The 112,648-nt window shown below is 58.8% G+C and carries 110 protein-coding genes and 2 tRNA genes (1 of these 112 cut by a window edge); 57 read left to right on the top strand and 55 right to left on the bottom strand.

Going from position 1 to position 112,648, the window contains the following annotated elements; all coding sequences use genetic code 11:
• The 5 genes from ACR0M3_RS07655 to ACR0M3_RS07675 all read left to right on the top strand — a co-directional run.
• The coding region (locus ACR0M3_RS07655; protein WP_480547268.1) for a hypothetical protein at window positions 1-187 on the top strand (187 nt) is incomplete at its 5' end.
• Window positions 188-631: 444 nt separating this feature from the next.
• On the top strand, window positions 632-1,381 hold the full coding sequence (locus ACR0M3_RS07660; RefSeq protein ID WP_480538879.1) for a 5-oxoprolinase subunit B family protein: 750 nt from the start codon (window positions 632-634) through the stop codon (window positions 1,379-1,381).
• Window positions 1,378-2,376, top strand: a complete 999-nt coding sequence (locus ACR0M3_RS07665) for a 5-oxoprolinase subunit C family protein (RefSeq protein WP_480773259.1) — start codon at window positions 1,378-1,380, stop codon at window positions 2,374-2,376. Before ACR0M3_RS07660 ends, ACR0M3_RS07665 begins: the two co-directional genes overlap by 4 nt.
• A gap of 12 nt (window positions 2,377-2,388) precedes the next feature.
• The gene (locus ACR0M3_RS07670; RefSeq protein ID WP_480558938.1) at window positions 2,389-3,150 is read left to right on the top strand and encodes a LamB/YcsF family protein; all 762 of its coding nucleotides are present in this window, start codon (window positions 2,389-2,391) and stop codon (window positions 3,148-3,150) included.
• Between the two features lie 150 nt (window positions 3,151-3,300).
• Window positions 3,301-4,548, top strand: coding sequence for a hypothetical protein (locus tag ACR0M3_RS07675; RefSeq protein WP_480910115.1), 1,248 nt, complete (start codon window positions 3,301-3,303; stop codon window positions 4,546-4,548).
• A 55-nt stretch (window positions 4,549-4,603) separates the two neighbouring features.
• Here the strand turns inward: ACR0M3_RS07675 and ACR0M3_RS07680 are convergent, their stop codons facing one another.
• Both ACR0M3_RS07680 and ACR0M3_RS07685 read right to left on the bottom strand, forming a co-directional pair.
• Window positions 4,604-5,998 (bottom strand): D-alanyl-D-alanine carboxypeptidase family protein, encoded by a 1,395-nt coding sequence (locus ACR0M3_RS07680; RefSeq protein WP_480910117.1) that lies wholly within the window; start codon window positions 5,996-5,998, stop codon window positions 4,604-4,606.
• A 279-nt stretch (window positions 5,999-6,277) separates the two neighbouring features.
• Window positions 6,278-6,979 (bottom strand): HAD family hydrolase, encoded by a 702-nt coding sequence (locus ACR0M3_RS07685; RefSeq protein ID WP_480910119.1) that lies wholly within the window; start codon window positions 6,977-6,979, stop codon window positions 6,278-6,280.
• 93 nt (window positions 6,980-7,072) lie between these two features.
• On the opposite strand from ACR0M3_RS07685, the gene clpS reads away from it, so the two are divergent.
• The 4 genes from clpS to hemF are packed head-to-tail and all read left to right on the top strand — an operon-like array spanning window position 7,073 to window position 10,152.
• Window positions 7,073-7,414 carry an ATP-dependent Clp protease adapter ClpS gene (clpS, locus tag ACR0M3_RS07690; protein WP_480910120.1) on the top strand — a complete coding sequence of 114 codons (342 nt, stop codon included), beginning with the start codon at window positions 7,073-7,075 and terminating at the stop codon, window positions 7,412-7,414.
• Window positions 7,415-7,458: 44 nt separating this feature from the next.
• On the top strand, window positions 7,459-8,424 hold the full coding sequence (locus tag ACR0M3_RS07695) for a class I SAM-dependent methyltransferase (protein WP_480910122.1): 966 nt from the start codon (window positions 7,459-7,461) through the stop codon (window positions 8,422-8,424).
• A 37-nt stretch (window positions 8,425-8,461) separates the two neighbouring features.
• Window positions 8,462-9,262, top strand: a complete 801-nt coding sequence (locus tag ACR0M3_RS07700) for an SDR family NAD(P)-dependent oxidoreductase (RefSeq protein ID WP_480910124.1) — start codon at window positions 8,462-8,464, stop codon at window positions 9,260-9,262.
• Between the two features lie 5 nt (window positions 9,263-9,267).
• The gene (hemF, locus tag ACR0M3_RS07705; protein WP_480910125.1) at window positions 9,268-10,152 is read left to right on the top strand and encodes an oxygen-dependent coproporphyrinogen oxidase; all 885 of its coding nucleotides are present in this window, start codon (window positions 9,268-9,270) and stop codon (window positions 10,150-10,152) included.
• A 3-nt stretch (window positions 10,153-10,155) separates the two neighbouring features.
• Here the strand turns inward: hemF and ACR0M3_RS07710 are convergent, their stop codons facing one another.
• A complete protein-coding gene (locus ACR0M3_RS07710; RefSeq protein ID WP_480483337.1) occupies window positions 10,156-10,605 on the bottom strand; it encodes a hypothetical protein in 450 nt (149 codons plus the stop codon).
• A 140-nt stretch (window positions 10,606-10,745) separates the two neighbouring features.
• Here ACR0M3_RS07710 and ACR0M3_RS07715 point away from each other — a divergent pair, with 140 nt between their 5' ends.
• A complete protein-coding gene (locus ACR0M3_RS07715) occupies window positions 10,746-11,258 on the top strand; it encodes a toxin-activating lysine-acyltransferase (protein WP_480506807.1) in 513 nt (170 codons plus the stop codon).
• Window positions 11,259-12,185, top strand: coding sequence for a Hint domain-containing protein (locus tag ACR0M3_RS07720; RefSeq protein ID WP_480910128.1), 927 nt, complete (start codon window positions 11,259-11,261; stop codon window positions 12,183-12,185).
• A 2-nt stretch (window positions 12,186-12,187) separates the two neighbouring features.
• Here the strand turns inward: ACR0M3_RS07720 and modC are convergent, their stop codons facing one another.
• The 3 genes from modC to modA are packed head-to-tail and all read right to left on the bottom strand — an operon-like array spanning window position 12,188 to window position 14,762.
• Window positions 12,188-13,288 (bottom strand): molybdenum ABC transporter ATP-binding protein, encoded by a 1,101-nt coding sequence (gene modC, locus ACR0M3_RS07725; RefSeq protein WP_480910130.1) that lies wholly within the window; start codon window positions 13,286-13,288, stop codon window positions 12,188-12,190.
• On the bottom strand, window positions 13,285-13,977 hold the full coding sequence (modB, locus tag ACR0M3_RS07730) for a molybdate ABC transporter permease subunit (RefSeq protein ID WP_209507842.1): 693 nt from the start codon (window positions 13,975-13,977) through the stop codon (window positions 13,285-13,287). Before modB ends, modC begins: the two co-directional genes overlap by 4 nt.
• A gap of 5 nt (window positions 13,978-13,982) precedes the next feature.
• On the bottom strand, window positions 13,983-14,762 hold the full coding sequence (gene modA / locus ACR0M3_RS07735; protein WP_480910132.1) for a molybdate ABC transporter substrate-binding protein: 780 nt from the start codon (window positions 14,760-14,762) through the stop codon (window positions 13,983-13,985).
• A gap of 243 nt (window positions 14,763-15,005) precedes the next feature.
• Here modA and ACR0M3_RS07740 point away from each other — a divergent pair.
• From ACR0M3_RS07740 to ACR0M3_RS07755, 4 genes are all read left to right on the top strand, one after another.
• A tRNA-Val gene (locus ACR0M3_RS07740) sits at window positions 15,006-15,081 on the top strand.
• A gap of 146 nt (window positions 15,082-15,227) precedes the next feature.
• A complete protein-coding gene (locus ACR0M3_RS07745) occupies window positions 15,228-18,824 on the top strand; it encodes an adenylate/guanylate cyclase domain-containing protein (protein ID WP_480910134.1) in 3,597 nt (1,198 codons plus the stop codon).
• A gap of 26 nt (window positions 18,825-18,850) precedes the next feature.
• A complete protein-coding gene (locus tag ACR0M3_RS07750) occupies window positions 18,851-19,108 on the top strand; it encodes a DUF4242 domain-containing protein (protein WP_209504668.1) in 258 nt (85 codons plus the stop codon).
• Window positions 19,109-19,211: 103 nt separating this feature from the next.
• Window positions 19,212-20,627 carry an FAD-binding oxidoreductase gene (locus ACR0M3_RS07755; RefSeq protein ID WP_480910136.1) on the top strand — a complete coding sequence of 472 codons (1,416 nt, stop codon included), beginning with the start codon at window positions 19,212-19,214 and terminating at the stop codon, window positions 20,625-20,627.
• Between the two features lie 327 nt (window positions 20,628-20,954).
• On the opposite strand, the gene ACR0M3_RS07760 is transcribed toward ACR0M3_RS07755, so the two are convergent.
• The 4 genes from ACR0M3_RS07760 to ACR0M3_RS07775 are packed head-to-tail and all read right to left on the bottom strand — an operon-like array spanning window position 20,955 to window position 24,117.
• Window positions 20,955-21,752: an ABC transporter permease gene (locus ACR0M3_RS07760; RefSeq protein ID WP_480538898.1), complete on the bottom strand. Its 798-nt coding sequence runs from the start codon at window positions 21,750-21,752 to the stop codon at window positions 20,955-20,957.
• Window positions 21,749-22,501, bottom strand: a complete 753-nt coding sequence (locus ACR0M3_RS07765) for an ABC transporter permease (protein ID WP_480475310.1) — start codon at window positions 22,499-22,501, stop codon at window positions 21,749-21,751. Before ACR0M3_RS07765 ends, ACR0M3_RS07760 begins: the two co-directional genes overlap by 4 nt.
• Before the next feature lie 9 nt (window positions 22,502-22,510).
• Window positions 22,511-23,275, bottom strand: a complete 765-nt coding sequence (locus ACR0M3_RS07770; protein WP_480475308.1) for a transporter substrate-binding domain-containing protein — start codon at window positions 23,273-23,275, stop codon at window positions 22,511-22,513.
• A 44-nt stretch (window positions 23,276-23,319) separates the two neighbouring features.
• Window positions 23,320-24,117, bottom strand: a complete 798-nt coding sequence (locus ACR0M3_RS07775) for an ABC transporter ATP-binding protein (RefSeq protein ID WP_480483321.1) — start codon at window positions 24,115-24,117, stop codon at window positions 23,320-23,322.
• Between the two features lie 77 nt (window positions 24,118-24,194).
• Between ACR0M3_RS07775 and ACR0M3_RS07780 the strand changes: the two genes are divergently transcribed.
• The 5 genes from ACR0M3_RS07780 (at window position 24,195) to ACR0M3_RS07800 (ending at window position 29,643) form a co-directional block, all read left to right on the top strand.
• A complete protein-coding gene (locus tag ACR0M3_RS07780) occupies window positions 24,195-24,851 on the top strand; it encodes a TetR/AcrR family transcriptional regulator (RefSeq protein ID WP_480910138.1) in 657 nt (218 codons plus the stop codon).
• On the top strand, window positions 24,848-26,032 hold the full coding sequence (locus ACR0M3_RS07785; protein WP_480910140.1) for a pyridoxal phosphate-dependent aminotransferase: 1,185 nt from the start codon (window positions 24,848-24,850) through the stop codon (window positions 26,030-26,032). Before ACR0M3_RS07780 ends, ACR0M3_RS07785 begins: the two co-directional genes overlap by 4 nt.
• Window positions 26,029-27,633 (top strand): 5-guanidino-2-oxopentanoate decarboxylase, encoded by a 1,605-nt coding sequence (locus ACR0M3_RS07790; protein ID WP_480910142.1) that lies wholly within the window; start codon window positions 26,029-26,031, stop codon window positions 27,631-27,633. The genes ACR0M3_RS07785 and ACR0M3_RS07790 overlap by 4 nt, the downstream gene beginning before the upstream one ends.
• A gap of 3 nt (window positions 27,634-27,636) precedes the next feature.
• Window positions 27,637-28,419, top strand: a complete 783-nt coding sequence (locus ACR0M3_RS07795; protein ID WP_480773273.1) for a dimethylarginine dimethylaminohydrolase family protein — start codon at window positions 27,637-27,639, stop codon at window positions 28,417-28,419.
• Between the two features lie 225 nt (window positions 28,420-28,644).
• Complete coding sequence (locus tag ACR0M3_RS07800) at window positions 28,645-29,643, top strand: LacI family DNA-binding transcriptional regulator (protein ID WP_480506802.1); 999 nt, start codon at window positions 28,645-28,647, stop codon at window positions 29,641-29,643.
• Here ACR0M3_RS07800 and ACR0M3_RS07805 read toward each other — a convergent pair whose 3' ends face one another.
• Window positions 29,644-30,777: a Gfo/Idh/MocA family protein gene (locus ACR0M3_RS07805; RefSeq protein ID WP_480910144.1), complete on the bottom strand. Its 1,134-nt coding sequence runs from the start codon at window positions 30,775-30,777 to the stop codon at window positions 29,644-29,646. It abuts the gene before it with no gap.
• 37 nt (window positions 30,778-30,814) lie between these two features.
• Entirely contained in the window at window positions 30,815-31,918 is a 1,104-nt protein-coding gene (locus ACR0M3_RS07810) for a Gfo/Idh/MocA family protein (RefSeq protein ID WP_209507848.1), read from the bottom strand.
• Window positions 31,919-32,042: 124 nt separating this feature from the next.
• On the opposite strand from ACR0M3_RS07810, the gene iolC reads away from it, so the two are divergent.
• The 3 genes from iolC to ACR0M3_RS07825 are packed head-to-tail and all read left to right on the top strand — an operon-like array spanning window position 32,043 to window position 34,693.
• Complete coding sequence (iolC, locus tag ACR0M3_RS07815) at window positions 32,043-33,011, top strand: 5-dehydro-2-deoxygluconokinase (protein ID WP_480910336.1); 969 nt, start codon at window positions 32,043-32,045, stop codon at window positions 33,009-33,011.
• Between the two features lie 9 nt (window positions 33,012-33,020).
• Entirely contained in the window at window positions 33,021-33,857 is an 837-nt protein-coding gene (locus ACR0M3_RS07820; protein WP_480870006.1) for a 5-deoxy-glucuronate isomerase, read from the top strand.
• A complete protein-coding gene (locus ACR0M3_RS07825) occupies window positions 33,854-34,693 on the top strand; it encodes a class II fructose-bisphosphate aldolase (RefSeq protein ID WP_480910146.1) in 840 nt (279 codons plus the stop codon). Before ACR0M3_RS07820 ends, ACR0M3_RS07825 begins: the two co-directional genes overlap by 4 nt.
• 15 nt (window positions 34,694-34,708) lie before the next feature.
• On the opposite strand, the gene ACR0M3_RS07830 is transcribed toward ACR0M3_RS07825, so the two are convergent.
• The 12 genes from ACR0M3_RS07830 to ACR0M3_RS07885 all read right to left on the bottom strand — a co-directional run bounded on the left by ACR0M3_RS07830 (window position 34,709) and on the right by ACR0M3_RS07885 (window position 45,759).
• The gene (locus tag ACR0M3_RS07830) at window positions 34,709-35,467 is read right to left on the bottom strand and encodes an SDR family NAD(P)-dependent oxidoreductase (RefSeq protein WP_480910148.1); all 759 of its coding nucleotides are present in this window, start codon (window positions 35,465-35,467) and stop codon (window positions 34,709-34,711) included.
• A complete protein-coding gene (gene iolB / locus ACR0M3_RS07835; RefSeq protein WP_480910150.1) occupies window positions 35,464-36,270 on the bottom strand; it encodes a 5-deoxy-glucuronate isomerase in 807 nt (268 codons plus the stop codon). The genes ACR0M3_RS07830 and iolB overlap by 4 nt, the downstream gene beginning before the upstream one ends.
• Window positions 36,271-36,318: 48 nt before the next feature.
• Window positions 36,319-37,500 carry a phytanoyl-CoA dioxygenase family protein gene (locus tag ACR0M3_RS07840; protein WP_480910152.1) on the bottom strand — a complete coding sequence of 394 codons (1,182 nt, stop codon included), beginning with the start codon at window positions 37,498-37,500 and terminating at the stop codon, window positions 36,319-36,321.
• A 47-nt stretch (window positions 37,501-37,547) separates the two neighbouring features.
• Window positions 37,548-38,447 (bottom strand): myo-inosose-2 dehydratase, encoded by a 900-nt coding sequence (gene iolE / locus ACR0M3_RS07845; RefSeq protein WP_480518582.1) that lies wholly within the window; start codon window positions 38,445-38,447, stop codon window positions 37,548-37,550.
• A complete protein-coding gene (gene iolD / locus ACR0M3_RS07850; RefSeq protein ID WP_480910154.1) occupies window positions 38,444-40,276 on the bottom strand; it encodes a 3D-(3,5/4)-trihydroxycyclohexane-1,2-dione acylhydrolase (decyclizing) in 1,833 nt (610 codons plus the stop codon). The genes iolE and iolD overlap by 4 nt, the downstream gene beginning before the upstream one ends.
• A 151-nt stretch (window positions 40,277-40,427) precedes the next feature.
• Window positions 40,428-41,249: an ATP-binding cassette domain-containing protein gene (locus ACR0M3_RS07855; protein ID WP_480475274.1), complete on the bottom strand. Its 822-nt coding sequence runs from the start codon at window positions 41,247-41,249 to the stop codon at window positions 40,428-40,430.
• A 1-nt stretch (window position 41,250) separates the two neighbouring features.
• A complete protein-coding gene (locus ACR0M3_RS07860; protein ID WP_480475272.1) occupies window positions 41,251-42,357 on the bottom strand; it encodes an ABC transporter permease in 1,107 nt (368 codons plus the stop codon).
• Between the two features lie 68 nt (window positions 42,358-42,425).
• A complete protein-coding gene (locus tag ACR0M3_RS07865) occupies window positions 42,426-43,346 on the bottom strand; it encodes a sugar ABC transporter substrate-binding protein (protein ID WP_267364100.1) in 921 nt (306 codons plus the stop codon).
• 124 nt (window positions 43,347-43,470) lie between these two features.
• Window positions 43,471-44,484 carry an inositol 2-dehydrogenase gene (gene iolG, locus ACR0M3_RS07870; protein WP_480910156.1) on the bottom strand — a complete coding sequence of 338 codons (1,014 nt, stop codon included), beginning with the start codon at window positions 44,482-44,484 and terminating at the stop codon, window positions 43,471-43,473.
• A gap of 388 nt (window positions 44,485-44,872) precedes the next feature.
• Window positions 44,873-44,949: transfer RNA gene (locus ACR0M3_RS07875), tRNA-Arg, on the bottom strand.
• 21 nt (window positions 44,950-44,970) lie between these two features.
• Window positions 44,971-45,447 carry a GNAT family N-acetyltransferase gene (locus ACR0M3_RS07880; protein WP_267366437.1) on the bottom strand — a complete coding sequence of 159 codons (477 nt, stop codon included), beginning with the start codon at window positions 45,445-45,447 and terminating at the stop codon, window positions 44,971-44,973.
• Window positions 45,448-45,759, bottom strand: coding sequence for an ETC complex I subunit (locus ACR0M3_RS07885; RefSeq protein ID WP_209507877.1), 312 nt, complete (start codon window positions 45,757-45,759; stop codon window positions 45,448-45,450).
• A gap of 270 nt (window positions 45,760-46,029) precedes the next feature.
• Between ACR0M3_RS07885 and uvrB the strand changes: the two genes are divergently transcribed.
• Window positions 46,030-48,216, top strand: a complete 2,187-nt coding sequence (gene uvrB, locus ACR0M3_RS07890; protein ID WP_480899321.1) for an excinuclease ABC subunit UvrB — start codon at window positions 46,030-46,032, stop codon at window positions 48,214-48,216.
• A gap of 79 nt (window positions 48,217-48,295) precedes the next feature.
• Window positions 48,296-48,946 carry a hypothetical protein gene (locus tag ACR0M3_RS07895; RefSeq protein ID WP_480910158.1) on the top strand — a complete coding sequence of 217 codons (651 nt, stop codon included), beginning with the start codon at window positions 48,296-48,298 and terminating at the stop codon, window positions 48,944-48,946.
• A 178-nt stretch (window positions 48,947-49,124) separates the two neighbouring features.
• On the opposite strand, the gene ACR0M3_RS07900 is transcribed toward ACR0M3_RS07895, so the two are convergent.
• Window positions 49,125-49,415 carry an antibiotic biosynthesis monooxygenase family protein gene (locus tag ACR0M3_RS07900; protein ID WP_209507883.1) on the bottom strand — a complete coding sequence of 97 codons (291 nt, stop codon included), beginning with the start codon at window positions 49,413-49,415 and terminating at the stop codon, window positions 49,125-49,127.
• A 256-nt stretch (window positions 49,416-49,671) separates the two neighbouring features.
• Between ACR0M3_RS07900 and ACR0M3_RS07905 the strand changes: the two genes are divergently transcribed.
• Both ACR0M3_RS07905 and ACR0M3_RS07910 read left to right on the top strand, forming a co-directional pair.
• On the top strand, window positions 49,672-50,463 hold the full coding sequence (locus ACR0M3_RS07905; RefSeq protein ID WP_480910160.1) for a formate/nitrite transporter family protein: 792 nt from the start codon (window positions 49,672-49,674) through the stop codon (window positions 50,461-50,463).
• Between the two features lie 111 nt (window positions 50,464-50,574).
• Window positions 50,575-51,282, top strand: a complete 708-nt coding sequence (locus tag ACR0M3_RS07910; protein WP_480910161.1) for an ORF6N domain-containing protein — start codon at window positions 50,575-50,577, stop codon at window positions 51,280-51,282.
• Window positions 51,283-51,303: 21 nt separating this feature from the next.
• Here the strand turns inward: ACR0M3_RS07910 and ACR0M3_RS07915 are convergent, their stop codons facing one another.
• The 6 genes from ACR0M3_RS07915 to ACR0M3_RS07940 form a co-directional block, all read right to left on the bottom strand.
• Complete coding sequence (locus tag ACR0M3_RS07915; protein WP_209507889.1) at window positions 51,304-51,732, bottom strand: excalibur calcium-binding domain-containing protein; 429 nt, start codon at window positions 51,730-51,732, stop codon at window positions 51,304-51,306.
• Window positions 51,733-51,864: 132 nt separating this feature from the next.
• Entirely contained in the window at window positions 51,865-52,272 is a 408-nt protein-coding gene (locus ACR0M3_RS07920) for a universal stress protein (protein ID WP_209507891.1), read from the bottom strand.
• Window positions 52,273-52,336: 64 nt separating this feature from the next.
• Window positions 52,337-52,663, bottom strand: a complete 327-nt coding sequence (locus ACR0M3_RS07925) for an antibiotic biosynthesis monooxygenase family protein (RefSeq protein ID WP_209507893.1) — start codon at window positions 52,661-52,663, stop codon at window positions 52,337-52,339.
• A 141-nt stretch (window positions 52,664-52,804) separates the two neighbouring features.
• Window positions 52,805-55,093, bottom strand: coding sequence for a glycosyl hydrolase family 28-related protein (locus ACR0M3_RS07930; protein ID WP_480910163.1), 2,289 nt, complete (start codon window positions 55,091-55,093; stop codon window positions 52,805-52,807).
• A gap of 138 nt (window positions 55,094-55,231) precedes the next feature.
• Window positions 55,232-55,633 carry a DUF4864 domain-containing protein gene (locus ACR0M3_RS07935; RefSeq protein WP_480910164.1) on the bottom strand — a complete coding sequence of 134 codons (402 nt, stop codon included), beginning with the start codon at window positions 55,631-55,633 and terminating at the stop codon, window positions 55,232-55,234.
• 48 nt (window positions 55,634-55,681) lie between these two features.
• Window positions 55,682-57,256, bottom strand: coding sequence for a lysine--tRNA ligase (locus ACR0M3_RS07940; RefSeq protein ID WP_480486734.1), 1,575 nt, complete (start codon window positions 57,254-57,256; stop codon window positions 55,682-55,684).
• Window positions 57,257-57,466: 210 nt separating this feature from the next.
• Between ACR0M3_RS07940 and ACR0M3_RS07945 the strand changes: the two genes are divergently transcribed.
• Window positions 57,467-57,952 carry a hypothetical protein gene (locus tag ACR0M3_RS07945; protein ID WP_480483275.1) on the top strand — a complete coding sequence of 162 codons (486 nt, stop codon included), beginning with the start codon at window positions 57,467-57,469 and terminating at the stop codon, window positions 57,950-57,952.
• 118 nt (window positions 57,953-58,070) lie between these two features.
• Window positions 58,071-58,493, top strand: a complete 423-nt coding sequence (locus tag ACR0M3_RS07950; protein ID WP_209507905.1) for a tellurite resistance TerB family protein — start codon at window positions 58,071-58,073, stop codon at window positions 58,491-58,493.
• Window positions 58,494-58,519: 26 nt separating this feature from the next.
• Here ACR0M3_RS07950 and dacB read toward each other — a convergent pair whose 3' ends face one another.
• The 3 genes from dacB to ACR0M3_RS07965 all read right to left on the bottom strand — a co-directional run bounded on the left by dacB (window position 58,520) and on the right by ACR0M3_RS07965 (window position 61,185).
• The gene (dacB, locus tag ACR0M3_RS07955) at window positions 58,520-59,998 is read right to left on the bottom strand and encodes a D-alanyl-D-alanine carboxypeptidase/D-alanyl-D-alanine endopeptidase (RefSeq protein WP_480558890.1); all 1,479 of its coding nucleotides are present in this window, start codon (window positions 59,996-59,998) and stop codon (window positions 58,520-58,522) included.
• A 66-nt stretch (window positions 59,999-60,064) separates the two neighbouring features.
• Window positions 60,065-60,685, bottom strand: a complete 621-nt coding sequence (locus ACR0M3_RS07960; RefSeq protein ID WP_480910166.1) for a nicotinate-nucleotide adenylyltransferase — start codon at window positions 60,683-60,685, stop codon at window positions 60,065-60,067.
• 32 nt (window positions 60,686-60,717) lie between these two features.
• Window positions 60,718-61,185, bottom strand: a complete 468-nt coding sequence (locus ACR0M3_RS07965; protein ID WP_480910168.1) for an MOSC domain-containing protein — start codon at window positions 61,183-61,185, stop codon at window positions 60,718-60,720.
• 140 nt (window positions 61,186-61,325) lie between these two features.
• Here ACR0M3_RS07965 and ettA point away from each other — a divergent pair, with 140 nt between their 5' ends.
• Both ettA and ACR0M3_RS07975 read left to right on the top strand, forming a co-directional pair.
• Entirely contained in the window at window positions 61,326-62,993 is a 1,668-nt protein-coding gene (gene ettA / locus ACR0M3_RS07970) for an energy-dependent translational throttle protein EttA (RefSeq protein ID WP_010442471.1), read from the top strand.
• 79 nt (window positions 62,994-63,072) lie between these two features.
• Window positions 63,073-63,927 (top strand): hypothetical protein, encoded by an 855-nt coding sequence (locus ACR0M3_RS07975; RefSeq protein WP_480910169.1) that lies wholly within the window; start codon window positions 63,073-63,075, stop codon window positions 63,925-63,927.
• A 184-nt stretch (window positions 63,928-64,111) separates the two neighbouring features.
• On the opposite strand, the gene ACR0M3_RS07980 is transcribed toward ACR0M3_RS07975, so the two are convergent.
• Window positions 64,112-64,711, bottom strand: coding sequence for an REP-associated tyrosine transposase (locus tag ACR0M3_RS07980; RefSeq protein ID WP_480910171.1), 600 nt, complete (start codon window positions 64,709-64,711; stop codon window positions 64,112-64,114).
• A 136-nt stretch (window positions 64,712-64,847) separates the two neighbouring features.
• Entirely contained in the window at window positions 64,848-65,285 is a 438-nt protein-coding gene (locus tag ACR0M3_RS07985; RefSeq protein ID WP_480910173.1) for a hypothetical protein, read from the bottom strand.
• Between the two features lie 519 nt (window positions 65,286-65,804).
• Here ACR0M3_RS07985 and ACR0M3_RS07990 point away from each other — a divergent pair.
• Together ACR0M3_RS07990 and ACR0M3_RS07995 are read left to right on the top strand one after the other, a co-directional pair.
• Entirely contained in the window at window positions 65,805-66,011 is a 207-nt protein-coding gene (locus ACR0M3_RS07990; protein ID WP_209506380.1) for a cold-shock protein, read from the top strand.
• A 169-nt stretch (window positions 66,012-66,180) separates the two neighbouring features.
• Window positions 66,181-66,735 carry a L,D-transpeptidase gene (locus ACR0M3_RS07995; RefSeq protein ID WP_209506382.1) on the top strand — a complete coding sequence of 185 codons (555 nt, stop codon included), beginning with the start codon at window positions 66,181-66,183 and terminating at the stop codon, window positions 66,733-66,735.
• Window positions 66,736-66,753: 18 nt separating this feature from the next.
• Here the strand turns inward: ACR0M3_RS07995 and ACR0M3_RS08000 are convergent, their stop codons facing one another.
• Entirely contained in the window at window positions 66,754-67,380 is a 627-nt protein-coding gene (locus ACR0M3_RS08000) for an arylesterase (RefSeq protein WP_480910338.1), read from the bottom strand.
• A gap of 65 nt (window positions 67,381-67,445) precedes the next feature.
• On the opposite strand from ACR0M3_RS08000, the gene ACR0M3_RS08005 reads away from it, so the two are divergent.
• Both ACR0M3_RS08005 and ACR0M3_RS08010 read left to right on the top strand, forming a co-directional pair.
• Window positions 67,446-68,141, top strand: a complete 696-nt coding sequence (locus ACR0M3_RS08005; RefSeq protein ID WP_480773295.1) for an ABC transporter ATP-binding protein — start codon at window positions 67,446-67,448, stop codon at window positions 68,139-68,141.
• On the top strand, window positions 68,138-70,666 hold the full coding sequence (locus ACR0M3_RS08010) for an ABC transporter permease (protein ID WP_480910175.1): 2,529 nt from the start codon (window positions 68,138-68,140) through the stop codon (window positions 70,664-70,666). Before ACR0M3_RS08005 ends, ACR0M3_RS08010 begins: the two co-directional genes overlap by 4 nt.
• Window positions 70,667-70,668: 2 nt before the next feature.
• Here ACR0M3_RS08010 and ACR0M3_RS08015 read toward each other — a convergent pair whose 3' ends face one another.
• A complete protein-coding gene (locus ACR0M3_RS08015) occupies window positions 70,669-71,115 on the bottom strand; it encodes an RrF2 family transcriptional regulator (RefSeq protein WP_267366061.1) in 447 nt (148 codons plus the stop codon).
• A 93-nt stretch (window positions 71,116-71,208) separates the two neighbouring features.
• Between ACR0M3_RS08015 and ACR0M3_RS08020 the strand changes: the two genes are divergently transcribed.
• The gene (locus ACR0M3_RS08020) at window positions 71,209-71,778 is read left to right on the top strand and encodes a gamma-glutamylcyclotransferase family protein (protein WP_480910177.1); all 570 of its coding nucleotides are present in this window, start codon (window positions 71,209-71,211) and stop codon (window positions 71,776-71,778) included.
• Window positions 71,779-71,825: 47 nt separating this feature from the next.
• Here the strand turns inward: ACR0M3_RS08020 and gltX are convergent, their stop codons facing one another.
• Both gltX and ACR0M3_RS08030 read right to left on the bottom strand, forming a co-directional pair.
• On the bottom strand, window positions 71,826-73,151 hold the full coding sequence (gltX, locus tag ACR0M3_RS08025; RefSeq protein ID WP_480910179.1) for a glutamate--tRNA ligase: 1,326 nt from the start codon (window positions 73,149-73,151) through the stop codon (window positions 71,826-71,828).
• Window positions 73,152-73,226: 75 nt separating this feature from the next.
• Window positions 73,227-73,661, bottom strand: a complete 435-nt coding sequence (locus tag ACR0M3_RS08030; protein ID WP_480910181.1) for a DUF1801 domain-containing protein — start codon at window positions 73,659-73,661, stop codon at window positions 73,227-73,229.
• 116 nt (window positions 73,662-73,777) lie between these two features.
• Here ACR0M3_RS08030 and ACR0M3_RS08035 point away from each other — a divergent pair, with 116 nt between their 5' ends.
• Entirely contained in the window at window positions 73,778-74,710 is a 933-nt protein-coding gene (locus ACR0M3_RS08035) for an MBL fold metallo-hydrolase (protein WP_480910182.1), read from the top strand.
• A 4-nt stretch (window positions 74,711-74,714) separates the two neighbouring features.
• Here ACR0M3_RS08035 and ACR0M3_RS08040 read toward each other — a convergent pair whose 3' ends face one another.
• The 3 genes from ACR0M3_RS08040 to ACR0M3_RS08050 all read right to left on the bottom strand — a co-directional run bounded on the left by ACR0M3_RS08040 (window position 74,715) and on the right by ACR0M3_RS08050 (window position 78,374).
• A complete protein-coding gene (locus tag ACR0M3_RS08040; protein ID WP_480483250.1) occupies window positions 74,715-76,046 on the bottom strand; it encodes an NAD(P)/FAD-dependent oxidoreductase in 1,332 nt (443 codons plus the stop codon).
• 136 nt (window positions 76,047-76,182) lie between these two features.
• Window positions 76,183-76,407 (bottom strand): hypothetical protein, encoded by a 225-nt coding sequence (locus ACR0M3_RS08045; protein WP_480910184.1) that lies wholly within the window; start codon window positions 76,405-76,407, stop codon window positions 76,183-76,185.
• Between the two features lie 308 nt (window positions 76,408-76,715).
• Window positions 76,716-78,374 (bottom strand): NAD+ synthase, encoded by a 1,659-nt coding sequence (locus ACR0M3_RS08050; RefSeq protein WP_480910186.1) that lies wholly within the window; start codon window positions 78,372-78,374, stop codon window positions 76,716-76,718.
• A 153-nt stretch (window positions 78,375-78,527) separates the two neighbouring features.
• Between ACR0M3_RS08050 and ACR0M3_RS08055 the strand changes: the two genes are divergently transcribed.
• Complete coding sequence (locus ACR0M3_RS08055) at window positions 78,528-80,009, top strand: MORN repeat-containing protein (RefSeq protein WP_480545929.1); 1,482 nt, start codon at window positions 78,528-78,530, stop codon at window positions 80,007-80,009.
• A gap of 4 nt (window positions 80,010-80,013) precedes the next feature.
• Here the strand turns inward: ACR0M3_RS08055 and ACR0M3_RS08060 are convergent, their stop codons facing one another.
• Window positions 80,014-80,679: an SDR family NAD(P)-dependent oxidoreductase gene (locus ACR0M3_RS08060; protein ID WP_480545928.1), complete on the bottom strand. Its 666-nt coding sequence runs from the start codon at window positions 80,677-80,679 to the stop codon at window positions 80,014-80,016.
• A 290-nt stretch (window positions 80,680-80,969) separates the two neighbouring features.
• On the opposite strand from ACR0M3_RS08060, the gene ACR0M3_RS08065 reads away from it, so the two are divergent.
• Window positions 80,970-82,538 (top strand): 2-isopropylmalate synthase, encoded by a 1,569-nt coding sequence (locus ACR0M3_RS08065; RefSeq protein ID WP_480910188.1) that lies wholly within the window; start codon window positions 80,970-80,972, stop codon window positions 82,536-82,538.
• 105 nt (window positions 82,539-82,643) lie between these two features.
• Here ACR0M3_RS08065 and ACR0M3_RS08070 read toward each other — a convergent pair whose 3' ends face one another.
• A complete protein-coding gene (locus ACR0M3_RS08070; RefSeq protein ID WP_480910190.1) occupies window positions 82,644-83,429 on the bottom strand; it encodes a 23S rRNA (adenine(2030)-N(6))-methyltransferase RlmJ in 786 nt (261 codons plus the stop codon).
• Window positions 83,430-83,584: 155 nt separating this feature from the next.
• On the opposite strand from ACR0M3_RS08070, the gene ACR0M3_RS08075 reads away from it, so the two are divergent.
• Genes ACR0M3_RS08075 through ACR0M3_RS08100 form a run of 6 tightly spaced genes read left to right on the top strand, consistent with a single transcriptional unit; the run spans window position 83,585 to window position 90,151 of the window.
• Entirely contained in the window at window positions 83,585-84,631 is a 1,047-nt protein-coding gene (locus ACR0M3_RS08075; protein ID WP_039523195.1) for a rod shape-determining protein, read from the top strand.
• Window positions 84,632-84,689: 58 nt separating this feature from the next.
• Window positions 84,690-85,592 (top strand): rod shape-determining protein MreC, encoded by a 903-nt coding sequence (gene mreC, locus ACR0M3_RS08080; protein ID WP_480910192.1) that lies wholly within the window; start codon window positions 84,690-84,692, stop codon window positions 85,590-85,592.
• Window positions 85,585-86,121 carry a rod shape-determining protein MreD gene (locus ACR0M3_RS08085; RefSeq protein ID WP_480832246.1) on the top strand — a complete coding sequence of 179 codons (537 nt, stop codon included), beginning with the start codon at window positions 85,585-85,587 and terminating at the stop codon, window positions 86,119-86,121. Before mreC ends, ACR0M3_RS08085 begins: the two co-directional genes overlap by 8 nt.
• Window positions 86,118-88,067, top strand: coding sequence for a penicillin-binding protein 2 (gene mrdA / locus ACR0M3_RS08090; RefSeq protein WP_480910194.1), 1,950 nt, complete (start codon window positions 86,118-86,120; stop codon window positions 88,065-88,067). The genes ACR0M3_RS08085 and mrdA overlap by 4 nt, the downstream gene beginning before the upstream one ends.
• Window positions 88,064-89,203 carry a rod shape-determining protein RodA gene (gene rodA / locus ACR0M3_RS08095; RefSeq protein ID WP_480910196.1) on the top strand — a complete coding sequence of 380 codons (1,140 nt, stop codon included), beginning with the start codon at window positions 88,064-88,066 and terminating at the stop codon, window positions 89,201-89,203. The genes mrdA and rodA overlap by 4 nt, the downstream gene beginning before the upstream one ends.
• Before the next feature lie 15 nt (window positions 89,204-89,218).
• A complete protein-coding gene (locus tag ACR0M3_RS08100) occupies window positions 89,219-90,151 on the top strand; it encodes a 2-hydroxyacid dehydrogenase (RefSeq protein WP_480910198.1) in 933 nt (310 codons plus the stop codon).
• 2 nt (window positions 90,152-90,153) lie between these two features.
• Here the strand turns inward: ACR0M3_RS08100 and ACR0M3_RS08105 are convergent, their stop codons facing one another.
• The 6 genes from ACR0M3_RS08105 to ACR0M3_RS08130 all read right to left on the bottom strand — a co-directional run bounded on the left by ACR0M3_RS08105 (window position 90,154) and on the right by ACR0M3_RS08130 (window position 96,724).
• Window positions 90,154-92,169: a M3 family metallopeptidase gene (locus ACR0M3_RS08105; RefSeq protein WP_480910200.1), complete on the bottom strand. Its 2,016-nt coding sequence runs from the start codon at window positions 92,167-92,169 to the stop codon at window positions 90,154-90,156.
• 75 nt (window positions 92,170-92,244) lie between these two features.
• Window positions 92,245-93,294 (bottom strand): HesA/MoeB/ThiF family protein, encoded by a 1,050-nt coding sequence (locus ACR0M3_RS08110; RefSeq protein ID WP_480869960.1) that lies wholly within the window; start codon window positions 93,292-93,294, stop codon window positions 92,245-92,247.
• Window positions 93,294-93,749, bottom strand: a complete 456-nt coding sequence (gene dut, locus ACR0M3_RS08115) for a dUTP diphosphatase (RefSeq protein WP_480869958.1) — start codon at window positions 93,747-93,749, stop codon at window positions 93,294-93,296. The genes ACR0M3_RS08110 and dut overlap by 1 nt, the downstream gene beginning before the upstream one ends.
• Window positions 93,750-93,764: 15 nt before the next feature.
• A complete protein-coding gene (gene coaBC / locus ACR0M3_RS08120; RefSeq protein WP_480910202.1) occupies window positions 93,765-94,961 on the bottom strand; it encodes a bifunctional phosphopantothenoylcysteine decarboxylase/phosphopantothenate--cysteine ligase CoaBC in 1,197 nt (398 codons plus the stop codon).
• A gap of 63 nt (window positions 94,962-95,024) precedes the next feature.
• Window positions 95,025-95,849 carry a ChaN family lipoprotein gene (locus ACR0M3_RS08125; protein ID WP_480773307.1) on the bottom strand — a complete coding sequence of 275 codons (825 nt, stop codon included), beginning with the start codon at window positions 95,847-95,849 and terminating at the stop codon, window positions 95,025-95,027.
• On the bottom strand, window positions 95,846-96,724 hold the full coding sequence (locus ACR0M3_RS08130; RefSeq protein WP_267365420.1) for an RNA polymerase factor sigma-32: 879 nt from the start codon (window positions 96,722-96,724) through the stop codon (window positions 95,846-95,848). Before ACR0M3_RS08130 ends, ACR0M3_RS08125 begins: the two co-directional genes overlap by 4 nt.
• A 100-nt stretch (window positions 96,725-96,824) precedes the next feature.
• Here ACR0M3_RS08130 and cobU point away from each other — a divergent pair, with 100 nt between their 5' ends.
• Genes cobU through ACR0M3_RS08150 form a run of 4 tightly spaced genes read left to right on the top strand, consistent with a single transcriptional unit; the run spans window position 96,825 to window position 100,425 of the window.
• Window positions 96,825-97,346, top strand: a complete 522-nt coding sequence (cobU, locus tag ACR0M3_RS08135) for a bifunctional adenosylcobinamide kinase/adenosylcobinamide-phosphate guanylyltransferase (protein WP_480910203.1) — start codon at window positions 96,825-96,827, stop codon at window positions 97,344-97,346.
• Complete coding sequence (locus tag ACR0M3_RS08140) at window positions 97,343-97,921, top strand: histidine phosphatase family protein (RefSeq protein WP_480506763.1); 579 nt, start codon at window positions 97,343-97,345, stop codon at window positions 97,919-97,921. Before cobU ends, ACR0M3_RS08140 begins: the two co-directional genes overlap by 4 nt.
• 58 nt (window positions 97,922-97,979) lie before the next feature.
• Window positions 97,980-98,864, top strand: coding sequence for a glutathione S-transferase (locus tag ACR0M3_RS08145; RefSeq protein ID WP_480910205.1), 885 nt, complete (start codon window positions 97,980-97,982; stop codon window positions 98,862-98,864).
• Between the two features lie 46 nt (window positions 98,865-98,910).
• Window positions 98,911-100,425 carry a YifB family Mg chelatase-like AAA ATPase gene (locus tag ACR0M3_RS08150; protein WP_480910207.1) on the top strand — a complete coding sequence of 505 codons (1,515 nt, stop codon included), beginning with the start codon at window positions 98,911-98,913 and terminating at the stop codon, window positions 100,423-100,425.
• Here the strand turns inward: ACR0M3_RS08150 and gshB are convergent.
• The 3 genes from gshB to rsmI all read right to left on the bottom strand — a co-directional run bounded on the left by gshB (window position 100,422) and on the right by rsmI (window position 102,646).
• Window positions 100,422-101,354 carry a glutathione synthase gene (gshB, locus tag ACR0M3_RS08155; RefSeq protein WP_480832263.1) on the bottom strand — a complete coding sequence of 311 codons (933 nt, stop codon included), beginning with the start codon at window positions 101,352-101,354 and terminating at the stop codon, window positions 100,422-100,424. The genes ACR0M3_RS08150 and gshB overlap by 4 nt on opposite strands.
• Window positions 101,355-101,415: 61 nt before the next feature.
• Entirely contained in the window at window positions 101,416-101,787 is a 372-nt protein-coding gene (locus tag ACR0M3_RS08160; RefSeq protein ID WP_480483210.1) for a YraN family protein, read from the bottom strand.
• A 1-nt stretch (window position 101,788) separates the two neighbouring features.
• Window positions 101,789-102,646 (bottom strand): 16S rRNA (cytidine(1402)-2'-O)-methyltransferase, encoded by an 858-nt coding sequence (gene rsmI, locus ACR0M3_RS08165; RefSeq protein ID WP_480832265.1) that lies wholly within the window; start codon window positions 102,644-102,646, stop codon window positions 101,789-101,791.
• 88 nt (window positions 102,647-102,734) lie between these two features.
• On the opposite strand from rsmI, the gene ACR0M3_RS08170 reads away from it, so the two are divergent.
• The 3 genes from ACR0M3_RS08170 to murJ are packed head-to-tail and all read left to right on the top strand — an operon-like array spanning window position 102,735 to window position 108,224.
• Window positions 102,735-103,907 carry a penicillin-binding protein activator gene (locus ACR0M3_RS08170; protein WP_480483206.1) on the top strand — a complete coding sequence of 391 codons (1,173 nt, stop codon included), beginning with the start codon at window positions 102,735-102,737 and terminating at the stop codon, window positions 103,905-103,907.
• The gene (locus ACR0M3_RS08175; RefSeq protein WP_480910209.1) at window positions 103,867-106,686 is read left to right on the top strand and encodes a [protein-PII] uridylyltransferase; all 2,820 of its coding nucleotides are present in this window, start codon (window positions 103,867-103,869) and stop codon (window positions 106,684-106,686) included. Before ACR0M3_RS08170 ends, ACR0M3_RS08175 begins: the two co-directional genes overlap by 41 nt.
• A complete protein-coding gene (gene murJ, locus ACR0M3_RS08180) occupies window positions 106,683-108,224 on the top strand; it encodes a murein biosynthesis integral membrane protein MurJ (RefSeq protein WP_480910211.1) in 1,542 nt (513 codons plus the stop codon). Before ACR0M3_RS08175 ends, murJ begins: the two co-directional genes overlap by 4 nt.
• On the opposite strand, the gene ACR0M3_RS08185 is transcribed toward murJ, so the two are convergent.
• Window positions 108,225-108,911 carry a rhomboid family intramembrane serine protease gene (locus ACR0M3_RS08185; protein ID WP_480910213.1) on the bottom strand — a complete coding sequence of 229 codons (687 nt, stop codon included), beginning with the start codon at window positions 108,909-108,911 and terminating at the stop codon, window positions 108,225-108,227.
• A gap of 86 nt (window positions 108,912-108,997) precedes the next feature.
• Here ACR0M3_RS08185 and trpS point away from each other — a divergent pair, with 86 nt between their 5' ends.
• From trpS to ACR0M3_RS08210, 5 genes are all read left to right on the top strand, one after another.
• Complete coding sequence (gene trpS / locus ACR0M3_RS08190; protein ID WP_480773314.1) at window positions 108,998-110,026, top strand: tryptophan--tRNA ligase; 1,029 nt, start codon at window positions 108,998-109,000, stop codon at window positions 110,024-110,026.
• Between the two features lie 59 nt (window positions 110,027-110,085).
• The gene (locus ACR0M3_RS08195) at window positions 110,086-110,949 is read left to right on the top strand and encodes a branched-chain amino acid aminotransferase (RefSeq protein WP_480910215.1); all 864 of its coding nucleotides are present in this window, start codon (window positions 110,086-110,088) and stop codon (window positions 110,947-110,949) included.
• Between the two features lie 77 nt (window positions 110,950-111,026).
• Window positions 111,027-111,482 carry a universal stress protein gene (locus ACR0M3_RS08200; protein WP_267366250.1) on the top strand — a complete coding sequence of 152 codons (456 nt, stop codon included), beginning with the start codon at window positions 111,027-111,029 and terminating at the stop codon, window positions 111,480-111,482.
• Between the two features lie 9 nt (window positions 111,483-111,491).
• Window positions 111,492-112,085 (top strand): DsbA family protein, encoded by a 594-nt coding sequence (locus tag ACR0M3_RS08205; protein WP_480545906.1) that lies wholly within the window; start codon window positions 111,492-111,494, stop codon window positions 112,083-112,085.
• A gap of 69 nt (window positions 112,086-112,154) precedes the next feature.
• Window positions 112,155-112,648: the 5' portion of a NifU family protein gene (locus ACR0M3_RS08210; protein WP_267366253.1), read on the top strand. Its footprint extends 70 nt past the window's final position; the window shows 494 of its 564 coding nt (coding positions 1-494); the start codon lies at window positions 112,155-112,157; its stop codon lies beyond the right edge, outside the window.

Consider the following 112,648-nt stretch of genomic DNA (forward strand, 5'->3'; position numbering starts at 1 on the left):
AACCGCCCACATATCTCTTCAGTTATCCATCAATGTCAAAGAACAAAACACCCAGAGCCAAAAACCAGACCGTAACGCCAATCCCTTAGCGAAACCGCCTAAACCTCAACCTCAGATGCCCACCGTCTCTCCGGTGCGTCTCAACCGTCTTTCCAGTCCGTCAGGCCAACCTCAGTTGCGCCGGTGAAGGGGGTTCTAAGTATTACTCTCAAAACCCGCAAGCGGAAAATGACGTTATTGGTCTTTTTTTTGAATTTTCTTTGTTTATTGTTTTACTTCAACGGCTTACATTCATTCAAAATTGACCTCCACCCTTCTGTCCGGGTACTTTTGGGCACGATCTGACTGGCAAGCCCCATGAGACAAAATGGGCCGACACAAGATATAGAGACTCCGCGATTTCAAGATACAAGTCAGGGCGACTCGAAACGGGAAAACGAGTCGGAACTGCGGCCAGAATCCGGTCAAAAACCTCTCACCCCCGCCGGACGCCTAATACTGCGGGTCGCTCCCTGCCGGGATGTGGACGGAACAGGCACGATGTCCGCTATTGAACGCCCTGTCTTGCGCATCGCCTAAAGATGCGGTCAGGTTCCACCAATTCACTCTTCGATCCGAAAGCAGATCAGCAATGGCGCGCAACATTCAGTTTCCTTTGGTCAGAACCGTCGGATTTGACGGCGCGCTGGTGACCTTTGCGGATAGGATGACCGACACCGCGAACCGGGCAGCACTGGCGTTTCGGTCTGAAGTCGATCGTCTGCACTGGGATGAGGTGACCGAGTCGTCAGCCTCCCTGGGCTCGGCCTTTGTTCGGTTCGACACGCAGCGCATCTCTCATCAGAAGATGCTGCAAAAGCTTCGGGATCTGGTTGACCAGAAGGACTGGTACACTACACCCCTGCCCGCGGGTCGCAGGTTGTGGCGCGTTCCGACGGTTTACGGGACCGACCTTGCGCCCCAGCTTGACGATGCCGCCGCTGCTGCCGGCCTGTCACCGGAAGAAGCAATACGTCGGCTTGGACAATCCCGCGTGCGGGTTCTGACCATCGGCTTCGCTCCGGGGCAGCCTTATCTTGGGCCTCTGGGACCCGAATTCAACATTCCCCGGCTGCAAAGCCTGACCCCCATGGTGCCGGAAGGGGCCCTGGTTCTGGCGATCTCGCAATTTGTTCTGTTTTCCGGGCCGACGCCAACCGGGTGGCGGCATATCGGGCAGACCGCCTTTCGATGTTTCCGTCCCGAAAGGGTCGAGGCCTTTACCCTTAGACCTGGCGATGAACTGTTGTTCGAGCCCGTTTCCCGCGACGTTCTGGAACACATCAGAGTCAACAACGAGGACGGCACAGGCGGCGCAACCTGTGAGGAGATCGCGCCATGAGCCTGATCGTCCACCGGATTGGCCCGGCCTGCACCATTCAGGATCAGGGGCGCACAGGTTTTCTGGATCAGGGGCTGTCCCGATCAGGGGCCGCGGATATTCTGGCCTTGCATGAAGGGGCGGCGTTGCTGGATCAAAGCCCAAACCTTGCGGCGCTGGAGATGGCCGGGATGGGAGGCGAGTTCGAGGCGACGCATAACACGCGCATCGCCCTGACTGGCGCACGAATGCAGGCCAGCATTGATGGCAGCCCTGTCGCCTGGAACGCCTCGCACCAACTGAGCGCCGGGCAAAGGCTGGTCATCGGGGCGACGCTGGCTGGAAACTACGGCTATCTGCATCTGGGCGGCGGTATTGATGCCGAGGTTTTTCTGGGGTCCCGCTCCACCCATCTGACAGCGCGGATTGGCCGGGCGTTACAGCAGGGTGACAGGCTGACCTGTGGACCGGATGCAGGCAACAGCGGGATGAAACTGGCTGCTGTCGAGCGGTTTTCGGGCGGGGTGCTGCATGTGGTTGCCAGTTTTCAGACATCTTTGTTTGACGGCGCGACGCTTGAACGGTTTGCCCAAACCAATTTCCGGCGCGGCGCACGCGCCAACCGGATGGGCATGCAGGTGGACAGCGACGGTGACGGCTTTGCCGCCTCGGGCCAGCTGAATATCCTGTCCGAGGTGATCACCCCCGGCGATATCCAGATGACCGGCACTGGCGATCCGTTCATCCTGTTGCCGGAATGTCAGACCACGGGCGGGTACCCTCGTATCGCGACCGTTCTGCCATGCGATATGTCCCGCGCGGCACAGACACCCGCAGGCGGCGACATCCGGTTCGAATTTGTCAGCATGGAACAGGCTGAAGAAATGCACAAAGCGTTCCTGTCAGACCTTGCGCGCCTGCCCTCAAAAGTCGAGGCACTGGTGCGTGATCCCCATGACATACCGGACCTGTTGTCCTACCAATTGATCGGCGGAGTGATCTCTGCCACCGACTAAGGAGATGTGCCAATGCCAAGCGTCGATCTGAATGCCGATATGGGGGAAAGCTTTGGTCCCTGGAAAATGGGCGATGACGAAAGCCTGTTGAAAATCATCACCTCGGCCAACATCGCCTGTGGGTTTCATGCCGGTGATCCGGATGTGATGGCATCAACGATGAAACTGGCGGCCGAAAACGACGTAGGCATCGGCGCGCATCCCGGCTTTCCAGATCTGCAGGGGTTTGGCCGGCGGAACATGAAGCTGCCCCATGACAACCTGTGCAATCTGGTCCGGTATCAGTTGGGGGCCGCAATCGGCATGGCCACGGCGGTTGGTACCAAGGTACGGCACCTGAAACTGCACGGGGCGCTGGCCAATATGTGTTCAGCCGATATCAATATGGCGCACGCCTGTTATCAGGGTGCACTGGATGTTGATCCCGATATCATCGTCATGGTGCTGGCCGCGACAAAACAGGAAGAGGCCGTGCGTGAACTCGGGTGCAATTGGGTGGGCGAGATTTTCGCCGACCGTGCATATAACGACGACGGAACACTGGTTGATCGCAGCCTGCCCGGCGCCGTCATCCACGACGCCGACGTCGCCGGACCTCGCATCCTGAACATGGTCCGCGAAGGTGCGATCATCACCGAAAGCGGCAAGCGGCTGGAAACGTCCATCGACACGATCTGCCTGCACGGGGATGGTCCAACTGCCGTTCAGATTGCCCGCTCAGTTCGCGAAAGCCTGATCGGGGGAAGTGTCGAGGTGACGAAATTCACCCGCTGAACATCATGCGTTAACGTCAGCAACCCAATTTCACGACTGTTGCCCGTACAGGTCTCAGCGCCTAGCATGACGGGCAAGCACATGTTCTGAAACCTACAATTTCAAGCGATAGCTCGCCTCGGTTGGGGTGTCGCGCAAGGAGGTAGTCGAATGTCCTTTGATCTGATGTCCTATCAACCCCGGGGCGACAAGAAGAACTCGGACTTCTTCGCGGAATACCTTCCGAAAATCTACGAGCGCCGGACAAGCTCGGGCATCGCCGATCAGGTCGGGCCAATGCGCGCGATCTGTATGCAGGTCGAAACCGGCGCGCTGTTCGATACGCTGGTCGAGCTTTACGTGATGACACCCTATCGCCACACCGCCAGCTATCTGGGGCAGACCCACAAATTTTCGGTCCTGCATTCGCATCCCGATTATCCCGCGCTGATCGTGATGGCCCCGCTCAGCCCCGGTTTCGAAGACTTCATCCCCCGCATCAATCGCATGTACCCGCTGGCCCGCAATACGCCGCAAACGCGGTATGTTGGCGAGATTTTCGGCGCCTGTGATCTGAAGGCGCTGACCGGGACGCTTGAGGATCAGAATATCCGCTTCGAATATGCGGGAGACACAGAAAACCCGTTCTACACATTGGACGGCTTCCGCTTTACGACCCCGTCGGATTTCACCTGCAACCGGGTCGGGTATTCGACACATGACTTTAACGACACAGACGGCCTCGGCCTTGGTGATCGCGTGTTATTGAGCGACGCGGAACAGGCGCGGCTGGATCAGGCAGCCGCGTTCGGGTCGGACAGCAAAATCGCGCCTTTGATGCTGGGCATCGATCATCTGGCGACCCGCGTGCTGGCGGGTGAGCGCGAGGATGCGATCCTCGAATTCCTGACCATGGTGCCCTACTATTTCTGGGGGGCTTACAACATCTTCGACATGAACTCGTCCACCAATGTGAACCGCAACGCCAATGTGGACGATGACAAGAAATCTCCGGCCAAGGTTTTCACCGCCAACAACACGCCGTCCTTCGTCAACTCATTCGCCAAGCTGCCGATGCCGACCGAGGATTTTGTGCGCAATTTTGGCCGCCGCCTGCATCACATGGCCGTCGAGATCAAGGATGGCGACCATGGCGCCGGGGAAAAGAATGTCGACTTTGTCGTGAACACGCTGAAGGACAAGGGCGTGCCGTTCCTGGCCCATGTGGTGGGCGAATGCAAAGACGACCCGAACCTGAAACAGATTTTCTCGAAACACTCGCAGAATACGCTTCTGATCACCGAATATATCGAGCGGTGTCACAAGTATGACGGGTTCTTCACCAAGGACAATGTCGCCGCCCTGACCGCCGCCGCGGGACAGGACGAGCAATATCAGCACGGTCACGTCTTCGATTAAAAAAGGGCCGCGGATGACCGCAGCCCAGACCCAACAGGAGAGATTATGCCGGACTTTATGATGGCCCGATCATGAAACAGGTGACATTGCGGGCTTGCAGACGACGACACGCCAGATCGGCCTGTTCCCGCGTCATGCCCTGGAATGTCGCATCAAATCCGCGCGAGCTCTGACTCACCTTGCGCAGACTGCCATCCAGCGTGGTCATTTCCGACAGCGCCGTTTTCAGCAGGATCTTCTCGGCCTCATATCGTGTGGTGTAGCGGCCCACATTGACCCCCCACAGATGCCCACCGGACGAGGACAGGCGGGTAATCACTTCCTGCTCGGGCTCTGGAGGGCTGGCGGGCTCGGTCGAGGCCAGCACCAGATTGTCCGGGCGCAATGCCGGGCGGGTGTCCGACGTTTCAACCGTCGGGGCAGTTGGAGCAATATCCGCTTCGGCAATCGCTGCGGCAATGCCGCTGCTGATACGGTCGCTGTTCTGGTCTGCCACGACCGCGACCGCACTGGCAACCTGTGTTGTGGCACTCGGGCGCCCAAGCGGGCGCAGGCTGGATTTCGGTGCTCCGCTCAGCGCTGCAACTTGGGTATCGCCCCCCAGCCCGACATTGCCCGCATAGACCGGGCGCTCAGGTTTGCGGATAGGTGCACGAGACGGGGCACGGCGAAACCCCAAATCCAGCAATTCCGCAACCTTGGCGTTCCGCGACGCCCCGGATTTACCACCAAAGACAGTTGCGATGATACGCTCATCCTTGCGTTTGGCCGACGCCACCAGGTTGAACCCCGCCGCACGTGTGTATCCGGTCTTTATTCCGTCCGCACCTTTATAGGCCGCCAGTAGGCGGCGGTTGGTGTTGGGAACAGTCTTGATACCGGCATCCGTCGATTGGCGCGAGAACAGGTTATAATACTGCGGGTAATCATATAGCAGATGCCGTCCCAGCGTGGTCATGTCACGCGCGCTGGACAGGTGCCCTGCCTCAGTCAGACCATGCGCATTCTTGAAGGTCGTGCGGCTCATTCCCATTGCTTTGGCGGTTCGGGTCATACGGCGGGCAAAGGCTGCTTCCGAGCCACTGATGGCAATGCCGATCGCCGTGGCCGCGTCGTTGGCCGATTTTACCGCAGCGGCGCGGATCAGATAGCGGAACGCAATCGTCTGGCCCGCGCGCAGGCCCAGCTTCGACGGGGGCTCGGCCGCCGCCTTCTGGGTAATCCGAACGGGTGTGTCCAGTGTGATCTCGCCGTTTCGCACCGCTTCAAACGCGATGTAGAGCGTCATCATCTTGGTCAGCGAGGCTGGGTGCAGCCGCGCATCCGCATTTCGTGAATGCAGCACCTCGCCAGTTCGGGCGTCGATCACCATAGCTGCGTAAGGCGCCGCCATGGACCTGAGCGGCGCAAACGCCAGCACACATAGCAACGCTATAAGGAAAAAGCCCATTCGGGCCGGAACTGTCCGCCGAATCTGCACGATCTTTGCCTCTGTCTGCCTCGCGCTGCCGGGTTTTCCCGGTCAGCAAAAATTATTTTATTGTCCCCAAGGCTATCACAGCGACCCAATGAAATAAACCGAAAGCTGAGGTTTTCGCAGTTTCGATTTGCTTCTGGGCTGAGGCTATATCTTGCGAAATTCCCCCTCAGAACCACCAAATGCGCGATAAAGGCGAAACTGCGTCAGGATGCGGCAGGGTTTATGTGAAACTGAGGCGAAAAGGCAACATCACTTCAGGTTGCCCAGCAGATCGGTCAGATCGCCCAAATCTCTCAACTCGCGGAATCGGAGGCTGTCGACAGGGGCTTCGGCATGTTCCACCTCCCAGACCAGACCGTGGGGCACGTAGACACCCCAGCACCCGGCCTGAATCGGGGCAACGACATCTGACCGCATGGAATTGCCGACCATCATTGCGGCAGTCGGGCCATCACCATGACGGTCGAATACGAACCGATAGGTTTCGGGGGTCTTTTCGGAAACGATTTCCACACCATCGAACAGATCACCCAGCCCGGACTGGGCCAGTTTGCGCTCCTGATCGATCAGATCACCCTTGGTGATCAAAATGACCCGATACGCATCGGCAACGCCTTCGACGGCCTCGCGGGCATGGGGCAACAACTCGATGGGATGGGCCAGCATCTCTTGCCCCGCTTCGATCAGCTGCCGGATGACCCAGGCCGGAACGCGGCTTTCGGTAACTTCGATCGCCGTCTCGATCATCGACAGGACAAATCCCTTGATGCCATACCCATAGTGCTGAATGTTGCGCTTTTCAGCCGCAAGAAGTCGCTCCATCAGGTGATCACGATTGGCATGATCGGCCAAGAGTTCAGCAAAACGAGCCTGCGTCAGCTGAAAAAACCGTTCGTTATGCCAAAGGGTGTCGTCTGCATCGAACCCGATTGTCGTCAGCTTGGTCGTCATCCTGTTTACGTCCGCTTGCTCTTTTCACCGGCCATGCACACGTTATATAAGCGCCAAGATAAACCCCAAGCCTGAATCGGACAGTTGCACACGATGCTTGAAATAATCTGGATGATGTCTGACAAGCCGGACGACGACAGTGACGCGTCCGTCCTGGTACAGACACGCCCAAAAACCAAGCGTCCGCCTTTATACAAGGTCCTGTTGCTGAACGACGATTATACACCGATGGAGTTTGTGGTGCATGTGCTTGAACGCTTCTTCGGCATGACCCATGCGCAGGCGTTCGAGATCATGCTGACCGTTCACAAGAAAGGCGTGGCCGTAGTCGGTGTTTTCAGCCACGAAATTGCCGAGACCAAAGTTGGTCAGGTGATGGATTTTGCCCGCAGGCACCAGCACCCTTTGCAATGCACAATGGAACGCGAAGAGTAAGGCCTTTGGCCTGACGCGCGCGCCTCTCTCAGCCGGAATTGCCCATGTCCCCTCGTCTGGAACTTGCCCTGCAAAACGGCCTGACGCTGTCCCCCCCTCTTAGCGTGATCTGCCCCACGCCCGACCATGATCTGTCTGCGCTGGCGGGCGGCGCACAAGTTGTGCAGCCCTTCAAACCCTTTCACGACCATTTCGCCGCGCAGGGTTTTGAAACGGTTCCCGACGCAGATGGTCCCTGTCAGAACGCCATTGTCTTTCTGCCCCGCGCCAAGGCACTGGCCCGGTCGCTCATTCATCAGGCCTGTGCGCGGGCGAGCGTCCTGGTTGTCGTCGACGGTGCCAAGACCGATGGTGTGGACAGCATATTGAAGGATGTGCGCAAGCGGGTTCCGGTCGAGGGACCGCTTTCCAAAGCACATGGCAAGATTTTCTGGTTTCAGGCCGATGATCTGGCCTTTGCTGACTGGGCCGCGCCGAAACAGCAGATGGTTGGCGGATACCACACGGCACCGGGTGTGTTTTCAGCGGACGGGATTGATCCTGCCTCAGCCCTGTTGCTGAAGACTCTGCCTGACCGGCTTGGCCCCTGCGTGGCCGATCTGGGTGCGGGATGGGGGTATCTGTCTGCGGAAATCCTGAAGCGCGGCGGGATAACCTCGCTGCATCTGGTCGAAGCTGACCATGCGGCCCTGACCTGCGCGCGGCTTAATGTCACTCAATCCCAGGCGCATTTCCACTGGAGCGATGCCGTATCCTGGACCGCCCCGGAACCTATCGACACCGTTGTGACGAACCCGCCATTCCACACGTCTCGCAGCGCGGATCCCGGCTTGGGGCAAGGGTTTATAACCTCCGCCGCCCGCAATCTGACACGCAACGGAACCCTTTGGATGGTCGCCAACCGGCACCTTCCCTACGAAGCTACACTGAACGAACATTTCGCTCAGGTCGGTGAAATTGCCGGCGACAACCGGTTCAAGGTATTCCAGGCCTCTCGCCCTCGGCGCTAAGGCCCGTTAACCTGCGCCCAAATTCAGGAGGATTCGGATGTCCTTTTCCATCGCTGGCAAGACAGCAATCGTTACAGGCGGGGCCAGTGGCATCGGCCTGGCCATCGGGCGGCATTTCGCGGATGCGGGCGCAAATGTCATGTTTGCCGACATAGATGAAAAACGCCTGATCGACGAGCTTGGAGAACAGGCCGAAGGCAGCAATATCCGGTACTTTGCGGGCGATCTGCGCGAAAAGCTGACCATAGCCAACCTGTTATCTGCAACGCTGGATGCGTTCGACCAGGTGGATATTCTGGTCAACGGCGCACGGCAGGTGATCCCGTCTGATCCGCTGGATCCGGATGACGACTCGATGCGCACCCTGCTGAACCAGAACCTGATGCCCGCCCTGCGGCTCAGCCAGCTGGTTGCAAAGCGCATGATCAAACAGGCCGACGGCGATGTCGAAAACCCGGCGGGGACGATCATCAACCTGTCCTCGATCGCGGCCCGACGGACCCACCCCGATCTTATGGCCTATTCCGTCTCGACCGCAGCGCTGGATCAGCTGACCCGGTCCCTTGCGGTTGCGCTGGCTCCGAAACGTATCCGCGTCAACTCGATTGCGCTGGGTTCGGTCATGAGCGCATCGCTGCAATCGACCCTCAAGGACAATCGCGACTACCGCGTCGATATCGAAAAGCACACGCCCCTGGCCCGCATCGCCTCGGCCACGGAACTGACGGAAACCGCGCAATATCTTGCGTCTGATGCAGCTGGTTTCGTCACCGGACAGATCCTGACAATCGATGGTGGCCGTACCTTGCTTGACCCGGTCGCAGCCCCTGCACATTAAGACCCATGTTCGAAACAGAAAAATCTACCGCCTCCGCCTGGTTTCGCCAATTGCGCGATGACATCGTTGCAGCGTTCGAAGCCCTTGAAGACAGCCACACCGACGGGCCGTTTGCCGATGCCGCACCCGGTCGGTTCGAGGTCAAGGAAACCAAACGCCAGTCGAACGATGGGTCAGACGCGGGCGGCGGGCTGATGTCGGTCATGCGCGGCGGGCGTGTGTTTGAAAAGGTCGGTGTCAATGTCTCGACTGTCTACGGCACGCTGGGCGAACGTGCGCAACAAGCGATGGCGGCGCGCAAAGGCATCCCCGGAATGACCGAAGACCCGCGCTTCTGGGCGTCGGGTATCAGCCTTGTGGCCCATATGCAGAACCCCCATGCCCCGGCGGTCCACATGAATACACGCATGTTCTGGACACCCCATGCCTGGTGGTTCGGTGGCGGCTCGGACCTCAACCCCTGCATCGAGTATGACGAGGACACCGCGCATTTCCATGCCACGCAAAAGGCGCATCTGGACCCGCACGGACCCGCCCATTACCCGCGCCTCAAGGACTGGGCTGACGAGTATTTCTACATCCCTCACCGCAAACGCGCGCGCGGCGTCGGCGGGATCTTCATGGACGACTATTGCACCGGTGACTGGCAGGCGGATTTTGCCCTGACACAGGACATTGGCAGGGCTTTTCTGCCCGCCTTCCTGCCCTTGGTCGAAAGACGCCGCGTTCAGAACTTCTCAGAGGCGGACAAGACCACCCAACTGGTGCATCGCGGCCTTTATGCAGAATACAACCTTGTCTATGACCGGGGCACAAAATTCGGTCTGGAAACCGGGCATGACCCGGATGCCGTTCTGATGAGCCTGCCTCCGATGGCAAAATGGGTCTGACGATCAGAACGTGTCCATGATGAAATTGTCGTAGCAATAGTTCTGCGCCGACACCGCCGACATGTTTGCTCCGACTTTCTTGACCGTGATCGAATAGCCGGGTTTCGTATCGGCCCCCGGCGGCGGAGTCATGGAAAACTGCACCGTTCGCACGCCGGGTTCATACGCCCGCCAGATATAGATCCTCTGCGAGTTCGGAACGCCCAGTGTGCGAATGGCATAATCTCCGATCCCGCACCAATAATTGACCGGCGCGGATGAACCGACAGCCTTTACTTCGTAAACCCCGTCCGGCAAGGGCGTGATCTCGGTTCGGAACTGCGGCCGGACTGACAGGCCGAACCCAACGGCCCCGGCCACCGCAGGCGTCATAACAAGTGTGGCAGCGATGAATGGCTTGAGAAAACGCATGATCCAGATATCCCGAAACAATGGCACCAATACCGATAGCATAACCACGACACCCTGCGAGTAAAGTGGGGCACACCAGCTGCGCCGGCACAGTTATCCGGGGAAATTCCACTATTCATATCGCCGGAAACAAGTACACTACCCGAAAGAATTAATAACGCATCAAACTGTCGGCAGTTCCGTTGAACAAGAGTTTTCCAAAAGACTGGTTCGATTTCCCACCCGAGAAATATGCGGATCTGGGTGCGATGTTTTATCTCGCGGGTCTGACGAAAACGCACCAGAAACGTAATCTGGCACAAGTTCTTTATGCGTTCGAAACCCCGTTTCGTCTGGGCCAATACCAGATCTTCAGGCAGAATGGCTTTCCCCGCGGATTTGTCACTTTTGCCGGTCTCAGCCCCGAGGCCGAGTATCGCTATGCGGTGAAAGAAAATCCGCTGATGGACAAGGATTTTACCAGCGGGTCCTCCTTCTGGATCATCGACCTTGTCGCGCCGTTTGGACAGACCAGCCAGATTGTTGATATCCTCAAGCAAGAGATCCCGCATCCGCGCGTGCGCACCAACCGAATGGACAGCGACATGACACGCAACCGGATTGTCGAATGGACGCGGGACGATGCAGGCGAGGTTCATATGCGCCTGTACCGAAAGAAGGAATTTGAGCGGATGCTGCAACAAGGCGAGGTCTAGTTGGTTTCAGTTCCGATCACAGGTGAATTGACCGGCAACGTGACCGGGTCCCCACCCAATGTGGCGATGGGGCAACCCACGCTGAACAACGGAAACTTTACACCGCTCACCCAAACCTGGACAATTGCGACACCCCCTGCCAACGGTACAGCCACGATCGACCCAAATACCGGTGAGTGGACCTATACGGTCGATCCGACGTATTTCGACAGCCTCGACAATGGTGAAGTTGTCTTTGATTCCTTCTTCATCAGTGTCTCGGGAACAACGCAAGCCGGTCCGATTACACTTCCTTTTACCGGCTCTCCGGACCCGGTAGAGGTGGTCATCCGGATCGAAGGCGTGTGTTTCGTAGCCGGAACCCTGATCGAGGCCGAAAACGGCCCCCGCGCCATCGAGACCCTGAAGGTCGGGGACAAGGTGGCGACAGCCGATCACGGGTTGCAACCTGTTCGCTGGATCGAAAGCAGCACGATCCCACCCGACCGATTACGCAATGAACCCGCAATGAGGCCCGTTCGCATTTCGGCAGGCAGTCTGGGATCCAACACACCCTCGCGGGATCTTCTGGTGTCTCAGCAGCACCGTATTCTGGTGAAAGGCCCCCGGGTCGAACTGCTTTTCGGAACCACCGAAGCGCTGGTTGCCGCCAAGCACCTGTGCAGATGGCCCGGAATAGGGCTCGATACCTCGGTTGAAACGGTCGAGTATCTGCACATCCTGCTGGATCGGCACGAAATCCTCTCGGCGGATGGGGCACAGGCAGAAAGCCTGTTTCTGGGGGAAGAGGCGCTACATACCCTTTCATCCGACGCGCTCCAGGAACTGGCCGCAATATTTCCCGACCGTCCCTCCTCCGGCCATCAGGGGTTTGGGCGCGCCGCGCGCCTTATCCTGCTGGAACACGAAGCCCGCGCACTTGCCTGAGGTCAGGTGCCGGTCCCGATGCGGCCACCGACATTCTGCGGGGCCAGCGCAACCGTCTTGATCACGGCATGGCATGTACTGCCGGGCTGCAAGTTCAACGCCGCCACCGACCGGCGCGTGACCCGCGCCAGAACATTACCCGCTGGGGTCCTGACCGACACAATCGCGCCGGGACCTTCGCCCGACCGGATCGAGTCGACCGTCCCGCTGAGCACGTTCAATGCCGACAGACCTTCGGGTTTTTGGACGGACAGGATCACCTCCTGCGCCGGAATGCGAATTCGCAGATGGGCGCCGACCTCCTGCCCGATACGTGGCAGAAACAGACGCGCGCCATTTGCGTTCAGCTCGGTCAACCCGTCTGCGTGGTGCTTCAGCACCTGCACCTCCAGCACGGCACCAACCGCACGCACACCTGCGGGCGCCACGGTCGGGTCGGACAGAACCTCGGACGCGGGGCCATGGCGGACGACCCTGCCATCCTGCAAAGCGACAACCGATGTGGCCAGACGGGCCACCTCGTCGGCTGAATGGGTCACATACAGGATCGGGACAGATACCTCATCCCGGAGACGCTCAAAATAGGGCAGGATCTCCGCCTTGCGGGCCTCGTCCAGCGCCGCAAGCGGTTCATCCGCAAGGATCAGCCGCGGGCTGGCCAGCAACGCCCTGCCTATCGACACGCGCTGTTTTTCGCCCCCTGACAACCCGGCTGGACGGCGATTCAGAAGGTGGCCGATCCCCAGCATCTCGATGACCTTTTCCGGGTCTTCCCGCCGCGCGCTTTTGGGGGCGAACCACCGGCCATAGGCAAGGTTCTGGCGCACGGTCAGATGCGGGAACAACCGCCCCTCCTGAAAGATGTAGCCCAACCGCCGCCGGTGCGGTGGCAGCCAATGCCCGCGTTCGGTGTCAAACAACACCCAGTCATCCACGGCCACCCTGCCCGCGCGCGGCCGCAGCAATCCGGCCACCGCGTTGACAATCGTGGTCTTGCCCGACCCGGAACGCCCAAACAGCACGGTCACACCGGGTGGCGCGTCAAAACTGACCTCCAGATCGATCCCCGGCAGCTGATGATGCAAGCGAACGGACAGGCTCATGATCCGGCCACCCGCGCGGCGGCGCGCCGTCCCACATATTCCGACAGCAGTAACGCGCCCATGGCGATGACGATCGAAATCAGGACCAGCCGCGTTGCAGCAGCCTCGCCCCCCGGCACCTGCAAAAAGGCGTAAACAGCAGATGGCAATGTCTGCGTCTGGCCCGGAATATTCGACACGAATGTAATCGTGGCCCCAAACTCACCCATGGCCTTTGCAAAGGCCAGAATGGCCCCGGCGATGACACCCGGCAGGATCATCGGCAAGGTCACGGTCAGAAACACCATAGGCCGCGACGCCCCCAGCGTCGCCCCCGCCTGTTCCAGCTTCGGGTCCACCGCCTCGATCGACAGACGTATCGCCCGGACCATCAGCGGAAAGGCCATGATACCAGCGGCCAGCGCGGCTCCAGTCCAGCGAAAGGCAACCACAATGCCGAACTCGGCCAAAAACCGCCCCAACGGTCCCTGAACGCCGAAGGTCAGCAACAGCAGATACCCCGTCACAACCGGCGGCAGGATCAAAGGCAAATGCACCAGACCATTCAGAACCTGCCGCCCGGGGAACCGCCAGCGGGCCAGTATGTAGGCCACGAAAATCCCGACCGGCAAGGTCGCCAGCGTCGCCCAGAATGACACGCGCAGCGACAGCTTCAGCGCTTCGACTTCGGCGGGGCCCAACCACTCCAACGCGATCACCCGCCCGGCAGGGAAAATCCCTGCTCCTGAAAAATAGCCAAAGCCGCATCGCTGTGCAGATGATCCAGAAAAGCCCGCGCCGCACCCGTGGCATTACCTGTCATCGCCGCCGGATAGATGATCGGAGGGTGCAGGTCGGTCGGAAAACTGGCCACAACACTGACCCGCTGTTCCGCCTGCGCATCCGATCGATAGACGATCCCCAGAGGCGCAGCACCCGTTGCCACAAGGGCCAGCGCAGCGCGCACATTGTCGGTTTGTGCCACACGGTCCTGCACCGCCTCCCACTGGTTCAACCCCTGCAAAGCCGCCTTGCCGTAGATACCGGCGGGCACCGCATCGACCAGCGCCATGGCCAGAAAGCCTTCGCCCAGCTCGGCCCTGAGATCATGAACCGTCCGAATGTCACCCAGAACAGGACGCCCCGCAGCGCCGATCAGAACCAGACTGTTGCCCAGCAAATCCGACCGTGTCCCTGGCTGCAACACGCCCTGCTGTTCCAGATAATCCATCCAGTCGGCATTGGCCGAGATGAATATGTCCGCAGGCGCACCCTGCTGAATCTGCCGCGCCAGAACCGAAGACGCTGCGTAAGACACGGTGACATCCTGCCCCGTCCGCTCTGTGTATTCCGTCGCGATTTCGTCCAAAGCGGTCTTGAGGCTGGCTGCGGCGAAAACCAAAACCCCTTCTGCCCCGGCCCGGACCGGAGCCAGCACAAATGCGCCAAGGACCAGTGCCACCATCCAGATACGGCAGGCGAAGGGTAGGATCATGTGTGCTCCCGACCGGAAAGTTGCAGTCTCTTCGGGCATATCGGAGGCCATAGGGCGCTTGCAAGCGCCTTTGATCTTTTCCAGACCACATGCCTGAAACCCACGCAGACCTGCCTCATAAACCCATGCTCACCGAGGCTGGCGTCGTTGAGGGCAGCATTTCCTAACCGCGACCCATCGCGGAATAAAAATCTCACAGACCCTCTTGCGCCCGCCCGCTGGCTTGGCTACATGCAGCGTCACGGGTGATTAGCTCAGTTGGTAGAGCGCTTCGTTTACACCGAAGATGTCGGGAGTTCGAGTCTCTCATCACCCACCATCCTTTCCCCACAATGTATCAAGGTCTTACGTGACTGGCACATTTTGCTGTGCTGCGCGTGAAACTGCGTCCGCTGCGCATTGATCGCCCGGCTGAATAAATAGCGTTTTCTTGATTAGTGACGCGTATCTCAGCATGATCCGGATATGTCGGTTGAAATGGACACGTGGCTGAACGACCTCGGATTGGGTCAGTACGCAAGTGCCTTTGCGGAAAACGACATTGATGCGCGGGTTTTGCCATTGCTGACAGGCGACGACCTGAAAGAGCTTGGGGTAAGCCTTGGTCACCGAAAGATCATCCTTGCGGCGGTTCAGGATTTGGTTGGCTCTGGGCGCCTGTCTTCATCAGCGCCAGCCGCAGGGGAGCCAACCAGCGAGAAAACTCAGCCATCCTCCGTTGATGATGTGCATGGCGAAGCTGCACCAGCGAAGAAGCCCATCGCACCTGCGGCTGAGCGGCGTCATCTGACAGTCTTGTTCGCTGATCTGGTCGGCTCGACGGAGTTGACCAACCGATTTGATCCCGAGGACATGCGGGATCTGCTACAGAACTATCAGGATACCGTCGCCGGGGCAGTGAGCAGGTATGGTGGCTATGTCGCGAAATATCTTGGCGACGGTCTTCTTGTGTTTTTCGGCTGGCCAACAGCCTACGAAGATCACGCCATTCGCGCGATAAAGGCGGGGCTTGAGTGCGTCCGTCGGGTTGAAGAGCTCAACGCCCCTGACGGTGAGCGTTTGTCAGCCAGACTGGGTATTGCCAGCGGCGATGTCGTGGTCGGTGACACGATCGGCGAAAACTCGTACGAAGAAGGTGCCATGACCGGGCCGGCGGTCAATCTGGCGGCGCGGATACAGGAACACGCCCTGCCAAACTCGGTGGTTTTGTCTGCAGAAGAAACCGAAGCCGCCTTGCACCGGATATTCGAGTTCGAGACCCTTGGATCAACTCAGTTGAAGGGTTTCAAAGACCCTCGGACCTTGTTGAAGGTCGTATCGGAACGCAGCGCGGAAAGCCGGTTTCGCGCGTCATACAAGGATGACGCTGGCAGCACCATGATTGGCCGGGACTACGAAAAGGGTATCCTGTTGCAATCGTGGCAACGTGCCCAAAACGGTCATGGTGAGGTCGTTCTGCTGTCGGGGGAGGCGGGGATTGGAAAGTCGCGCCTGACTGAGGGGTTTCTTGCGGACGTTACAGCGACCGGACAGGCCGATGTGATAAGGCTGAACTGCTCGCCCTATCTGACCAGTAGCCCCTTTCATCCGGTCACCCAGCGAATTTCACAGGATGCGGGCGTTGAACCGGATTTTGACGACAATCAAATTCTGGAACATGTCAGGAAGCTGCTGGAAGGCCGGGAAGGTCTGGACTGGGAACAGGTTCTGCCTGTCTTTGCAGCGCTGGTTGCGCCGCGCAGCGCGCTGGCTCGTGAAGTTCTCGAGATGTCGCCGCAGGAGCAACGCGACATAACGATCCAAACCCTGATCCATGCGGTGCAGGTCCGGGCAAGTGTACGCCCGGTTATTCTGTGTGTTGAAGATGCACATTGGATCGATCCCTCGACGCAAGCCCTGCTGGAGCGGTTCAAGGCGATTTGTACCGATCTTCCCCTGATGGTCCTGATGACCCACAGACCCGGGTGGGACCTGGCCCGCGATGACGGGGACACGCATGTTCAAACACTCCTGCTGCGCCGGTTCGGTTCTGCTGATGTCTCGGATCTGGTCCGCAATATCACTGGCAAGGACCCGGACGATGCCTTGATCGCGACAATCATCGAAAAAACGGACGGTGTGCCCCTGTTTGTCGAAGAATTGACCCAGGCGATCGTGAATGCTGATGAGCAGGGACAAGTCCGCATACCATCCTCGCTGAAGGGTGCCTTGATGGCGCGGCTTGATGCAGTTTCGCCCGAGGCCAAACAGGTCGCGTTGACGGGGTCAGTCATTGGGCGGGAATTTGAACCAGATTTGTTGAGGGCCGCGATGGGGCTGGAACGCGCGGATATCAATCTTCGTCTCGAAGAACTGTCGCGAACGGGACTGATCTTTGAAAGCGGAAACAACCGCGGGCATTTTGTGTTCCGCCATGCCCTTATCCGCGATACGGCATATCAATCCATGTTAAGTTCTACCCGCAGGCAGCAACATTCAGATGTTGCCCGAGCACTGATCGCGATGCGATCAGCTGAAATCGAACGCCGACCCGAGCTGGTGGCCCGCCATCTGTCAGAAGCAGAAGAATGGCGCGCCGCATTCGACAAATGGGAAGCTGCGGCGGAAATGGCGTTGGCCCGGTCAGCCAGCCAGGAAGCGATGGCCAATGCACTGGAAACACTCAGGGCTGCGGAAAAACTTGGCTCTGAAATCAGTGCGGAGATGGTCAGGGGCAAAATTCTTGTCGGACGCAGCCATGACAGCCAGGGCCGGTTGCCTGAGGCGATGGAAGTTCTGAAAAGTGCATCTAAAGCTGCCCGGAAACTCCATGACGTGGAGCTGGCAGCCGATGCAGCCAATCATTTTGCTGACTCGTGCATGATGACAAGCACGCGACATCACGAGGCCATTGACCTTTGTGACAAGGCGCTGAAAGACCTGTCTGACGGTGACGAAGTCAGGCGGTGCCGGTTGATGAGCCAACTTGCAAGGGCGTATATGTTTGTCGGCCAGTTTTCCGAAGGCACCCGCTTTGGTCAGCAATCCATGGAACTGGCGGCGAAACTTGGGGATCATAAATCCCAGTTTTCGGTAATGATGATGCATTTTGGGGCGCCATTCATCGCGCGCAACGGGCGAGAGGCGCGCCATTGGCGTGAAAACCTGGATGCCATGCATCGGGTCGCAGAAAAGCTTGGCACCATTGATCAGGGCCGCGACCGGACGCTCAGCCTGTTTGTCGGTGCTGAAATGGCCGACCGCGACCTGATGGACAACTCACTCGAATTGCTGACTGCGATTTCCGAAATGGACAATCATCTGCAACTCTATTGGGTTCAGAAACACGCACGCGCCATGGTTGCAATCATGGACGGCGACTTTGTTCAGGCTGAAAAGCACGCCACCGAAGCGGTCAAGATCGGCCGAAAAACGCACGGCGAACATGTCGAGGGCGTTTTCGGCGTTCAGATGTTCACCATCCGCCGCGAGCAGAACCGCCTGCACGAGGTCGCGCCTGTGATCAAGAAACTGATGACCGACAGCCCCGAAGACATATCGTGGAAGCCGGGTTTTGGCCTTATCGCAGCCGAACTGGGGTACACGGAACCAGCCGGAAAAATACTGAATGAAATGGCGGAAAACGGCTTCGACCTACCGCCAGATGCCATGTATTCAACAACTCTGTCCTATCTTGCTGACATCTGCGTCGCTGTCGGGCATCCGGGTCATGCCCAGACGCTTTACAGTATGCTGCAACCTTACGAAGACCTGACGATCACCGCAGGGGCAACCACAGTTTGCACGGGTGCCGCAGCCCGACGCTTGGGGAGCCTGGCAACGGTGCTGAAAGACTGGGAAATTGCCGGCAAGATGTTCCAAAAAGCCATCGAGATTGACACGCGGATGAATTGCCCACCTTGGATTGCGCATTCCAAGGCAGCGTATGCATCAGCACTCAGACAACAGGGCCGCCCCAGCGATTTGGAACTGGCGTTTCAACTGGAAGGGGAAGCGTTGGCAATATCACAGAAATTGAGTATGGTTTCCCTTAAGTCAAAGCTCGAAGGGGTAGCCAGTTAAGGTCCGGAAAATGCTTGGGGGGCATAATGCCACGATACATCATTGAACGAAATTTTGCGGAACAGCTGAATATCAGCGACAACGACAAAATTCACATCAAAGAAATCAACGACGAAGTCGGCATTGAATGGATCTTTTCCTTCCTCAGCGCAGATAAGCGCAAAACATACTGCCTTTACGAAGCCCCGGATGAAGAAAGCCTGCGAAAAGCGGCCGAACGTCTGAACATTCCAGCCGATGTCATTACGCCGGTAGATCGGATCGATCCGGGAATATTTGCCTGACGACCAGCTTTCCCCCACAACCAAGTATCCCCTTCTCAGGGCAATAACAAATTCACGAGGCAGCCGTGCGCGAAACCTTTCCTGAAACAAGGGAGGCCTACGCATGTTTGACCTGAAAGCACTCGACGGACGTATCGCGACTGTGGATCAAGGCGATTTGGACGCGCTTGATGCCTCACTGCGCGGCGGGGTCTACCTGCCGGGGACCCCGGAATATGAAGAAGCCAGGATTACCTGGAACAGCATGTTCGAGCGTTTCCCCGCCTTCGTGATCCGTGCGATGGGGGCGAGCGACGTCCAGAAGGCAATTAACTTCGTCCGACAAGCAGGCCTCATGATGACCGTTCGATCAGGTGGGCACCAGATTGCAGGGCACGCCGTCGCGGACAAGGCCGTCATGCTGGACCTGTCCCAGATGCGTTCGGTTCACGTGGACCCTGCCCGCAAAACTGTCCGCGTTGCACCCAGTGCGTTGCTTGGAGACGTTGATCGCGAAACACAGGCCCATGGTCTTGTCGTCCCCACAGGCATAAATTCGACCACCGGCATCGCCGGGCTGACCCTGGGCGGCGGTTTCGGCTGGACGACCCGGAAATTCGGCATGACAATCGACAACCTTCTGTCGGCAGAAGTTGTCACAGCGGATGGCGCGATTGTCACCGCATCATCCACGAGCCACCCGGAACTTTTCTGGGCCATTCGTGGTGGTGGCGGAAACTTTGGTGTCGTCACCTCATTCGAATTCCAGTTGCATGATCTTGGGCCCGATATCCTGTCCGGCCTGATCGTGCACCCGATCGAAAAGGCACCAGAACTGCTTTCCGAATTTGTGGCCATTGCGGACACGTCCCCCGATGAGCTCACCGTCTGGAGCGTGATGCGAAAGGCGCCGCCGCTCCCGTTCCTGCCGGAAGAGTGGCACGGGCGCGAAGTGCTGATTTTCGCAGCGTGCTATAGCGGCCCGATGGATGAAGGTGAAAAAGCGATGTCGGCCTTGCGCGCGCTGGGTGAGCCGATTGTGGATGTCATTTCACCGCACAGATTCGTGGACTGGCAGGCGGCTTTTGATCCTCTGTTGTCGCCGGGCGTCCGCAACTATTGGAAAAGTCATGACTTCAACACGCTGCCCCCGGCCGCCATCACGGACCTGCTGGACGCGATTTCCACTCTTCCTGATCCCGCCTGCGAGGTATTCATTGCTCATGTCGGTGGCGCGATGGCCCGCGTTGAGCCCGCTTCTACCGCCTACCCACAAAGATCTGCGCATTTCATCATGAATGTCCACACGCGATGGGAAGACCCTGACAAGGATGACACCTGCATCGGTTGGGCACGCCAGCTGTACGAACAGATGAAACCGTACTCAACAGGCAGTGCCTATGTGAACTTCATGCCTGAAGACCAATCCGATCACATGAAAGGCGCTTATGGAGTGAACGGCGAAAAGCTGTCCAAGATCAAAGGAAAGTACGATCCCACCAACTTGTTCAGGATGAACCACAATATTCTACCAACGTAAGACAACCAGAGTGGCAATTCCCGAACTGCATTGATGTTGGGACCGCTGTCTTAGCACCACTCAATTTTTCTCGCTGTTCGGCTATCGCGCCAGGCCGTTCCTCTCACCTATGGCCGCGCTGGCACTCATGCCCTCTTGTCGTGCAGCTACCCTAGATGCTGTATCATTAGAGCGTTGAACTTGCGGGGCGCGACCGAACCAAATTTCCTGATCCCGTTTCAAACACCTGTTTTACGCTTAAGCCTGCAATCTGGGTCGCTGGGAACAATTCATCAAATAACCGCCTCGGAATTCGCGGGGCAAGTTTCTTTCGACTACTGGCCGAAACTATCCGACAAGCCCATTGCGGCGTCCGGTTCCCAGAACCTTCACCTCGAGCCAGTGGAACACCAATGCAATTACGCCCGCTACGAGAATGTAGAATACAGCCAACAGGATAAGCGGTTCGTAGACGATAAACGTATCGGCACGCACACGGGACGACACGGCATAGATATCAACCACGGTTATTGTGGCGACCAGCGGTGTTGCCTTTAGTTGCAGGATAGTTTCACCGCCCAAAGTCGGCAGAACATTGCGGATTGCCTGCGGTAACCAGATGCGGCGAAACATCGTCAGCCTTGGCATACCAAACGCCTTGGCCGCCTCCAGCTGTCCTTTGGCAACGCCCTTGAAGGCTCCGCGCATGACCTCGCCTTCATAACCCGCATAAGAAAGTGTCAACGCCAGCACCGCATAGGGCCAAGCCTGACGCAGGTACGGCCAAAGTTCAGATGATCGTATCCATGGAAACTGCGGAAACAGAGAGCCGAGGCCATAATACAGCAACCAAAGCTGCAAAAGCAGCGGTGTGCCGCGAATGATGGTACAGAACGCCTTTGCGGGTGCCGCAAGATACCATGGCCCAACGGCCTGCGCTAATCCAAGCGGTACAGCCAGTAAAAATCCAAGAACGATCGTGACAACCAGCAACCAAAGCGTGGTCCAGATACCCTTCAATGCAAGCGGCGCATAATTGGGTATCCAGTCCCACCGCAATGTCATCGCGCACCAAACCGCGATCCCGGCAAAGATCAGCATCATCACGATACGATGAGGTTGCATCAGAGATCTGAGGTCGATCATCTGCTGCCTCCGTTCAGAGCGGGTTGGCCGCGACGGGCCCATTTCTCAATCCGCGCAAAGATCCCACCCGAAAACAGCGTAACCATCAGATAAAGGAAGCCCGCCGCCAGGAAAAAGGTGAAGTAGGCCCGCGTGCTGCTGGCCGCCTGGCGCGTTTCCAGCGTCAGCTCGTTAAAGCCGACAACGGCCAGCAATGCGGTGTCTTTGGTTGCAATCAGCCACAAGTTGGCCAGACCCGGTACCGCAAAGCTCATCATGGCGGGGATTGTGACGCGCCGCATGGTCATGAAGGCCGGCATCCCGTAGGATTTCGCCGCTTCGATCTGACCGGGCGGAACCGCCTGAATGGCACCGCGCAGAATCTCGGTCGCATACGCGCCCTGAACGACGCCCAGCACCCAAATGCCTGCGGCAACGCCGTTGATCTCGACGCGGCCACCACCCATGGCAGCAGATATCTTGTTGATAATGTCGGATCCCACGTAATACAGGATCAGGATCAGGACCAGTTCCGGCACGGCGCGGATCACGGTCGTATAAATGGCAAGAAGGTCGCGCGTGACCTTCCCGCCGTAAAGTTTGCCATACGCTCCGAACAATCCGATCACGAGGCCCAGCGCATATGCGCCAAAAGCGATCTGCAAGGAGTGAGACAATCCGCGTAGCAGATTGGCCCCCCACCCCGGCGGCGAGAGCGACAGAAGCTCTGCGCTCTGCGCCAAACCAAGTGATTCCAGAAATCCGGTCACGGCAACGGCTTAGTAGATGCTGGTCGAGAAATAGTTCGACGTGATCTTCTCATGCGTGCCATCGGCAAGAATTGCCGCGATGCCCTTGTTCAACGCCGCAAGCAGGTCATCCTGCCCTTTACGAACGCCCGCACCGACACCACGCCCCAAAATGGCGGGATCGTCCTTCACGGCACCTTTGATTTCGCAGCAAGCACCGGCATCCGAATTCACAAAATCGGCCATCGCAATGCTGTCAGCTTGTGTGGCGTCGATCCGACCGGCAAACAGGTCCTGATTGGCCTCATCCTGAGTTTGATAGACGCGCAGTTCGGAATCCTTGAAGTATTCCTGCGCATAGGCTTGGTGGATCGTCGAAGCCTGAATGCCAATGACTTTACCCGCCAGCGATTCCGGGGTTGCTTCGATATCCATCGATTTATCGGCAACGATAACCGCAGGTGTGTTGTAGTAAGGATCGCTGAAATCAATGGTTTTCAACCGTTCCTCGGTGATCGACATCGAGGCCATGATGGCGTCGATCTGCTGTCCGGTCAGCGATGGGATGATGCCGTCCCAGGCCACTGGCGTGATAACACAGTCAAGTTCGGCAGCGGCGCAAACTGCATTGATGACATCGATCTCCCAACCAACCCAGTTGCCTGAACTGTCCAGCGACGCGAAGGGCGGATAAGGCTCGGCCGCGATGCCGATCTTGACCTCTTCTGCACTGGCAACACCAGCCGAAAGGACAGCGGCGGCAAGACCGGACGCGAGCAGTTTTTTGACGTTCATTTTGTTACTCCCTTTAGGTTTATTTTGTTGTTTTTTGTAGTGGATCAGGCGACCGAGCTGAGGAACTGCTTCAATCGTTCTGATTTTGGATTTCCGAAGACCTCGGCAGGTGGACCCTGCTCTTCAATGCGGCCCTCGAAAAGATAGACGACATGGTTCGCGACTTCGCGCGCAAACTTCATTTCATGGGTCACAAGCAGCATGGTGCGCCCTTCCGCTGCAAGATCCCGGATCACGGTCAGAACCTCGCCGACAAGCTCTGGGTCAAGCGCTGAAGTTGGCTCATCGAAAAGCATCACCGAAGGATCCACCGCAAGCGCGCGTGCGATGGCGGCGCGCTGTTGCTGACCGCCTGAAAGATAGGCCGGATAGGTGTCGGCCTTGTCACCAAGCCCCACCCTTTTCAGCAGGTCATGCGCCCGCGCGACAGCTTCGGCCTTTGGTACCTTAAGGACATGTACCGGTACCTCGATCACGTTTTCCAGAAGCGTTCGATGTGTCCACAGGTTGAACTGCTGGAAAACCATCGCAAGCCGCGTACGGATACGTTCTATCTGGCGGCGGTTCGAGGGGCTGCCGTCGGCATGCATTTCAACCAGCTCACCGCCGATGGTGATCTTTCCCGAGCTTGGTGTTTCCAGAAAGTTGATACAGCGCAGCATGGTGGATTTGCCCGAGCCTGAACCCCCAATGATGGCAACGACATCGCCCTTGTTCGCTGTCAGCGAGACACCTTTCAAAACCTCCAGCGTGCCGAAAGACTTGTGCAGGTCCTCAACCCTTATCGCCTCTTCAGACGTGGTTGCTTCGCGTGCGGGTGTTGCTGCTTTGGCTGTGTCCATATCCAAGAATCTTCTGATTTCAGCTTGCAGTAAGCCTCGAATCTCGCAATTATGCAAGTGTATAATAATTCCGTACCATGGATGGCCCGGACGTGCAGGACGACAGCCGTAAATTTACACGTGAATCTGCCGAGTTTCGGCGCGAGGCGCTGATCCTGGCGACTTTGGACCTGATTGCCGAGATGGGCGTTCGGGGTGCCACTGTGCGTCAGATCGCGGCCCGCGCGAACGTGACCCAAGGGCTGATCCGGCACTATTTCTCATCCAAGGAGGAACTGGTTCAGGCTGCGTACGAACATCACATGAATACGCTGACCGATCAGACAGCTGCGTCGTCAGGGAAAGGCAGCGCAGTATCTCAGTTGACCAACTTCGTTGATGCGTCGCTGCGACCGCCAATCGTTGATCCAAGCGCTGTGGCCTTGTGGGCCGGCTTCCTGAACAAGGTACAGCGTGATCCGAAAATGCAACGCATCCACCAGCAAACCTACAGCTATTTCCGGGATCAGCTTGAAAAGCTGATCGTCGCCGCATTGCAAGAAACCGGACGTCCAGTCACCACGCCGCAAGCCGTGCAACTGGCCATTGCCTGCAACGCGGTTATCGACGGTCTTTGGCTGGAAGGCGGTGCGCTTCCAGATGCGTTTTCCGAAGGTCAATTGGCGCAGATCGGATTGGATTCCGTCAGCGCTATCGTCGGTATCCCATTGATCAAAGAGGTGGAACAACCATGAAGACCACATCTGTGACAGAACGGTTAGCGGGCTTGGGTGGCGCCAAATGGGGCGTACATCTGAAAGCGCGCGACCTTATCAAGGCCGGAGCGGACATCATCGAAATGACGATAGGTGAACCGGACGTGCCGGTGCCGGACGCGCTGGTCGAAGCCACCGTAACCTCACTACGGGCCCAGCGAACGGGCTACTCCAATGGCCGTGGCGAAGCTGGCTTGCTTGACGCGCTTTCCGCCCGTTACTCGGCCTCCCGCGGACGCGTTTTCGGGCCCGAGAATTTTCTGTGCTTTCCCGGAACGCAGACCGCACTGTTCGCTGCCATGGCCGGCGTTGCCGAGGCCGGTGACGAAGTTCTGGTCGGTGATCCGATGTATGCAACCTACGAAGGGGTCGTTCGTGCGTCCGGGGCGGAAATGGTGCCCGTACCTCTGCGCCCGGAACACGGGTTTCGCATGCAGGCCAAAGATATCGCCGCACGCGTAACACCGCGCAGCCGCGCCATTCTTCTGACAACGCCACACAACCCAACGGGCGCGATCCTGACCGCCGAGGAGTTAACCGAGATCGGACAGCTCGCGATTGCGTATGATTTGTGGATTATCTCGGACGAGGTCTATGAAGAACTGATCTTTGACGGGGCCAGATTTGTGTCGCCACTGGCAGACCCGGAACTGGCGGATCGTGTCATAGGCGTATCATCCATCTCGAAATCACATGCCGCGCCGGGGTTCCGCAGTGGCTGGTGTGTCGGGCCAGCCGCGTTTTGCGAAGCGCTACTGCCCTATTCCGAGACCATGCTTTTCGGCAATCAGCCCTTTATCGCCGATATGACTGAAAAGGCGATCCGTGACGGGTCCGAGGTTGCCTCCGGCATGGCCGCCCGTTTTTCAGCGCGCGCCACGCTTTTGGCTGATCGCCTCGAAGCAGAAACGGATCTGACCGTTCACCGGCCTCAGGCGGGAATGTTCGCCATGATCAACGTCTCCGCCACCGGGTTGGACGGCGAAGCCTATGCCTGGGACCTGTTGCAGACCGGGGTGGCTGTCATGCCGGGTTCCGCCTTTGGGGACAGCTTGAAAGACTGGGTACGGGTCGCACTGACGATCAGTGACACCGACTTTGCCACTGCGGTCTCTCGCATAATCGATCACGCCAACAGAAAATCACGCGAGGTTGCATGAGTGAAATGACCGTGGGCGAAGCATTGGTTGCCAGGCTTCGCCAAAGGGATGTGACCTGCGTCTTCGGAATTCCGGGCGTTCATACGGTCGAGCTTTACCGCGGGCTTGCAGGCTCGGGCATTCGTCACGTTACACCCAGACACGAACAGGGCGCAGGATTTATGGCCGACGGCTATGCGCGCGTGTCAGGCAAACCGGGTGTGGCCTTTGTGATCACCGGGCCCGGATTAACCAATACATTGACGCCGATGGCGCAGGCCCGCGCGGATTCAATACCAATGCTGGTGGTGTCTGGGGTCAACAAAACCGCGTCGCTTGGCAGGGGTTTAGGGCATCTGCATGAATTGCCAGACCAGTCGGGACTGGCCAGGACCGTTGCGTTGTTGTCCGAACAGGTTTCCGCCACCAACGCTCTGGACCCGGCCTTGGACCGCGTGTTCCACACCCTCACCAACGGTCGACCCGGACCGGTGCATATCGAAGTTCCGTTGGATATCGCAGCGGCTGATTATCAGGAAACACAGGTCGAACCGCTTGTCTCAGCCTCTCCGATTGACCCGGCTTTGATTACACAAGCCGCACAGCAACTGGCCAAAGCGAAGAACGTTGTCATTCTGGCGGGCGGCGGCGCAAAACGTTCCGAGGCTGGATTGCAGGCCCTGGCCGAAGCTCTCGATGCGCCCGTGGTGCAAACGGTCAACGCGCGCGGCCTGATGCACAGGCATCCGCTGACTGTTCCGGCAAGCCCCAGCCTGAACGCCGTACGCGGCTTGATAGAAAGCGCCGATTGCGTCCTTGCACTGGGAACCGAGCTGGGCCCAACCGACTATGATATGTATGCCACCGGCCAAATTGCTAAAATGTCAGGGTTGATACGGATTGATCGGTGCGGCGACCAACTGGCGCGACATGAGGCAGCGCTCATCATTCAAGGTGACGTCAACTTGGCTGTATCAGCGCTGGTTGACGCCTTGCCGCACAAGCCAAAGCAAAGCGATGGCGCGGAACGTACAGGCAAAACACGTGACGCCGCCTGGGCGGAAATTGGTCCGGACTATCGCAAACAGGTGGAAATCCTCAACGCAATGCGTTCTGCGGTCCCGAACACCCTGATGGTCGGAGACTCCACCCAACCGATCTATGCCGGCAATCTTTTCTACGATCACGACCGGGCCGGAGGCTGGTTTAACGCGGCAACCGGGTACGGCGCGCTGGGCTATGGAATCCCCGCAGCCATCGGTGCTTCGGTCGCCGATCCGACAGCACGTGTGATATGTATCGCGGGCGATGGGGGCGCGCAGTTTTCTCTGCCTGAAATCATGGCCGCAGTCGACGAAGACCTGCCGGTCACCTTCGTGATCTGGAACAACCACGGATACCAGGAAATTGCCACGTCAATGCAGGATGCGGGCGTGACAGTCATAGGATGTGATCCCTCGCCTCCTGATTTTTCGGCGACGGCCAAGTCATACGGTATTCCATTCGCTTCGGTTCCAGCTGAACCGCAGGCTGTCGCGCAGGCATTGCGCCAAACTTCCGCCCAGAACGGGCCGGTAATGATCGAAGTCACCGCTCCGAAATTCGCAGCTCAGAAAGATTGAAACATGTCAGACCCAACCTTTGAGTTTTCCCGCGCCATCACCCGCCGTCCGGCTCCGACTATTGCAGGCGGGTTGCGTGCAGAAGATATCGGAAACCCGGATTTCGACGGGATGACAGCGGCGCATAAGGCATATGTGGCAGCACTGAAAAGCACCGGAGCAGAGGTGATCGAACTGGATCCCCTGAACGCGTTTCCCGACGCGCAATTTGTCGAGGATACAGCCCTTTGCCTGCCGCAAGGTGCGATATTGATGCGGCCCGGCGCACCTTCGCGGATGGGTGAAGTGGCTGAAATGGCGCCGACCCTTCGCGACTGCTACGACACGGTTCTGGAAATTCAGGGACCCGGCCATGTCGAGGGTGGAGATATCCTTGTTACCGGTCGAGAAATTCTGGTGGGCCGGTCAGACCGGACTGACGCGGAAGGTGTCGCCGAGCTGGCGAAAATCACCTCGGAGTGGGGGCACAAACTGCGCGAAGTTTTCACGCCCGAGGGCGTCCTACACTTCAAGACAGATTGTTCGCTGATGGACGCCGAGACAATACTGTCGACCCGACGGCTGGATGCATCGGGCTGTTTTGAGGGCTACCGGGTGCTGCATGTTGCGGACGGAGAGGAAGCTGCCGCCAATGCGATCCGCTTCAACAATCTGGTGCTGATGGCCGCTGGCTTCCCACGCACCGCTGAGATGTTGGATCGCGAAGGGTATGAGGTCGTAGAAATCGACAACACCGACTGCGCAAAGCTGGACGGAGGAATGTCCTGCCTTTCGTTAAGGTTCTAAGGGCGTAACCGGTAGCGTTCGATCCTTGGTGTTTCTTGCGAAACCCGTCGCCTGTACCGGTCTTTCCTTTCCCGCCATTCGCTCATAAACATAGGTGGCCGGCGATGATCTCGTCCGCCTAGTGCGACCTGCAACCGGTTGCAAGACTTTTGCGATGGTGCATAATGAATCTCTGATGCAAAACACCTTGATATCTCTGACCATCAACGACCGGAGCCGCACTGCGTGAGCGTGACCCTGAAAGACGTCGCAGCCTTGGCTGGTGTATCGCGATCCGCGGTGTCGCGCACCTTTACCGAAGGCGCCTCGGTCTCTGCGAAAACACGCAGCAAAGTTGAAAAGGCCGCGCGAGAGCTTGGCTACAGTCCCAACGCCCTCGCCTCGTCCCTGACCACCGGGCGCACCAAGTTGATCGGGTTGATTTCGAACAACTTTCACAACCCGATTTTTCTTGAGGTGTTCGATCAGTTCACCCGCGCCTTGCAGGAACGCGGGCTACGCCCTTTGATCGTGAACCTGACGGACGAGACCGAGCCCGCAAACTCGGTCCGCATGCTGCGCCAGTATTCGGTTGACGCGGCCATCGTTGCCTCTTCGACGCTGCCGCCCAGCTTTGCCAAGGCGTTCCACGATGCGGGCGTACCGGTGGTGCACACGTTCGGTCGCTCGGCCACCTCGCCCGAAGTGCATGTGGTGGGAATCGACAACGTCGAATGCGGGCGCATGGCCGCGCGCGAGCTTTTGGCGCGCGGATACAGGCGTGTCGGCTATCTGGGCGGGCCCAAAGATGCAACCTCGGCACTCGACCGGTATCGCGGGTTCATGGAAGAATTGGCAGATCATCCCGATATCGAATTAAGTCATTGTTTCGCAGGGGCTTATTCCTTCGAGGCCGGCCGCGCCGAAATGTTGCGCCTGTTGGCCAACACCCCGTCCGAAGCGTATTTCTGCGGCGATGACATCCTGTCTGTAGGCGCATTGTCCGCACTGGCTGATCACGGGCTGAAACCCGGTCAGGACATTGGAATTATCGGACTGAACGACATGGAAATGTCGCGCTGGGAAAGCGTTAACCTGACAACGATCCACCAGCCGATCAAGCAGATCATCACCTCATCCGTCGATCTGGTTGTCGAGATGCTGAAAGAGCCTCAGCGCTATCCCGAGGCCCGCATTTTCCCCTGCCGCGTGATCGAACGGGGCACATTGCGGCCCCGCCCCTGATCAGCGAAACATCGGCGGGCGCGCGTCCTTCCACACGCCATCGGCCTTGCCCGATGCAACAGCCGCGTGGACGGCCGCAATGGACCGCAGCCCATCTGCCGCACCGGGCAGACCGCCGCGTCTTTCACCGCGGATCGCGTCCGCCAGATCGCAATAGATGTTGGCGACCGCCAGCGGGAACCCCTCGGGGTGCGCTATGGCGACACGCGACAGGCGTTGCACCTCGTCGTGCAAACCGCCCTCGCCCTTTTCGATGATCTGCGTACGCCCGCCGACCGGAGTATAGATCAACTGGTTGGGCTGTTCGGATGCCCAGCGCAGCCCACCGGTTTCGCCAAAGACCTGAATGTCAAAGCCATGCTGCCGCCCGATCGCCACCGAAGATGTCCACAGGCGTCCAACCGTGCCGCCCTCCATCCGGAAATTGATCATTGCATCATCTTCCAACTCACGGCTGGCGATGGTCGAGGCCATGTCGGCAGACAGGGATTTCACCTGATCGTTACAGATGAAACTGGCCATATGCAACGCGTGGATACCGCAATCGGCAAACTGCCCCGACACCCCGGCCATCGCAGGGTCATAGCGCCAGCGTACGCGCGGGTTATCCGCATCTGTGGCGTCGCCATGATGGCCGTGGCTGAAATTGGTCACCACCAGACGCACCTTGCCGATTTCGCCTGCGCGCACCATCGCGCGAGCCTGACGCACCATCGGATAGGCAGAGTAACAGTAGTTCACCGCGCAGATCCTGCCCGAGGCTTCGGCCACGCGCACAATCTCTTCGCCCTCTTCAACCGTCATGGTCATCGGCTTTTCGCACAAAACGTTAAAGCCTGCCTCAAGATACGCCTTGGTAATCTCAAAATGGGTCGAATTGGGCGTCGCGATGGTTACCAGATCAATCCGATCGTCGCGGTCTTTTTCGCCCGCCAGCATCTCTTGCCAGTCGCCATAGGCGCGATCGGCAGCAACACCCAATCGCTGCGCGTATTCGCGGCCCACGTCGGGCCGGTGATCCAGCGCGCCAGCGGCAAACTCAAACAGCCCGTCAGCCTGTGCCCCCAAGCGGTGCGCGGGGCCAATCTGGCTGCCTTCACCACCCCCGATCATGCCCCATCTCAACTTAGCCATGGTCATTGTCTCTCATTGGAATTGTCTCGTAGAGCGATCAGAAATCGCTGATGTCCTGCCACTGCCGCTGATCGGACGAGGCCAGCGCAGCGGCCAGCACGCGGTTGACCTCATGCCCGTCGCGGAACGTGGGCCAGATCGCCTCGCCGGTGTGGATGGCCTGTAGAAAATCCTTAGCCTCGATGATGATCTGATCCTGATAGCCGGTTCCATGACCCGGACCCTGACAGAAGGGCTCATAATCCGGGTGTGCTGGGCCGGTCAGGATCTTGGTGAACCCGCGCGCGGCTTCGGGCCCTTCGCGCTTGTACAGCCACAGCGCGTTCTGGTCCTCCTGATCGAACCGGATGGCACCTTTTGTGCCTGATATTTCATAGGCATATCCCATTTTCCGACCCGTCGCGACGCGGCTGAAATACAGGTTTCCCATCACCCCGTTTTCAAACCGACACATCATCTGGGCATGGTCGTCATTTGTTACCTCACCACCGGGGCGGGTTTTGTGAACGGTCTCAACATCGGCCATCACCTGCGCAATGGGCCCGATCAGCGCCAATGCGCCGTTGACCATATGCGGGGCAAGATCGCCGATTGTGCCATTGGCCCTACCGGTTGTGCGCCAGGTGGCCGGGGCCTGCGGATCGGCATAGAAATCCTCGGTATGCTCGCCCCGAAACCACGTGATGTCACCAATCGCGCCATCGGCAATCAACTGGCGGGCATATTGGCTGGCGGGTGTGCGGATATAGTTGAACCCCACCATGTTCACCGCCCCCGAAGCCTCAGCCGCGGCAACCATGGCCCGACTGTCTTCAAGCGATGCGCCCAATGGTTTCTCGCACAAGACCGGTTTGCCCAAGGCAAAAGCCGCTTCGGCGATCTGACGATGTGTTGACTGAGGCGAGGCGATCACGATTGCCTCGACCCTGGGGTCTTCAACCAAGATGCGCCAGTCATCGGTCGCCCTCTGAAATCCATAGGCCGCCCGGTAGCGTTCGGCACTGTCCGGGCTCGACGCGCAGATGACCTCGAGCCGGGGGCGCAACGCCGTGTTGAACACCGCACCGACGGCCGACATGGCAACGGAATGGGCCTTGCCCATATAACCGCCACCCACGATTCCCACTCCGATTTCAGGCATCTGCCATGGCCTCGCACATTGTGTTTGCAACCGGTTGCAAAATCAGTATCGTGTGAATCGATTCAACGCAAGGTCCAAACTTTGCCCACCCCACTTTGCCGGAGGATATGACGTGAGCGCTTTGATGGAGGGTATCAAAGGAAACCGCTTTGCCGTTCTGGGGCGTGCGGGTATGGACCTTTACGCAGACCCGATCGGTGTCAAAAGCGAAGAGGCCGATACGTTCCATGCCGATCTTGGCGGCTCGTCCGCGAATATCTGTGCCGGTCTGGTCAAGCTGGGCAGTCAGGCATCCTTGATCACCTCCATCTCGGACGATGCAATTGGTCGGTTCTGCCTCAACCGGTTGCAACATTACGGGGTGGATACCTCTTACATCCGCGTGTTGGGGGGTGAGTATCGCACCTCTCTGGCCCTGTATGAAAGCCGGACCGAGAACTTTCAGAATGTCATCTACCGCAACGGTGCGGTCGATTTTCAGGTTACTGACGCGGATGTCGACAGGGTTGACTATTCATCCTTCTCGGCCCTGATCTCGGCTGGCACTGTCTTTGCGTCGGAACCCTCGCGCAGCGCCACGTTCCAAGGGTTTGAAAACGCGCGCAAAGCTGGTCTTCCGATCATTTTCGATGTTGATTACCGCCCCTACAGCTGGCCGTCGCCGGAAGTTGCCGCTGACGTTCTGTCCCGTGCGGGCGAAGCCTGTGACCTGATTGTCGGCAATGATGAAGAGTTCGGGTTCATGGCCGGAGGTCTGGAAAAGGGCTTTGCCAAGGCACAGGACCTCGCCAGGAAACCGGGCCGGGTTGTCATTTACAAGATGGGCGAAAAAGGCGCCGTGACGCTGGCGGATGGGCAGGAAATCAGAACCGGGATCTACCCAGTGGACGCCATCAAGCCAGTCGGGGCTGGTGACAGTTTCATGGCAGGGCTTCTGGCTTCGATCGCGGCGGAGCACTCGCTGAAAGACTCGGTGATGCGCGGTTCCGCCTGCGCATCCATTGTCGTTTCCAAACCCGGCTGCGCCCCCGCCATGCCGACGACCCCCGAACTGAACGCGTTCCTCGCCTCTCACCCTGGCCCGACCACATAGGAGTATCCCATGCATATCGCGCCCTATGACAATCAGAACAAGCCCATCGTTGACGCCGGTGATCCGTCCGTTCCGCTGAACTATTTCAACATCGTCAAACTGAAAAAAGGCGAGGCGTTCGAATACCAGGTGCCGGGCTACGAGACCTGCATCGTCCCTGCAACCGGCAGCGTCGATGTGGATGTCGAAGGCGTTTCCTTCCCCAGTCTGGGCAACCGGGGCGAAGATGTCTGGGATGGCGAGCCCGAGGGCGTCTATGTGCCCGTCGGCGCAAAGGTACAGATGGTCTGCGTTTCTGACGCGACCGAGGTGTTCATTGCCGGTGCCAAATATGACAAGGTGCTGGACCCGTTCGATGTGCGCGAACACGACCTTGTGCAATATGGCAGCGACGACACCAAAACCCACCGCAAAATCAAACACATCCTTGGCCAAAAGCAACACGACAAGGTCGGCCGCCTATTGGTGAGTGAGCTGTTCACCGTCGGTCAGGGCGGCTGGTCGGGCTTTCCCAGCCACAAGCATGACACCAACCGCCTGCCGGACGAAACCCGCCACGATGAGACCTATAATTTCCGGTTCAAACCCAACTGGGGCTCGGGCCTTCAGATGTTGCAGCGCGAGGATAACCAGCCGGGTGACGCCTATCACATCGTGGATGGATCGACCGTTTGCATCGACAAGGGTTATCACCCCTGCTGCGTTTTGCCGGGGTACGAGATGTATTATTTCACCATCCTCGGCGGCCTGACCCAGCGTTCTCTGGTGCAGTATTTCCAGCCCACACATGCCTATCAGATCGAGACCATTCCCGGCATCAAAGACATGATTGCGAAATTCAAATGACCCTCGTCACGCTGAAAGACGTCCTGCAACCCGCTTATGAAAAGGGCTATGCCGTGGGCGGGCTGGTCACACTCGGCTGGGAAGATATGCGCGCCTATGTGGCCGCGGCCGAGGCCGAGAATGCGCCCGTGATCCTGCAAGCCGGACCCAGCTGCCGCGACCACACTCCGCTGCCGGTCCTGGGCAAGATGTTCCGGTATCTGGCCGAAAACGCCTCGGTACCCGTCGTGGCGCATCTGGACCACGGCTATACGTTCGAAGACTGCAAGATCGCGCTCGACAGCGGTTTTACGTCCCTGATGTTCGACGGATCGCGCAAGCCCTTGCAGCAAAACATCGATGAAACTGCCGCAATTGCCGAGATGGCCCATGCGGCAGGGATTTCCTGCGAAGGCGAGATTGGTTTTGTCGGGTACTCGGGCGGTGAAGGATCGAACGGCACCGACCCGACAGAAGCGGCCCAGTTCGCACGTGAAAGCGGTGTGGATGCGATGGCGATATCGGTCGGCAACGTCCACCTGCAACAAAACAAGGAAGGCGGTCTGGACGAAGCCCGCATCGCCGAGATCGACGCCTTGACCACAGTGCCTCTGGTCATTCATGGCGGGTCGGGCGTGCCGGTAGATCAGCGCATGAAGCTGTCCCGCGAAACCTCAATCTGCAAATTCAACATCGGGACCGAGCTGCGCATGGCCTTCGGCAGTGCCCTGCGAGACGCTGTCAATCGCGATCCCGAACGGTTTGACCGCGTGACCATCCTGAAGGAAACCCACAACCCGGTCGAAGCCGCCGCGCGCATGGTCATCCGTGCCTTTGGTGCACCCCCGCAACGCTAACGCGCGCTTTCTCCTTCAGATCGAGCCGCCCTCGACCATGAAGTTGCCCGCGCTGCACATGGCGGAGTCGTCCGAGGCCAGAAACAGCACCATGCGCGCGACATAGACAGGTTCAATTGGATCGGGCAGGCATTGGCGGTCGACCTGTTTGGCCAGCGCCTCGGGCGTGACCCACAGGTCTTTCTGGCGGTCGGTCATGATCCAGCCCGGCACAACCGTGTTCACACGAATGCGGTGATCGCCCAATTCGCGCGCCATGGTGCGCGTCAGGCCGTGCACCGCCGATTTCGCGGTGGCATAGGCCGGAAAACCTGCCCCGGCCTCCCACCAGGAATTCGATCCGACATTGACGATCGAACCTGCGCCCTTGGCGATCATACCCGGGGCCACAGCCTGAATGGCAAAGAACATATGGCGGAAATTGGTCGCCATCCGCTCATCCCAATAGTCAGGCGTGACTTCGCGCCAGTCGTGGCGGTCATCCTGGGCAGCGTTGTTGACCAGCACATCCGCCTCGCCCAGTTCCTCAACCAGTTGGTCCAGCGCAGCCCGCATTGCTTCGATATCGCGCAGGTCGCATCGCGCAAAGGCGTGTTCACCGTCCAGTTCCGCCAGCAGAGCAAGGCCCGCATCCGCATTGATATCCAGAAACCCGACCTTCGCCCCTTGTGCGGCGAAGGCGCGAACGGTTTCCGCACCAATTCCCCCGGCCCCGCCGGTGATGATAACCGTTTTGCCCGCAAGGCTAGGGTAATTGGCGAAGTCTTGGCTCATCCGTCACGCTCCATGATCCATTCGACCTCGGGGGCCAGGGCAAACCGCCATTTGCGCAGGGGGCCCGCCATGACGTTCAGGTAATACATCTCAAACCCATAGGGCGCGCCGCAAGGATGATGGCCACGCGGAACGATCACAACATCGCCATCGGAGACGGCCATCGTCTCATCCAACTGGCCATCATCGGTATAGACCCGCTGGATTCCGAACCCGTTGGCCGGATTGAGGCGGTGGTAATACGTCTCTTCCAAATAGGTGATGCGGGGGAAATCATCCTCATCATGTCGATGACTGGGGTAAGAGGACCAGTGCCCATTGGGCGTAAAGACTTCGGTCACCAGCAGGCTGTCGGCACAATCCTCGTTCTCCATCGCGATATTGTTGATATATCGCGTATTCACACCCTTGCCGCGTTCGGTCAGCGTGATGCCATCTGGCCCGATCCGGCGCGCTTTGTGTCCGCCCTTGCCCGGGGCCGAGCACACCGCCACAACACAATCGGTTTCCGCCACAGCCTCCCACTCGGTTCCGTTGGGCAGATACAGGCTATGCGGCGGTGTCTTCTCGAACACGTTCATCCGACCGCCCAATACGCCCCAGTCCTGCCCGGCCCCGGTGATCCGCGCCTTGCCTTCGACCATCACCAGAATGACTTCGCGGTCTCCTGTCGCCTCGGCCGCCCTGTCTCCTGCTTGCAGATGATACAGCCCAAAACCCACATATCGCCATCCGGCACTGTCCGGGGTGATGTCATGTACCTTGCTACGGGTTCCAATAGGCTTCTTCAGCAGGTCTGCCATTCTTGTTCTCCTTATTGGGCGGGCCTAAACGGCCCGCCTGTATCGCCCTCAGGCCGCTTGCCGTGTTTGCAGGGCCGAAAGCGCCTCGGACAGTCGGGCCTCGGCCCACCCTTCCGATACGGCCCGGTGCAATATGTCGGCCTGGCTTTCAGGCGCATTGCCACCAATCGGCGGGTCGGTGTCCAGATTGGTCGGGAACGGATAGCCCTCAGCCGTTGCGGCAATCGCCGCATTCAGCTCTGCCGCACTCAGCGCCCCCCGTTGTTTCAGGGCGGCCAGCGACGGAAACACCGCCTGCGACATGGACTGCCGGTCAACCATCTCCATCGCACGACCGAAGGCAGACGAGACCTGCAACAGGTTCGCCATCCGCTGAATATCCGCACTGCTGTTTTCCCCGGCAGCGTGAAACAGCGCCGGGTTGAAGAAAACGGCATCCCCCTTTTCAAGGGGCAACTGAATGTAGTTCTCTTCGAAAAACGCCCGGTGTGCCGCATCGTGAAAGGCCAGATATCCCGGCGCATAAAGCTGCGAAAACGGCAGCAGTTTGGTTGGGCCGCTTTCCACGGGCATATCGCAATGCGCAACCGCCCCCTGCAAGGTCAGCGAAGCCGTCACCAGATGGGCATGGGCCGGATACCGGGCGGCGCTGTCGGCGGTTTGAAAGCCCAGATGATAATCCCGATGCGCCTGCTGTGCCTTGCCGCCGGGGCGCACCTGATTGATTTGCGCGGTCATTTGATAGTTCGGCCCCAGCCACGCCTCGCAAGCCGCTGCAATGGCCACATTCCCGAAATAGAGCGCAAAGCCCTCGGGATCGCGCAAGCACTGTTTCTGCAATGCGTTCCATATCCGGTCATTCGCGCCCGAGGCCGCGAAGTGGTCACCTTCCCCGGCCCCGCCCTGACGTTCTTCCTCGATGATCTGATGGAACACAGCGGTCGCCCGGTCGATCACGGACGTATCCGCAAATGCGCCTTTTAGAACGATCACACCCGCAGATTTGTCCAACACGCCTGCCCATTCTGCCAGCAGTGCTTTTCTTTGATCCGCATTCTCCAGCGCCGGGCGCAGGGCGTGCATATCATAGATCGGAACGTTCTTTTGCACCGATGCGGCATGAGGCACCGCACCGGTTGTCAGGTTTTGCGAGGTCAACACCTTGAACTCATCCAGATCGCAGGATTCCCGGTCAAAATAGCCGACGTATCCAAGTTCTTGATGTACCATGACAAACTCCTCTTTCATGGCTTCGGTGTTGCCCCGAGGGGCGGTGATTAAACGGTGATCTCCAACCCTGCCTTGCCGCAAACCTCGACGATGTGGTCATAGCCCAATTTGGAGTACTCATAGGGCGGCGCCTTGGCGGGGTCCTGCTCGGCCTCGACCACGATCCAGCCGCTGTAATCCATTGCTTTCAACGCGTTGGCTACGGCCTGAAAGTCGATGCACCCATCACCCGGCACGGTGAACGCGCCGGCGATCACCGCATCCAGAAAGCTGCGATTGTTCTCGCGCGTGTCCTGCACGATGTCAGGGCGGATGTCCTTGAAGTGGACATGGTGCACCCGGTCGCCCCAACGGTTCAGCGTGGCCATCACATCGCCGCCACCAAACAGCAGATGGCCCGTATCGAAACACAGCTTCAGCTCGGGGCCTGAACCTTGCATCAGCCAGTTCACATCCTCTTCGCTTTCGATGATCGTGCCCATATGATGGTGATAGGCCACCGGCATACCCTGATCTGCCATCCATTTGGCAAGCTCGGTCAGCTTGCCCGCATAGGCCAGAACCTCGTCTTTGGACAGCTTCGGGCGGTCATTGACCGGTGTTCCGATCTGCCCCTGAACGGTATTTGAACACTCGGCGTAAACAATGCAGGGGCTGTTCAGCGCAACAAATTGTTCCACCTGCTCGCGCACGATGGCGATCTCGGCCTCAAGGTCATTGACCAGAGTACTGCCCGAACACCAACCGCCACACAGCGCGATGTCGTTTGCGTCCAGATAGGCGCGCAACCCTTCGGTGTCGCCGGGCATCCGCTGGCCACGCTCGACACCGGTATAGCCGATCTCGCGCGCTTCTTTAAGCGCCTGCTCCATCGTGTAGGCTGCGGTCAGGTCCGGCAGATCGTCATTCTGCCAGGCAATCGGAGAGATACCGATCTTCACGCTCATTTCGTGTTTCTTTCCTTGATGGCGACCTCATAGGCCGCACGTTTTTCGTTTACTTCCGGACGGATGCTGACCTCGGGCACCGCCACTTCCCACCACGTTCCGCCATATTCGGTCGATGGGTAGGGATCGGTGTCGATCACCACCACATAGGGGCCTTTGATGTCACTTCGCTTGGCCAGTGCCTCCTCAAGCTCGGTGATCGAGCTGACCTTGAGCGCGGTCGCCCCCATTGCTTCGGCATGTTTGGCAAAGTCGATCACCGAATTTTCGCCGCCGATTGCGTGATCCAGCAGGTTGTTAAACTCGGCCCCGCCGGTTCCCATCTGCAAACGGTTGATGCAGCCAAAGCCGCGATTGTCGGTGACCACAACGGTGAACGAAATCCCCATCATCGCCGCCGTCGCCATTTCCGAGTTCGCCATCATGTAAGTACCGTCGCCGGTAAAGCAGATCACGTCGCGGTCGGGCTGGGCCATCTTGATGCCCATCGCACCGGCGATCTCATACCCCATGCAGCTGAAGCCATATTCCATATGATAGGCACCGGGGCGCGGTGCCTTCCACAGCTTGTGCAACTCACCCGGCATCGTGCCCGCGGCACACATGGCAACGGTGTTTTCATTGGCCACCCGCTGCACGGCACCAATCACCTGCATATCCGTGGGCAGCGCATTGGTGTCTGCGGGCGCGTCGGTCAATGCGTCGACCTTGGCAAACCATTCCGACTTCAGCGTTGCAGGCATATCAGGCGCGCGGTAACCGCCCAACGCGTCGCTCAGTTCACCCAGCCCAACGCGGGCGTCAGACTGCAGCGGCATCGCGCCGTGCTTTGCCGCGTCATAGGCGGCGGTGTTCAGGCTGATCAATTCCCGCTCGGGGTTCGCGAACAATCCCCAAGACCCGGTGGTGAAATCCTGAAAACGGGTGCCGACGCCCAGCACAAGATCCGCCTCGGCGCAGATATCGTTGGCAGGCTCACCGCCGGTGACGCCAATCGGACCAAGGTTCAGCGGATGATCCCAGGCCAGCGCGGATTTACCTGCCTGCGTCTCGGCCACCGGCACATTGTGCGCTTCGGCAAAGCGCTGCAAAGCGGCGGTCGCGTCCGAGTAATGCACACCGCCCCCGGCCACGATCACAGGGCGCTTGGCTGCCTTAATCGCGGCCACGGCCCGTGTCAGTTCACCCTCATCCGGACGAATTCGGCGCTGATACCAGACGCGCGGCTCAAAAAAGCTTTCGGGATAGTCATAAGCCTCGGCCTGCACATCCTGACAAAAGGCCAGCGTCACCGGACCGCAATCCGCCGGGTCCGTCATCGTGCGGAAGGCGCGCGGCAGCGCCGTCAACAGGTGCTCCGGCCGGGTGATGCGGTCGAAATAGCGGCTGACCGGTCTGAAACAGTCATTCGCACTGATGGTTCCGTCCGAGAACACTTCGGGTTGCTGCAAAACCGGGTCGGGACCACGCGTGGCGAACACGTCACCGGGCAGCAACAAAACCGGCAGGCGGTTCACATGGGCCAGCGCCGCAGCGGTAACCATGTTGGTGGCCCCCGGCCCGATGGACGAAGTGACCGCCATCGCCCGCCTGCGCCCCAACTGCTTGGCATAGGCAATCGCGCAATGCGCCATGGTCTGCTCATTATGACCGCGATAGGTGGGCAGGCTGTCTTTCACACCGTGCAACGCCTCGCCCAGACCGGCCACGTTGCCATGGCCGAAAATCGCCCAGACACCTGCGATAAAGGGCTCTCCGGCCTCGTTCATCTGCGCGCCCAGATAGCGCACCAGAGCCTGCGCCGCGGTCAGTCGGACTGTCTTGCTCATCATGATCCCTTTCAACTCAGCTCCGCTTTTGGCGGCCTGCGGGTTTTCTCATTTGCGAAGGTGCCAGCTTTTGTATCAAAGCCTGAAAAAAGTGGGGCGTCACGTGCCACCGCCCGATGGATGCCCCATTGGGGCATCCAAGTTCTGTACTTTAAACCGTACCGCCCAGCGATCCTTCTAGCTCGGCCATTTCCTGACCGCCTGCCATCAGGTCCTGCAACTGCTCTGGCGTGATCTCGCCACGCGTTGCTGTGCCCAGCGTCTTGCCCCGGTTCAAAACGGTGAACCTGTCACCCACCGCCAGCGCGTGACGCACGTTGTGGCTGATGAAAACCACGCCGACGCCCTGACTACGCACCTTGTCGATGGTGGCCAGAACGTTCGAAGTCTGGCGCACACCAAGGGCCGAGGTCGGCTCGTCCAAGATCAGGATCTTGGCACCAAAATACACGGCGCGGGCAATGGCAACGGTCTGCCGTTCCCCCCCAGACAAGGTGCCAACCGCCTGATCCGGCCCGCGCAGGTTGATGCCCATCTTGCGCATCTCTTCCATGCAGACCTCATTCGCGTGTTCAACATCGAACCGCTTCAGCAGACCCTTACCCTTGGTCGGCTCGCGCCCCATGAAAAAGTTGCGCGTGACGCTCATCAGCGGGATCATCGCAAGGTCCTGGAACACGGTCGCGATGCCTGCCTCCATCGCATCCCGCGGAGTGTCAAAATGCAGCGGTTTGCCCTCGAAAAAGATCTCGCCCTTGGTGGGTTTATGTACCCCGGACATGGTTTTGATGAAGGTCGACTTGCCCGCGCCGTTATCGCCCAGCAGGCAGTGGCATTCACCCGGCTTGACGTCAAAACTGACGCCCGCCAATGCGATGATGTTGCCAAAGTGCTTCTCGATATCCTTCATTTCCACGATGGGGGCCTGATCGCCTGCCGCATCGCCATGGTGGAACTTGGTATCTTCGGTCATATCAGCGCTCCCCGGTTACGCGTTTGCGGATCGCGTTGTTGAACAGAACGGCAATCAGCAGCATCGCGCCCAGGAACACCTGGAACCAGTCCTGATCGAAATCCGTATAGGTCAGTCCGATGACAACCATGCCAAAGATGATCGAACCAAAGAACGCCCCGATGGCCGAGCCATATCCGCCCGTCAGCAGACAGCCCCCGATCACGGCAGCGATGATCGCCTCGAATTCTTTCTGGAAACCACGCCGTGCGTCGGTCGAGCCCGCGTCGATCACCGTAATGATGGCCACCAGTGCAGCGCAACAGGCAGTCAGCATGAACAGAGACACCTTGATCTTGCTCACGGGAACACCGGAATTCGATGCCGCAGTGCTGTCACCGCCCGCCGCGAAAATCCAGTTCCCCGCCGGGGTTCGCAGCAACACATAGGTGGCGGCCAATGCCAGCACGATGAACCACAGGATTTCGACCGGAACGCCGGGCACCTTGGGTGCTCCGCTTTTGAAGGTGTCAATCATGCCGTTGGCCGCCAGCCAGGCAAACAGGCTGCCAAAGGCTTCGCCCGAAAAGAACGGCGCCAGCCAGTCGTTTTCAACCACGTCACGCACACCGCGCAACTGGGTCGACCCTCCGGTCGCCGCTTTGAGGCCAACAAGGGACAAGCCACGCAGAATGAACAGGAAAGCCAGCGTCACGATAAAGGACGGCAGGCCGGATCTTATGACGATATTGCCGTTCACTGCTCCGACGAATGCCGCGAATACAAATGTCATGGGGATCGCAATGATCAGTGGCAGATGCCATGTCACCACGCAGACGCCGAAGAACAGGCCCGCAAACGCCACCATCGATCCGATGGACAGATCAAACTCACCACCGATCATCAAAAGGGCCGCACCGATTGCCAGAATGCCCAGCTGTGCCGCAGGTGTCATGAAATTCATGACCCCGGCCAGGGTAAACATCGAATCGTCTGCTGTGATGGCAAAGAAGATGACCACCAGAACGACACCGGCCATCGCACCGAGTTCGGGCCGTTTCATGAGCTTGGTCATGAAAGGTTCTTTCTTGACCCTTTCGTCCCCGGCGATTTGCGCTGAGTCACTCATCGTTTCCTCCCACTTGGGTGGGAGCGGCGCCACCGCGCCGCCCCGTTTAGTTCAGGTTGCGGTATGGATCAGCGGATGCCCTGCGCGGACAGCTCGATCACCTGCGCGGCCTTGTCCTGAGTGATCAGGTTCGGACCCGAAGGAACATTACCACCGGGCATCAGGCCGTATTTGGCGTGCAGGCCCATGAAGTTCACCGACAGATACCCTTGCAGATACTGCTGCTGGTCAATGGCAAAGGCCGCGTCGCCATCTGCAATCGATTGCAGGAAGTTGGCCGACAGGTCGAAGGACGCAACATTCACGTCACGGCCCGATGCTTTGACTGCGGCAACAGTCGGCTCACCGGCCGAGCTTGCACCCAGCGCCATGACCGTATCGACGGCTTCATTTGCAGCCAGAGCAGCCGAGACCTTCGACTCGATTTCCGACGGATCGTTCGAGGTCGGCAGAACTTCGACATTACCGCCAAAGCCTTCCGCGAAACCTGCGCAACGCAGGTCCAGCGCAACGTTGCCCACTTCGTGGTTCACACAGATCGCGGTTTTGCCCCCCATCGAAGCCAGTTGTTCACCCGCAGCTTTCCCGGCGTCAAACTCGTCCTGACCCACGTGCAGCAACGCACCCAGCTGTTTCGACACATCCGACCCCGAGTTGATCGAGATCACCGGGATGCCTGCGGCAACGGCACGTTCGATTGACGGGCCAAGCGCATCCGCATCCGGGATCGAAACGATCAGGCCATCAGGTTCCTGGTTCACGGCAGCGTCGATCAACTGCGACATGGCCACCATGTCGAAAGTTTCCGGCGCGCGGTATTCCACATTCACACCGACGTCCTTGCCAGCCTGTTCAACACCGTTCTTCACGACGTTCCAGAATGCGTCATTGGCCTGGCCATGCGATACGACCACGATGTCCTGCGCAAGTGCGGGCGTAGCCAAGGCCAGTGCCCCCGCGGCAAGTGCACCCTTAACGAATTTCTTCATTTCAGTTTCCTCCCATTGGTTCAGTCTGATCTTCTGCTGGGGTACCGGCCCCAATCATCCGGCTGTGCCGAATCTCAGTGGCTGCGGCGCAAAGCCGAGCTGTCTTTAGTTTGAAGAATTTCGGTCATTTTGCAACCGGTTTCAAAATTTCCTCCATCCGAACGGGCTTTCCCGTCTGCGCTGACAGGGTCGCGGCCTCGGCCATTGCCAGCGCCGCCACACCATCCTGCAACGTGACGGGAACGTCGGAACCGCCGCCGACAGCATCAACAAATGCGGCCCATTCCACGCGGTAGGCCGGCATATAGCGTTCCAGAAAGAAATAAGTCGGCTTTGCGCCCACAACGCCATCCGCCGTCGATTTCACGACGGTGTTTTCCAGCATGTTATGCGCCTGCAACAACCCTTCCGAACCCAGCAACTCGACCCGCTGGTCATACCCATAGGCCGCCCGGCGCGAGTTCTTGATGACCGCAATCCGGCCGTCTGCGTAAGTCATTGTGACCACGGCCGTGTCCACATCGCCTGCTGCGCCGATCTCTGCATCCACAAGCGACGATCCCACCGCTGTGACGGTCTGGGGCACATCCCCCATCAGAAAGTTCGCCATGTCGAAATCGTGGATCATCATGTCCCGAAACAGTCCTCCGGACACTTTTACGTAGCTGACCGGTGGCGGGGCCGGGTCAAATGACGTGATCGACAACAGTTCGGCCTTGCCGATTTCACCTGCGTCCAAACCGGCCTTCAAAGCCGCAAAATTAGGATCGAACCGCCGGTTAAACCCGATCATGACAGGTTTGCCGCGCCCCGCTACGGCGCTCAGACAGTCCTGTGCCCTCTGAAGGCTCAGATCGACGGGCTTTTCGCACAGAACGGCTTTGCCAGCGCCCGTGGCCGCCTCGATCAGGTCGGAATGCGTATCCGTCGGCGTTGCAATCAGAACCGCGTCAATTTCGGGATCAGCGATAATTTCTTCTGAACTGCGTGCCTCGGCCCCATATTCATCCGCGAGGCTGTTCGCCGCCTCGGGCAGCGCATCGGATATCGCACACAGCCTGCTCCCCGGATGGGAAGATATGGCCTGCGCATGAACGCGCCCAATACGCCCGGCACCCAGCAATCCGACCCTCAACATGCAGCTCTCCCGAATCTTGTTGTTGTGCGTAACAATGATTTTCTTTGCAACCGGTTGCAATATATTTTTTGCATCACCCCCGGATTTGCCAGCGGCTTCTACAGCCTCAACACGAATACCGCGCAAAAACCCGGTCTGATCTCAACAGGATTGCACTGCCTGACACGCATATTTCCGCGCAAATGCCAACCTACGGGAATCCCCCAATATCGCCGCACGGTGAATCACGTTAGATTGTACGTAAGGAACACATACTACCACTCTGTGACCCCCTTAGAGGGGCTGGCATGACCCCCTCGTCCAGCCCCTCATACCACACCAAACAGCCACAAGATCACGACGCGCCGACCAAAGCAGGCGCATGTCCGGTATAGATCTGGTTTGCAAATGGCGATCCCTGAAGGACTCGAACCCTCAACCTGCTGATTAGAAGTCAGCTGCTCTATCCAGTTGAGCTAAGGGACCGCTGCGCCCTTCTTGCGGTTTTTACCCGCGGGGTTCAAGAGGCAAGCGCATGAATGCGCTGTTGGGATCATCAACATATCCAAAGATAGGCCCGCAATAGGAATATCCCAGCGACTCATACAGCTTGCGGGCGGCATCATATTCGCGAAGATGGCTCGCCCCGGTCTCAAGAACCAAAGCCTCGCACCCCTCTGCGCCGGCCTGTTCAGCCAGATGCACCATCAGCACGCGCGCCAGCCCGCGCCCTCTTGCCTGCGCCAGAATATGCACTGATTTTACTTCGGCGGTTCCATCGGGCAGCGCTTTCAGCGCACCGCATCCCAATGGCTGCTGTCCGTCAAAAATGGCCCAGAACCGCACCCCCGGCCCGGCCAAGGCTTCAGCATCCATCGTGTGGTTGCTTTCCGCGGGTCCCGCGGTTTCACCATGGGCAAAATGCGCATCGACAATCGGGCGCAATACGTCCGATGTCGGGTCAGCCTCTCGGATTTCGATCATTCAGTGCGTCCAGGGGCCGCGCCGGTCGGTTGCGAAATTCTCGCCATAGCCCCGCGCGCGCAGATTGGGTTTGCGCTTGTGCGGCTCGCTGACTTGCGCATCGATACCGTGGGCCTTGGCATAATCCAGCGCCTCTTCCCGCGTGTCGAACTTCAGGCGTACCTGAGCCTGCGTGTCACTGGACGACGTCCAGCCCATCAGCGGATCAACCTCGCGCGCCGAGGCCGGGGCGTATTCCAGAACCCATTTGCGGGTCTTGGCCATCCCCGAGGTCATCGCATTTCTTGCGGGCTGGTAAATCCGTGCGCGCATGTCGCCTCTCCGTACTCACTTGGCTGAGCCCGTTTATGCGTCAGAGCGCGCCCGGGGGCAAGATTGCAATTGTCGCGGCCCTCGCCCGCGAACTCATGCCAGAAACTGTCATCAGGCTAGGATAAGGTCGCGCCAAACAAACGCAAGAACAATACAACGACTCACCCATCGCACGGCCTCAGACCGCATAGCGCGCAATGAATCCGGATCGGCCCTTGCAGTTGGACAAAATAAGAACAAATGTAAGGGCCTGATGCCCGGAGCCTGCCTATGCCATACGCCCATTCCGACAAGACCCAACTGACCACCGAAGACGTGCGCGCGCGCCTGAAACTGGAAGGCGGCAAGCAATTCGTGATGCATACCGAATTCAACCCGGCGGGCGATCAGCCCACGGCGATCAAGGAACTGGCGGGCGGCGTGCTGGACGGGGAACGCGATCAGGTGCTGCTGGGCGCGACCGGAACGGGCAAGACCTTCACCATGGCCAAGGTGATCGAGGAAACCCAGCGCCCCGCCATCATCCTGGCCCCCAACAAAACGCTCGCCGCGCAGCTATACGGTGAATTCAAGGGCTTCTTCCCCGAAAACTCGGTGGAATATTTCGTGTCCTATTACGACTATTACCAACCCGAAGCCTATGTGCCGCGCTCTGACACCTACATAGAAAAAGAATCCCAGATCAACGAACAGATCGACCGGATGCGCCACTCGGCCACGCGGGCGTTGCTGGAACGCGATGACGTGATCATCGTCGCCTCGGTCAGCTGCATCTACGGTATCGGCTCGGTCGAAACCTACGGGGCGATGACGCAGGATCTGAAGGTCGGTCACGAATACGACCAGCGGCAGGTGATGGCCGATCTGGTGGCCCAGCAATACCGCCGTAACGATCAGGGGTTTCAGCGCGGCTCGTTCCGGGTGCGGGGCGACAGTTTGGAAATCTGGCCCGCCCACCTCGAAGACCGCGCCTGGAAACTGTCCTTCTTCGGCGAGGAACTGGAACAGGTCACCGAATTCGACCCGTTGACCGGCGAAAAAACCGACACGATGGACCATATCCGGGTCTATGCGAACTCCCACTACGTGACGCCGAAACCGACGATGCAGCAGGCCATCATCGGGATCAAAAAAGAACTGCGGACGCGCCTCGACCAGCTGGTCGGCGAAGGCAAACTGCTCGAGGCGCAGCGGCTGGAACAGCGCACCAATTTCGATCTGGAAATGCTCGAGGCCACCGGCGTCTGCAACGGGATCGAGAACTATTCGCGCTATCTGACCGGCCGCGCGCCGGGCGAGCCGCCCCCGACCCTGTTCGAATTCATCCCCGACAACGCCATTGTCTTTGCCGACGAATCCCATGTCAGCGTGCCGCAGATCGGCGGCATGTACCGGGGCGACTACCGGCGCAAGTTCACGCTGGCCGAACACGGGTTCCGCCTGCCGTCCTGCATGGACAACCGGCCCCTGAAGTTCGAGGAATGGGATGCCATGCGCCCGCAATCCGTCTTCGTCTCGGCCACCCCCGCCGCGTGGGAGCTGGACCAGACCGGCGGCGTCTTCACCGAACAGGTGATCCGCCCCACCGGCCTGCTGGACCCGCAGGTCGAAATCCGCCCCGTGTCGATGCAGGTCGACGACCTGCTGGACGAGGTGCGCAAGGTCGCCGCCGATGGCTATCGCACATTGGTCACGACGCTGACCAAACGCATGGCCGAGGATCTGACCGAATACCTGCACGAACAGGGTATCAAGGTGCGCTACATGCATTCCGATATCGACACGCTGGAACGGATCGAGATTTTGCGCGACCTGCGTCTGGGCGCGTTCGACGTGCTGGTCGGCATCAACCTGCTGCGTGAAGGGCTCGACATTCCCGAATGTGGGCTGGTCGCCATTCTGGACGCCGACAAGGAAGGCTTTCTGCGGTCCGAGACCTCGCTGGTCCAGACCATCGGCCGCGCCGCGCGCAACGCCGATGGCCGGGTGATCATGTATGCCGACAAGATCACCGGTTCGATGGAACGCGCGCTGGCCGAAACCGACCGCCGCCGCGCCAAGCAGATGGCCTATAACGAGGAACACGGCATCACGCCCGCGACCGTGAAAAAGAATGTCGAGGATGTTCTGGCCGGGCTTTATGAGGGCGACGTGGACATGAACCGCGTCACCGCCACCATCGACAAACCGATGCACGGTGCCAATCTCGAGGCGCACCTGAACGGGCTGCGCGACCAGATGCGCAAAGCCGCCGAGAACCTGGAATTCGAAGAGGCCGCTAACATCCGCGATGAAATCAAACGCCTGGAAGCGGTCGATCTGGCCATCGCCGACGACCCCATGGCCCGCCAATGGGCGGTCGAGAAAGCCTCGGAAGATGCCGTGAAATCGCGTGGGCGGTCTACGGCTGGACGGCCGGGGCAAAGGGGTGGGAATGTTAAGCGGCGGAAGAGGTAGGTTAAAACGCAACTGACGGTTGCAATTTGCCTCAAAGCAGGAAATCTATCTTCTTAGACAATCGGTTTAGGAAAGTTTTTTGATCACGCTTCTTATTGTAGTTGGACTGCTCGGAACAATTTCACTCCTAGCAATGGTTTGGGTATGGGTAAGTGTGCTCGCAGGATGGCGCGAAGCGTCGCCCGGCAGAAGTATATCAATGCTATGGTTCGTGCTCCTTTTGATGATCATCTGGGGACTTGGAGTAGATTCGAGCTTTAGCGGCTTACGAATGCTGGCGCTCGCTGTATGGCCCGCCTCAATCCTATTTTTACTGGGAGATGCTTTAACCGCGAGACTTTTTGTTTTTTTCTTTGCGGCGTTGATTTTACTGTTTTTGGTGGCCGCAGCCGCTGCGATCATGCCGGGCAAGGCAAAAATACCGACTATTATTGTTGGCGCAATGCTTACAGTGATAGGTCCGGTCGCGTTGCAAAGCCTGCAAGTGCAATGGCAAATGAAAAGATACGCGAAAGCATCCGAGTTACGCATCATAGAACGTTCGTCTTTGTTCAAGTCCATTCGAGAACGCTCCGACGGTTACCAGTCCCCACATGGCGTCGCGTGTAACAGCGAGAATTGGCCGTTTCTTTGGAGTTATCGGCACAGAGACTGGATCGCACTGCCGTCCAACACCCGTTACGGCGGTGATACTAAGGAAAGAGTTATGAGCGTTTGCCTGAGTAGGTAAGTCACATCCCACACTCCACCCTTGCAGCCCAGCGCGCACTGCTCCACGTTTGAATTCACAAATTGTGTTTCCAAGCGGTTGCCATGACGAACCCGAACACCCTGGCCAGACCACATGAGGTCCAAATCGCTGTTCTCTCCAAATAAAAGAAAGGGCGGGTCTATCCCCGCCCTAACCGCTACCCCTTATCCCAATGGGCAATCACGTCGTACCCAACCGGCGTCGGTGGGCCTTCCATGAATTCGGCGAAATGGCCCCACAACTCGGCCACTTTGGGTGCGTTTGCGTTCGAGGTCGCCTCGCTTTCGACCACCGAGATCACATAGCCTGAACCATCCTCGTTCATCACGTTGGTAAAGCTGTGCATGCCGGGCATACCCATGATGTCGGATTTCAATTCATTCATCTTCGCCGTCGCCGCCTCGCGCGTACCGGGCTTCATTTTGTATTGGGTAATTCGTGCAAACATCACTTTCCTCCGTCGTCTGGCAAAATTGCCATGTAACACGGCCGGAACGGCCCCGCCGCGCGTACTCTAGCACGGCAGTCCGAAATCTCGCATTGATACCGGCGATTTGCGCCGATTTTCAACCATACACCGCACTGCATCCGGGTGGCTGTCCCTTCAGGGTTGCAGCCTCGCCCCCAGTGCGGTTGTTTTTGCACCGATGGATGCTTGATCCCAATCAATGTCGAAACGCGAATGCGTCGGCAAAGTGGGTCCCATGCAAACACAGAACCCAACCGGAATTGACGCCTACAAACCAGCCCAGATCGCCGAGCTGGTTGAAACCGCTGGCGTTGCCAAGGCACATCTCACGGTCGGTCAGACGCTGACTCTGGCGATACTCGCGGGCGTGTTCATCGGTTTCGGCGCGGCCGCCTTCACCATGGTCATGACCGGCGTTGACCCCGGATTCGGACCGGCCCGGTTTCTGGGTGGTGTCGTGTTCTCGCTGGGCCTGATCCTTGTGATCGTCGGCGGGGCCGAGCTGTTCACTGGAAATGCCCTGATGACTATCGCGGCGGTGGACCGGAAAATCTCGCCGCGCGCCCTGCTGCGCAACTGGGGCCTCGTGTACCTTGGGAACTTGGTCGGGTCTATCGCGCTGGCTCTGGCCTTCGCTGCAACCGGCTTGTTTGACGGGCCCATGGGGGCCACCGCATCAGCAATCGCAAATGGCAAGGCCGACCTCTCTGCCACCCAGGCGTTTGCGCGCGGCGTTCTGTGCAACGCGTTGGTCTGCCTTGCCGTCTGGCTGAGCTTCGCGGCCAGAACAGCGGCGGGCAAGATCATGGCGGTACTCTGGCCCATAGCGGCGTTTGTCCTCTTGGGGCTCGAACATTCGGTCGCCAATATGTACCTGCTGCCGCAGGGCGCGCTTGCCGGTGCCGATTTCGGTTTGGGCGCGGCCATGGGCAACCTGTTCTGGGTCACGATCGGCAATATTGTCGGCGGCGCAGGCGGCGTCGCGCTTGCCTATCGCTTTGCCTATCTGCGCAAGATACCCCAATGAACACGCCGACCATTTGATCGGGGACGCGGCAAACCCCGGCATTTCAAACTTGCACCCCGCTCCACCCTCCTCCACGTTTGAAATCACAAATTGTGATTCCAAACGGCTGCCATGACGAACCCGAAAAACCTGCCCAGCGCGCATGAGGTGCAAAACGCCATTCACAGGGTGCGCGGCACCCGTGTGGTGCTGGCCGAGGATCTGGCACAGTTCTACGGAAAATCCGTCAGCGCCTTCAATCAGGCCGTCTCGCGCAACACCGACCTGTTCGAAGGCTACCGCTTTCAGCTGACTGATGCCGAGGTCGCTGATTTGCAATCACAGGATGTGATTTCAAAACCCAAAGGCCGCGGCGGGCGGAGGGTCAACCCGTGGGTCTATACCGATTACGGCGTGGCCATCGCCTCGGCCCTGTTCAAGGACCCGCGCGCGATCAAGATCACGCGGATGATCACCGAAGCCTTTGTCGATGGCGCGAACGCCCTGGCCGAAACTCCACGCAACCTGCCGGAAATCCTGCCCCCCGAACAGACTCCCGCCCCGCTGCTGCCCAATGGCGACCAACTGCGTGAACTGGCTGAAAACATCCTCGATTCCGGCCAGCAGAGCCTTGTCGATTACATCGCCAACCCAACCACCAAGCGCCAACAGGCCGTGGCGGTGATCATGAAGACGCTGGCCGAAACCGCCGGGGAAGAGGTCCGCACTCAACAGGAACGCCTGCGCCTGCGTATCGCCGAACGGCTGGCCACCGGCGATTATGCCAGTGACGACGATCGCAAAGGGTTGTTGGAATTGCTACAGGCGATGAAAGGCTAGCCCCTTCCCGCCCCCCGAAAATCAGGGGCGCACGAACTTGGCGCTTCCCACCGACCGTTCGCGCGGCTTTGGCTGGTCCTGCGCCTGCACGGTGGTCGCGCGTGGCAGCTCCAGCTCGGCATACCCGCAGGCCACCCCGTCACCATCCGGGTCGTTGCGCTCATGATATCCCGGCTGCCCAGCGCGGAACGGACCGATCCCCATGGCCTGTGTCGCATCACACCCCGCCAGCGCGATCAGGTGGATCACCGCCTCGTCCCGCTCATAGCCCGAGGTGCGCAGAAAGACGCCCGTGGCAATCAGCACGGTCGTCAGCGGCAGCAGCAGAACCATGATCAGGATTCGCAGCGGGGACAGCGCCTGCCGCCGCGCCGCCTCGGCGCGCTGGTGTCGTCTGGCCGAGCGCGGGTTCAGATCAGGTGCTTCCTGCGAGGGTTTCTTGAACAACATGCCCCGACCCATAAGGGCAATATGTGGCAAAGCCGAGGCAACACAGTTCCACCGGGTTCAAAAAATCTGGCCCGGCCCAAAACCACCGCCCGCACAGGCACAATTTTGCTTACTGCCGGTGATGTCCGACCGTTACCGGACCACATGTACCGCGCAAGGGGCGTGGCGTACGATATGGGACGCGGTTGACCCCAGCAGCAGATCCTGCATCCCCGGCCGGTGCGAGGCCACGATGATCAGGTCCGGGTGATGCGCCTCGGCCCAATCCAGAATGGTCCGGCCGGAGTGCCCTTCGACCACCACGCCCGTGGCATTCGGCAATTGCGACGCCAGCGTATCAAGCTCTGACTGAATCGCCTTTCGGGCCTCGGACAGATATTCCGCCGGCATGTACGAGATTGCATAATTCGGAATATGCTCAACCACATGCAGCAATGTGACCTGCGCGTCCGGCGTGGCCAGAACCCGGGCCAGTTTCAACGGCCCGGACGTATCTCTTTCGGCATCGAAAGAGATCGGAACGAGAATGTTGTGATACATAGCATGCGCCTCCGTTTTGCAGACTTACTTTGAAACAGACATGCACCGCAGGCTTTGATTCAGGTCAGGTAGAGCCAAATGTCTCTGCAACGTCATACATGACCGGCTCAAAGCTCTTGCACAGCTCGTTGATCTTGCGGTTGCGGTCGCGCATCTCGGGGGTCCGCAGCATGGCCAGGAAATCCTCGCGACGTTGCCATTGCGAATAGTTGGCAATCCGGGTTTGCGCATCATTCACATGAAGCCCCGCAGAAACAAAGCCGGGCTGCTTCGAGATGAACTCGGAATAGGCGTCGGTCAGCGCTTCCAAAAGGTCCTGACAGGTGCCGGGCGTCATTTCAAACGTGGTGATAACTGTCTGAACACTGGCGTTTTTGGCGATTTTCGGCATCGGGATTCTCCATTTCTTTACCCAAGCCTAGCACATCAGATTGAAACGTCGCCTATTTCCTTGCCGATGCGCCAATCGGCGCTTTTCTGCGCCCGTTTGTCAGGCGGCTGGCCACCCCGGAATGGGCGGCCAGCCGCTGTTTCAACGCTCCATTCGCATCGTGACCGAGACTTCGCCTTTCAGGTGATCCGGCCAGCGCAGAATAAGGCTGTCGCCACTGACCCCCTGTTCGGTCAGAACATGAGGGGCCGAATAGACAAGGTTGTTGAACACCCCGGTCAGCGACCCGATGGCAGTGACCCCGTCGCAGCCGCGCGCCTTGCCGCCAAATGGCAATTCCCCGTTTGCCGAAACCGCCCAGATGTTCGCAACCGAGTTCTGCTGGCTGCGGACGCGCAGCGGGTTCGAGGATCTCTTGCCAATCCCGTGATAGGTATTGTTGTGGTAGGTCACGTTCGAATGCCTGTTATTGTCCAGATCGGCAAAAGACGTATCGACCCGTTCCGCCCGCTCAATCGAACCGCTGGTGGCACGGAACTTGTTGCCGGTCACCGTCACGCCATTCAGGTAATGGCCAGCGCCATAGGGGCGGATGATGATATAACTGAACCAGGCCGGTGCATCGCTTGAGAAAAAGATATTGTCCGTGATGCTCATCGAACTGAACGAGAAACCATTGGTATAATTCGGCGCCGCATCGCGTTCGTTGGTCCATTCGATAAAGCAGTTGTCGACATAGTTCTCGGCAATGGTCGAAGTGTTGTAGGTGCCGATCATGATCAGCCCCGCGGTACGGACCCCCTGCGGGATGCCGTCGCCCTGAAAGAAATGGTTGCCCAGAACCAAATTAGTACCGCCGCCCAGAACGGCAAAATGCTTGAACCGCACCGCCTGATTGTGACGCAGCTTCACATCGTTCGAGTTGGTGTTCAGCCCGATGGAATTCCGGTCCGTCACGTCAAGCGCTTCTTCTGAGGACAGGAACTGGCAATTGTCGATCAGCAGCCCCTTGCACCCCGTCGCGGTCGAGGTCAGGCCCCGATCCTTCGGGCGACTGATAAAACAGTCTTTCAACGAAAACGTACTGCCCGAGGCCGCCAGACGAATACCGCTGCACCGGCTGTTGCACTGAAACTCGATCTGTTCCATGCCGAATTTCCGCAACGTATCGAAACCGCTGAAATCCAGCAGGTATTTGAACGACTGAAAGGTAAAGGTCTGGGTACCGGCGGCGTCATAGATGGGTGCACTCAGGGTTATCTCACCGGCACCTATGTTTTTCGAGCGCACGTAAACCTCACGCCCGACACCACTGCCTTCAACCAGCGATCCTACCGGAATATTGGCCACATTGGCGACATTGGTCAGGCGTGTCTTGTCCAAGGGGTCATAAGTAGCGACAGAGGTGAAGGTTTCGGTGTCCCAGGCGGTACCGCTTTTGGCATCGAACTGCCCGTTGCGGATCACGCGGCGCGTGGAAAAGCCGCTTTGCTTGTTGGGAACCGCAGCGGCCATGTCGATCGGCGCGGAAACGGAAATCTTGCGCCCGCCCAGATCCAGCGAGTCATGATCCGAATTGTTCAGCAGCGCCTGAAACGCCTTCTTGAAGGCCAACTCCTCATCTCCGAACGCCTCAATATATGCGGGCAGATGGAAATCCTTGGTCAGCAACAGCATCTTGTCATCCGGCATGGTGACGGTGCCTTCGAATTCAATCTCCGCATCGATGCTGGTGTTTTCCGCAAGGTGATAGATGCCTTGCGGAACAAAGACCCGGCGGCCACCGGCCGCCTGATCCGCCGCCTCAAACGCAACCGAGTCATCCGTCACACCATCACCAACGGCACCAAAGTCGCGCACATCGACCAGGCTGATCATCTCGCGCAGAAAGAACCCGGTGACATCGGTGATCTCAAGATCATCGACACGCACCAGCGCGCCGTTGGCCCCTTCGATATCCAGGCCGAAATGCCCGTAAAGGGCGGCAAGCCCCCAGGGCATGTCCACGCCCGGGCGCTGGCCGGTGCCGACAATCGCGGTGATCTCGTGAACCGTGCCATAGCCCGACAGCTGGGTGGCAGGCCCCTGTTCCACAACACCGGCCACATGCACATCACCCGCGCCACCGGCCCAGGCTGCAATGCGCACCGACGGCAACGGGCCACTGATCGCCTTGACCCGGGCTTTGATCTGCAAATAGCAACCGGGCAGGATCGGCGTTTGCCCCATGTAACGCAGTTGCTGCGTTGTGTTGACCTTCAGGATCTCAAGACAACCGGCAAAATCCGCATCCGCCGGAACAAACACGCCCGTGCCGGACCCGCCATATGTGGGCGACCCGGGCGTTCCGTCCCCCGCAGACCAGACCGTCAGACCATTCGCGAATTGAGGCGGCATGAACACGATGCCGTCGGTGATTGCCTTGTTCATTGAAAACCCTTTCCCAATCGCGTCGCGCAAATCCGGCGACGCGTTCAAACCCCGTGTTCAGGTCCGCCCCGAACGCGACAGTCTGGATATCGAAAAGGAATTAACCACGGCTCATATCACCGTGACGGTGGTGTTGCCTCAGGCCGCAGGGTCAGCGGCACCCAACAGTTGCACCCCGTTGATCTTCCAGCCTTCCGTCAGCGGGATCATCTGATAGTCCAGAAGATGCACCCACCCGTTACCGTCCGTAATCATCACCTTCTGCCACAGCACGCCATCAACCTCGCGCAGTTCCAGAAAACGCACATCGGCAGGACGCCAGACCATGGGATAGCCGTTGCGCACCATCGCGCCGAAATTGTCGGGGTTTCGGAACAGACGCTGGATGCTGGGGCTGGCAAAGGTGAAGGCGGTCGCAAAGTCATCCGCCCGGAAGGCCTGTATCTGCGCCGCGATATTGGCCTCGATCTCGGCACTCTGCGCAAATGCGCCCGACGCCAGCCCGGCGCTCAGGGATAATGCAAGCAGTAGTCGACGCATGGGGCCACCTCCTGTGCCAAGGATAGCCCCATGCCGGTTCAGGTCAAATCAGACCAGCTCTCCGGCCAGTGCCTTGTCGATCAGCGCGATGGTCTCGGGCACGCCGTAAAGCGCGATAAAACCCCCGAAGCGCGGCCCTTGCGAGGCCCCCAGCAGCACCTCATAAAGCGCCGAGAACCATCCTTTCATTGGATCAAACCGCTCGCGGCCGATGGCATAGACCACCGATTGCAACGCTTCATCCTCGGTCGGGCCATCATACGCCTCAAGCGCCGCTTTCAGCGCTTCCAGCGCCTCGCGCTCCTGATCCGTCGGCGCGCGATGCTTGCGCGTCGGCTTGACGAAATCGTTGAAGTACCGCACGGCGAAACCAGCAGCCTTGTCCAGATCGGGATGGCTCTCTGCCGTTGCCTCGGGCGCATAGCGGCGAATAAAGCCCCACAGCGCCTCCTTGTCTTCGGCACCGGAAACCGATGCCAGATTCAGCAGCATCGCAAAGGGAACGATCAGGGTCGATTCCGGCACGTCGCCGCCGTGGATATGCCAGACCGGGTTGTTCAACTGCGCCTTCAGGTCCTGCCCCGGATAGGCGCGCAGCTGCTGATGATACTCATCATAGGCTTTCGGGATCACGTCGAAATGCATCCGCTTGGCCGTCTTGGGCTTTTGGTACATGAAATAAGCCAGCGACTCGGTCGGCGCATAGGTCAGCCATTCGTCAATCGAGACACCATTGCCCGACGATTTCGAAATCTTCTGTCCGTTCTCGTCCAGAAACAGCTCATAGCTGAAATGCTCGGGCGCGCGGCCACCCAAGGCCCGGCAGATCCCGTCATAGATCTTTTCGTTGGTCGCGTGTTCCTTGCCGTACATCTCGAAATCAACGCCCAGTGCCGCCCAGCGTGCCCCGAAATCCGGCTTCCATTGCAGCTTCACGTTGCCGCCGGTGACGGGAACGGTCCATTCCTTGCCGTCTTCATCATCGAAGGTGACGGTGTAGGTCTCGGCGCAGACTTTTTTCATCGGCACATACAGAACCCGCCCGGTTTCCGGGTGGATCGGCAGGAAGATCGAATAGGTCTGCTGGCGTTCTTCCCGCAGGCTTTTCAACATGATGGCCATCACGTCGTCATAGCGTTCAACCGCACGCTTCAGAATCTCGTCGAACTGGCCCGAGCGATAAAAGTCTCGCGCCGAATAGAACTCGTATTCAAACCCAAAGGTATCAAGGAACCGGCGCAGCATCGCGTTGTTGTGCTCGCCAAAGCTGTCATACTCGCCAAACGGATCAGGAACCGAGGTCAGCGGGCGCTGCAAATGCTCTTCCAACGCCTCGGGGTTCGGCACGTTACTGGGAACCTTGCGCATCCCGTCCAGATCGTCCGAAAAACAGATCAGCTTGGTCGGGATGTCCGACAGCGCCTCAAAGGCACGCTTGACCATCGTGGTCCGCGCCACCTCGCCGAACGTGCCGATATGCGGCAGGCCCGACGGGCCATATCCGGTTTCAAACAGCACATACCCCTTTTCCGGAGCACCTTTCTGATAGCGTTTGAGCAACCGGCGCGCCTCTTCAAAGGGCCAGGCCTTGGACGACATCGCGGTTTCGCGCAGTTCAGACATTTCAATGTGCTCCATTGGGGAAACGGTCGCGGCTGCACCACGCAACCCGACCGGCCCCTCCTATTGTGCCAGTGCAGCATGAGTCAATGACAGGCAACACTTTTCGCGATCCTGCGGCACCAGATCACTGGCGCCACCCCGCAAGGACTGTCAGTTTTCCCAATAGGCACACGACCCTTCTTCCTCCACGTCCAGGCGCGAAAGCAACTCATGTACAGAATGAAACCCGGTGTTAAGAAAGACCCCGAGCGCAGGTGGGCGCTTCCGGACCGTATATTCTTCGGCAATGGCGCCTGCCACATACTCGCTGGCGTCTATCTGAAGATGTCGCCTCTGCCCGGTTTTTATGCAGAAAGAATTGTCCCTGCCGAAGGGTTTGCCGGAAGCCACATCTACGTCACCAATGGCTTGCTCGCGTTCGATTGCCACGGGTATACGATCCGGAACCGGCTTGTCAGGTATTACACGAACAATTGGGCCGGCGAATATGATGAAGGGTGGAATTGCTGGCTGGAACTGGTGAATTTCGACCTTCTGAGTACCGCAGATCTGAATGCACGCAAGTTTCTTGGCCCCGACCAGTACAGATATGACCCGGTTGAGCGGGCACAGAACTATCTCGCACGGATTGACCACAAAAATGCTTCAGAGAAAACCATGCTCCGGCACCTCCGGGTTATGCCCGACCGGGGTTAAACAGAATTCCTAACCCCCAGAACCTGCTTTTCCGCCTCAAATCACGAGCTAGGTGTTGAACCTCACCGCCCCCCCTCATATCGTGCGCGATCAGAAACACCCAAGCAGGATGCCCCGAATGACCGAGCAAGTTCCCCACCCGATGTCCCCACAGGATTGCCTTGTGGCGATCATGGTTGCGATCTCGGCCTCCGACGAAACCATCCGAACCGCCGAGCTGGTCAAGATCGAGGTCGCCGTGAACATGTTGCCGGTTTTCGCCGGGTACGACATCGACCGGATGCGCCACGTGTCGCAGGTCGTGTTTGACCTGTTCGAACAGGAAGACGGGCTGGATGCGCTGTTTGGCCTGATCCGGGACAACCTGCCCGAACGCCTGAACGAAACGGCCTATGCCCTGGCCTGTGACGTCGCCGCCGCTGACGGAACGCTGGCCGAATCCGAACTGCGCCTGCTGGAAGAAATCCGGTACGAGCTGAACATCGACCGCCTGCACGCGGCCGCGATCGAGCGCGGGGCCCGGGCGCGCCACACCGTCTGACGCCCGCTTCAGGCCGGTTTCAGGTTTCAGCTTCCGTAAAGTGACCCCCAGCGCTCCAGCAAGGCGCGCTGCAATTTTCGTGATCTGCTGTTCCAGCTGCGTGCGCCATCCGGGCGCTCACGCTGCGCGCGTGGGATCGTTGCGCGATGGTCCACGTCGGCGGTGAATATCGCGAATGCCAGATCGACCCCGTCCGCAGTTGTCAGGAAACCACCCAACCCGGATACAAAGTTCAATGTCCCTGTCTTGGCATCAACCTTGATCGGGTGGTTCTTGACGGGCCGCCCGTTCCGGTCGGTCAGTGCAAAAGGTTTCATCAGGGGCCGCAACATCCCCGACTTCTGTGTTGCAACAAGGGCCGCAACCAAATCCGCCGGTACCATGCGCGAGGCATCGCTTAGTCCCGAATGATCGACCATGGCGATCCCGGTCACGCCGAAACGACTGGCGGCCCACCGGTTCATCTCGGCTGCCGATTCCGCCAGGGTGTGCGGGTCAACACCGCGCGCCCTGGTCGCGGCCAGCCCGACCATCTCGGCCGTCAGGTTGGTCGAGTATTTCAGCATCCCGCGCAGGACATGGTCCAAACTGTCGCTGCGATGCACCACAAGATCAACACCCCGCACGCTCTGGCGTGTCACCTGAACACGCTTCAAAACGATCCCGTTCGACCGCGCCAAGGTGCGAAACACATCGCCCGCGTACAAAGCGGGCTTGCGCACCGGCAACCAGCGGGCCCCGCCATTGCCCAACGCGCCCTTGGCCACGGTCCAGCGATCCTGCCGCGCGCTTGCCTGATAGGTATAGATCGGCAGGCTGCGATCCTCGACCCGCATGGCCGAGACATCCACCGCAGGCACATATCGCTCGCTGCGGGCATCCATGGTTATGTCATAGCCATTGCCTGCGCGTTTCCATTCAAAATGGACACGATTGAAGTTCAGGGAAATGCCGCTGACGGCCGGGCTATAGCCCACATGATCCGGCTGTTCGGGATCGATGCTGAACACATAAGGCAACGCCCCGTCATAAACCTTGAACGCGCCGCGCACTTCGATAATCCCGGCCTCGCGCAAATTGGCCGCCATCGCGGCCAGCGCATCCGTATCCAGCAGCGGGTCGCCGCCCCCAACCAGAATCAAATCGCCGTGCAGAACGCCCTTCTCGATCCGGCCATCCGCCACCAGCCGAGTCTCGAACCGGTGTTCCGGCCCCAGAACATCCAGCGCATAAAGCGCGGTCATTGCCTTTCCAACGCTGGCCGGGGGCAGACTTGCGCCCTCACCAAAAACTTCCAGTTGCGCCCCGGTCGCCACATCCGCAACCGCAAACACAACTTCGCCTTTCAGGCCTGCTGCGGCCACCAATCGCTCGGCACCGCTTAATATGACCCCACGCGCCTGCGGCCTCAGCGATACAAGCGGCGCCTGCGCAAGGCCCGCTGCCGGGATCAGGGACGCCCCCAATCCCCCCAGAAACAATCGACGTGAAAAACGACCAGCCATAGCCGAATTAAAATCCCACAGATCAAAAGCACACAACCACTGTGTTAGATTATGCGCCCGTTGGGGCTATTCCGGCAACACTTCTGCGCCCCATTCGCCACGTGTCCGGAGTTCGGTCGAACTGACATCGATCATCGGCACGTTCACGAAACACCAGGCCGGAGCCTGCGCCTGCCCCAAAAGGTGCCGCGCCTGCCCGTCAATCCGGTACTTCGCATAAACCCGCGCCGCAGGTGACATCCGGGCCGAGATCCGCTCACCCGGCCGCGCCACCACGCCCACCGGCACAGTGTCCATGATCAGCCGCCAGTCTTTCCAGCGATGAAACTGCGCCAGATTGTCCGCGCCCATCAGCCAGACAAACCGCACCTGCGGGTAAAGCCGCCTGAGCGCTGTCAGAGTGTCCGCCGTTGCCCGCGTGCCGACCAGCGCCTCGATATCCGTCACGTCGACCTTCGGATGCTGCATCACCCGCCGCGCCGCCACCATCCGCCGCGCGATCGGCGCAGGCCCCCGCTCTTTCAACGGATTGCCGGGTGACACCAGCCACCACACCCGATCCAGCCCAAAGGCCTTCATCGCCTCACGCGTCACATGCACATGGCCCTGATGCGGCGGATCGAATGACCCGCCGAACAACCCAACGACCTGCCCGGGCCGCGCGTAAGGGATGTCGTACCGCTCCATAACCTGCTGATGTTCAGAACCGGGCCGCGTTGTCAATCAATCGGTTGCACGGCGTCGCCAAGCGTAACCCGCCCCGGCCTGACAACTTCGGCACACCATCCCCCATGCCCCCGCACGGCAGAATAGCCGCCCTTGCCCAGCGCCTCTTCCATCCGGCTGCACGGCGCGCAGATCACGGTAAAGCGCAAAACAGCCTCGCCCACCTGCACCACGCGCCCCTTGAGCGCGGCAAGATTGATCCCCGAAACCACCAGATTGCGCCGCAGGGTTTCCGGGGCCACGGGTCCCCGCCCCAGATAAGACCCAATCGCCGCCAGATGCTCCTGCTGGATCAAAGAAACCGCCCGCTTGCCCGCACGGCCCCGGTCGCCTTCCAGCCCATCGGCCGAGACCACCGCCTCCCTCACCACCTCCACCCCAACCCGCCGCTCGGGCCGGACGCCTATCCATTCGACACGTCCTGGCTGCGCCCAGCCTGATATCAGTTCCGCCAGTTCCACTACTTCATGCCCCTCATACAGCCCGGCAAACCTAGCCCATGCAGATACGGGACGAAATTCACAAAACCACCAGCTTGCCCCGCCCGCCCCGCTCGGATATCCAGCGTTTCAACCCAATTTCCCGACCCAGAGGACGCGACATGGCCGCCTATCAATATGTCTACCACATGCAGGGTGTCTCCAAGACCTATCCCGGTGGCAAGAAGTGCTTTGAAAACATCCACCTCAGCTTTCTGCCCGGCGTGAAAATCGGTGTTGTCGGCGTCAACGGCGCCGGTAAATCGACGCTGATGAAGATCATGGCCGGCCTCGACACCGACTTCACTGGCGAGGCTTGGGCGGCCGAGGGTGCCAAGGTCGGTTACCTGCCGCAGGAACCGCAATTGGATGAATCGCTCACCGTCCGCGAAAACGTGATGCTGGGCGTGGCTGCGAAAAAGGCCAAGGTCGACCGTTTCAACGAAATCGCCATGGAGATCGCCGAGAATTACTCGGACGAGCTGATGGAGGAAATGACCACCCTGCAAGACGCGATCGACGCGGAAAACCTCTGGGACCTCGACAGCCAGATCGACGTGTCGATGGAGGCGCTGCGCTGCCCGCCGGACGATGCCAACATCGCCAACCTCTCAGGTGGTGAGAAACGCCGCGTGGCGCTCTGCAAGCTGCTGCTCGAAGCGCCCGACATGCTGCTCCTGGACGAACCGACCAACCACCTGGACGCCGAAACCATCGCATGGCTGCAACAGCACCTGATCGACTACAAGGGCACCATCCTGATCGTCACCCATGACCGTTACTTCCTGGATGACATCACCGGCTGGATCCTCGAACTCGACCGCGGCCGCGGCATTCCTTACGAGGGCAACTACTCCGCATGGCTGGAACAAAAGGCCAAACGGCTGGAGCAGGAAGCCCGCGAGGACAAGTCCAAGCAGAAGACCCTGCAACGCGAATTGGAATGGATGCGCCAAGGCCAAAAGGCCCGTCAGGCCAAATCCAAGGCCCGGATCAACGCCTATAACGAGCTGGCCGAACAGTCCGAACGCGAAAAGCTGACCCGCGCCCAGATCGTCATTCCCAACGGCCAGCGTCTTGGCGGCAAGGTGATCGAGGTCGAGGGCCTGTCGAAACACATGGGCGACAAGCAACTGATCGAAGGGCTGGATTTCGCCTTGCCCCCCGGCGGCATCGTCGGCGTCATCGGCCCCAACGGTGCCGGTAAATCGACGCTGTTCAAGATGCTCACCGGTCAGGAACAGCCCGACAGCGGCACCATCACGCTGGGCGACACGGTCGAGCTGTCTTATGTCGACCAGTCCCGCGACGACCTGAAAGACAACGACACCGTGTGGGAGGCGATCACCGGCGGCGCCGAGATCATCCAGCTGGGCGACGCGCAGGTAAATTCCCGCGCCTATTGCTCGTCCTTCAACTTCAAGGGCGGCGACCAGCAGAAAAAGGTCTCGCTGCTCTCTGGCGGTGAACGCAACCGCGTCCACATGGCCCGCCTGTTGAAAGAGGGCGGCAACGTCCTGCTGCTCGACGAACCCACCAACGACCTTGACGTCGAAACCCTGCGCGCACTGGAAGACGCGCTGGTCGATTTCGCCGGCTGCGCTGTTGTGATCTCACACGACCGCTTCTTCCTCGACCGGATTTGTACGCATATTCTGGCGTTCGAGGGCGATGCCCATGTGGAGTGGTTCGAGGGCAACTTCGAGGATTACGAAGAGGATAAGAAGCGGCGGTTGGGACCAGACGCGCTGGAGCCCAAGCGGTTGAAGCATAAGAAGTTTGCGCGGTAGCGCATCCTCATTCGATTGCAAAGTTTGGGACTATCTATGCATTGTCACTTAGTAGCACACACAGAGTGGGGTATGTAAGTTGATCGATAAAAAAGAAGTATGTGGCATAGTTATGCCGATATCCGAGTGCGACGGGCGCCCTTCATCCCATTGGGCTGACGTGTTGGATATTTTGGAAACCGCTGCCGACGAAGCAGGGTTTTCGGCAAGATTGGTGAGTGACACCTTTGAGACTAATTTAATTCACAAAGAGATACTTCAGAATATCTACAACGACAAAATTATTATATGCGATGTGAGTGGTCGAAACCCCAATGTTTTTTTTGAGTTGGGAATACGTATGGCAACGCAGCTACCGACGGTAATAATCAAAGACGATAAAACAGTATATCCGTTTGATACTGCACCAAACAGGTACATCGAATACCCAAGGGATTTACGTCACCCCGCGATGGAGAAATTCAAGGCAGAGTTGATTAAGACATTAAACAACACTGCCCAACACGGAAAAGACAAAAGCTTTATTGGGCAACTTGGTCCTTTCCACATCCCTGATGTTGAAAGCACTAAATTACCAGCGAGTGAAATAATTTTGGAACGTTTAGATCGTTTAGAACGATCAATTTCCAATACAGCATCGGACCGCGACGCCGAGAGAAATCAGTCCCTATTCCGCAACCAAAAAGAGAGAATAATTTTCAGAAATCTTGGTGATGACTCTGCCCTAGCCTGTGTAAAGGGCATTGGCATAACTCAAGTCGAAAACGGAGTTCGAGATTTTTTAGACACAATCTCCCATAGTGACGAATTCGATTTTGAAATTGAAGAAATGTCACCTTTGCACGTGCATGTTAGACTGAATGGAAGGCGCGCAATTTCACGCGCTGCGCAATCGATCTTCAGAAGATCAATTTTTGATGCGATCCCATTCTAGCACATGTAGGATGAGCACTCGCTCCCCTCACGCCAACTGGTAGGCCGGGCTTCAGCCCGGCACCCCTCGAAACACCCACACTTTTACCAACATACGCCGATGAATGGCCTCAAAACCCTTCAATCGCCTCAAGGGAAATGGTGGATGCCGGGCTGAAGCCCGGCCTACGGGGGTGTTCTTTGTATCACGGCTCTCCGAACGCGCCGTCCATCACACCACCGCTCCATTCCGGATCAACCCGACCTGCGCGGATATGACGATGGATCGACGAAAACGGCCAATCGGTCGGGCGCGCCACCAACCCGTGCTTGACCGGGTTCCCCCAACAATACGCCATGTGATTGCGGTAATCCCGTTCGTCACGAATGGTATGTTCCCAAAACCGACGCTGCCAAACCGCCCCTTCGCGTTTGTTGGTCCGTAGGCCGGGCTTCAGCCCGGCATATCTGCCAAAGGTCACAACAGGTAGGTGCGTGAGTTCGGGTGCCGGGCTGAAGCCCGGCCTACGGTTTGTCTTGTTCACGCGCATGGTGAACCGCGCTTTGATCGCACCCCACCGCGTGGAATAATCCGCATCGCCCGGCGGCAAGGTCCACACCGCGTGCAGATGATCGGGCAACACCACAAACGCATCGCACCAAAACGGACGCTCCCGCTGCGCTTCGGCAAAAGCCGCGCGCAGATGTGCAACCTCGCGGATCAACAGGTCCGATGACCGGTCGGCCAGCGAAACCGTAAAGAAATATCTGGCTCCGGGAATGCGGACGCGGCGATAATCACTCATGCGCGCAAGGTGGCGCAGGTATGACTACCAAGTGGTTAACACACACGCCTTTGCAGGCCATTGCCGCAGGTCGGCAGGTCCACCAACCTTCGGTGTCCCATATCACAGCATTCAAGGATGATTGCAGGCGCGGCGCTTACCCGAACCGGTTGCCACGCAGCCGCCCGACACCAAACAGCCCTGTCAGCGCCCCAACCAGCAGCAGCCAACTGGCCGGAAGCGGCACGGCCGAGACGTTCACGTACACCGGCGCTTCTTCGGACCCGGGCTCATTGCACCACAGCTCGCAGAACTCGGGCCCTGATTCTTCCACGACCTCCGTCCGTTCAGCCAGAATCTCGGGCAAACGCTTGGGTCCTCCAAGCTCGACAAGACGACGACGTCTTTCATTACGGCGCGGATTCTCTTTCGCGAAGACCGGTGCCTTCATCTCGTGTTCAAACTCGAACATGTTGTAGAATTTGAGCCCGCCTTCACGCGCGCCCGGCATCGAACCCTCTGTCCCATATGGAATGGTCAGGGCCTGCGCGGCTCCGGCCCAGCACAACAAGGTTATCGTACAGACAACTTTCATATCCGCCCCCACAGCTGCCTGAAAGTATAGCACCGGATCGCAGATTTTCCAAACATAGTGATTGATGAATAATAACCGTCAGTTGTGAGAAGACCCCCCGCTCAACCGGCCAGAATGACGCTGGTCCTGACCACGTGCCTGCAACCAAAAAGTGTCACTCTCCCGCGCAGGCATGGCATGTGGTGACCGCTCCGCATGGCCGACCGGAAAAGTGTGGGTCCGGGTTTTTCACTACCGTCGCGTATCAACAGACAGGGTGATCAGAGCACCCGGGATGCCATCAAACGGTGTCAAATCCGTCAGCGGATTCTTGTACAAATAGGGCTTTCTGCCCTCTGGCCCCTGTACAATCCGTACAAACCACTCTTGCCACAGGCTTGCCTCAATGCCATATGCAAGGTGCTAACGTTTTTCTATTTCGACCTACTGTCTCCTTCTACGGCGCTCAGTCTATCGATCCAGACCTACGACGCCAGGCTGCCGCAACTCCGTGGGCAGCACCAAACAGGAGACACGGATATGCCAGCAGGCACCGTAAAATGGTTCAACACCACCAAAGGCTACGGCTTTATCGCGCCCGAAGATGGCGGCAAGGACATCTTCGTCCACATCTCGTCCGTCGAACGCTCGGGCCTGACCGGTCTGGCCGACAACCAGAAAGTCACGTACGAACTGCGTTCGGGTCGTGACGGCCGCGAGAGCGCCGACAACATCCAGCTTGCATAAGCGCTTGAAAGGGTGAGGGAAATCCCTCACCCTTTTGTTCATCCGCTGCCGTTTCAGGTGGCCGATTGATCACATCACGGATGCGTGATGCTTGCCCCAGAATTGACCAAATAACATATCATGATGAAACTGGTTCTTGGGTTTCATTGGTCAATTGATGAGGGTTTCGATGTTTACACGCCGAGTTTTTCTGGCCGGAACAGCAGCCACGCTGCTGCCGGGCATCGCCAGCGCCAAGAAAGCGGTCGAGTATGATCCGACACCGCAATTCGTGCGCATCAAAAAGCAGTTCCTGCCCGGGCAGCTGCTGGTCGCCCCCCGTTCATTCTATCTTTACTATGTCACCGAACCACGCAAAGCGATCCGCTATGGCTGCGGCGTCGGCAAGGCAGGTCTGGAATTCACCGGCACCGCTACCATCGATGTGAAGAAGGAATGGCCGACCTGGCGCCCGACCCAAGAGATGATCCAACGCGATCCGGTGGCCTACGCAAAATTCAAGGACAATGACTATGTCCAGCCGGGAGGTGGGGATAACCCCCTCGGCGCGCGCGCGATGTATTTGTTCCAGAACGGTGTCGATACCTATTTCCGAATCCACGGCACGACACAGCCACAAACCATAGGCAGGGCGGTGTCAAACGGGTGTATTCGGATGCTGAATGAACATGTCATCGATCTGTATAACCGGGTCCCCATCGGAACGGTTGTTACGGTCGTCTGATCGCTATCACGGGGATGGCTAACCTTCCCCGCCCGCCTGCGTCACGAGTTGCAGCACGGACGGACCCATTGCGTCGACGATCTTCGCCACCCCTGCCGCATTTGGATGAATGCCGTCCGATTGCATGAAGTGCGATACGGCCGCGGGGTCGCCCTCCGCTGCAAGCCCCTCGAAGAAACTGCTGAAAAACAGGACTTCAAACTCCTGCGCCAGCGCAGGGTACATGCCATCGAATGCCCGCTTGTATTCAGCACCGTAGTTGCCCGGCGCCTGCATTCCGATCAACAAGACAGGAACCTTCGCATCGCGTGCAACCTCAAGGATCTTGCGCAGATTGGCTTGCGAAACAGCAGGATCGATCCCGCGCAACACGTCATTCCCGCCTAAGGCAACGATCATTCCGTCCACATCGGGTGTCAGGGTCCATTCCACCCGTGCGGCACCACCCGCCGTTGTATCGCCCGAGACACCGGCGTTGATAACCCGGACATCTGCGTCCTGCGCCTGTAGCCAACGGTCAAGCTGGGGAACAAACCCGTTCTCTTCCACCAGCCCGTAGCCTTGCGTCAGCGAATCCCCAAGGGCTGCAATCGCCACCTGTTCGGCTGTGGCCGCAAAACCGCAGAACACAAATGGGCTTGCCATCAAAACCTTGCGCAATACGGTGATCACTCCATATCCCAAAAACCGCTCCTTTATCGGGAAGACCCATGACGCCTGCTGTTCTCGCTCTTCAGAATGCCGCTTTATCGCTGGATGGCAATGCCGGGCGGGTCGATATTTTGCATGACATTACATTGACCGTGAACAGGGGGGAAACGCTGGGGCTGATCGGGCCATCGGGGTCGGGAAAATCGTCGCTGTTGATGCTGATGGGTGGGTTGGAACAGGCAACAAGCGGTCAAATCTTGGCCTTGGATCAGAATTTGACAAGCATGGACGAGGACGCCCTGGCGCGGTTTCGGCGCGACAACATGGGCGTGGTGTTTCAGAATTTCCACCTGATCCCAACGATGACCGCGTTGGAAAACGTGGCGACACCACTGGAACTGGCAGGGCACAAAGATGCGTTCGACCGGGCCGAAACTGAACTGAATGCCGTGGGATTATCGCATCGCCGCGATCATTACCCAGCACAGTTGTCGGGTGGCGAGCAGCAACGAGTTGCCCTGGCGCGCGCATCGGCACCACGCCCCAAGATCTTGCTGGCGGACGAACCGACCGGGAACCTGGACGAGACAAACGGTGCCGCGATCGTTGATCTGCTGTTCGGGCTTCGGCGTAAATATGAAGCGACGCTGGTTCTTGTGACGCACAGCCGTTCACTGGCTGAACGATGTGACCGGGTGATCCGGCTGCGCGACGGCAGGATTGCCGACGAGATACGGCAGGAGGCCGCAGAATGAGCCTTCGGCTTGCCGCGCGGCTGGCCCGTCGAGAGCTGCGCGGGGGCCTGCGCGGGTTTCGCATCTTTCTGGCTTGTCTGGCCTTGGGCGTCGCAGCCATCGCAGCCGTCGGATCGGTGCGTCATGCGATTCAGACCGGGCTGACCCGCGAAGGGGCATCACTGTTGGGCGGCGATGCCGAGCTTGAGTTCACTTATCGTTTTGCCACTGAGGCCGAGCGCCTCTGGATGCAACAGGCATCCGAGCAGGTGTCCGAGATTGTCGATTTCCGCTCGATGGCGGTTGTACCCCGCGACACCGGGCCGGAACGTGCGCTGACCCAGGTCAAATCTGTGGATAAGGCTTACCCGCTGGTCGGATCGGTCAAACTTGAGCCGGACATCACGCTGAGCGACGCCCTGAACGGCAGGGCCGGATTACCCGGTGCCGTTATGGAACCTGTTCTGATCGACCGGCTTGGTTTGTCGGTCGGTGATCACTTCGCGCTAGGCACGCAAGAGTTCATTCTGATGGCCGAACTTCGGAATGAACCCGACAGCGCCGCGGCTGGTTTTGCCTTGGGGCCACGTACAATGGTGCGTACCGAAGCGTTGCAGGCATCTGGCCTGCTGGAACCCGGAACGCTTTTTTCGACCAGGTACCGGCTGACCTTGCCCCAAGACGCGAACCTGTCGGAGGTGGCCGCACGTGCCAGCGCGGCGCTTGAAGGCTCGGGGATGCGCTGGAGCGACGCGCGCAACGGCGCGCCGGGCATATCGGAATTCGTCAACCGCCTGAGTGCCTTTCTGGTCCTTGTCGGGTTGTCGGGGCTTGCCGTCGGTGGCATCGGTGTGTCCGCCGCCGTACGGGCCTATCTGAGCCAGAAAACGGAAACCATTGCGACATTGCGGACATTGGGCGCGGATCGCTCCACCATTTTTCAAACTTACATGATTCAGATCGGGGTGCTGTCCCTGACTGGCATTGTAATTGGGCTGGTACTGGGCGGGATGGCACCGCTTTTGCTGGCACCGCTGCTGGAATACCAGTTGCCCGTTCCAGCAGTGTTTTCTCTGTATCCGCAACCGCTGATAGAGGCTGCGCTTTATGGCCTGCTGACAGCATTTCTTTTCACGCTCTGGCCGCTGGCCAGAACCGAAGATGTGCGCGCCGCAACCCTGTTTCGCGATGCGCTGAGTGCGGCTCGTCCCATCCCACGCGCAATTTACGTCGTGGCAAGCGGGATTGGATTGGCGTCCCTGATCGCGATTGCGTCCTGGTTCAGCGGCTCAACGCGCCTAACCCTGTGGACCAGCGGCGGACTTGCGGGCGCACTGATCCTGCTGGCGCTCGCAGCCCATGCCATTCGCAAACTGGCACGGGCTGGGACACCTTTGGCGCGGGGCCGCCCTGCCCTGCGATGGGCTTTGTCCGCCATCTCTGATCCGCGTGAGGGTGCGGGGTCAGTGGTTTTGTCACTTGGTCTGGGTTTGTCAGTGCTGGCGGCGGTTGGGCAGATTGACGGCACGCTGCGCAATGCGATCTCCGGCAATCTGCCGGATGTCGCGCCCTCATATTTCTTTGTCGATATTCAAAAAGACCAGATGCCGGGTTTTACCGAACGGCTGCAAACCGATCCGGCTGTCAGCCGCATTGAAAGCGCACCAATGCTGCGGGGGATCATCACTCAGATAAACGGCCGCCCCGCGCGCGAGGTAGCAGGAGATCATTGGGTACTAGAGGGAGACCGCGGCGTCACCTATTCAGCCGTCCCCCCGAAAAATACGCGGGTGACAGCGGGGGAATGGTGGGCAGAGGATTATTCTGGTGCACCACAGATCAGCTTTGCAGCCGAAGAAGCCGAAGAGATGGGTCTGAAACTCGGAGATCAGATAACTGTCAACATCCTGGGGCGGGATATCACCGCAGAGCTGACCTCAACCCGAGAGGTGGATTTTTCCACAGCGGGTATGGGTTTTGTCATGTCGATGAACCCGTCGGCACTGGCGGGCGCGCCACACAGCTTTATTGCGACGGTATATGCAGAAGAACAGGCCGAGGCCGCCATTCTGCGAGATCTTGCAGGCCAGTTCCCCAACATCACGGCCATCCGAGTGCGCGATGCCATTCACCGGGTTTCGGGCCTTTTGGCAGGAATCGCCGCCGCAACCTCGTATGGCGCGGGCGTGTCGTTATTGACCGGATTTCTGGTTCTGATCGGGGCGGCAGCCGCCGGTGAACCCGCCCGCAGATACGAGGCGGCAATCCTCAAGACGTTGGGGGCTGACCGTAGCCGCATCCTGCGCAGTTTTGGGCTGCGCTCGGTCTTGCTGGGCGCCGCGGCGGGCTGCGTCGCCTTGCTGGTCGGCATCCTGGGCGGCTGGGCTGTGGCCACGTACATCTTCGACACAGGTTTTACTGTGATCTGGTCTTCGGCCTTTGGCATTGTTCTGGCCGGTATCGGCGTTACGCTCTGCGCAGGTTTCGCCTTCGCACTGCGCCCTCTCTCGGCCCGGCCAGCCCGCATTTTGCGGGCCAGCGACTAAGGTCAGCGTACGCAGGCCACAGGCTGCAACAGCTTCAGCAACGGGTCGTTGTCACAAACCAGCGCATCCAACGACACTTCGTCCAGAGACGCATAAAAAACTTCCGCCGCATCCTGTAATGCCAGCCGCAGCCTACAGGCATCGGTCAAAGGACAGGTGTTATCCGCATCCGCAAAACACTCGGCGATGGGCAAGGCCCCTTCGACATGCCGAAACACCGCGCCGATCCGGATTTGGCTTGCCGGGCGCGCCAACGACATACCGCCGTTGCGGCCGCGCTGAGTGCTCAGGTAATTCAACTGGCTTAACTGGTTGATCACCTGAGCCAGATGGTTTTCCGAGATGTTGCAGACTTCGGCGATCTCGGCTTTGGTGACCAGCCGGTCCGGGTGTGCGGCGCAATACATCAACAGGCGCACAGCGATATTCGTCCGTTTGGTAATCCGCATGAGGGCCTCCCTGAATAAAAGATGAAGCCTTATTGCATGTCGCGGAAAAAAGCGGTTTGACATACATCAATCGACCCAAAGGACACCTCTCGCATGGCCGACCCCTATTTCTTTGGCTATGGAAGCCTTGTGAACCTCGCCACACATGATTTCCCCGACCCCCGCCCGGCAAAGCTGAAGGGCTGGAAACGCGCATGGCGTCATACCGATCTGCGCCCGGTCGCGTTCCTGACAGCTGTCCCAGACCCGGAGTCTGAAATTGAGGGAATGATCGCGCATGTCCCAAAGAACGACTGGGCCGCACTGGATGAACGGGAATGGGCGTACGACCGAATTCCTGCGACGCATTCGATTTCACATCCACTGACACATGAAGTTGAAATTGCGGTCTACGCCGTCCCGCAGGATCGGCATAACGAGCCCAGCAACCACCACCCCCTGCTACTCAGCTACATCGATGTTGTTGTTCAGGGTTACTTGCGGGCGTTCGGAGAATACGGCGCGGATCGTTTCTTTGAGACGACAACCGGCTGGAACGCCCCGATCTTGAATGATCGCGCCGAACCGCGCTATCCGCGCCACCAGCAACTCAAACCTGCTGAGCGTGATTTTGTCGATGACCGCCTGACCAGTTTGTCGGTTCGGATTGAGCAGCCGGCATAAAAAGGGTCGCGCCTGGGCACGACCCTTTTTGCTGGAATAGTAGCGGTTTACCCGCGCGCGCGGATCACCTGCAGCAACGGCAGCAACGCAGCCATTTCCGGGCCACGCTCTGCACCTGTCAACGCCTTGCGCAGCGGCATGAACAGACCTTTCCCCTTGCGGCCTGTCGCCTCTTTCACGGCATTGGTCCAGGTCCCCCAGGTGTCGCCATCAAACGGGCCTTCGGGCAGCAGCGACATGGCCTGAGCGATGAATTCGCGATCTTCATCCGCAACCAACGGCTCAGCACCATCGCGGCACAGATCCCACCACCCTTTGAGGTCGGCCAAAGTGGTGATGTTTTCCCGCGCCATGGCCCAGAACGGTTCAGCCAGTTCGGCTGGCACCCCGGCATCCGCGACAGCTCCGGCCACATTCGCCAGCGGCAGCGATTGCAGGTATTTGGCGGTCAGCGGGAACAGGTCCTGCACGTCGAACTTGGTCGGCGCGGCACCAAACCGGCTCACGTCAAAGCCATCGATCAACTCGGCCATATCCGAGCGCAGCTCGACCGGATCGGACGAACCCAGACGCGCCATCAGGCTCAGCAGTGCCATCGGCTGCACACCCTGTTCACGCAGATCGCGCAGGGCCAGCGTACCAAGGCGTTTCGACAGTGCTTCGCCCTGCGGGCCGGTCAGCAGCGAGTGATGCGCAAAGCGCGGGCAATCCCCGCCCAGTGCATTGATGATCTGAATCTGGGTCGCAGTGTTGGTCACGTGGTCCGAGCCGCGCACGACATCTGTCACGCCCATTTCGGTGTCATCCACCACCGACGCAATCGTATAAAGAACCTGCCCATCACCTCGGATCAGCACCGGATCAGAGACCGAGGCCGCATCGATCGAAATGTCGCCCAGAATTCCGTCGGTCCACTCGATCCGTTCGTGATCCAGCTTGAAACGCCAGACACCGTTGCCACGTTCCGCGCGCAAGGCATCCTTCTCGGCATCCGACAGGTTCAGCGCGGCGCGGTCATAAACCGGCGGCTTGCCCATGTTCAGCTGTTTCTTGCGCTTCAGGTCCAGCTCGGTCGGCGTCTCAAACGCTTCATAGAACCGCCCCATCGCGCGCAACTTGTCAGCCGCTTCGGCGTAGCGGTCCAAACGCTCGGATTGACGCTCGACACGATCCCAGTGCAAACCCAGCCATTCAAGATCCTGTTTGATGGCATCGACATATTCCTCTTTCGAGCGTTCGGGGTCGGTGTCATCGATGCGCAGGATGAACGTACCACCCGCCTTGCGGGCGATCAGATAGTTCATCAGGGCGGTGCGCAGGTTGCCCACATGGATGTAACCGGTGGGCGACGGGGCAAAACGGGTGGTTGTCATGGGTGTCTCCTGTTGGCGCGGCTCTTGTCACATGGGCGCGTTTTTGTCCAGCCGCCGCTTGATCCATCAGGTGATTCAACGCGGTTCCACGGGCCATATCCTGCCAAGGTCGTCCAACCCGGCGCGGATGAGTTCCGACAGAACCTGCATGTCGATATCCGCCAGCGTGTTCACATACAGGCAGGACTTTCCCAGCTTGTGCTTGCCCAACCGGGCCAGAATGCCGCTAAAATCCGCGTAACCCGGCATGATATAGATCACCAGCGCCGACTTGCGCGGGGAAAATCCGGTTGCAAGAAAATCGCCCTCTCGGCCCGAGGCGTAGCGATAGTGATAACGGCCATACCCTATCATCGACGGGCCCCACATGACCGGATCAAACCCGGTGGTGGCCCGAAACAGTTCATCCAGAGCGCGCGCCTCCTCGGCCCGACGTTCTGATTGGACCGAATTAAGGAAGTCTTCTACACTTTGATCTGTTGGAACGGTTTTGTTCTGCGATCGCGACATGAACAAAAATTAACACGTATTGTTCATCCATGCACCCTACGTGGATGTCGTAACATCTGGTCAGAATCTCACACCGTTCTAGTTTTTCTAAAGGTGTTCTGACAGGGAGAACGATAATGACAATCAAACTTACGCGCCGCGCCGCCTTGGGAACTGCTGCCGCCTTACCGTTTGCCACAACAGCAGCGCCGGTTTTGGCCGCAGGCTCTGACGCCAAGGCCAACTCGACCATCGCCAAATCCTTCAAGGTCGGCGACTTTACCGTCACGACCCTGCTGGATGGCAGCCTGCCGCGTGACGGCGCCAAGGATATCTTTGGCGGTGGCGCGTCTGATGAAGACTTTGCAAAGGTTTCGGCTGAGAACTTTATTCCCGCCGACACTGCCCAGTTCTTCTTTACCCCCTCACTGGTCAACACCGGATCGGAACTGGTGTTGTTCGACACCGGTCTGGGGCAAGGCGGCATTCAAGCCGCTTTGGCCGATGCAGGTGTCAGCCCGGATCAGATCGACGTTGTCGTGATGACCCATATGCATCCAGACCATATAGGCGGCATGACAACGGATGGCGCACCGACCTTTGCCAACGCACGCTATGTGACCTCGGCAACGGAATACGATTTCTGGTCCGCGCAAGAGGCCGGAAACAATGTCGGTGATCTTGTGGCCGCAAAAGTCACGCCGCTGGCCGAGAAGATGAGCTTTATCGGTGATGGAGAGCAAGTGGCGTCGGGCATAACTGCGGTTGCGGCCCACGGCCATACTCCGGGCCATACGGTCTATCATCTGGAAAGCAACGGACAGCGCCTTTTGCTGACAGCGGATTTGGCCAACCATTACGTGTGGTCCTTTGCCCATCCGGAATGGGAGGTTCGGTTTGACATGGACAAGGCCGCCGCAACAGCCGCGCGCCGTAAAGTTCTTGGCATGCTGGCAGCCGACAAGATGCCGATGGTCGGCTATCACATGCCCTTCCCTGCCGCGGGCTTTGTCGAGACACGGGGCGAGGGCTTCCGCTTTGTTCCGGTCAGCTATCAGATGATGGGCTAAGCCCCTAGTAACCCGGATCCGGTCGCACTTTTGAGCCGTCAGTGAACCGAGACAGACGGAACGCGGTCGGATCCACACAAGGGGTTGAATCAGTGACAAGGTCAGCCGTCAGGCGGCCGGCGCCGGGCCCGATGCCAAAGCCGTGGCCGGAAAAACCTGTGGCGATATACATACCCGGCATGTCATCCACGCCCGAGATTACGGGAATGGCGTCGGGGGTAACATCAATCATACCCGCCCAACTTTGGACGATTTCACTGTCCTGCAAGGCAGGGAACCCTTTTCGTGCACTGGCCCAGGCTTGTCGCAAAAACTTCTGCGAAGGTTCAGGATCCAAAACCCGGCACAGCTCGAACGGGGTCACGTCGGTCGGCAACCATTTTCTGTTCTGACGGGCCTCGATAGCCCACTGTTTTGACCAGCGAAAACGCAGGGATTTCCATTCCTGCGCAAAGGCAAAACGAAACTGCAACCCCAGCCGGAAACTGTCTGGCACGATATCGACCGTGTTCTGATGTCCCGACGCGATGGTGTGCCCGCCATCTGCGCGCTTTCGGATCGCAAAATCATCCGACCATAGCGCAGTTTCGGGCCCATCTTTCACCGGAGAGGTCCGCAGAACTGTGTTCAGAACCTTAAGCTGCGGCAGGTTGATACCTGCATTACCCGCAAACAGACGCGACCACGCACCCCCCGCCAAAACCACGCGCCCGCAGGCGACCTTGCCGCGTTCGGTGAATACACCAGCAATACGCCCATCCTGAATGTCCACACTTCGCACAGCGCAGCCTGTCATGATCACAGCACCTAGACGACGTGCGGCTTCGGCAATGGCCGGGGCGGCCCATTGCGGTTCAGCACGCCCGTCCTGCGGCATGTACAGAGCAGATGTCAGGCCGGTTTCGTGCCCGTGCAACAACTCTGCCAACTCGCGTCCCGACACCATTTTTGCCCCGGTCTGCAATCCTTCCACATGGCACATCCAACGCTTCAGGTTGACTTCTCCCCGCTTGCCGGACGCGCCGAAAAGAATGCCGGATTGCGCATAGCCGGTATTGCCATCCAGGCGGGCATCAAGGGTCTGCCAGATCCGCAACGCCTCTTGCATCAGGGGAATTTCGCGGGGGTCACGCATGCCCAAACGCACCCACCCCCAATTGCGCGAGCTTTGTTCAGCTGCAATCTGCCCCTTTTCGCACAAAAGGACGGAAGCGCCGCGTTCAGCCAGTTCCAGCGCGGTTGAAACGCCGATTATGCCGCCGCCAACAACGACAACATCAACAGATTTGGGAAGGGCAAGATCGGATTCTACGGGGTTCGGTTTTGGTGCCGTCATAAATACGCAATACTCTGTCGCCTGAACCCGTATGGGGACCAAGACCCAGAAGTTTGGCAACACGAATTGTCACAACGTCGGCACTATTTTTACGCCTGTGGCCCAGACGCCAATGGCAACGAAAATCCTCAGCACATCACGCTGCGCCGGACAGTTCCGCCCATTTCTGACGCAACATCGCAGTCAGCCCGGTGTCTTTTTGCACGGTCTGCGCGGTTACGTCCTTCTGCGGCAACAAGCTTGGAAACTCAGCCCGAAGCGACGCCGCTGCCTGTTCGTCGGACAGCCGCTGTTCATTCAGGACACCGGCAATCGCCGCTTCCAGCTTTTCCTCATCCAACTCTTGCGGCGGAGATTCCATTGTCCGCCGGGTCAAAAGAGCATGATGCGATCCTTGATATTCCTCATACATGTCAAAACCAAACCATTTACTCAGACATCCCACCCCGGATGCGTCACACTTCATCAAAATCAGCTTGCGACTTTGAGAATTGCGTCGCATCCGCCCCACATAGGGCAAATTTCAAGCTAAAATGTGGCAGAAAGTTGTCAATGCAACAAGTCAAAGGCCGGATTTTGTGCCCGTGGCAGGCCCAAAACGATAAATCGGAAAACAATCAAAAGAAAGGAAACTTTACTGTTTCCAATTTAGCGCGCGAATTGTGGCAATCAGGGGCGATCGCGCCAGCGATTCACAATCGGATACCGCCGATCCAGCCAGAACGCGCGGTTGCTCAGGCGCGTACCGGGGGCGGACTGGAACCGTTTATACTCGCTGATATAGACCAGATGTTCGACCCGCTGTGCATCTGCTTCGTTGTACCCGGCGGCGACGCAATCCGCGATCGATCCGTCCTGATCTACCAGGATCTCAAGTATGCCGTCCAGCACCGGGTAATCCGGCAGGCTATCGCTGTCTTTCTGATCTTCGCGCAGTTCCGCACTGGGCGGCTTGTCGATGACAGAGGGACGGATCACTTCGCCTGCAGGGCCCATCATCCAGTCGCGGTGATTGGCATTGCGCCAGCGGCAGGTTTCGAACACACGGGTCTTGTACAGATCCTTGATCGGATTATAGCCGCCGTTCATGTCGCCATAGATCGTGGCATAGCCCACGGCGACCTCGGATTTGTTGCCGGTGGTCAACAGCATTTCGCCGAACTTGTTCGAGATCGCCATCAACAGCAACCCGCGCAGGCGGGATTGAATGTTTTCTTCGGTCAACCCTTCGTCCAGCCCTGTAAACAACGGGGCCAAAGTACTGGTGACGGCTGCGCGACTGTCCGAGATCGGCACGTGGTCATAATGCACGCCCAGCGCTTTGGCGACCGCCTCGGCATCGTCAAGCGAGGTCTGGCTGGTGTATTCCGACGGCAGCATCACGCAGCGGACATTTTCGGCCCCGATGGCATCGACCGCAATGGTCGCGACCAGCGCGGAATCGACCCCGCCGGACAAGCCCAGCAGCGCCTTTTTGAATCCCGTTTTCCCCATGTAGTCGCGAAGGGACTGCACCATCGCGCGATAATCCTGCTCCCACTCATCCGGTTGGGGCACGATTTCGCCTGATGCGATCCGCCAGCCGTCTTCGCCGCGCTCAAGATCGACTTGCGAGAGCAGCTCGTCAAAAACCGGCATTCGGAACGCCAATTCCCCGCCCGGGTTCAGGCCAAAACTGGCACCATCAAAAACCTGATCATCCTGCCCGCCCACCATATTCAGGTAGATCAGCGGCAGGCCCGTTTCGACCACGCGCGCGACCATGTGGTTCAGTCGCACATCGTATTTATCCCGGAAATAGGGCGACCCGTTGGGGATCAACAAAAACTCGGCCCCGGTTTCCTCCAACGTTTCTGCCACGTCAGGGTGCCAGCTGTCTTCGCAGATCGGGCTGCCAATCCGGAAATTTCCTACCGAATACGGCCCACCCAGTGGTCCCGCATCGTAAAGGCGCACTTCGTCGAACACCGTCTCATTCGGCAAGTGGTGCTTCAGAACCTTGCTGGTGATCCGGCCACCCTTCAGGATCAGGTAGGCGTTGTACAGCTTTCCATCATCGACCCAGGGGCCACCTATGGCAATTGCAGGACCTTCGGCGCATTTTGCGGCCAGCGCTTCGACCGCAGAAATGGCTGCGCGGTGGAATACCGGTTTGAGAACCAGATCCTGCGTGTTGTAGCCGGTGATGAACATCTCGGGGAAAGCCACCAGATTCGCGCCCGCTGCTTTGCCTTGTTCCCATGCCGCAACGGCCTTTGCCGCGTTGCCTTCGATATCGCCAACGGTCGGATTCAGTTGCGCCAGAGTGATGCGGAAACGGTCGGCCATGCTGCCCTCTTGCCTCGTAAGTCCTATTGCCATTTAGCAGATCACCGCGCGAGTAAAAGACCAATGCGGCAAAAGCCGTTGCTCTGCCCGCAACGGTACCTTAGTTTTGCGCAAGAGATATCACCAGCGACGACCGGGCAGACAGGACCAGAAATGAACGTGATCCGAAACTCTATTTTGGCGGCGGGGATGAGCCTGACAGCTGCCACTGCTTTCGCGCAGGACGGGACCGTCATCGTCAAGGATGATGAAGTTGGCGGTGTCTATGAAGGCACTTACGAGAACGGGTTGCGGCACGGGACAGGAACGTATCGGCTGCCGAATGGGTTTGAGTACACGGGGCAGTGGGTAGAAGGCGAGATTCAGGGTCAGGGTACGACACACTACCCCGACGGGTCAGTCTACGAAGGCATGTTCGCCAAGGGTCAGCCCGAAGGGCGCGGCAAGATTATCTATGCCAATGGCAGCAGCTACGAGGGCGATTGGTCCAACGGGTCAATCAACGGCACCGGCATCGCTGAATTCACGAACGGCACGCGCTATGAGGGTGAATTCAGGAACGCCCAGCGACATGGCAAGGGCGTGCTGAGTTTTCCCGACGGATATATCTATGACGGCGACTGGGTCGACGGTGAGCGGCAGGGCAAAGCAAGGATCACCTATGCCGATGGCAGCGTTTACGAGGGCGACGTCAGCGCAGGCATGCGCGATGGCACTGGCACGCAGACGATGCCCGACGGAATGGTGTATTCAGGGGATTGGTCCGGGGACCAGATCACCGGGACGGGCAGCCTGACCTATTCCAATGGCGATGTATACGAAGGCGAACTTCAAGAAGGGCGCCGCCACGGCAAGGGCAAAGTGACCCACGCCCAAGGGGATGTGTACGAAGGCGATTTTGTCGACGACCGTCGCCACGGCAAAGGAACGTTCACCGGAACGGACGGCTTTGTGTATACCGGCGACTGGAACGCCGGGCAGATTGAAGGTCTTGGCGAAGTGACCTATCCGGATGGATCTGTCTATGTCGGCGATTTTGTTGCCGATCTGGCCGAAGGAAACGGCAGCATCACCTATCCGGACGGATCGACCTATGAAGGCGAATGGATCGCGGGTGTTATCGAGGGTCAGGGCACGGCCACCTATACCAATGGTATAATCTACAAAGGCCAATTCAAAAACGCGCAAAGCCACGGCAAGGGTGTGGTTACGCGCGCAGATGGCTCGGTATATGACGGCGACTGGGTTGAAGGCGTGCGTCAGGGCAAAGGCAAGGCGACCTATTCCGATGGCACGGTCTACACCGGTGATTTCCTGAACGGAAAACGGCACGGCAAAGGGGAAATCGTAACCCCTGCCGGGTTCAAGTATACGGGCGACTGGTCGGACGGAAAAATCAACGGCGTGGGTACCGCCACCTACTCGAACGGGGATGTGTATGAGGGCAGCTTTGTCGACAACAAACGGCAAGGCAGTGGGACGATGCGCTATGCCAACGGCCAGGAGGAAAGCGGTGTCTGGGAAAACGGCGTGTTGCCAGATCAGACCTCGGACCAGCAGAGCGACGCTGACACCCCTGCCCCGCAACCCAACCCTGATGCAAATACTGAGGCAACCGGAACCTCGGACGGGTGAAGGCTCACCACGGGACCCGCTTACCGGCCCAATCATAGAACCCTCCGGTATCAGCGAGCGTTAACCCGCGTATCACGTTCAACAGGTTATCGGCGGCGGCTTCAGGTTCGACGGCAGGATGACGACCTAGGTATTTGTTCGTGAACTCTGTTTTTACCGTGCCGGGGTGAAGGGCGACGCAAATCGCCTGTTTATGTGTTCGGGCCAATTCAATTGCGGCGGTATGGACGACCTGATTGACCGCTGCCTTGGCCGCTCGGTAGCTGATCCAACCACCTATCCGATTATCCCCGATTGATCCCACCCGCGCCGAAAGCACCGCGAATACAGATCGTCTTTGTCGCGGCAACAGATGATACGCGTGGCTTAGCACCAATGCCGGCCCAACGGCATTCAACGCAAACTGATCCATCATGGCGTTGGCTGAAATCGCCCGAATGGTCTTTTCCGGCACAGAGCCGTCTATCTCCAAGGCGCCCGAAGCCACCAGAATCAGATCAAACTGACCTGGTAGGTTTTCAAGCTTCAGCATCACCCCGTCCGGATCGGTCAGGTCAAAGCCGTCCTCCGACCGGGACAACCGCGTGACCGAAACGCCCTGCTCAACCAGCCGTCCGGTAACAGCTGCGCCTATCCCGCCAGAAGCACCAATTATCAATGCAGTTTCCATCCATGATCAGCTAGCGGCGCTGTGCAAACAATCAAGGCGGTCGAAACAAGGGCAGTTACCAGAAGTTCGCGTATTGCAAATTGGTTCTTTTCATTCCCGGCGGGCTCTGTATAACCTCAATCCCATGATCAACCGCGCAGATATCCCTTGTGTCGACACCGCCCTTCGCGGTGCGTCGCTGCGTGGCCTACTGATCCTAATCCGCCTCTGAGCGTGCCATCCGGCGCGCCCGCTCAGAGGAGGACGCCAGCGCGCCATAGGCTTTAGGACAGAAGAAGAAAGAGAACCCCATGACCAACGTGACCGACCAAGACCGCGTCTTGATCTTCGATACCACTTTGCGCGACGGCGAGCAGAGCCCCGGCGCCACCATGACCCATGACGAAAAGCTCGAAATCGCCGAGCTGCTGGACGACATGGGCGTCGATATCATCGAGGCCGGTTTCCCCATCGCGTCCGAAGGCGATTTCAAGGCTGTGACCGAAATTGCACAGCGGTCGAAAAACAGCCGCATCTGCGGTCTGGCTCGTGCAAATTTTGCCGATATCGACCGCTGCTGGGAGGCGGTAAAACACGCCGAGAAGAACCGCATTCACACATTCATCGGCACTTCGCCGCTGCACCGCGCCATCCCGAACCTGACCATGGACGAGATGGCAGACAAGATCCACGAAACGGTCAGCCACGCGCGCAACCTGTGCGAAAACGTGCAGTGGTCTCCGATGGACGCGACCCGAACCGAATGGGATTACCTGTGCCGGGTGATCGAGATCGCAATCAAGGCCGGGGCAACCACGATCAACATCCCGGATACGGTGGGCTATACCGCTCCGGTGGAAAGCGCGGACCTGATCAAGCGTCTGATCGAAACAGTGCCGGGGGCGGATGACGTGGTCTTTGCCACCCATTGCCACAACGATCTTGGCATGGCGACCGCGAACTCGCTGGCCGCTGTCGCAGGCGGTGCCCGCCAGATTGAATGCACCATCAACGGTCTGGGCGAACGCGCAGGCAACACGGCGCTGGAAGAAGTGGTCATGGCACTGCGCACGCGCAACGATATCATGCCGTGGCATACTGGCATCGACACCACTAAGATCATGCACATCTCGCGTCGGGTTGCGACGGTCTCGGGCTTTCCGGTGCAGTTCAACAAGGCAATTGTCGGCAAGAACGCTTTTGCCCATGAAAGTGGCATCCATCAGGACGGGATGCTGAAAAACCGCGAAAACTTTGAAATCATGCGTCCTGAGGACATTGGTCTGTCGGGAACATCCTTACCGCTGGGCAAACATTCAGGCCGCGCAGCCTTGCGCGACAAACTCGAAACGTTGGGGTTTGAGGTGGGCGACAACCAGCTCAAGGATATCTTTGTTCGGTTCAAGGATCTGGCGGATCGCAAGAAAGAGGTGTTCGACGACGATCTCATTGCACTGATGACGCTGGACGAGGCTGACGACCACCTGCAGCTGGTTTCGATGAAGGTGACCTGCGGCACGGGCGGTCAGGCGGAATCGACGGTCGAGCTTGAAGTTGAAGGCCTGGACAAAACCGCCACCGAACATGGCGACGGCCCTGTGGATGCGACCTTTAAGGCGATCCGTGCGATTTATCCCAACACAGCACGGCTTCAGCTTTATCAGGTTCATGCTGTGACCGAAGGCACGGACGCGCAGGCAACGGTTTCCGTGCGCCTGGAGGAGGATGGAATGATCGCAACCGGCCAGTCGGCAAACACCGACACCGTCGTGGCGTCAGCAAAGGCTTATATCCACGCTCTCAACCGCCTGATTGTGCGCCGTGAAAAAGCTGGCCCGGGCGCAGATGCGCGCGAGATCAGCTATAAAGACCTGACGTGATTGCATAAATCATCCGGGCAACCGCAAGTTTGGTTGCCCGGAAAATCCAACCCGATTCACAGCGCTGGATTGGGCGCTGCATACCGACCATCACCTCGTATGCTGCTAAAGTTTTGCGAAAAGCTCGGAAAGGCGGTTCATTTCGCCGCCGATACCGAATGGTGCATTCACAATAAACATGCCCGACCCAATCATCCGGTGCCCCTCACGCGCAGGCGGGAACGTCACTTCGTGGCAAATGGCTTTGGGGTAGTTTCGCGATTTGAGAGCCGCAGTCATCCCGGCATGTCGATTGTCCGTCAGGATCGGGTACCAAAGGGCAATCACGCCCACATTCCACTTGCGGTGCAGCTTGGCGATAATGCCGGGCAAGCGGTCGTAATCGGCTTTCACCTCGTAACTTGGGTCAATCAGCATCACGCCCCGGCGTGGAGTCGGAGGCAGCAAAGACTGCGCCAGATCGAACCCATCCTGCTGATAGACCTTCGCCCCAAACGGCGACATCGCCAGCGACAGGGCCGCAAATTCCTGTGGGTGCAGTTCCGCGAGGTGCAAACTGTCCTGTTCCCGTAACATAGTCGCAGCAATCATCGGCGATCCCGGATAGGCCGTGTCGCCGTACCGGGCCTGTACCTGCTTCAGGAGCTGCTCCATCGGGTGGTCGGGCCCGAACCACCCTTCCCGCTGTGCGCGACCGATCCCTGCCTCTGCCTCTCCTGTCCGAATAGATTCGTCTGCATCCAACCGGTACAACCCACGCCCGGAATGCGTCTCGACATAACTGAGCGGCTTGTCCTTGCGTGTCAGATAATCCAGCACCCACGCCAGTAATGCGTGCTTTTGGACATCCGCCAGATTCCCGGCGTGGTAAATGTGTTGATAAGAGAGCATCTTGCCTTCTAAAGTCCCATTCAATAAGGCGGAAAGGTGCTGATTGTCACGGAATCAGCCCTTTTACCGGGCGTGATGGCACCCTATAAGTCATCCGTCCCGGAACCGTCGAGTCGCGGGCAGTAGAAAACCTACATTACAGGATCAGGGAAAACATGGGGATCTTTGGCAATCTGGGCGGCCTGTTCACAGCGGACATGGCTATCGACCTTGGAACAGCAAACACGCTGGTTTACGTCAAGGGGCGCGGTGTCATCCTGTCTGAACCTTCGGTTGTGGCCTATCACGTCAAGGACGGTGTGAAGAAAGTTCTGGCTGTTGGCGAAGATGCCAAGCTTATGCTGGGTCGGACGCCCGGTTCGATCGAAGCCATCCGCCCCATGCGCGAAGGTGTGATCGCGGATTTTGATACTGCCGAAGAAATGATCAAGCACTTCATCCGCAAGGTGCACAAACGCTCGACCTTCTCGAAACCCAAGATCATTGTCTGCGTTCCCCATGGCGCAACCCCGGTCGAAAAACGTGCAATTCGTCAGTCGGTCTTGTCCGCAGGTGCCCGTCGCGCGGGCCTGATTGCCGAACCGATTGCGGCCGCAATCGGGGCCGGCATGCCGATCACCGACCCGACCGGCAACATGGTTGTCGATATTGGCGGTGGCACCACCGAGGTTGCTGTTCTGTCGCTGGGTGACATCGTATATGCCCGTTCGGTCCGCGTTGGTGGTGACCGGATGGACGAGGCCATCATTTCCTACCTGCGTCGCCAACAGAATCTTCTGGTTGGTGAATCCACGGCTGAGCGTATCAAGACAACCATTGGTACCGCCCGGATGCCCGACGATGGGCGCGGTCAGTCGATGCATATCCGGGGGCGTGACCTGTTGAACGGCGTGCCCAAGGAAATCGAGATCAGCCAGGCCCAGGTGGCCGAAGCGCTGTCAGAGCCCGTGCAACAGATCTGCGAGGCGGTTATGACCGCGCTTGAGACAACGCCCCCCGACTTGGCTGCGGACATTGTCGACCGTGGTGTGATGCTGACCGGTGGCGGCGCGCTGCTGGGCGATCTGGACCTGGCTCTGCGCGAACAGACCGGCCTGGCGGTTTCCATTGCGGACGAAAGCTTGAATTGTGTGGCTTTGGGCACCGGCAAAGCACTGGAATATGAAAAACAGCTGCGCCACGCGATTGACTACGAAAGCTAAGGCGCGCACCCTCGGAAGATAGGGTTATGTCGGCGCGAGCAGCACGGGAAGGTAACCTGTGGCAAAAGACCGATCACAGCGCGATGAGTATACGACCCCCCTGCGCCGCTTGTTGTTGGGGATCGTTGTGCTGTGCCTGCTTGGTATCTTCCTTCTGTGGCGCATCGACAGCCCGCGCGTAGAACGGTTCCGTGCGCGAATCGTGGATACGGTTGTACCATCTATGGAATGGGCCATGGTCCCGGTGACTGCCGCCGTCAATCTGGTGCGTGACTTCCAAAGCTATCAGCGCCTGAGCGAACAGAACAGGGAACTGCGTAGCGAACTGCGCCTGATGCGCTCCTGGAAAGAGGCTGCTTTGCAGCTTGAACAGGAAAACGCGCGACTGCTGGATTTGAACAATGTCCGCCTTGACCCGCGTCTGACTTATATCACCGGCGTTGTCATGGCCGACAGCGGGTCGCCATTCCGACAATCCGTTCTGCTGAATGTCGGAGAGCGTGACGGGATCGTGGATGGATGGGCCACGATGGACGGCATTGGCCTGGTCGGCAGGATATCAGGTGTTGGCCCTGACACGGCACGCGTGATCCTTGTGACGGATGCCACCAGCGCGATTCCCGCAACCATTCAACCTTCTGGCCAGACCGCGCTGATCAAAGGCGACAACAACCCCGCGCCCGCGGTGGAGTTTCTTGAAAACCGCGAGCTGGTTCGCCCCGGGGACCGTGTGATCACTTCGGGTGATGGTGGCGTGTTTCCTGCGGGCCTGTTGATCGGTCAAATCGCGGCAGATCCCGGGGGGCGCCTGCGGGTCCGCCTGTCGGCAGATTTCGAAAGGCTCGAATTTCTCAGGGTTCTGCGGTTTCACTCGGCTCCGCCCATTCAGGATCCGGGCAGTATCGTAGGCCCCACCCGCCCAGAGGCGGCGCTGACCCCGGATGAGGTCAGCGATGGATAGACCGGCCTCGCAAATCTGGGCCATGCGCAGCCTTTATGCCTTGCTGGCTTTTGCTGTGCTGTTTCTGCATCTGTTGCCGTTGGACGCTCAACCCGATCGCTGGCCTTTTCCCGACGTCCTGATTGCCCTGACTTTTGCCTGGGTGTTGCGACGGCCCGATTACGTCCCGACTGTATTGGTTGCGCTTGTCATGCTGATGGCCGACTTTCTACTGCAACGTCCACCGGGCCTTTTGGCAGCGCTGACCGTAGTCGGGTCGGCCTATTTGCGGTCAGCGGCGTTGGGTATGAGGGATGCGGGATTTGCCGGAGAATGGATGTCTGTCGGCATTGTGATCACGGCGGTCATTTTGATGAACAGGGTCGTACTATCGGTGATGTCCGTGCAACAGGCCGCATTGGGGCCGGTCGTGATTCAGCTTGTGCTGACGGTCGCTGTCTACCCGTTGGTCGTGATGCTTAGCCAAAGCGCGTTGGGGGTTCGCCGCATATCCGCTGCTGATGTCAGCGCTGTGGGAAGCCGGGCATGAAACAGCGTAAACCCAAGTCCCAGGGCCTTGCCTATAAGCGCCTGCCACGCAGAGCGCTGTTGCTGGGTGGCCTACAGGCGGTGTTCATAGGCGGTTTGGCCGCACGAATGCGGTTCATGCAGGTCGAACAGGCCGACGAATACCGCCTGTTGGCCGAAGAAAATCGTATCAACATCCGGCTTATCCCGCCGACCCGTGGGCGTATCTATGACCGGAACGGCCAGATCATCGGCCAGAACTCACCTTCCTATCGCATCGTCATCGTTCGTGAAGACGCCGATGACGTGGAAAAAGTCATCGCCAAACTGTCGGAACTGATCCCTCTGAACGAAGATGAGATCGAGCGCGCCAGGACTGAAATGCGCCGCTCGGCGCCGTTTCTGCCGGTGACGCTGGCGGATCAGGTCACATGGGAGGATATCTCGAAGGTTGCGGTCAATGCTCCGGCGCTGCCGGGCGTAACGCCCGAGGTCGGCCTGACACGGCAATACCCACGATACGAGGATTTCGCACATATCGTCGGCTATGTTGGCCCGGTCAGTGACTATGACCTCAGCAAGATAGAAGACCCTGAGCCGGTATTGCGCATTCCAAGGTTCCAGATTGGAAAGGTTGGCCTTGAGGCCAAGCAGGAAATCGAACTGCGCGGCAAGGCCGGTGCAAAGCGGGTCGAGGTCAACGCGACGGGTCGCGTCATGCGCGAGCTTGACCGGCAGGAAGGACAACCCGGCGCTGACCTGCAACTGTCCATCGACGCTGATCTGCAACAATATGCACAGGCGCGACTGGCGGGCGAAAGTGCAGCCGCAGTTGTCATAGACTGCGAAACCGGTGACTTGCGTGCGGTCGCCTCGGCACCCAGTTTTGATCCGAACCTGTTTGTTCGTGGCATTTCGGTCGCCGATTACCGGGCATTGACAGAAGACAAGTACCGTCCGCTGGCGAATAAATCCGTGCAAGGAACTTATCCTCCGGGATCGACCTTCAAGATGGTCACCGCGCTGGCCGCGTTGGAAGCGGGCGTAGTCTCTCCCGGCAACACCGTGTACTGCCCCGGACACCTGAAGGTCGGCAGCCGTCGCTTCCATTGCTGGAAGCGTGGCGGGCACGGAACGGTTGACCTCAACCTCTCGCTGAAACGCAGCTGCGATGTCTATTACTATGACGTGGCTCTGCGGGTTGGCATCGACAAGATCTCTGACATGGCCCGCACTTTGGGACTGGGGGTCAAGCATGACATCCCTATGTCAGCGGTGGCGGATGGACTGGCCCCCAACCAGGAATGGAAGCAGCGCGCGCACGGTCAGGAGTGGCTTGTGGGCGATACGGCAAACGCGTCCATCGGCCAGGGATTCATGCTGGCTTCACCGCTGCAGCTTTCTGTGATGGCCGCCCGCATCGCCACCGGTCGCGCGGTCACGCCGCGCCTGGTGCGCTCGATCGACGGTGTTGAACAACCCTCGGGCGCCGGAGAACCACTGGGCCTTAATTCCTACAATCTGGAACAGGTCCGCAAGGCTATGTTCTCGGTCTCGAATGACAGGCGGGGAACGGCATATCGAAGCCGCATCATCGCGGATGAGTTCCGGATGGCGGGGAAAACCGGAACCAGCCAGGTTCGAAACATCACCAAAGCAGAACGGGCCGCAGGCGTGATCCGAAACGAGGACTTGCCGTGGGAGCGTCGCGACCACGCGCTGTTCGTTTGCTTCGCACCGTATGACAACCCAAAATATGCCGTGGCCGTGGTTGTTGAGCATGGCGGCGGCGGGTCCACTGCCGCAGCCCCGGTTGCACGCGACATCATGCTGCAAGCTCTTTATGACGGCACTCCGCCGCTTGAGGCATACCCGGTTGCCGACCGCGAACGCATCAAGGAACAGCAAAAACGGCTGGAGGGTGACAAGCGCCCCAAAGCGCGACCGGATGGAAAGGACCGTGCATGAGCTATCTTGAATATGCCGTCAAATCCACGCCGTCGGGGTTTCGCAAGTTCCTGTATATGAACTGGCCGCTGACGTTGCTGCTGATCAGCACCGCCAGCGCGGGCTTTCTGATGCTGTATTCTGTTGCGGGCGGTTCGTGGACGCCCTGGGCCGAGCCGCAAATGGAACGTTTCGGGCTTGGCCTGACAGTGATGTTCATCATCGCACTGGTTCCGATTTGGTTCTGGCGCAACATGTCGGTGCTGGCCTATCTCGGCTCGGTGGCTTTGCTGGTATTTGTCGAACTGTTCGGCACCATCGGCATGGGTGCGCAGCGCTGGATCGACCTTGGGTTTATGCGCCTGCAACCCTCAGAGGTCATGAAAGTCACGCTGGTCATGTTGCTTGCAGCTTATTACGACTGGCTTCCCTCGCACAAAACGTCTCGTCCGCTTTGGGTTCTTATCCCGGTTGTCCTGATCATCCTGCCTACCTTGCTGGTTCTGAAACAGCCCGATCTTGGCACATCCATCCTGCTTCTGGCCGCAGGAGGTGGGTTGATGTTTCTGGCAGGGGTTCACTGGGCCTATTTTGCCGCCGTTATTGCTGCTGTCGTGGGCCTGATCGCCGCTGTGTTCAACAGCCGTGGGACCGAGTGGCAATTATTGAAGGACTATCAGTTTCGGCGCATCGACACCTTTCTGGACCCGTCCACCGACCCATTGGGGGCCGGATACCACATTACCCAGTCCAAGATTGCCTTGGGGTCCGGGGGATGGAACGGGCGTGGTTTCATGCAAGGCACGCAGTCCCGCCTGAACTTCCTGCCCGAGAAGCATACCGATTTCATTTTCACGACGTTGGCCGAAGAGTTCGGATTTGTCGGGGGAACGACCCTGTTGACCCTTTATGCCTTGATTCTGGTTTTCTGCATGGTCACGGCCCTGGCAACCAAGGACCGGTTTTCATCTCTGGTCACGCTGGGTATCGCGTTGAACTTCTTCCTGTTTTTCGCCGTCAACATGTCGATGGTAATGGGTATGGCCCCTGTCGTGGGTGTACCACTGCCAATGGTCAGCTATGGTGGCTCGGCCATGCTGGTTCTGATGGCAGCCTTTGGCATCGTCCAAAGCGCCCATATTCACCGCCCCCGTTGATCTGAAAGGGCTCTGATGTCTGTGAACGTCCTGTTTTCCGCGCGGCCTGCCCTTTGGCCGGTGTATCAGCCGCTGCTGACACAATATCTTGATGAGGCGGGTCTGGACGTCCAGCTAGGAACCGAGTTCGAACCGGATCAGGTCGATTACGTTGTTTACGCCCCAAACGGAGGGGTACAGGATTTCAGACCTTTCACGCGCCTGAAAGCGGTGCTGAGCCTTTGGGCCGGTGTCGAAAAAATCGTGGGTAACGAAACACTGATCGTTCCATTGGCGCGGATGGTGGATCACGGTCTGACGCAAGGCATGATCGAGTGGGTGGTTGGCCACGTGTTGCGCTACCATCTGGGGATGGACCGGCACATCACGGTACAGGACGGTGTCTGGGCCCCAGACGTCCCACCGCTGGCGCAAGAGCGCAACGTTTGTATTCTGGGGCTTGGAGCATTGGGCGAAGCCGTGGCCCGCGCGCTGACCGCGCTTGAGTTTCGGGTCTTAGGCTGGAGCCGTACAGCCAAGGACATCCCCGGTGTAACCTGCCTGCATGGTGCCGAAGGGCTGCGCCAGGCGCTTTCTCATGCCGAAATCGTAGTCTTGTTGCTGCCCGATACACCTGCCACTGAAAACGCGCTGAATGCGGAAACGCTGGCCCTGCTGCCCAAAGGTGCGCGTATCATCAACCCGGGACGCGGGCCGCTGATTGATGATGATGCGCTATTGGATGCCCTGACCTCGGGCCAGGTGGGCCACGCAACGCTGGATGTGTTCCGTGTCGAGCCCTTGCCCACCAATCACCCCTATTGGGCGCATCCGAATGTCACCGTGACCCCGCATATCGCGTCCGAGACCCGCCCGGTCACTGCCGCACAGGTCATTTGCGAAAACATCCGGCGCGGGGAATCCGGCGAGCCCTTTGTGCACCTGGTCGACCGCACGCTGGGCTACTGACGTCACGCCGCAATCAGACCGCGGCCTTTCAACAGGGCATCCACGCCCGGCAATCGTCCCCGGAACGCCAGATACAGATCCTCTGCCTCGCGCGAACCGCCGGTGGACAAGATATTGTCTTCCAGCGCTTTGGCCCGTTCAGGATCAAAGGCACCACCTGCTTCTTCGAAGGCGGCAAAGGCGTCAGCATCCATCACCTCGGACCACATATAGCTGTAGTAGCCCGAGCTATAGCCATCGCCTGCAAATACATGCGCAAAGTGGGGCGTGGCATGGCGCATTCCAATGGCTTGCGGCATCCCCAACCCGGCAAGAACCTCGGCCTGTTTTGCCATCGGGTCTGCCGGGGCGTCGCCATCGTGGAAGGCCAGATCAACAAGGGCCGAGGCGACATATTCAACCGTCTGGAACCCCTGGTCGAAATTGGCGGCATTCAGCACTTTTTCAAGCATCTCCTGCGGCATCGGTTCGCCCGTTTCGGCCTGGGTGGCAAACTCGGCCAGAACTTCGGGCACTTCCAACCAGTGTTCATAAAGCTGGCTGGGCAGTTCGACAAAATCGCGCGCAACCGAAGTCCCCGAGATGCTTTCATAGGTCACGTTGGACAGCATCTGGTGCAAGGCGTGGCCAAACTCGTGGAACAGGGTGCGTGCATCGTCATAAGACAGCAGCGCCGGATCACCCTTGGCGAAGTTGCAGACATTGATGACAATCGGTGCCTGTTCTTTCGGGAATCTGGCCTGTGCCCGCATCGCGCTGCACCAGGCACCTGATCGCTTTGACCCCCGTGCAAAGTAGTCACCGATGAACACGGCGACATGCCGACCGTTGCGCGTAACCTCCCACGCGCGGCAATCAGGGTGATAAAGCGGCACGTTCAAAGGCTTGAATTCCAGCCCGAACAGGCGGTTTGCACAAGCAAACGATGCCTCGATCATCCGGTCCAGTTGCAGGTAGGGTTTCAGTTCCGCCTCATCCAGATCATGTTCCGCCTTGCGCCGCTTTTCAGCGTAATAGCGCCAGTCCCATGCTTCCAGCGGGCCGTTGACACCGTCTTCCTGCATCATCCGGGTCAGGAATTCCGCGTCCGCATCGGCACGGGCCTTGGCAGGTTCCCACACCTGCATCAACAACTCACGTACCCGGTCCGGAGTACGAGCCATTTCAGTTTCCAGCTTGTAATCGGCGAAGTTGTCATAGCCCAACAGCTTGGCGCGTTCCTCACGCAAACCCAGAATCTCAGCCGCGATGTCGCGATTGTCGGTCTCGCCACCATTCGCCCCGCGGGCAGCCCAGGCGCGATAGGCTTTTTCGCGCAGATCCCTACGGGGTGAAAACTGAAGAAACGGCACGATCAGCGACCGGGAGAGGGTAACAACCGGCCCCAAGGCGCCCTTTTCCGCACCAGCAGCCCGTGCCGCATTCACAACGAAATCCGGCAGGCCCTGCAGATCTTGTTCGGTCAGATCCATGAACCAATCCCGCTCATCCGCCAGCAGGTTCTGGGTAAAGGACGTCCCCAACGAGGCGAGGCGCGACTTGATTTCTTGCATACGAGCGTCTTCGTCCCCGTCCAACGCCGCGCCTGCACGAACAAAACCCCGATGGGTCAGCATCAGAACGCGTGCCTGCTCCTCGGTCAGGTTCAGGTTTTCGCGCCGCGCCCAAAGGTTTGCAACGCGTTCAAACAGCGCCTTGTTCGAAGAAATTCCCGAGAAATGCGCCGACAGCTTGGGGGAAAACGTGCGCTGCAACTCTTCCCGCTTGGGGTTGCTGTCTGCGCCTGCAACAGTGAAGAAGACCGACAGAACCTTGTCCAGCTGCTCGCCCGCAGCCTCAAGGGCTTCGACCGTGTTAGCGAAAGTAGGGGCCTCTGCATTTGCTGCAATCGCGTCGATCTGCGCGTTATGCGCAGTCATCGCCTGATCCAAAGCCGGTGCAAAATCTTCGTCCGAAATATCGGCGAAAGGGGCTATTTCGAATGGGGTGGTCCAGTTGGACAGGATCGGGTTGGTCATGCGGATCTCCTTTGACACAATAGCTAGTTCGCCATGGCCGGGTGTTCCAGAACCCCCAGCCCACGTTAAGAAAGGTTAATTGCTTGCGGCACCGCAAATGGGGCAATCGGCACGGCGGGTCAGCGTGATCTTGCGGCTTTCACCGTATAGGGCGTCGTAGATCAGCATCTCGCCCCGCAGCGCCATGCCAGCGCCCGTGATCACCTTTATCGCCTCAACCGCCATCATCGATCCAACAACACCCGGCAACGGGCCAATCACACCTGCCTCGGAACAGGACGGGGCCAGACCGGGGGCTGGGGCTTCGGGAAAGATACACTGGTAGCACGGGCTGCCATTGACTGGGTCAAACACGCTGAGCTGCCCTTCCCACTGCGACAAGGCCCCCGAAATCAGTGGCTTGCCCAGCGCGGCGGCAGTCCGGTTGGCCAGATAGCGGGTCTCAAAATTGTCCGTACCGTCAAGGATCAGATCGAAGTCGGCAAAAAGATCTGCCGCGATTTCATCGCTCAATCTGCGATGAAAGGGCAGAACCACCACATTCGGGTTCTGCGCCTCCATCGCTTGCTGGGCGGAAAAGACCTTGGGCATATCGATATCAGCATCGCGGTGGATCACCTGCCGCTGCAGGTTCGCATTCTCGACTATATCGTCGTCAATGACCCCGATTGTACCCACACCTGCGGCCGCCAGATATTGCAGCGCCGGGGCGCCCAAACCTCCTGCACCGATCACCAGAACACGGGCTTGTTTCAACTTTTTCTGACCCGGCCCGCCCAATTCGCGCAGCACAATGTGACGGGCGTACCGGTTCAGTTCGGTTTCGGTGAAACGGTCAGAGGGCATGGCGGCTTCCGGTTTGGAGGCCTGCACCGCTCGGTTGCGCAGGGCCTTCAGCACACGGCCATACAGCAAAACGATGGCCGCGAAACCTGCAAGGATCAGCCACAGCGCCGCAGACCCACCGGTTGCTTCGCGCAGGGGGTGCCCATCCGGCAAGATCAGATGAGACAGGACCACCCCGACCAACAACACACTCACCGACAGCACGCGCGCCGATTTAGACGTGCCGGCGATATAGCCAACGCCCCATAGCCCCGCTGCCAGAACAAGAACCAGCAGCATCAGCCGCGCCCGGTCGAGCCGAAACCGCCAGCCCCGCGATCTGTTTCACCCAATGCCTCAGCCAATTCGAATGCCGCCTGCACGACAGGGGCAACTACCAGCTGCGCGATACGATCACCATGGGCAATCTCGAACCGTTCCTGACCGGCATTCATCACGATCACCCCCAGAGGTCCGCGATAGTCACTGTCAATAGTGCCCGGCGTATTGGGCAGCGTGATCCCGTGTTTCAGTGCAAGGCCCGAGCGGGGCCGAACCTGAACCTCGTATCCCTGCGGGATTTCAATGCGCAGACCGGTCGGTACTAGCGCCCGCTGTCCGGGCTCCAACATGATCGAAACCCCCTCGGGCAAGTTGGCACGCACGTCCGCGCCCGCCGCACCCGCAGTTTCGTAGGACGGAAGCGCCACGGCGGGGTCTGCCCCGTCTTCGCGGATCACTCGAATTGCAACCATGGTTTTGCCTTTCCTTCAGCCCGCCAACGCGTCTGCGATCCTGCTTGCCAACCGCCGCGCAACCTCAGCCTTGCCCATACGCGGCCATTCCTCGGCTCCGCTGTCCGAGATCAGGATAACCGCATTCTCGGACCCGCCCATGATCCCGGTGGAAGGGCTGACATCGTTGGCGACAATCCAGTCACAGCCTTTGCGCAGTCGCTTGGCGGTGGCGTGTTCAATCACGTCATCGGTCTCGGCCGCAAAGCCGACAACCAAAGGTGGGCGCCCATTTTCCATCCGCGAGACGCGTTTGAGAATGTCGGGGTTCTCGGCAAATTCCAGAACCGGCAGACCGTCGCGGCTTTTCTTCAGTTTCTTGTCCGACGCACTGGCCACGCGCCAATCTGCCACCGCAGCCGCAAACACGCCCGCGTCGACGGGAAGCGCCGCATCAACCGCGTCCGACATCTGTTGCGCGGTCTCGACCGGCACGACCTGCACACCCGCCGGAGGCGGTACGTCTGCGGGGCCTGTGACAAAGATCACCTCGGCCCCCAAATCCGCAAGCGCCTGTGCCACGGCCGAACCCTGCGCCCCGGAAGAGCGGTTCGCGATATACCGGACCGGATCAATCGGCTCATGCGTCGGGCCCGAAGTTACCAGCACGCGCTTTCCTACCAAGGGTCCTGCCGCAAGCTGCGCCTCAACCGCCGCGACGATTTCCAGCGGTTCCGACATGCGTCCCGGCCCATATTCACCGCAGGCCATATCACCTTCGTTTGGGCCAACAAAGCGTACGCCATCCGCTTGAAGCTGCATCAGGTTGCGTTGTGTCGCCGGGTGTTCCCACATGCGTACATTCATCGCGGGCGCACACAGAACAGGCGTGTCCGTTGCCATCAGAAGGGTCGATGCCAGGTCATTTGCCAACCCCCCGGCCATCTTGCCCATCAGGTCTGCTGTTGCGGGGGCCACAACGATCAGATCGGCAGAGCGTGACAGCTGGATATGGCCCATCTCGGCCTCGGCGGTCAGATCGAACAGATCGCCATAGACCTTTTCTGAGGCAAGGGCAGACACGGACAGAGGTGTTACAAATTCTTCTGCCGCACGCGTCAGCACAGGCGTCACAGCTGCGCCGCGTTCACGCAGCCTGCGGATCAGGTCCAGCGACTTGTAGGCCGCGATGCCGCCGCCGACGATCAGCAGAATGCGTTTGGATGACAGCATGTTCAGCCCTTCCTGTCCCGGTCGGCCCCGACATTAGGCAAGGCCATCAGGTTGTTCCAGCGATTAATTCTGAACCTGAAACGCCGCACAGGGATCTTCACGCTCAACTGTGGGGCTATCGATTACGATATCAAAGTCACCGTCGATGATGTTGTCCTCGGACTGTCCGACCGAGACCACCTTCCACCCGGGTTGAAGGCGTTCAAGAAATGTCGGGATACCTCGGTCTTTGCGCGCATGTCCGTTCCCAGTGATCACGGCAACCGGTCCGCCGGTTTCTTCCATCGCGCGCATCACCGCACGGGCCAGAACCGCATCGCGCAAACGCTGGATCGCGACCATCTGGGGTAACATTTCCGGCGGGAGAGCATCGCAATGCGCGGCCATTTGATCCGCCTCGCGCGCCGCCTGCTCCTCGGGCGTCAGCGGTACAGTCAAACCATAGCGCGCCGCGTCTGCACCCAGCGCCGTGGCGGCCCCGCGTTCCATCGCGCCCCGCGCGGCAGCACGCGGCACCATGGCCCCGTAAACCGGCGCGCCTGAAGCCTTGAACACCGGATAATACAGCCTGAGCGGTGGCCAACCACTTTCTGCCCATTGCAGAATACGGCTCAACTCTTCCGGGTTGGAGACGGCTTTTTGCGCCAGCCGTTGCGCGCCTTCTTCGGTGACCATCTCCCAGACAACGGCCGAGGGTGAGATTTCCTTTATCGCTTCGGCTTGAATGAGGTGGTGGCGGGGATTGTCGTGAACCTCTCCCAGAATTACCACATCTGCATCCCGCATCGCGAGAGCCGCATCATCAGAAATAAGATCTTCCGCCAGTCCGGGTCGCGCTGCTGCAACCGTAAGGCCCAGAACACACGCAAGAATCGCAAGCTGTTTCATGCGATGAAGTGTTGCACCTCGTTCGACTGGGCTTCAAGGTTCTTGCGCATTTTTGCGAACGCTGCGGCCTCAAGCTGTCGCACCCGCTCCTTGGACAGTCCCAACTCGACGCCGAGACTCTCCAGTGTCCGCGCAGGCTCGCGCAGTTTGCGTTCGCGCACAATGAACCGCTCGCGGTCATTCAGTGCGTTCATCGCGATCAGCAACCACTGGCGCAACTGTTCGGTGTCGTGGGTGTGTTCAACTGCTTCGGCGGCCTGTTCGCGTTCATCTTCCAGCGCATCGATCCATTCACGCCCGTCTTCGTCGGCGGATTGCACCGCGTTCAGGGAAAAATCCGACCCTGACAGCCGACCTTCCATCAGTTCCACATCGCGCAGAGGAACGCCAATCTCTGTGGCGATCATCTGATGCAACTGGTGGCGATCCAGTTCAAGACCTTCGGTCGCGGCCTCGCGTTCCAGCCGGGCCTGAACCCGACGCATGTTGAAAAACAGCGATTTCTGCGCCGAGGTGGACCCCGTTCGCACCATGGACCAGTTCCGCATCACATAATCCTGAATGCTCGCCTTAATCCACCACACCGCATAAGTCGAAAACCGCACCCCACGATCAGGGTCGAACTTGTCTGCGGCCTTCATCAAACCCAGACCGGCCTCCTGGATAAGGTCATTCATCGGCGCGCCATAGCGTTTGAACTTGGCCGCCATCGAAATTGCCAGCCGCATATACGCTGTGATCAGGCGGTGCAGCGCCTGTTCATCACGCTGGTCACGCCAGGCATAGGCCAGCCTCAGTTCCGTTTCAGCATCCAGCAACTCGGCCTTCATCGCTTGCCGGGACATCGAAAAATCTGTCGCGTTGTCCAGTGCCATAAACCTCTCCCCTGATTTGCAGGCGTTGGCCGGGCTTGCCATGCCGACCTATGACCGATACGCAAAACAGCACCAATTGGATCATCTTTAGGTAAGTACTGTGGCGTCAGATTTAACCTTAATTCTGGGTGGAGCTGCTTCGGGCAAGTCGGCATTTGCCGAGAACCTCGTTGTTTCCACAGGGAAAAATCGAGTTTACCTAGCGACATCACAAGTGTTTGATGACGAGATGCGGCAGAAGGTTGATCGCCATCTGGAACAGCGGGGCGGCGGTTGGACCACGATTGAAGAGCCCCTTGACCTGAGGCCGGTGCTGTCCAGCCTGTCCTCGGATCAGGTGTGTCTGGTCGATTGCGCCACCATGTGGCTCAGCAATCACTTGCTGGCCGAAACCGATCTGGGCGCAGTCCAAACTGACCTGCTAAAGGCCCTGCGTGCATGCCCCGCGCAGATTGTGATCGTGTCGAACGAAGTCGGGCACGGTATTGTTCCGGATAACACGCTTGCCCGCCGCTTTCGCGAAGCGCAGGGCCGGCTGAACATCGCACTTGCGGCGCAGGCTGATCTGGTGGTGCAAGTGACCGCCGGGTTGCCGTTGGTCCTGAAAGGGCAGCTACCGTGACACGACTGCATCTTGTTCGCCACGGGCCCACGCATGCAAAGACGATGGTTGGCTGGTCCGATCTGCCTGCTGATCTAAGCGATACAGCGGCGCTGAAGCGCCTGCACGACCATTTGCCATTCGATGCACTTGTGATTTCGTCCGACCTGTCGCGCGCAATTGACACTGCTTCGGCCATTCAGGGCCAGCGTCACCGTCTGCCACATCACCCGGACCTGCGGGAAATCCATTTCGGTCAGTGGGAGCTTCGCGGGTTTGCCGATATTGAAGCCGAAGACCCCGAGCTGGCTTTTGCCTATTGGGACAACCCCGGTGATGTCCGCCCACCGCAAGGTGAAAGCTGGAATGAGGTCCGCGACCGGGTCGATTCCGCGATCGACGCGCTTATGTCCGCGCATACGGGCCGCGATCTGGTGATCGTCGCGCATTTCGGCGTGATCCTGACACAAGTACAACGCGCCCTTGGTCTGGACGGGCAGCAGACCTTTGCGCATCGGATCGACAACCTTTCGGTGACGGATATCGCTGTCAACGGCGGGGCGTGGACTGTCGGGTCGATCAATCACCTTCCGTGAACAGGTCCAACACAAATCACTGATTTACCGGTCCGCAAAGCTGAGGCATCGTCCGCGCATGACTTATGACCTTTATATCGGCGATCGCCTCTTCTCCAGCTGGTCAATGCGCGGCTGGTTGATGCTTGAGAAATTCAACCTGCCCTATCGCAGCCACATGATAGGCCTCTATTCCGGCACTATGGCGCAAGACATGGAACCGCTGGCCCCTGCCCGCCTTGTTCCCGCCTTGCGCCTGCCGGATGGAACGGTTGTGGGGGAAAGCCTGGCGATGGCCGAAACCCTGGCCGAACGCCACCCCGATGCCGGGTTGTGGCCTTCGGATGCCGCTGCCCGGGCAACCGCCCGCTGGCTATGCGCCGAAATGGTAGCCGGATTCAGCGCCCTGCGCGGAGAATGCGCCATGCAGCTGCGCAACGTGTGGCAAGGCTTCGCGCCATCTGGGGCGACTTTGTCAGACCTTGAGCGGGTTGAAACACTCTGGGCACATGCGCGGAGCGTGTCAGGGGCAGACCAAGGCCCGTTATTTGGTGCCTATTCACTGGCAGACGTCTTCTACACACCCGTTGCTGCGCGGATTATAGGATATGGGCTGCCGGTGTCAGAGGCGAACCGGGCTTATTGCATGGAACTGCTCTCTGATCCCATCGTCAGACAGTGGCGCGCCATGGGATTGACCGTAGAGTATGACACCTTCCCATACGCGCAGGACTTGCCGTCCGGCCCTTGGCCAGTCGGGGGTGTTTCTGCTGCGAAGCCGGTTTCAGGTGGTCCGTCAATCAACGCCGCCTGCCCGTATTCCGGCAAGCCTGTCACCGATTTCCTGGAGCTTGACGGGCAATGCTGGGGGTTCTGCAACCCATTCTGCCGGAACAAAACTGTGGCCGACCCCGGAGCATGGCCCAAATTCGCGGCCATGCGCGCAGCCGTTAACGACTCTTAAACCAGAACCGTGGCAGCAACGTCCTGTTAACCAAAACAGGACTGCCATGGTCGCCCGCGCCCACACCGTTGCTTTTCAAGGGGTCGATGCCCGCCCGGTCGAGGTGCAATGCGCGGTGTCACCCGGACTGCCAGCCTTTTCCATCGTGGGCCTGCCCGACAAAGCCGTGTCCGAGGCGCGTGACCGCGTCCGCAGCGCGCTGAACGCGATGGCCATCGCGCTGCCGTCCAAGCGGATCACCATCAATCTGTCCCCCGCCGACCTTCCTAAAGAAGGCAGCCATTTCGACCTGCCCATCGCGGTCGCGCTTTTGTCCGCGCTCGACATCATCCCTGCCGATGCCGGGGAAAGCACCGTTGCATTGGGGGAGTTGTCACTCGACGGTTCTCTGGTGCCCGTTGTTGGTGCTTTGCCCGCCGCGATGACGGCAGCTTCAGAAGACCGCGCCTTGCTTTGTCCGCGCGCCTCCAGCGCCGAGGCGGCCTGGGTAGATGCCACTCAAGTGATCGGCGCCGGATCACTTGGAGAGGTCGTGCGTCATTTCTCGGGCCAATCCCCTTTGCCAGCGGCGCAAGCTGGCGAAGTGAACCTGACACCGTCCAACCGCGACCTGCGCGATGTGAAAGGGCAGGAGCGCGCCAAACGCGCCCTGGAAATCGCCGCCGCCGGACGTCACCACTTGATCATGATCGGCACGCCGGGATCGGGCAAATCCATGCTGGCGGCGCGGCTTCCCGGAATTTTACCGCCGCTTACTGCCGTGGAAGCCCTGGAGACGTCGATGATCCAATCGCTATGTGGGTTACTGGATGAAGGCGGAATAAACCGCACTCGCCCGTTCCGCGAACCGCACCACACGGCCTCGATGGCGGCCATAGTTGGTGGCGGGAAAGGGGCCAAACCGGGCGAAATCTCATTGGCCCATAATGGTGTGCTGTTCATGGATGAATTCCCCGAATTTCCACGCACCGTTCTGGAAACCCTGCGGCAACCCATTGAAACCGGCGAAGTCATGGTGGCGCGCGCGAACGCCCATGTGAAATACCCCTGTCGTTTCATGCTGGTCGCCGCCGCCAACCCTTGCAAATGTGGCTATCTGACCGATCCGTCCCGTGCCTGTTCGCGGGCACCGGGATGTGGCGAAGATTACCTGACCCGAATCTCGGGCCCGTTGATGGACAGGTTCGACCTGCGGATCGAAGTTCCGCCCGTGGGCTTTACCGACCTTGATCTGCCCCCTTCGGGCGACAGTTCGGCGACGGTTGCAGCACGTGTCGAAAGGGCGCGTGCCATTCAGGCAGACCGGTTTTGTGACACGCCGGAGTTACGACAAAACGCTGATGCAGAAGGCAAAATACTGGAAGAGATCGCCACGCCCGATGCCGAAGGAAAAGAGCTGCTGTTGAAAGCCGCAGATCGTTTCGGCCTGTCAGCCCGGGCCTTCCATAGAATCCTGAGGGTGGCGCGCACCATCGCCGATCTGGACGGCGCGACCGATATCCGCCGCCAACACGTGGCCGAGGCACTTAGTTTTCGGATCTCTGCCCGGGTTATGGCCTAAAGCTTGGCCTCGATGGCCTGCCAGATCTTTTCAGCAATATTTACGCCGTCAAACCGTTCCAACTCCTGAATGCCGGTCGGTGAAGTCACGTTAATCTCGGTCAGATAGTCGCCAATAACGTCAATTCCGACAAAGACCTGACCCTTTTCCTTCAGCAAAGGCCCAATCGCCGCACAGATCTCAAGATCGCGTTCGGACAAGCCGATCTTTTCCGGACGTCCGCCAACATGCATGTTCGACCGCGTTTCGCCTTTGGCGGGTACCCGGTTGATTGCGCCGACCGCTTCGCCATCCACCAGAATCACCCGTTTGTCGCCATTGCTGACATCCGGCAGGAATTTCTGCACGATCAAAGGTTCGCGCGAGAATCCGGTGAACAGCTCATGCAAGGAAGTCAGGTTGCGGTCATTGGCGTCAAGCCGGAACACACCCGCGCCGCCATTCCCGTAAAGCGGCTTGAGGATGATATCGCCGTGCTTTTCCTTGAACGCCTTGATCGTCTGCAAATCACGCGCAATCGTTGTTGGCGGGGTCAGGTCGGGGAAATCCAGCACCAACAGCTTTTCCGGGTAGTTGCGCACCCAGAACGGATCGTTGACGACCAGCGTCTGACCCTTGAGACGATCCAGCAAATGCGTGGACGTGATGTAGTGCATATCAAAAGGCGGATCCTGGCGCAGCCAGACGACATCGAAATCGGCAAGATCCACCTCACGTTCGGGACCCAGAACCGCAGGATCTCCGGCAACCCTTTGCACAGTCATGTCGTGACCTCGCGCGGTGATACGACCCTGCTGATAGGCCAAATGATCCGGACCATAGAAAAACAAAGAATGCCCGCGCGCCTGTGCCTCTTCTGCCAGACGGAATGAACTGTCGGCGTTGATATCCACGGCCCCGATCGGGTCCATTTGAAAGGCGATTTTCATGGCATGTCCCTCAGTTTCCCGCCAGATACATGGACCAGCACGCCTGTGGGTTCAATGGGGCTTAGCCAAAACCAAAGGCGTTTTCGATGATTTGAACCGCGCCAGAACCATCCACAAGCGCCGCGTCAAAGCGCACGTTTGTCAGCTGCCCGTCCGGCTCGTTTTCCAAGAACTGCGCGGCGGAGGCATAAATTCGTTCGATCTGCTTGCGGCTGATCCGGGCAGCGGCTTTTTCAAAGCTGGTGCTTTTCTTAACTTCGATAAACACAAGCCCGTCGCCGTCGCGCGCAATCAGGTCGATCTCTCCGCCAGCGCCCCGCCAGCGACGATGCGCTATGGCAAAGCCCCGACGTTCGTAATCTGCAGCGACCTGTGACTCTGCGGCCTGTCCGGCGTGGTAAGAGATCGAACCCTGTCGTTCGCGCCGCCCCATGTTATCCCTTGCCCAATTTCAGAGCTTTCTGGTAAATCGGTCGGCGCGGCAGGTCGTACATTTCCGAGACAAGATCCGCTGCATCCCGAACCGAGTGATTTTCCAAAGCTCGTTTCAAAGCTTCTTCTAGATCGGATTCGTTAACACTTTGCGAATGACTGCGGTCCACCAGCAGGACGATCTCGCCTTTGACCGTCTTGCCCCGATACTCCTCTGCCAGTTCGGACAGGCTGCTGCGACGGACCTCCTCAAACTTTTTTGTCAGCTCTCGACAAAGCGCAGCCTGCCGTTCAGGCCCCAAGCATTCAGCCAGGTCCGACAGACAGGCGGCAACGCGTTTCGGAGATTCGTAGAACACCAATGTGCCGGGGATGTCCTTCAACGCCTCGATACGGGTGCGGCGTGCTTTGGATGCGTTGGGAAGGAAGCCTGCAAAAAAGAAGGCGTCCGTGGGAAGCCCCGCCAACGTCAGGGCCGTTACAACGGCAGACGCGCCCGGGGCGCAGGTCACGGTATACCCGGCTTCGGCGGCCTGCTTGCCCAAATCATAGCCCGGATCGGCAATTAGCGGCATTCCTGCTTCGGACGCGTAGGCCACCGATTGCCCTTGCGCCAGCGCCTCCATGATCTTGCCGCGTGCGCCTGCGCCGCTGTGGTCGTGATAGGCTTGGATTCGTCGGCCTTCCAGCGGGATGCCATGTATTTCCATCAAGCGACGTAAACTGCGGGTGTCTTCTGCCGCAATCACATCGGCTGAGGCCAAAACATCCAAGGCCCTGAGCGTAATGTCGCGTGCTGTTCCAATCGGAGTGGCAACAAAATACAGGCCCGCAGCCAACTTGATCTTTTGGAAATTCAAAGCTGGACCCTCACAGCGTGACGTTTATTATCGCGGCTCAACAGAACAGAAGCATTCGCAGCCGCCGGATCAGGGAGTTTTCATTTAGATGTTTACCGTTTGCAAGCCCGTAAGCAAGCTGGCGAAAGTCGCCGCTGCCCTGACGACCGCAGCGTTTCTTGCTGCCTGTGAACCAGGTGGTCTTGGCGGAGGTCCCTCGATCAATACCGCAAAGCCGGTTCCTGTCGCCTTGCTGGTTCCCAGAGGATCTGCGCAATCTGGTGATGCAGCGCTGGCGCAAAGCCTTGAGAATGCTGCGCGGCTTGCAATGTCGGATTTGCCAAATGTCCAGATCGACTTACGCGTTTATGACACGGCCGGAAACCCGAACACGGCGACAGCCGTTGCACAACAGGCTGTTGCGGACGGGGCAAAAATCATCATTGGTCCAGTATATGCCCAAGCAGCGAATGCTGCGGGATTGGCGGTGCTGAGCAAGAACGTCAACGTTCTTTCGTTTTCAAACAACGCCAGCATTGCAGGCGGCAACGTCTTTGTATTGGGCCCGACCTTTGACAACACGGCCAACCGGCTGGTGAATTATGCGGGCAGTCAGGGCAAGGTCAACACCGTGGTCGTGCACAGCAACGACGCCGCAGGACAGTTGGGCCGGTCCGCAATCGCCAATGCCATAGCGAACAGTCGGGTCAACAATGCAGGGACCGTCGCATACGACCGGTCGCAACAGGGTGTCATTAATGCGGTTCCCACGATCAAGGCCACTGTCGATTCGACGGGCGCGGATTCGATCTTTCTGACGGCGACCACGGCGGGGGCATTGCCGCTGTTCTCGCAATTGCTGCCAGAGGCCGGTGTTTCTCCGGCAACCACGCAATTCATTGGCCTGACACGTTGGGATATCCCTCCGCAAACTCTGGAGCTTCCGGGGGTTCAGGGGGGGTGGTTTGCGTTGCCTGACCCGTCCAAGGCACAAGCCTACCGTCAGCGTTACAACGCAACCTACGGCGAAGCACCGCACCCGATCAGCGGCTTGGCCTATGACGGCATCGCCGCAATTGGTGCCTTGGTCAGCCAGGGCAAATCAGACGCCCTGACCGCTTCGGCCCTGACGCAGAACGCCGGTTTCCAGGGTGTTGGCGGCATCTTCCGCCTACGCCCGGACGGCACCAACGAACGCGGTCTGGCCGTTGCCACGATCCAGAACAAACAGGTGGTTGTGATTGACCCTGCCCCACAAAGCTTCTCTGGTGCCGGTTTCTGATCTGACGGGCGCGATCAACGTGCCCGAAAGCGTGTTGATCTGCCCCGCTGGGGACATCTTCGACAGCACTGCAGTCAATGATGCGCTGGCTCAGGCCTTTGAGGTCTGCCCGGACAACACCAAAATGCGGTCCGAGACGGTGCGCATTCTGCGCGAGGCTCAAAAGTCTGGCCGCGCGGCCATTGCAGAGGCATTTGGCGAACGTCCTTTCGACGCGCGTGCACTCACGCGCTCATATACATACCTGACGGATCAACTGGTTGGGACGGCGATGCTGGTCTCAAGCACACGCCTGCATCCGCTTGCAACGCCCACCCAAGGAGAAAAGATCGCCGTTCTGGCTGTTGGCGGTTACGGACGCGGGGAAATGGCACCGTTTTCAGATGTCGACCTGCTGTTCCTCACCCCCTACAAGATCACCGCCTGGGCCGAGAGCGTCATCGAGTCGATGCTTTATATCCTGTGGGATTTGCGGCTTAAGGTCGGGCATTCGTCACGCACGATCAAAGATTGTCTGCGGTTGGGTGCCGAGGATTTTACGATCCGCACAGCGATGTTGGAGCAACGCTATCTGGCCGGTGACAAGGCACTGGCGGACGGGTTGGACCGAAGGCTGAAAGACGAACTGTTCAAGGGAACCGAACGCGAGTTCATCGAAGCCAAGTTGCACGAACGTGACGAACGCCACCATAAACAAGGCGAGCGTTACATGGTCGAACCCAACGTGAAGGAAGGCAAAGGCGGCCTGCGCGACCTGCAATCCCTCTACTGGATCGCGAAATATATCTATGGCGTTCAGGACGTGGCCGAACTGGTGCCTTTGGGCTTGTTCACCCCCGAAGAGTTCAAGACCTTCGTTCAGGCCGAAGAGTTCCTTTGGGCTGTACGCTCGCACCTGCATCTAGTCACCGGTCGCGCGACCGAGCAGCTTACCTTTGACATGCAGGTCGAGGTCGCCGCACGCATGGGGTACGAGGACCGCGCCGGGCGTCGCGCGGTCGAAGTGTTCATGCAGCGGTATTTCCGCGAAGCCACCCGCGTAGGTGAGTTGACGCGCATCTTCCTGACCAAACTCGAAGCGCTGCACATGAAAGGTGCGCCCCTGCTGGAACGCATTTTCCGCAGGCGTCGACGGGTCAAGGCAGGGTACAAGGTGGTTCACGGTCGTCTGGATCTGGTGGAACCTGAGAAATTTCTCTCCGACAAAGTGAACCTGCTGCGCCTGTTCGAAGAAGGTTTGCGGACAGGCATGCTGATCCATCCTGATGCCATGCGGCTGGTGAGCGCGAACCTGCATCTGATCGATGACGAAATGCGCGGCGACAAGGAAGCTCAGCGCATTTTCCTGGATCTGATGTTGAAACACGGCAACCCGGAACGCGCATTGCGACGGATGAACGAGCTGGGCGTGCTGTCCGCTTTCCTGCCCGAGTTCGAGCACATCGTGGCAATGATGCAGTTCAATATGTATCACAGCTATACGGTGGACGAGCATACGATCCAATGCATCGTCAATCTTGCCCAGATCGAACGCGGAGAGCTGGTCGAATCCCTGCCTCTGGCGTCATCGATTCTGAAAGGCGGGGTGAACCGAAAGGTGCTGTATGTCGCGCTTCTTCTTCATGACATTGCGAAAGGCCGCCCCGAAGATCACTCGATTCTGGGGGCGCAGATCGCGCGCAAGGTGGCGCCTCGGCTCGGCCTGAACAAATCGGACTCCGAAACCGTCGAATGGCTGGTGCGCTATCACTTGCTAATGTCCGATATGGCCCAAAAACGCGATATCTCCGACCCTCGGACGGTGCGCGATTTTGCCAAGGCTGTTCAGACAACCAAACGGCTTGATCTGCTGACGGTACTGACGGTTTGTGACATTCGCGGTGTTGGCCCTACCACCTGGAACAACTGGAAGGCCACCTTGCTGCGCGCCCTGCATGCTGAAACAAAGCGTGCACTGGAAACCGGTATGGAAGACCTGAACCGGGCAAACCGGGGGGCCGAAGCCAAAACAGCGCTGCGCCGTGCTTTGGACAACTGGTCCAAAGCTGACCTCAAGGTCGAGACCGGGCGCCACTACGCCCCTTATTGGCAGGGCCTGAACCTTGCGACGCATATCGAGTTTGCCGAGATGCTGCACGCGCTGGAACAAAGCGGCGATCCCGGCGCGATGGAAATTCGCCTGCAACCTGATGAAGACCGGGATGCGACGCGGGCCTGTTTTGCGATGGGCGATCACCCCGGTATTTTTGCCCGCATCGCCGGGGCACTGGCCCTAGTCGGCGCGAATGTCGTCGATGCCCGAAGCTATACCACCAAAGACGGTTACGTGACGGACGCATTCTGGATTCAGGATGCCGAAGGGCACCCGTTCGAGGCATCACGCCTTCCACGCCTGACGCAGATGATTCACAAGACCCTACGCGGTGAAGTCGTCGCGAAGGAAGCGCTGAAGTCGCGTGACAAAATCAAGAAACGCGAACGCGCTTTCAACGTACCAACGCACATCACATTCGATAACGAGGGCTCTGAAATCTACACGATCATCGAGGTGGACACACGGGACCGCCCAGGCCTGCTGTTTGATCTGACCCGGACCCTGGCCGCGGCGAACGTGTATATCGCCAATGCCGTGATCGCGACCTATGGCGAACAGGTGGTCGATACGTTCTACGTCAAGGACATGTTTGGCTTGAAATATTACTCGGAAAGCAAGCAGCGCGGGCTTGAGGCCAAGTTGCGCACGGCAATCACCGAAGGCGCCGAGCGTGCGGCCTCATGAAGCAAATACGCTTGTTCTCGGGCCTGTTCACGGTCGGCTTCTGGACGCTCGCCAGCCGAATTTTAGGGTTTCTACGGGAAATACTGCTGACGGCCTATATCGGACCGGGCCCAGTGATGGATGCCTTTGTTGCAGCCTTTCGCCTGCCCAACATGTTCCGCCGCTTTTTCGCCGAGGGGGCATTTAACGCGGCCTTTGTGCCGATGTTTTCCAAACGGCTGGAAGCAGACGAAAACCCTCAGGGTTTTGCGCAGGACGCGTTCAATCTTTTGGCCGTGGCTGTTCTTGCGCTGGTCGGGCTGGCCATGGTTTTCATGCCCGGTCTGGTGTGGCTGACCGCCGAAGGGTTTTATGGCGATGAACGGTTCGATCTGGCGGTGGACTATGGATATGTTGTATTTCCATATATCCTGTTCATGTCTCTGGCTGCCTTGTTTTCAGGTGTTCTGAATGCAACCGGGCGGTTCGCAGCGGCGGCAGCCGCACCTGTTCTGCTGAACATTTTCGCCTGCACCGCCCTGATCGCAGGTGCCATGTCCGGCGGCGAGGTGATCCGGTGGTTGATCTCAGTCATTCCGGTCGCCGGTGTCGCACAACTGGCGTTGGTCTGGGTTGCAACCGAACGCGCCAACATCCGCATTCGCCCCTGCATGCCGCGCCTGACGCCCGAAATGCGACGGATGGTACGTATCGCGGTCCCGGCCGCGCTGGCGATGGGGGTCACACAGGTCAATCTGGTTGTCGGGCAATTGGTTGCATCGAAAACCGAAAATGCCGTCAGCTGGCTTTTTGCCGCAGACAGGCTCTACCAGTTGCCTTTGGGTGTTGTAGGCATTGCTGTCGGCATAGTCTTGTTGCCGGACCTGTCCCGCCGTTTGCGTGCGGAGGACAAAGAGGGCGCACGCAATGCCTTTTCCCGGGCCGGTGAGTTCACACTGCTGCTAACGCTGCCTTCGACTGTGGCCTTCGTGGTTATGCCAACCTCCCTCGTGTCGGTGCTGTTCGAACGCGGCCAGTTCGGCCCCGAGGACACGGCCGCCACGGCCCTTGCGGTTGCCATCTACGGGGTCGGGCTTCCGGCCTTCATGTTGCAAAAATTGCTGCAACCACTGTTTTTTGCGCGCGAGGATACACGTTCCCCGTTTCACTACGCGATTGTTGCGATGATCGTGAACGCAGCTCTGGCGTTTGGTCTGTTTCCACTGGTGGGCTGGATCGCGCCGGCAATTGCCGCATCGACTGCCGGGTGGGCGATGGTCGTTCTGCTGGCACTTGGCGCACGACGAATGGGTGAAGAGGCGCGCTTCGATGTCCGGTTCAGAAAGCGCGCAGGCCGGATTGTGGCTGCTTCGCTTGGGATGGGCGCGATCTTATACGCAGCGCTTTACCTGTTCGGGTGGGCTTTGGATGTTCCCGGCTGGCGCTATCTGGCACTGCTGGTCCTGATCATGGTCGCTGGCGTCTCATATTTCCTTCTGGGCCATATCTTCGGCGCCTTCAAGCTGTCGGAGTTCAAGCAAGCCCTGCGCCGGTCGTGATCAATCCCGGCGAATGCGTCCGACGATCCGTGACCACGCGCCCGGTGCAACAAGAAAAGACAAGCCAAAACCGGTGGCAAACCCACCCAGATCAGCAACCCATTCCCAGTTGCCACCAAAGATCAGGCCGAAAAGAAATTGTATGCCCATAAGGACGGCAATCAATTGAAATGCCCGTGCTTGGTTTGCACCTACAAGTGACAGTTTGCGCCACAACAACCACGTAAATGCGCCAATCAGACCATACACCGGCGGGAACCCTCCAATCAGCGGATAGCGTGGGTCCAGTAACGCAGCGTAGACTAATGCGCCGCCAATGCCCGACACGACAAAAATCAGCAGCATCGGGAAACCGCCGAACACTTCGCCAACCATTTTGCCCATCGCCAGCACGAAAACACAGACGAAAATCGCCTGCGTGAAATTGGCGGATACAAAGGGATAGGTAACAAAGCGGATGACATGTTCGAATGGCCAGCGCCCGTTCAGAACCATCCAGTCGAAAATATCCGCCGAGAACGCGTAATTCTGGATCGCATCCAGCCGCCAGCCCACCGCCGCTGGCCCTCCGACCAGCCCGCGTGATCCCAGCGTGAAGGCAATTTCTATCCCGATGATGAACAGAACCAACGCCACCACAGCAGGTGGCAGAGGGTTCACAGGCGGTGTGTAATGCTCACTGCTCATTGGGCTGGCCTTTCGCGGCTGTTGACGTCCCTTTGCCTCATGGGTAAGCGACGGGGGCTGATTTTTCCAGACAGGAGTTCCCTTTGATGACTGAGTCCCAATTCACGCCACGCGTGTTTTCCGGTGCGCAGCCTTCGGGCAATTTGCATCTCGGCAACTATCTCGGGGCGCTTCGGAACTGGGTGAGAATGCAGAGCGAGGAATTTGAGACTATCTATTGCATGGTCGATCTGCACGCGATCACCGTCTGGCAAGACCCAACCGAGTTGCAGCATGCAACGCGGGAGCTTTGTGCCGGTTACATCGCTTCCGGTCTAAACCCGGAAAAATCAATCTTGTTCAACCAAAGTCAGGTGCCGGAACACGCGCAACTGGCCTGGATATTCAACTGTGTCGCGCGCATGGGTTGGATGCAGCGCATGACCCAGTGGAAGGACAAGGCGGGCAAAAACCAGCAGAACGCTTCGCTTGGCCTGTTTGCCTACCCTGCTCTGATGGCAGCCGATATTCTGATCTATCACGCAACCCATGTGCCAGTTGGAGAAGACCAGAAACAGCATCTGGAGTTGACCCGCGACATCGCCATAAAATTCAACAACGATTTTGGCGTCGATTTCTTTCCCATCACCGAGCCGGTGATCGAAGGGTCAGCCACAAGGGTCATGAGCTTGCGGGATGGGTCCAAGAAGATGTCAAAGTCCGACCCCTCGGACATGAGCCGGATCAACCTGACCGATGATGCCGATGCGATCGCCAAGAAAATCCGCAAGGCCAAGACCGACCCTGACGCTTTGCCGTCGGATGTCGAAGGTCTGGAGGGCCGCCCGGAAGCGCGCAATCTGGTCAATATTTACGCAGCACTCAGCGACCAGAGCATCGACCAGGTTCTGGCCGAAATTGGGGGCAAGCAGTTCGGTGATTTCAAACCGATGTTGGCTGATCTGGCAGTCGCCAAGCTGGCCCCAATCTCGACTGAGATGTCGCGTCTTATGGGGGAACAGGCCGAGATTGACCGGATTCTGGCTCACGGAGCCGAGCGCGCGCGTCAGATCGCCGCTCCGATCCTGCAAAAGACCTATGAAATCGTCGGTATGGTCGGATCAGCATCACGCTGAATGCACTGGACCTTCGCCTGACGCCCTCCTAGGGTCTGCCTGAACCACAGGAGGGCGTCATGGCAACCGGCAAAAACATCCGGACCTATTTTCAGGGCCAATGGCATGACGGGGATACTCCCATCATGCGCGCAGCGGATCACGGAGCGTGGCTAGGGTCTTCGGTCTTTGACGGCGCCCGTTATTTCGACGGGTTGGCCCCTGATCTGCACGCCCATTGCGCCCGGGTGAACCGGTCCGCCGAAGCCCTGATGCTGACACCTACCATGACAACCGAGCAGATGGTCGAATTGGTGCATGAAGGGTTGCAAGCCTACAGCCCTGACACGGCTGTCTATATCCGCCCGATGTATTGGGGCATTGACGGCGATAGCACGGCAATCGTTCCGCAGGAAAACAGCACAGGGTTTGCCATCTGTCTGGAAGAAATCCCGATGGCACCGGAAACGGCTTCAGCCACGCTGTCGACCACGCGGTTCCGTCGCCCGGTACTGGAATCAGCAGTGGTCAACGCCAAGGCCGGGTGCCTTTACCCCAACAATGCGCGCATGTTGCAAGAGGCGCGCTCCAAAGGGTTCTCGAACGCACTGGTCGCTGACGCGATGGGCAATGTGGCCGAAACGGCAACGGCCAACATCTTCATGGTCAAGGATGGCGAGGTCTTTACCCCGATCCCCAACGGCACATTTTTGGCAGGGATCACGCGGGCGCGACATATCAAGAATCTGCGCGAGGATGGTGTCACAGTTCATGAAACGGTCTTGGGTTTCGAGGATTTTCACCAGGCGGACGAGGTTTTCATGTCCGGCAATATGAGCAAGATCACACCGGTGACTGCGCTGGAGGACACACAGTTTCAGGTTGGTCCCATTGCCCGCCGTGCCCGCACACTTTACTGGGACTGGGCTGCAAGCGAACGCTAGTACATCGACATGAACGTGTCCGAGTTGCCAGCACGCAAACGCTCGGGCATGATCCCTTAAAATTGAAGAGGACACCCATGCGTAAGTTCTTAGTTGTTCTGGATGACAGCCGTGAATGCCTGAACGCAATGCGGTTCGCCGCGATGCGTGCCGCGCATACAGGTGGTGGCGTGACGATCTTGTCGGTTATTCCGCCGGACGAGTTCAATCACTGGATCGGTGTTGCCGAAACCATGCGCGAAGAAGCCCGGGAACGTATCCATGCCCATTTCGAAGTCTTCGCCAAATGGATGCGCGACAAACAGAATGTAGAACCTGAACTGGCCATTCGCGAAGGTGATCCGGTGCCGCAGATCATCGAACACGTTCAGTCTGACCCTGAGATCGGCGTTCTTGTTCTTGGGGCGGGGACTGACAAGAAAGGCCCCGGCCCGCTGGTGACTCAGCTCACAAAAAACTCTGGCAGCCTACCGATCCCGATCACGATTGTTCCCGGTGACCTGAGCAAGGAAAAGTTGGAAGAAATCACCTGAGGATCGAACATGGCGAAGACGTTGCAGTTCTGGTTCGACTTCGCCTCGACCTATTCCTATCTCAGCGCGATGCGGATCGAACAGGCCGCGCAGGACAAAGGTGTCTCGGTTGACTGGCAGCCTTTTCTGTTGGGTCCGATTTTCGCGGATCAGGGATGGCGCACGTCGCCGTTCAACCTGTATCCGGCCAAAGGGCGCTATATGTGGCGCGACATGGAACGTCTTTGCGGCACAAGACGGCTGCCGTTGGTTCGGCCTGACCCATTCCCGCAAAACTCGCTCACGGCAGCGCGCCTGGCTCTGGCCCTTGCGCATCGCGAAGAACGGGCTTCCTTCGCAAAGGCTGTCTTCAGCGCTGAATTCGGGGACGGGAGGAACATCTCTGACGAAGGCGTGCTTGAGGATTGCCTGAAGATGGCAGGTCTGCCTGCGGCAGTGATGAATCGTGCAAAAGATCCGAGCATCAAGGCTGCGCTGTTCGAGCAATCCGCGCGCGCAAAAGCACTTGGCCTGTTCGGCGCACCCAGTTTTGTTGCAGGGACAGAGTTGTTTTGGGGAGATGACCGGCTGGATGACGCGATTCGTTACGCGGTCACGATTTAGAATCGTTCCAAATATTGACTTCTCCGACCCCTGAGCGCATATCAGAAACACCTCAGACGGAGCTGCCTCATGTTCATCCAGACCGAATCCACCCCAAACCCGGCCACGTTGAAATTTCTGCCCGGCCAAACGGTGCTTGAGGCTGGAACCGCGGATTTCCCGACAGCCGAGGCTGGTGATAAGTCCCCACTGGCCAAACGAATCTTTGCCGTAAACGGCGTGACCGGTGTGTTCTTTGGAAACGACTTTGTCACGGTGACCAAATCCGACGATGTTCAGTGGGATCACATCAAACCTGCAATTCTTGGCGCAGTGATGGAGCATTATCAATCCGGTCAACCCGTCATGGGTGCCGACGCGGCAGCGGCCTCGGGTCATGCCGAACATACCGGAGAAGATGCAGAAATCGTCAACCAGATCAAAGACCTGCTGGACAGCCGCGTGCGCCCGGCCGTAGCACAGGATGGTGGCGACATCACCTTTCATGGTTTTGATCGCGGCATCGTCTACCTGCACATGCAAGGTGCCTGCGCGGGGTGCCCGTCATCAACCCTGACACTGAA

It is taken from the genome of Ruegeria sp. O5, assembly GCF_056535105.1.

What these genes read in the sequence shown, in the direction of transcription:
- ACR0M3_RS08160 (WP_480483210.1), bottom strand. Translation starts at nt 101,787, where the DNA reads ATGGGGCGGCGCGAACGACAGGGTTCGATCTCTTACCACGCCGGACAG.
- ACR0M3_RS08145 (WP_480910205.1), top strand. Translation starts at nt 97,980, where the DNA reads ATGACTTATGACCTTTATATCGGCGATCGCCTCTTCTCCAGCTGGTCA.
- ACR0M3_RS07930 (WP_480910163.1), bottom strand. Translation starts at nt 55,093, where the DNA reads ATGAACAAGGCAATCACCGACGGCATCGTGTTCATGCCGCCTCAATTC.
- ACR0M3_RS07980 (WP_480910171.1), bottom strand. Translation starts at nt 64,711, where the DNA reads ATGAGTGATTATCGCCGCGTCCGCATTCCCGGAGCCAGATATTTCTTT.
- ACR0M3_RS07905 (WP_480910160.1), top strand. Translation starts at nt 49,672, where the DNA reads ATGCAAACACAGAACCCAACCGGAATTGACGCCTACAAACCAGCCCAG.
- rodA (WP_480910196.1), top strand. Translation starts at nt 88,064, where the DNA reads ATGAGCTATCTTGAATATGCCGTCAAATCCACGCCGTCGGGGTTTCGC.
- ACR0M3_RS07805 (WP_480910144.1), bottom strand. Translation starts at nt 30,777, where the DNA reads ATGGCTAAGTTGAGATGGGGCATGATCGGGGGTGGTGAAGGCAGCCAG.
- ACR0M3_RS08105 (WP_480910200.1), bottom strand. Translation starts at nt 92,169, where the DNA reads ATGACCAACCCGATCCTGTCCAACTGGACCACCCCATTCGAAATAGCC.
- ACR0M3_RS08070 (WP_480910190.1), bottom strand. Translation starts at nt 83,429, where the DNA reads ATGCTCTCTTATCAACACATTTACCACGCCGGGAATCTGGCGGATGTC.
- ACR0M3_RS07665 (WP_480773259.1), top strand. Translation starts at nt 1,378, where the DNA reads ATGAGCCTGATCGTCCACCGGATTGGCCCGGCCTGCACCATTCAGGAT.
- ACR0M3_RS07770 (WP_480475308.1), bottom strand. Translation starts at nt 23,275, where the DNA reads ATGAACGTCAAAAAACTGCTCGCGTCCGGTCTTGCCGCCGCTGTCCTT.
- ACR0M3_RS08110 (WP_480869960.1), bottom strand. Translation starts at nt 93,294, where the DNA reads ATGCTGCTGGTTCTTGTTCTGGCAGCGGGGCTATGGGGCGTTGGCTAT.
- ACR0M3_RS07885 (WP_209507877.1), bottom strand. Translation starts at nt 45,759, where the DNA reads ATGCGCGCACGGATTTACCAGCCCGCAAGAAATGCGATGACCTCGGGG.
- ACR0M3_RS07830 (WP_480910148.1), bottom strand. Translation starts at nt 35,467, where the DNA reads ATGAGCCAAGACTTCGCCAATTACCCTAGCCTTGCGGGCAAAACGGTT.
- gltX (WP_480910179.1), bottom strand. Translation starts at nt 73,151, where the DNA reads ATGACAACCACCCGTTTTGCCCCGTCGCCCACCGGTTACATCCATGTG.
- ACR0M3_RS07675 (WP_480910115.1), top strand. Translation starts at nt 3,301, where the DNA reads ATGTCCTTTGATCTGATGTCCTATCAACCCCGGGGCGACAAGAAGAAC.
- uvrB (WP_480899321.1), top strand. Translation starts at nt 46,030, where the DNA reads ATGCCATACGCCCATTCCGACAAGACCCAACTGACCACCGAAGACGTG.
- dut (WP_480869958.1), bottom strand. Translation starts at nt 93,749, where the DNA reads ATGGTTGCAATTCGAGTGATCCGCGAAGACGGGGCAGACCCCGCCGTG.
- ACR0M3_RS07670 (WP_480558938.1), top strand. Translation starts at nt 2,389, where the DNA reads ATGCCAAGCGTCGATCTGAATGCCGATATGGGGGAAAGCTTTGGTCCC.
- ACR0M3_RS07785 (WP_480910140.1), top strand. Translation starts at nt 24,848, where the DNA reads ATGAAGACCACATCTGTGACAGAACGGTTAGCGGGCTTGGGTGGCGCC.
- ACR0M3_RS08030 (WP_480910181.1), bottom strand. Translation starts at nt 73,661, where the DNA reads ATGTCGCGATCGCAGAACAAAACCGTTCCAACAGATCAAAGTGTAGAA.
- hemF (WP_480910125.1), top strand. Translation starts at nt 9,268, where the DNA reads ATGTTCGAAACAGAAAAATCTACCGCCTCCGCCTGGTTTCGCCAATTG.
- ACR0M3_RS07920 (WP_209507891.1), bottom strand. Translation starts at nt 52,272, where the DNA reads ATGTATCACAACATTCTCGTTCCGATCTCTTTCGATGCCGAAAGAGAT.
- clpS (WP_480910120.1), top strand. Translation starts at nt 7,073, where the DNA reads ATGCTTGAAATAATCTGGATGATGTCTGACAAGCCGGACGACGACAGT.
- ACR0M3_RS07900 (WP_209507883.1), bottom strand. Translation starts at nt 49,415, where the DNA reads ATGTTTGCACGAATTACCCAATACAAAATGAAGCCCGGTACGCGCGAG.
- ACR0M3_RS07760 (WP_480538898.1), bottom strand. Translation starts at nt 21,752, where the DNA reads ATGATCGACCTCAGATCTCTGATGCAACCTCATCGTATCGTGATGATG.
- ACR0M3_RS07985 (WP_480910173.1), bottom strand. Translation starts at nt 65,285, where the DNA reads ATGAAAGTTGTCTGTACGATAACCTTGTTGTGCTGGGCCGGAGCCGCG.
- ACR0M3_RS08015 (WP_267366061.1), bottom strand. Translation starts at nt 71,115, where the DNA reads ATGCGGATTACCAAACGGACGAATATCGCTGTGCGCCTGTTGATGTAT.
- trpS (WP_480773314.1), top strand. Translation starts at nt 108,998, where the DNA reads ATGACTGAGTCCCAATTCACGCCACGCGTGTTTTCCGGTGCGCAGCCT.
- ACR0M3_RS07700 (WP_480910124.1), top strand. Translation starts at nt 8,462, where the DNA reads ATGTCCTTTTCCATCGCTGGCAAGACAGCAATCGTTACAGGCGGGGCC.
- ACR0M3_RS07915 (WP_209507889.1), bottom strand. Translation starts at nt 51,732, where the DNA reads ATGTTGTTCAAGAAACCCTCGCAGGAAGCACCTGATCTGAACCCGCGC.
- ACR0M3_RS07680 (WP_480910117.1), bottom strand. Translation starts at nt 5,998, where the DNA reads ATGGGCTTTTTCCTTATAGCGTTGCTATGTGTGCTGGCGTTTGCGCCG.
- dacB (WP_480558890.1), bottom strand. Translation starts at nt 59,998, where the DNA reads ATGGCTGGTCGTTTTTCACGTCGATTGTTTCTGGGGGGATTGGGGGCG.
- modA (WP_480910132.1), bottom strand. Translation starts at nt 14,762, where the DNA reads ATGATCCTACCCTTCGCCTGCCGTATCTGGATGGTGGCACTGGTCCTT.
- ACR0M3_RS08020 (WP_480910177.1), top strand. Translation starts at nt 71,209, where the DNA reads ATGGCCGACCCCTATTTCTTTGGCTATGGAAGCCTTGTGAACCTCGCC.
- iolE (WP_480518582.1), bottom strand. Translation starts at nt 38,447, where the DNA reads ATGAGCGTGAAGATCGGTATCTCTCCGATTGCCTGGCAGAATGACGAT.
- ACR0M3_RS07660 (WP_480538879.1), top strand. Translation starts at nt 632, where the DNA reads ATGGCGCGCAACATTCAGTTTCCTTTGGTCAGAACCGTCGGATTTGAC.
- ACR0M3_RS08085 (WP_480832246.1), top strand. Translation starts at nt 85,585, where the DNA reads ATGGATAGACCGGCCTCGCAAATCTGGGCCATGCGCAGCCTTTATGCC.
- ACR0M3_RS07855 (WP_480475274.1), bottom strand. Translation starts at nt 41,249, where the DNA reads ATGACCGAAGATACCAAGTTCCACCATGGCGATGCGGCAGGCGATCAG.
- modC (WP_480910130.1), bottom strand. Translation starts at nt 13,288, where the DNA reads ATGAGCCTGTCCGTTCGCTTGCATCATCAGCTGCCGGGGATCGATCTG.
- ACR0M3_RS07925 (WP_209507893.1), bottom strand. Translation starts at nt 52,663, where the DNA reads ATGCCGAAAATCGCCAAAAACGCCAGTGTTCAGACAGTTATCACCACG.
- ettA (WP_010442471.1), top strand. Translation starts at nt 61,326, where the DNA reads ATGGCCGCCTATCAATATGTCTACCACATGCAGGGTGTCTCCAAGACC.
- ACR0M3_RS07880 (WP_267366437.1), bottom strand. Translation starts at nt 45,447, where the DNA reads ATGATCGAAATCCGAGAGGCTGACCCGACATCGGACGTATTGCGCCCG.
- ACR0M3_RS08170 (WP_480483206.1), top strand. Translation starts at nt 102,735, where the DNA reads ATGTTTACCGTTTGCAAGCCCGTAAGCAAGCTGGCGAAAGTCGCCGCT.
- iolB (WP_480910150.1), bottom strand. Translation starts at nt 36,270, where the DNA reads ATGGCAGACCTGCTGAAGAAGCCTATTGGAACCCGTAGCAAGGTACAT.
- ACR0M3_RS08005 (WP_480773295.1), top strand. Translation starts at nt 67,446, where the DNA reads ATGACGCCTGCTGTTCTCGCTCTTCAGAATGCCGCTTTATCGCTGGAT.
- ACR0M3_RS07810 (WP_209507848.1), bottom strand. Translation starts at nt 31,918, where the DNA reads ATGCCTGAAATCGGAGTGGGAATCGTGGGTGGCGGTTATATGGGCAAG.
- ACR0M3_RS07775 (WP_480483321.1), bottom strand. Translation starts at nt 24,117, where the DNA reads ATGGACACAGCCAAAGCAGCAACACCCGCACGCGAAGCAACCACGTCT.
- ACR0M3_RS07745 (WP_480910134.1), top strand. Translation starts at nt 15,228, where the DNA reads ATGTCGGTTGAAATGGACACGTGGCTGAACGACCTCGGATTGGGTCAG.
- ACR0M3_RS08035 (WP_480910182.1), top strand. Translation starts at nt 73,778, where the DNA reads ATGACAATCAAACTTACGCGCCGCGCCGCCTTGGGAACTGCTGCCGCC.
- ACR0M3_RS07790 (WP_480910142.1), top strand. Translation starts at nt 26,029, where the DNA reads ATGAGTGAAATGACCGTGGGCGAAGCATTGGTTGCCAGGCTTCGCCAA.
- ACR0M3_RS07935 (WP_480910164.1), bottom strand. Translation starts at nt 55,633, where the DNA reads ATGCGTCGACTACTGCTTGCATTATCCCTGAGCGCCGGGCTGGCGTCG.
- ACR0M3_RS08125 (WP_480773307.1), bottom strand. Translation starts at nt 95,849, where the DNA reads ATGAAACAGCTTGCGATTCTTGCGTGTGTTCTGGGCCTTACGGTTGCA.
- ACR0M3_RS07710 (WP_480483337.1), bottom strand. Translation starts at nt 10,605, where the DNA reads ATGCTATCGGTATTGGTGCCATTGTTTCGGGATATCTGGATCATGCGT.
- ACR0M3_RS08060 (WP_480545928.1), bottom strand. Translation starts at nt 80,679, where the DNA reads ATGGAAACTGCATTGATAATTGGTGCTTCTGGCGGGATAGGCGCAGCT.
- ACR0M3_RS07945 (WP_480483275.1), top strand. Translation starts at nt 57,467, where the DNA reads ATGTACAGAATGAAACCCGGTGTTAAGAAAGACCCCGAGCGCAGGTGG.
- ACR0M3_RS08000 (WP_480910338.1), bottom strand. Translation starts at nt 67,380, where the DNA reads ATGGCAAGCCCATTTGTGTTCTGCGGTTTTGCGGCCACAGCCGAACAG.
- ACR0M3_RS07860 (WP_480475272.1), bottom strand. Translation starts at nt 42,357, where the DNA reads ATGAGTGACTCAGCGCAAATCGCCGGGGACGAAAGGGTCAAGAAAGAA.
- ACR0M3_RS07940 (WP_480486734.1), bottom strand. Translation starts at nt 57,256, where the DNA reads ATGTCTGAACTGCGCGAAACCGCGATGTCGTCCAAGGCCTGGCCCTTT.
- ACR0M3_RS07960 (WP_480910166.1), bottom strand. Translation starts at nt 60,685, where the DNA reads ATGGAGCGGTACGACATCCCTTACGCGCGGCCCGGGCAGGTCGTTGGG.
- ACR0M3_RS08050 (WP_480910186.1), bottom strand. Translation starts at nt 78,374, where the DNA reads ATGGCCGACCGTTTCCGCATCACTCTGGCGCAACTGAATCCGACCGTT.
- ACR0M3_RS07755 (WP_480910136.1), top strand. Translation starts at nt 19,212, where the DNA reads ATGTTTGACCTGAAAGCACTCGACGGACGTATCGCGACTGTGGATCAA.
- iolG (WP_480910156.1), bottom strand. Translation starts at nt 44,484, where the DNA reads ATGTTGAGGGTCGGATTGCTGGGTGCCGGGCGTATTGGGCGCGTTCAT.
- ACR0M3_RS08100 (WP_480910198.1), top strand. Translation starts at nt 89,219, where the DNA reads ATGTCTGTGAACGTCCTGTTTTCCGCGCGGCCTGCCCTTTGGCCGGTG.
- ACR0M3_RS07825 (WP_480910146.1), top strand. Translation starts at nt 33,854, where the DNA reads ATGACCCTCGTCACGCTGAAAGACGTCCTGCAACCCGCTTATGAAAAG.
- ACR0M3_RS07750 (WP_209504668.1), top strand. Translation starts at nt 18,851, where the DNA reads ATGCCACGATACATCATTGAACGAAATTTTGCGGAACAGCTGAATATC.
- ACR0M3_RS07990 (WP_209506380.1), top strand. Translation starts at nt 65,805, where the DNA reads ATGCCAGCAGGCACCGTAAAATGGTTCAACACCACCAAAGGCTACGGC.
- ACR0M3_RS07950 (WP_209507905.1), top strand. Translation starts at nt 58,071, where the DNA reads ATGACCGAGCAAGTTCCCCACCCGATGTCCCCACAGGATTGCCTTGTG.
- ACR0M3_RS08010 (WP_480910175.1), top strand. Translation starts at nt 68,138, where the DNA reads ATGAGCCTTCGGCTTGCCGCGCGGCTGGCCCGTCGAGAGCTGCGCGGG.
- ACR0M3_RS08200 (WP_267366250.1), top strand. Translation starts at nt 111,027, where the DNA reads ATGCGTAAGTTCTTAGTTGTTCTGGATGACAGCCGTGAATGCCTGAAC.
- ACR0M3_RS07910 (WP_480910161.1), top strand. Translation starts at nt 50,575, where the DNA reads ATGACGAACCCGAAAAACCTGCCCAGCGCGCATGAGGTGCAAAACGCC.
- ACR0M3_RS07685 (WP_480910119.1), bottom strand. Translation starts at nt 6,979, where the DNA reads ATGACGACCAAGCTGACGACAATCGGGTTCGATGCAGACGACACCCTT.
- ACR0M3_RS08150 (WP_480910207.1), top strand. Translation starts at nt 98,911, where the DNA reads ATGGTCGCCCGCGCCCACACCGTTGCTTTTCAAGGGGTCGATGCCCGC.
- gshB (WP_480832263.1), bottom strand. Translation starts at nt 101,354, where the DNA reads ATGAAAATCGCCTTTCAAATGGACCCGATCGGGGCCGTGGATATCAAC.
- ACR0M3_RS08205 (WP_480545906.1), top strand. Translation starts at nt 111,492, where the DNA reads ATGGCGAAGACGTTGCAGTTCTGGTTCGACTTCGCCTCGACCTATTCC.
- ACR0M3_RS07795 (WP_480773273.1), top strand. Translation starts at nt 27,637, where the DNA reads ATGTCAGACCCAACCTTTGAGTTTTCCCGCGCCATCACCCGCCGTCCG.
- mrdA (WP_480910194.1), top strand. Translation starts at nt 86,118, where the DNA reads ATGAAACAGCGTAAACCCAAGTCCCAGGGCCTTGCCTATAAGCGCCTG.
- ACR0M3_RS08195 (WP_480910215.1), top strand. Translation starts at nt 110,086, where the DNA reads ATGGCAACCGGCAAAAACATCCGGACCTATTTTCAGGGCCAATGGCAT.
- ACR0M3_RS08040 (WP_480483250.1), bottom strand. Translation starts at nt 76,046, where the DNA reads ATGACGGCACCAAAACCGAACCCCGTAGAATCCGATCTTGCCCTTCCC.
- ACR0M3_RS08185 (WP_480910213.1), bottom strand. Translation starts at nt 108,911, where the DNA reads ATGAGCAGTGAGCATTACACACCGCCTGTGAACCCTCTGCCACCTGCT.
- ACR0M3_RS08075 (WP_039523195.1), top strand. Translation starts at nt 83,585, where the DNA reads ATGGGGATCTTTGGCAATCTGGGCGGCCTGTTCACAGCGGACATGGCT.
- ACR0M3_RS07780 (WP_480910138.1), top strand. Translation starts at nt 24,195, where the DNA reads ATGGATGGCCCGGACGTGCAGGACGACAGCCGTAAATTTACACGTGAA.
- ACR0M3_RS08065 (WP_480910188.1), top strand. Translation starts at nt 80,970, where the DNA reads ATGACCAACGTGACCGACCAAGACCGCGTCTTGATCTTCGATACCACT.
- ACR0M3_RS08055 (WP_480545929.1), top strand. Translation starts at nt 78,528, where the DNA reads ATGAACGTGATCCGAAACTCTATTTTGGCGGCGGGGATGAGCCTGACA.
- ACR0M3_RS07840 (WP_480910152.1), bottom strand. Translation starts at nt 37,500, where the DNA reads ATGGTACATCAAGAACTTGGATACGTCGGCTATTTTGACCGGGAATCC.
- ACR0M3_RS07820 (WP_480870006.1), top strand. Translation starts at nt 33,021, where the DNA reads ATGCATATCGCGCCCTATGACAATCAGAACAAGCCCATCGTTGACGCC.
- ACR0M3_RS07995 (WP_209506382.1), top strand. Translation starts at nt 66,181, where the DNA reads ATGTTTACACGCCGAGTTTTTCTGGCCGGAACAGCAGCCACGCTGCTG.
- ACR0M3_RS08130 (WP_267365420.1), bottom strand. Translation starts at nt 96,724, where the DNA reads ATGGCACTGGACAACGCGACAGATTTTTCGATGTCCCGGCAAGCGATG.
- iolC (WP_480910336.1), top strand. Translation starts at nt 32,043, where the DNA reads ATGGAGGGTATCAAAGGAAACCGCTTTGCCGTTCTGGGGCGTGCGGGT.
- iolD (WP_480910154.1), bottom strand. Translation starts at nt 40,276, where the DNA reads ATGAGCAAGACAGTCCGACTGACCGCGGCGCAGGCTCTGGTGCGCTAT.
- ACR0M3_RS07695 (WP_480910122.1), top strand. Translation starts at nt 7,459, where the DNA reads ATGTCCCCTCGTCTGGAACTTGCCCTGCAAAACGGCCTGACGCTGTCC.
- coaBC (WP_480910202.1), bottom strand. Translation starts at nt 94,961, where the DNA reads ATGCTGTCATCCAAACGCATTCTGCTGATCGTCGGCGGCGGCATCGCG.
- murJ (WP_480910211.1), top strand. Translation starts at nt 106,683, where the DNA reads ATGAAGCAAATACGCTTGTTCTCGGGCCTGTTCACGGTCGGCTTCTGG.
- ACR0M3_RS08045 (WP_480910184.1), bottom strand. Translation starts at nt 76,407, where the DNA reads ATGGAATCTCCGCCGCAAGAGTTGGATGAGGAAAAGCTGGAAGCGGCG.
- ACR0M3_RS07865 (WP_267364100.1), bottom strand. Translation starts at nt 43,346, where the DNA reads ATGAAGAAATTCGTTAAGGGTGCACTTGCCGCGGGGGCACTGGCCTTG.